This is a genomic window from Cellulosimicrobium sp. ES-005 (assembly GCF_040448685.1).
GTDB classification, from domain to species: Bacteria; Actinomycetota; Actinomycetes; order Actinomycetales; family Cellulomonadaceae; genus Cellulosimicrobium; species Cellulosimicrobium cellulans_G.
In genome coordinates this window covers 230,687-343,471 of the sequence record NZ_CP159290.1, presented here as the reverse complement: position 1 = coordinate 343,471, position 112,785 = coordinate 230,687, and the positions used below count along the sequence as shown (strand labels likewise).

Here is a 112,785-nt window from a genome sequence, read left to right as displayed (position 1 = left end):
CTCCTCCCCGCGCAGCACGTGCACGGTGCGGAACCCCTCGCGCTGCAGGCTCTTGAGCGACGACCGCAGCGCCGCGCGCTGCCGCGTCACGACGTGCGCGCCGAACCCGCGGTCAGCACGCGCCGCGTTGCGCTCGACCGCGACCTTCTCGGGCACGTCGAGGACGATCGCGACGGGCAGCACGTCGTGGGCGCGCGCGAGGGCGACGAGGGTCTTGCGGGCCTCGCGCTGCACGTTCGTCGCGTCGACGACGGTGAGCAGGTTCGCGTCGAGCCGCTTCGACACGATGGTCTCGAGCACCTCGAAGGCGGCCTTCGTGGCCGCCTGGTCGTTCTCGTCGTTCGACACGAGGCCGCGGCACACGTCCGACGACACCGTCTCGTACGGGCCGAAGTGCTCGCGCGCGAACGTCGACTTCCCCGAGCCGGAGACGCCGACGAGCACCACGAGGCTCGACGCGGGGAGGCGCAGGTCGCGCGTCGCTCCCGCGCTCTCGGCCGCGTGCTCCGTCGTGTTCTCGGCCGCGGGCTCGCTCGTCCGCTCGCTCATCGGGCCTCCTCCCCCTCGCGCGTGTCGGCTCCTGCCGCGGTCGGCGCGTCGTGCACGACGGCCCCCTCCGGCACGAGCGTGAGGACCACCAGCTGCGTGGGCGCCCCGACGTCCGGCGCGAGCGGTCCGACGTCGCGGTGCTCGACCGCGTACCCGTACCGCTCCGCGGCGGCGCCCGCCCACGCGCGCAGCTCGGCGCGCGTCCACTCGAACCGGTGGTCGGGGTGCCGCACCCGGCTCCCGCCCGGCCCGTCGAGCAGGTTCGGGTAGTGCACGTTGTACTCCGCGTTGGGGGTCGTGACGACGACGGTGCGCGGCCGCGCGTGCCCCAGCACCGCGTGCGCCAGCGCGCCGAGGCGCGACGGGTCGACGTGCTCGACGACCTCCATGAGGACCGCGGCGTCGAACCCCGTGAGCCTGTCGTCGGTGTACGTGAGGGACGACTGGAGCAGGCGCACGCGCTCGCGCTCGGCGTCGCTCGCGTCGTGCAGGCGCAGCCGGGCGGCCGCGCGCTCGAGCTCGCGCGCGGAGACGTCGGTGCCGAGGACGCGCGTGAACGTCCGGTCGGCGGCGAGCCGGCGCAGGAGCATGCCCTCGCCGCAGCCGAGGTCGACGACGGTCCGCGCGCCGACCTCGTGCAGCACCCCGAGCACCGCGTCCGCGCGCTGCCGGGCGAGCGGCGGCTCCGGCACGTCCGCCCCGGGTGACGTCGCGCCGTCGGGCGAGACCTCGCCGTCGGGCTCGGCCACGTCCGCGGGTGCGGCGCCGTCGAGCGCGGCGAGGCGCGCCGTCGCGTCCTCGACGTAGCGGCGCTGGTGCGCGAGGTAGCGGCGCAGGATCCGCGCGCGCTCGGGGTGGTCGGCGAGCCAGCCGCCGCCCGCGCGCACGAGCTTGTCCACCTCGTCCGTGGACACCCAGTAGTGCTTCGCGTCGTCGAGCACGGGCAGCAGCACGTAGAGCTGCGCGAGCGCGTCGGCGAGCCGTCGCGTGCCGCGCAGGCGCAGGTCGACGTACCGCGAGGCGCCCCACGCCGGGACGGCCGGGTCGAGCGGCTCCGCGGTCGCCGTCACGTGCCAGCCCAGCGGCTCGAAGAGCCGGCGCGCCAGGTCGGGCCCACCGCGGCAGGGCAGGGACGGGACGTGCAGCTCCAGCGGGAGCTCGACGTCGGGCAGCCCGGGCCGGGCGTCGCACCGCCCCGCCATGGCCGTCGCGAACACCTTGCCCAGCGCGACGGCGACCATCGACGACGCGGCGTACGGCCGGTCGTTGACGTACTGCGCGAGGGCGAAGGCGTCGCCGCTACCGAAGCGCTTGTTCCGCACGATCCCGACCGGGTCGACCTCGAGCAGCAGCGCGACCTCGCACCGCGCCGCCGTCGCCTCGGGGTAGAACACGTGCGCGCGGCCCACGGGCAGGTCGAACACCTGGGCACGGTCCGGGTGCTTGTGCAGCAGGAACCCGAGGTCGGTGGCGTCGTCGAGCGTCCCCGGGGACGCCGTCGCGGCGAGGGTCACGAGCATGGGCGCCATGGTGTCATCCGACGCCGGGCAGGGCACCGGGATTGTGGACGGCCACGCAGCCTGTGGACGGCCACCGTTTTCAGCCCCTCCGCCCATCGACGCGGACGCTCCGGAGGTCTACCGTCGAACCACGGGCGCCGCTGCCCACGGCACGCGCCCGGCCAACGTCCAGCCGGCGGCCGCACGTGGTCGCCACTGCCGAGTGCGGGCCTTCGGGCCCGGGGGACGACCGCAGGGAGCGCCGGCGCTCGGCCGGAAGGGGCGCGCGAGCGGGACCGGTGTACCGTCCGGTGCATGACCGACGTCCGCAGCCGCACCCACGCCCAGGCCGTCGACGCAGCGATCGAGCTCTTCACCCGCAAGGGGTACGAGCAGACGACCGTCGAGGAGATCGCCGACGCCGCCCAGGTCAGCCGCGCCACCTTCTTCCGCCGCTACGGCTCCAAGGAGGACGTGGTCTTCGCGGACCACGAGCTCCTGCTCGACGAGGTCGTCGTCATGCTCGCCGCGACGCGGCCCGTGCCCGACGCGGAGGGCCGGCTCACGCCGGACCCCGCCGTCGACCCGTACGTCGAGGTCTGCCGCGCGGCGCGGCTCGTGTTCGACCACCACGTCGGGCAGCGGGAGACGTCGCTCGCGCGGTGGCAGCTCCTCCAGCAGGTGCCGGCGCTGCGCGACCGCGAGCTCGTCACGACGCACCGCTACGAGCGCGCCTTCACCGCATACCTGCGCGACGCGCTCCCGCCGGACGAGCGCCGGTCGACCGCGTCCATCGCGTTCGCCGCGTCGGTCGTCGCCGTCCACAACGCGCTCCTGCGCCGGTGGCTGCGCTCCCCCGACCAGGACCTGCGCCCCCAGCTCGAGGAGGCGTTCGCGGACCTGCGCCGCGCCGCCGTCGGCCGGTACGCCGCGCCCGACGGCGCCGCCCAGGAGCGCAGCGGGGACGGCACGCCCACGGCGCGCCGCGTCGTCGTAACCGTGGTGGACGCCGACGCGGACGCGCAGGGCGTCGCGGACGACGTCGCGCGCGCCGTCCGCGACGCGCTCGCGTGACCAGCTGAGATCGGCAGCTTCTGCCGAGTTCGGTCATCGCGACTGCCGACCTCGGTCGGATGTGCCGATGTCGCGTATCGAGTGACCGGTCGGCGCGGCGTCGGGGAATGCGCCGGTAGCATCAGCGGTTGCAGAACGCAGTACGCACGAACGTGCTCCGGGGTCGGTGCAATTCCGAGCCGGCGGTGACAGTCCGCGACCCGCGCCCACGCGCGGTTGACCTGGTGGAACTCCAGGACCGACGGTGACAGTCCGGATGGGAGGAAGCACGTGCGGCGCGGCCGTCCTCGGCCGGGCTCTCGCGAGCCCGCGCGACGGGTCTCGGCCTCGCCGTGGTGAGCGACGCCGTCGGGCCCTCGTGGCCCGGCCCCGCCGCCCGCCCTCACCCCGGAGCACGCGTGCCCGGGAGGACGAGGACATCCGATGGACCTGATCCACGCGCTGTTCGACGCGCAGCTGACGATCGGCGACCAGCACCTGCTGTGGCGCGAGATCGTGGGCAACGGGTTCGGCCTGGCGTCGGCGCTGGGCGGCATGCGGCGCAAGGTGTGGGCGTGGCCGGTGGGCATCGTCGGCAACCTGCTGCTGCTCACGGTGTTCCTCGGCGCGGTCTTCGCGACGCCCAACCCCGTCAACCTGCTCGGCCAGGCCGGGCGGCAGGTCATGTTCGTCGTCGTGTCGGTGTACGGGTGGGTGCAGTGGCGCCGGACCCAGGCCCGGCTCGGCGAGACCGACGCCGACAGCCACGGCGTCGCCGTCGTGCCGCGCTGGGCGTCGTGGCGCCAGCGCGCGTTCCTCCTCGTCGCGCTCGTCGGCGGGACGGCGCTGCTCACGCCCCTGTTCCGGGCGCTCGAGTCGTACGAGCCCGTCTGGGCCGACGCGTGGATCTTCATGGGCTCGCTGCTCGCGACGTACGGCATGGCCAAGGGCTGGGTCGAGTTCTGGCTGATCTGGGTCGCGGTGGACGTCGTGGGCGTGCCGCTGCTCGTCTCGGCCGGGTTCTACGCGTCCGCGTTCATGTACGTGTTCTACGGCGCGTTCACGCTCGTCGGGTTCTTCGTGTGGTGGCGCGTCAACCGGCGCGCGACGGCCGAGGCCGAGGCGGCGGGCGCGCCCGCCTGACCCGGGTGCCTGCGGCCGGGGCAGCCGCGGGTCAGTCCTCGAACAGCATCCGGTCCGACGGCGCGGCGCGGCTCGCACGCAGCGCCGGGTCCGTGCACAGCGCCTCGACGAGCGCGTCGCTCCCGCCCACGTAGGTCGCGGCGGCGTCGATCTCCGTCCCGACGAACCACGACCGGTCCTCCGGCCACCACAGGTTGGGCGGCTGCTCGTGGTCGCGGAACGCGCCGGCGTCGGCGAGCGTCCCCGTCCACAGGTGGTACTCGCGGTGCGGGAGCAGGAGCATCGGGGCGGCCGGGCGCTCGACGAGCGTCGGCGCGAGCTGCTCCCACGCCTCGGCGACCGCGCGCTCGATCTCCTCGGGTGTCGGCCGCTGCTCGTCCTCGGGCCACCCGACGAGCGGCGCGACCCCCGAGCTCGCGCGCGGGTCGGTGCCGTGGTCGTAGAGGAACGCGTGGCCCGTCCACAGGGCGAGGTGCACGGGCTGGTCGCCGGTGAAGGGCGCGAGCGCCGCGGCCAGGGCGTCGGTCTGCGTCGCGAGCGTGACGTCGTCGTCCCAGCCCGGGTGCGGGACGCACGCGTACGCCGCGTAGCCGCGCGGGACCGTGCCGTCGACGCGCGGGCCGAACTCCCCGAGGCGCGGCGCGATCCACGCGCCCGCGGAGGCGTCGTCGTCCCAGGTCACCCGGTCGGCCGTCGTCGTCACGCGCGCACCCTACGACGACGGGAGCGCGCCGCTGAGCCCGATCTCGTTGCCGTCGGGGTCGCGGAACACGGTCTTCACGACCCCGCCGTCGTAGGTCTCGCGGCGGTCCGGCTCGATGCCCCGGCCCGACGCCGCGGCGAGGAACGCGTCGACGTCGTCGCGGAACACCGTGACGACGCCGTGGCCGGCGAGCTCGGGCACCTGCTCGACGACGAGCCACCGGTGCTCGGCGAGCTCCCACACGGACTCGGTGGGCGTCGCGACGAACGTCGGGTCCGACCCGAGCAGGCGCACGTACCAGTCGCGCGCGGGGTCGTGGTCGCGCACGTGCATCGTCACGAACAGGTCGAGTGCCATCTCTCGACGGTAGGACGGAGGTCGCGAGATCGCACGGCGCCGTGGATCCGGTGCGATACGCCGTCTCAGATTGACTGATACCGGGTATCGCTGCACTATGGGAGAGACCGCCGCCGACGCCGGGCCCGCACCCGGGAACCCGCGCCGGAGCCGGTCGCGCACGACCGACCCCAGCCGCCCTCCCAGGGGAGCACCGATGCCTACCACCCCGATCATGCCCGGAGTCACCGAGCCCACCTACGACCTCGCGACCCCGCTCGACCTCGACTACGCCGGCGCGTTCGCCGACGCGACCGAGGAGGACCGCGCCCACCAGCAGCGCGTCCGGCAGTTCGTCCAGGACGAGGTGCTCCCGGTCATCGACGACTACTGGGAGCGCGCCGAGGTCCCGTTCGACCTCGTCAAGCGCATGGGCGAGCTCGACCTGCTGCGCGACGGCGTCGACGTCGAGGGCCGCCCGCGCGTGAGCCTGCTCGGCGCGGGCCTCGCCGCGATGGAGATGTCGCGCGGCGACGGCTCCGTCGCGACGATCTGCGGCGTCCAGGGCGGTCTCGCGCTGCGCAGCATCCAGATGCTCGGCTCCGACGAGCAGCGGGCGAGGTACGCCGAGCCCATGGCGCGCGGGGAGATCCTCGGCGCGTTCGCGCTCACCGAGCCCACCCACGGCTCGGACTCCGTCTCGCTCGAGACGACGGCGCGCAAGGAGACGCGCGACGGCGTCGAGGGCTACGTGCTGAACGGCGAGAAGAAGTGGATCGGCAACGGGTCGTCGGGGCACATCACGGTCGTGTGGGCGCGCCTCGTCGGCGACGCCGAGGACGGAGCCGACAACCAGGTCCACGGGTTCGTCGTGCCGCAGGACACCCCCGGCTACACGGGCACGACGATCACCGGCAAGGTGTCGCTCCGCGCGATCTGGCAGGCGCACGTCGTGCTCGACGACGTGTTCGTCCCCGCCGAGAACGCCCTGCCCGGCGCGCGGTCGTTCAAGGACACCTCGCGCGTGCTCTTCGCGACGCGCCTCGGTGTGGCGTGGGCCGCCGTCGGGCACGCGGTGGCCTGCTACGAGGCCGCGGTCGCGTACGCGACGCAGCGCGTCCAGTTCGGGCGCCCGCTCGCCGCGAACCAGATGGTCCAGGAGCGCCTCACCAAGATGCTCTCGACGATCACGCAGCTCCAGCTCCTCGTCGCGCAGATGACGCGCCTCGACGAGGCGGGGACGCTCACCGGCCCGCAGGCGTCGCTCGCTAAGTACACGTGCACGCGCGGGGCCCGCGAGGTCGCGGCGAGCGCGCGCGACCTCCTCGGCGGCAACGGGATCCTGCTCCAGAACCGCGTCGCGCGGCACTTCGCCGACATCGAGGCCCTGCACACGTACGAGGGCACCGAGTCGGTCCAGGCGCTCATCGTCGGGCGCGACATCACGGGCGTCTCCGCGTTCGTCTGACGGTCCCGAGGGCGCACGCCCTCCCCCTGCTCCCCGGCGCCGCTCGCCCCTCCTCGCGGCGCCGGGGCTCCTTCCTGTTCGCCCCGTCTCCTCGCCCTCCCCGGATCGGAGTCCCATGAGCACCGCCGCCAGCCCCCTGCCCGACGTCGCCGTCACCCCCGAGGACGAGGTCACCCCGGTCCTCCTGCACGGCGCACGCACCCCGTTCGCGCGCTTCCGCGGCGCGCTCGCCTCGCTCTCGGCCGCCGAGCTCGGCGCGCACGCGATCCGCGGCGCGCTCGCGGCCGCGGGCGTCGCGCCGGAGCAGGTCGACACGGTGATCGTCGGGCAGGTCGTGCAGGCGGGCGCCAAGCAGGGCCCCGCGCGCCAGGCCGCGATCCTCGCGGGCCTCGGCTGGGACGTGCCCACCGTGACGATCAACAAGCTGTGCCTCTCGGGCCTCACCGCGATCATCGACGCGGCCCGGCTGGTCCGCACGGGCGAGGCGAGCGTCGTCGTCGCGGGCGGCCAGGAGTCCATGACGAACGCCCCGCACCTGGTCGTGGGCTCGCGCGCCGGGTTCGCGTTCGGGGACGTGACGATGGCCGACTCGCTCACGCACGACGGCCTGAACGACCCGTTCAGCGGCGAGGTCATGGGCGAGCTCACCGACCGCGGCTGCGCGACGCGCGGCATCGGCCGCCCCGAGCAGGACGCGTTCGCGCTGCGCTCGCACCAGCTGGCCGCGGCCGCGCGCGATGCCGGCCGCCTCGCCGAGGAGATCGCCCCCGTCGAGGTGCCGCAGCGGCGGGGCGAGCCGGTCGTCGTCGAGCACGACGAGGGCGTGCGCGCCGACACGACGCTCGAGGCCCTGGAGCGGCTGCGCCCGGCCTTCGTGCAGGACGGGACCATCACCGCCGGGTCGAGCTCGCCGCTGTCCGACGGCGCGGCGGCGGTCGTCGTCGCGAGCCGCGCCTTCGCGAAGCGCAACGGCCTGCCGTGGCTCGCCGAGATCGGTGCGGCGGGGCAGGTCGCGGGACCCGACAACTCGCTGCACTCCCAACCGGCGCGGGCCATCGAGGCCGCCGTGCAGCGCGAGGGGATCGCCGCGGCGGACCTCGACCTCGTGGAGATCAACGAGGCGTTCGCCGCCGTCGCGCTGCAGTCGGTCGCGGACCTCGGCATCGACGCGGACGTCGTGAACACCGACGGCGGCGCCATCGCGCTCGGCCACCCCGTCGGCGCATCCGGCGCCCGCCTCGCGCTGCACCTCGCGCTCGCGCTGAAGCGCCGTGGCGGCGGCGTCGGCGCGGCGGCGCTGTGCGGCGGGGGCGGGCAGGGCGACGCGCTGATCCTGCGCGCCTGACGCCCTCGTCGGGCACGCAGGACCCCGCCGCACGCGCTTGCCCGAGCGAACCACCCGACCCTGGTGCACGATGCTGCACCAGGGTCGGCGCGTTCCGGTCGCCGCGGTGTGACGCAGATCGCGCCGAGGTCGGCCGGAACCGCGTCATGGATCGCGTCGGGCGCGGTCTCTCTCCCTGGAACCACCCCGACGAGAGGACCGCCATGACCACCGTGACCGAGGCAGCCCGCCGCACCGCGAGCCGCGCGCGGCACTCGCACCTGTCCGCCGCCGCCGTCGTGCTCGTCGGCCTCGTCGCCGGTTTCGCCGCGGCGCCCTACCTGCTGGGCTGACCCGGACCGCCGTCCGGCAGGCGCTCGCCGCGGAACGAGTCGACGAACCCCCAGACCGCGCTCCCGACCCCGCTGAGGCAGAGGATCGAGACCAGGGTCTGCATCAGGGCCTCGGCGACGTCGCCCGCGAGCCAGGCCTGGACCGCGCCCGCCACGACGAAGGGGCCGACCAGAGCGCACAGCACCAGCACCGCGACGGCCCACCAGCGGCGTCGTCGCTGGTCGCGCGGCGGCTTCGAGAGCCCGTAGTGATACAGCGCCACGCCCGGAGCCTACGGCTCGACGGCAGGGTCGCGGGCGTCCGCCAGCCGCTCCTCGAGGCGGTCGAGCAGCGGGACCTGGCCCGCGACGACGAGGCCGCGAGCCCGTGCGAGCGGGAACCAGCCGGCCCGGTCGAGCTCGGGGAACTCCTGCATCCGCCCCGAGCGCGGCGGCCACTCCAGCGCGAACGTGTTGCTGGAGATCGCCGCGACGTCGAGGTCCGCCTCGCGTGCCCACGCCGCGACGAGCTTCCCCGCACGCTGACGCACGGTGCCGAGGTCGAGGTCGGGCGCCTGCGCCGCCGGGGCCGGGACGCCGAGCTCCTCCGCGAACTCGCGCAGCGCCGCGGCGTGACCGTCCTCGCCGGGCTCCACCTCGCCCTTGGGGATCGTCCAGCCGCCCGCGTCCTTGCGCGCCCACAGCGGTCCGCCCATGTGCCCGAGGAGCACCTCGACGACGTCGTCACGGAAACGGTAGAGCACGAGCCCTGCTGACTGCTTCACCCCTCCTTCCTACACAGCCGACGGCGGCACGGCCCGTCGGGGGCCGTGCCCCGGGTTTCATCGTGGGCGGGTCGTGGTCCTGGGTGGGGGCGGGTCGTGGTCCTGGGTGGGGGCGGATCGGGCTCCTTGCCCGGCGTGGTCCTGGGTGGAGGCGAGGGCCGGGCTCCTTGCCCGCCGTGGGCCTGTGGGTGGCCGCGCGTAGCGTCGGTCGCCTCAGGACCAGACCGCAGGAGGGGACGACCATGACCACGCCGAGCGTCACGCACCTCAACCCGGCCGGGCTGCACCGCAACCCGGCCTTCTCCCAGGGCACGATCGTCGAGACCGGCCGCACGCTCTACGTCGGCGGCCAGAACGGGACCGACGCCGAGGGCGCGATCGTCGAGGGCGGCATCGCGGCCCAGACCGCGCAGGCGCTGCGCAACGTCCTCGCCGTGCTGGCGGAAGCGGGCGCGGGGCCGCAGGACGTCGCGCGGCTCGCCGTCTACCTCGACCCCGAGGCCGACCTCATGGCGGGCTTCGCCGCCGTCGGGGAGGTCTGGGGTCCGCACCCCGCGGCGGTGACGGTCCTCCGGGTGGGGATCGGCCGGCCCGGTGCTCTCGTCGAGATCGAGGCGGTCGCGGCCCTGCCCGCCTGAGCCGCTCGGGCTGACACCCCTCTCCACGGGCGTGCGGCAATAGCCCCGCCGACGATCGGGCCGTCGGTACGGAACCGCCCCCTCTCCACGGGCGTACGGCCGTAGCCCCGGCTACCGTCCGGGGGTGCCCGCCGACCCTGCCCTGCGCCGCTCGCTCGGGCGTGCCAGGAGGCGCGCGCTGGGGAGAGCCGCGGCGTACGGGATCGCGGCCTCCGTCCCGGTGCTCGTGCTCGCGTGGCTCGTGCGCGCGGAGTCGGGGCTCGTCGTCGGGGCCGACCGCGCCGCCGTCGCCGCGGCGACCGGGTTCACCGGCGAGCGGCCCGCGTTCGAGCGCACCCTGCTCGTGGGGCAGGAGGTGCTCGCCGCACGGTGGATGAACCTCGCCGCGATGGGCGTGTGCCTCTGGGCGTGGCGGCGCCACGGCCTCGGGACACGGGCAGCCTGGGCGGCCGGGACGATCTGGGGCGCGTGGGCGCTCGGGCTCGGCGCGAAGGAGCTCGTCGACCGCGCGCGTCCCGTCGTCGAGGACGCGGTGACCGTCGTACCCGGGTCCAGCTTCCCGTCCGGGCACGCGATGAACGCCGCCGCCGTCGGGGTGAGCCTCACGGTGCTCGTGTGGCCGCTGCTCGGCCGTCGTGGCCGCGTGGCCGTCGTCGGCGGTGCGACCGCGCTGGCGCTCGTCACCGCGGCCGACCGCGTGCTGCTCGGCGCGCACTACCCGTCCGACGTCGTCGGCGGCATCCTCTTCGGCGGTGCCGTCGCGGGGGCGTCCGCCGTCGGCTACCACGGGTGGACGTCCGCCCGGTCTGCCCGCTCTTCCGGCTCCGCTCCCAAGAACGAGGTCTGATGCATCCTTTCGTGCACCGCTACGAGCTCGACACGTCCCGACCCACCGCGAAGGAGGTGCTGCGCGACGTCGGGCTCCGGGCCTTCCTCCCCGGCGCGGTCCTGTGGGTCCTCATCGTCGCGACCGGGTTCCTCGTGACCGGTCCGCTGGGCGACCTGCCCGGCGAGGTCGGGGTGAACCGGTGGCTCGAACAGCGACGCACGCCCTTCTGGGACACCGTGACCGACCTGTTCTCGCTGATCGGGACCACCGAGTTCATCATCGGCGGGACGGTGCTCACCATCGCGCTCGTCTGGTGGCGCACGCGGCAGTGGTGGTTCGCCGTCGTGCCCGCGCTCGCCGTCGCGCTCCAGGCCCTGATCTTCCTCACGTCGTCGATCGTCGTCGGGCGCGCGCGCCCCGACGTCTCGCGGCTCGACGAGGCGCCGCCCACGTCGAGCTTCCCCTCCGGCCACACCGGCGCGTCCGCGGCGTTCTACCTGACCCTCGCCCTGCTCGCGCAGCGCATCGCCCACCCCGTCCTGCGCGTCGTCGTCACGGTCCTGTGCTGCCTCGTGCCGCTCGCGGTGGGCCTGTCCCGCCTCTACCGTGGCGCCCACGGCCCGGCCGACGTGGTGGTGGGCCTGATCAACGGCATCGTCTGCTGCGTCCTCGCCTGGAACTACCTACGCCGCGACGTCCGCGCCCAGCGCTGAGGGCGACGCCCACCGCGCGAGGTAGAGGCCTGGCCAGACGAGGTAGAGGCCTGGTCGCGCGAAGTAGAGGCCTGGTCGCGCGAAGTAGAGGCCCGGTCGCCCGAGGTAGAGGCCTGGTCGCCCGAGGTAGAGGGCTGGTCCGCGAGGTAGAGGCATGGTCGGCCGAGGTAGAGGGCTGGTCCGCGAGGTAGCGGCCTGGTCGGTGCGCCTGTCCCCGAACGACGACGGCGGGCCCGGTCCTGAGACCGGGCCCGCCGTCGTCGTGCGGTGGTCGTCCGGGCGATGCGCGCGCCCGGACGACCCGTCAGATCACGCGCAGAGACCCACCGGGTCCCACGAGCCCCACGTCACGGACCCGGGCAGCTCGCCCTGGGTCCACCACTGGGCCGTGTAGTTGACCCCGGCGCGGGACACGGTCTGACCGCCGGTGTAGACGGCCTCGCGCGACCATGCCGGGGCGCAGTCCGCGACCTCGACCTCGGGCGCCGTGCCGCAGGGACCGATCTTCTTCCAGGCGTTGGACGCGCCCGGCTCCTGGTTACGGGTCCACCACTGGGCCTTGTACTCCGAGCCCTCGTGCGAGACGACCTCGCCACCGGTGTAGACGCCCGTGCCGTACCAGGGCACCGCGCACTCGTCGGCCACGCCGGGACCGGGGGTCGCCGCGCGGAACGTCGAGCCCAGCGCGTCACCCAGCTCGTTGCGGTAGTCGCCCGAGAGGTCCCACCACATCGCGCCGCCGTAGCCCTGCGTCGCGACGAACTCGGCCTTCGCCGTCACGGACGCCGGGTCGTCGTAGCTCCACCACTGGTCGCCGTCGTAGAGCCAGCTCGCGCCGATCTCCGGGTCGAAGTACTGCTCGCCGTCGAACGACCGCAGCTCGGCGTACGTCTTGGTACCGACGTAGCCCGCGGCGGGCTGCCAGCCCTGCGAGCCGTCCTCGACGCCGTACCAGCCGTGGCCGTACGCCGCGAGGCCCGCGTTGACCTGCGACGGGTCGGCGCCCGCGTTGACGTACATGCCGAGCGCGCCGTCGAGCCCGAGACCCCAGTTCTGCGTGCCGTCGGGGTGCAGGTTGCCCTGGTGGCCCGTCTGGTTCGGCACCCAGCCGCCGTGGAAGTCGTAGCCCTGGACGTTGAGGAAGTCCACGACGGCGAACAGGCGCGGGTCGAGCCAGCCGCCCTGGCCCGCGTTCCAGCCACCCGCCGGCGCGAACGCCGTGAGGAGGTAGTCCTCGCCGTTCGCCGCGCCGCGCGCGTCGAGCGCGGTGCGGAACTCCTCCATGAGGAGCAGGAAGTTCTCCTTGTCCTCGGGGCGGGCGTTCGCCGTCTCCCCGCCCGTGACCGGCCACTCCCAGTCGATGTCGATGCCGTCGAAGATGCCGGCCGCGGCGCCCGGGCCGCCCTTGCCGTCGACGACCGGCAGGTTGCCGTCGATGTACAGGTCGAGGCACGAGTCGACGAGCGCGGTGCGGCCCTCGGCCGTGGACGCCGCCTCGGAGAAGTTGTCGGACCAGGTCCAGCCACCGAGCGAGATGAGGATCTTGGTGTCGGGGCTGACGGCCTTCAGCTTCTTGAGCTGGTTGAAGTTGCCCGCGAGCTTCTGGCCGGGCTTGTCGGCCTTGCCGTCGACGGAGTCCTTGGCCGCGACCTCCGCGACGAAGTCGTTGAGGGGGTCGCCCTCGCCGGGGACGTCGGCGATGTCGCACACGAGGTCGGTCGTGACGTTGCCGAAGGCGTAGTTGATGTGCGTGAGGTCCTCGATCGCGCCGGTGCGGACGAGGTCGGCCACGTGGAAGTCGCGGGTCACGCGCGAGTCGGCCATGACGTAGCCGACGCTGCGGAACCCGTTGATGTCCGACGGCCCGGCGACGGAGGCCGCCGGCTTCGCCGTGGGCTGCGACGCCGCCACCGCGGGCGACGCGAAGGTGGCCACGGTCAGGGCGAGCGCCCCGACGACGGCGGTGGCGGCGACCACGCGCGAGCGGGCGGTCGGTGCGGGCGAGGTCTTGGCGAGCGAGCGGCCCGAGGAGGCCGCGCTGGGTGTCGATCGATCGTTCATGAAGGCCTCGTTGCTCTTCGGCCCGGGCTGGGATCCCGGGATTTGTTCGGTCTCCTGCAACTTACCTGGACAGGAGGTGTTTACGCCAGGGTCCGAACGAAAATCGCCCGCTCGTGGGCGTTTCTGTCGGACGGTCGACCCGCGGACCGTGGACGCCCGTCCAGGAGCCGCCGTGGGCCGGCTCCGCGCGGGGGCCGGTCGCACGCTCCCACCGTCGCCGTCCGCCGAGACGTCCTAGCCTGGAAGCGGCCCGTACTTCTCATGCGACGCACGCGACGAGGGAGTGACTGCGGTGAGGCAGGAGCGGAGCGACATCCAGACCGGTGAGACGAGAACCGGGACAGGCGGGATCCAGACAGGCACGACGGCGAAGGTCGCCGTGGTCGGGGCCGGCTCGGTCGGCGCGACCTTGGCCTACGCCGTCCTGATCCGCGGGGCGGCGCGGGAGGTGGTCCTGTACGACGTCGACACGGCCAAGGTCCGCGCCCAGGCGCTCGACCTCGCCCACGGCATCCAGTTCATGCCCATGGCGCGCGTCGAGGGCTCCGACGACGTCGCGGTCTGCGCGGACGCGGACGTCGTCGTCGTCACCGCGGGCGCCAAGCAGCAACCCGGGCAGACGCGCATCGACCTCGCCGCCCGGACCGTCGGCCTGGCGCGCACGCTCATGCTCCAGCTCGTCGAGGTCACGCCCCACGCCGTCTACCTCATGGTCACCAACCCGGTGGACGTGGTCACCTACGCCGCCCTGCGGTACTCCGGGCTGCCGCGCGCGCAGGTCCTCGGCTCCGGCGCGGTGCTGGACTCGTCACGGTTCCGGTACCTCGTCGCCGACCACGTCGGCGTGGCCGTGCAGAACGTGCACGCCTACGTCGCCGGCGAGCACGGTGACACCGCCGTGCCCCTGTGGTCGTCCGCGACGATCGGCGGCGTGCCGCTCCTGGACCTCGACCCGTTCGACGGCCGGGAGCCGCTGACCGAGGAGGTGCGCCGGGCCATCGCGCACGACGTCGTCCACTCCGCCTACGACATCATCGCCGGCAAGGGCGCCACCGCCTACGCGATCGGCCTCGCCGCCTCCCGCATCGTCGAGGCGATCACCAACGACGAGCACCGCGTCATGCCGGTCTCCTCGCTCCTGAACGGCTACCGCGGCATCGACGACGTGTGCCTCTCCGTCCCGACGATGGTCAGCCACGGCGGCGCCGGGACCTTGCTGCCGACGCCCCTGTCCGACGCCGAGCTCACCGCGCTGCACCGTTCCGCCGACGCACTGCGCACCGCTGCGGGACGGAGCGGGCTGTGAGTGCACTACCGACTGACGCCGGGAGTGTGGACGCGAGACCCAGACGCACGGCAAGCCCCAGCCGCAGGATTCTGCGAGTGGGTTTCTTCGATGGCGGCACCGGTGGGCTTGGATGGTCGACCCTCATACCCTCGGACGACGCTGCCAGAACGCCCTGCCCTGCACCGTCGCTCGAACACTCCTCGCACGGGATTGCGCTTGAGCATACGTGCGGCAGTCAGAACGGAGGCATACCGGTGGACTCGGGCAGCGGGCCGCGCTGGGGGCACTCGGAGGCACCGAACCGAGAGCGGAGCAAAGAAGGCCGGCGGAGATCTGGGTCAAGGTTGGCCGCAGGCCATCGCGCAGCGACGCCGCACGCGCCCTTGACGCGGGCCGGAGTCGGCCGGATGCTCGGCTCTCGATACGGGGCCGGATGGTGATGTGGTCTAGATGCAAGACCCGACCCTGACGGTCATCGGCTGGGACGGGCCGCCCACGCGACCGAGCTGGCCCGATCCGGTCAGCTTCGTCGATACTGAGCGGCCCACGGGAGATCGTGAGACGGACGCGGAACACCTCGGTCGCGGTCACGTCGCCAGGGCGTACCTCGATAAGGAACATGCCGGTTGTGCGGACAGCAAGACGGCAATCCGGAGTTCACAGACCAGGCGTTCGTCCGGCCCGAAGGCCTACGGCACTGCGTGGTGGACCGTGGACCACGCCGTCCGACTCCCAGACCGGTTCATCGAGCACGTCCGGACTCGTAGAGAGGCATTGGAGACGACGTCGCGCGACGAGGCGTGGTGTCGAGCATGACGTAAGGGTGAAAAAGCAGACGGGCAACGGTCGCACAGGGTGGAGAGAATGGCGCGAGGCGATTCCGGACGGGTCCCGAAACCGCCTTCGTCGTTGCGGCCGGCGACCCGGCGGGGTGCGCGCAGCGAACGTGTGAGCTGGGCGCGGGGCTCCGGCGGACAGCGGCAGCGCGGCGCGGACGCGCCGCGACTCCAGCATGAGAGGACCACAGCTGACAGCAGCGAGCACGCCGCAACACAGCTCCAGTCAACCGAGTGTCGATCGCCACGGGGCGGGCACGAGGCGTACTGTGTGCGCTGATCGCATCACACGAACGCATTGGGGAGCTCCGTTGCCTCGAGAACGAACGCCGAGCCCCCCGGGCCTGAGGGCATCAGAAACTAGAACGCTGCTCACTGCGGAGTCGAAGACCGGCCCCAGCAAAGACTGCTCTACGTGCGTAAATGCGAGGTACCGTTGAACCCCCGAGTGTACGAGATCGCACGCGAACTCAACATCGAATCTGCGGAAATTCTTAAGTATCTAACCAGCATCGGCGAGTTCGCGCGCTCTGCGTCGAGCACGGTAGCCGACCCGGTCGTCAGACGCATCTACCAGAACTATGGCGCCAGCCAAGAATCCGCCACCGAAGTGAGTCTGACGGAGCGACCCAGCGTGACCCCTGCGACGACATATACGTGGCAGGCAAACCCAGTTAAGGAGCCCACGAGGGAAGACGTTCTCCGGAAGGTAGCAAAACTAGAGTCGACATTCCCCGAGGCAAGAGCGCACAAGAAGATGCTGCAAGCGCTCGGTTCGCAATTTGTGCACGCGGAGATGATCCGAACTCCCGATGGACGCGAGTCAGGTTTTGCACTTGCACGATTCAGCGGAGCAATTGAGGCCGCCTTTGGGCTCACGCGCGAAGTCGCATTCTTCTATTCTCCGTACCACGATCTGCAAATTCGATCCTTCGTGCTCGCCAAAGATCGGATCGTAAAGCTAAAGCGCGAGGTCACCCCCGATTTGATCTTCTTCAGCGCGCCCGATGAACGGATCACAGTCAAGCTAAAGGACTGGTCCAAACTCCAGTTCACTGCAGTCCCTTTGCCGCAAAATTTGGGACCCGAGCCGATCGCCCTCATTTCGCAACTCCGCGATTACATCTACGCCCGCGACCTGTTCTATGAGACGACACCAGTGAGCGGACAGAACTTCTTCGGGCGAAAGACCTTGCTCCAAGAACTTCGAGACGACATCGTAAATCAGCGGGCTTCCGGACTATTTGGCCTTCGGAAGAGTGGCAAGACAAGCATCCTTCTCAAGCTGGCCGAGACGCTCGAGTCTGAGCATCTACTTCCGATCTTCGTCGACCTGGAGACACTTCCCTCGCCGCCGGTCGATCCGAGTCCCGATTTTATGCGCGAAGTTGCCTCGCGCATCTCGTCCGCACTCCAATCTCGAGACGTGGATGCCGGGCAGTTGGATGCCGTGGCTTCGCAACCGACAGTTAGCTCGTTTAAAACTGCGCTCGATCGCGCCGTTCGCCAGTTGTCAGACAAACACGTCACGCTCGTCCTCCTGCTCGACGAGATCGAATTCCTAACTCCTTCCGACCAGGTCGACACTCAAGAAGGCGAGTACCCAGGCGTCGCCCAGGTGCTCGCTAGCCTTCGCGCGGTTGCACAGTCAAGCGACAATTTCACATTTATACTCTCCGGGCTAACCAACCATATTCTAGAGAACGGGCGCCTGTACGGCCGGCCAAATCCGCTCTTCTCCTGGGCGAAGGCGCGATACCTGGGGCCCTTCTCCCGGCTAGAAGCCGACGAGCTCGCTACCGGAATTGGCGCGCGAATGGGCATCGAAATCCAGGAGGGTGCGCTAGAGGCACTTCACGACGCGTCCGGTGGGCACGCGTACCTCTATCGTAACCTCGCATCGGAGGTCGTCGCCACACTTCCGATGGATACATACCGCCGCGTCATGCGTAAAGCCGATGTATTGCATCGCCTCATCCCATGGCAGCGCGGCGTTGCGGGAAACGTCGAGGAGATGCTAAACCATCTCGCGCGGTATTACCCGACAGAAAGCGTGCTGCTAGAGGCACTTAAGGAGTACCCCAGAGATTTTGCGGAGATCGCCCGCGACGAGGATCGCGCGATTCATCACCTTATCAGCCTGGGTCTTATCCGTGAGAACTCCGGCACCTTCGAATTGAGCGTCCTATTGGAGTTGAAGTGACGGCACCATCTGCGAGCACTTGGGTCTCTGCTCTCCCTCGTACGATGGAACAGTTCTCCATCGTATTTCTGCAGTTCGGGCATGCATCGGACGATTTCCGAGCGCAGGTCGAAGAACTCCCGGGTCGACACATTTCGGCGCGTGCCTTTCTCTCGAACGACGATGAAACTCAGGAATCCTGGATTTTTGTCGACCGGATGGAGGAACTGGCGGTCGGCCGTGGTGACCAATTAGGACCCCTTCGCGAACGGATCATGCGCGAGGCCGCCTCAGGACACTATTTTGCCCTGATCTCTCGGTCGCCAAAGACTGCTTTTCCCGACACGGTGGGAAGCGACGTTGTCTCCGATGCGAAGCAACTGTTCCCAACGCTATCGGTTGAGAGCGTTCACGACGATGACCCCGAGGAGCATCTTCGCCACTGTGTCTCGGAGTTGGGGGACCGCACGCTTTTGGCACTAAGTACTGCCCTTTGGGAATCGCAACTTGCGCCTTTGGATGCCTTGGCTGCGCTCTCGAAGCCCGACCTGGAGGCGTTACGGGGCGCACGCCTTGTCGCGACCAACGACAACGCAGCCAGTTGGAGCAACCCAGGCGGATTTAGGGATCTTCGCAGAGCGGTCGCGCTGGTTTCCGCGGAGACGGTGATGTCGCGCGCCGCGGTCCCTGACACCTTCTCCGAGCTCTGGCGGCTCGAGCGAATGCTTCGAAACATGGTGCGTCGTGCGCTCGTCGAGCGAATGATGGACGCCTGGCGCGAGTCGTGTCTTGACGGCGAACTCGCCAAGTCTGTGATCGAGCGCGCCCAAAAGGATTCGCAGCCCCGCGCGAATCGACTGTCAGATCTTCGCGATCCGCTTGAGTGGCTGACAACAACCGAACTTCTCGACCTGCGCGAACGACACGAACTGGGAGGCCTTGGTCTCGAACCGCATCACTGGGCGAGTCTCCGAACGCAGATAGTTCCGATTCGCAACCGAATCGCGCACATGCGTATTGTTAGCGACGACGACTCCCGCCTCGTGGCAACTTGGAGAAAACTGGTGCAAGATAGGTCTCGGCGTGCATCGAGCAAGCCTTAGAGCGTGCGCGCTACGCGTCCGACCAGACTAACGGCGTTATGAATGGACGTGCCGCTGCAAAGATATCGCGCCTATCCATAGTATGTGGTTTCGCATCAATAGGGCTCACGCTGGCGCCAGCGTATAGAGCCAGGCATAGGCCAGCAACGGGATCCCATGGGCGACCCGGTCCGCGACGGGTGATCTTCTGCAATCCTCGCCGGGCCAAAGTCCGCACTCTCGGGGTCCAGGACGTCGCGCTGGTGCACAAGGCGGGGTGCGAGAGGAGGACCGTCCCGCCCTCACGCGCGGTCGTCGCAACGTCACACCTTTACCGCAGATCGTCGACACGATGCTTAGCACCGGATTGCGATTCGGTGAGTGCCTGGCACTGCGGGAGGCGGACGTCGCCGTCGACCTCGACGCCGAGGTCCCGACGCTCACTGTGTCCGGGACCGTCGTCCGGGCCGAGGGTCGGCTCGTGCGGCAGCCCAAGCCAGTTTCCGACCCGTCGCGCGCAAGATCACGCCCCCGTTAGTCGTCACCACGATCCGCGAGGCGCTGGGGCCTCGGCCTGGACGGCGGGTGGACGCCCTGGAGTTTCCGTCCACGCGCGCCGGCCGGCGCTCTTCCAGCCGGGTGCTCGACCCGCTCGACGCGGCGCGGGCCTCCATCGGCACCACGGTGACCCCGCACGATTTTCGCCCGACCGTGGCGACGCAGGTCGTGAATTTGACGATGATCGGCAACGCGGCGGCGCTGCTCGGCCACGCCTGCAAGGGCGGACGACCGTCCCGCGCTAGCTGAAGTGCACGCATGTCGCCCCGGATCTGCGGGTCGTCATCGACCAGCTCGTCCAGGAGGCCACGGTCGACGGCCCGCAGCACAAGTCTGAGTGAGAACGGACGGCCGGGTACGACGAAGGGCCCCGCAGCCGCGGAATCTCGCGGGCGGGGCCCTTCGGGTGGCGGTAGCGGTGAGATTCGAACTCACGGTGGACTTTCACCCACACACGCTTTCGAGGCGTGCTCCTTAGGCCACTCGGACACGCTACCTTCGCCGGGAAACCCGGCCCAGGAAGGATACCTGGTCAGACCCCCGGACACCGAATCGGCCGGTCAGACCGCCCGATCCGACGCCCGGAGGCCCACCGTCACGACCCGCCGAGCGCGTCCGCGAACAGCGGCGTGACGTTGTCGATCGCGTAGATCACGGCCGTGGGCGTGCCGAGCGAGAAGGCGTTGGAGAGGTCCTTGTCGTCGAACACGACGTACCGACCGTCGGCGACGGACGGCACGGTCTGGAAGATCGGGAGCGCCTCGACGTCCGCGGCGGTGAAGCCGATGGGCTGGATGACGGTGAGGTCGGCGTCGAGCAGGTCGACGTTCTCGGTGCCGAGGTTCGCGGAGAACTCCTCGCCGGCGGCGTCGTCGATCTCGGGCTTCGTCTCGAAACCGAGTCCCTGCATGAACTCGCCGCGGCTGGACGTCGAGACGTACGCACCGAAGCCCTCGGCCCAGTACGACCCGATGACGGCGGTCTTGCCCGCGAACTCGGGGTGCTCGTCGCGCGCGGCGGCGAACGCGTCGTCGACCTCGGCGAGCAGCTCGTCGCCAGCCTCGCTGCGCCCGAGCGCGGCGGCGATCATCCCGACCTGGTCCTCCATGGGCGTGAGATAGGCCTCGCCGCCCTCGGGGATCGCGACGGTCGGGGCGATCTCGGAGAGCCGCTGGTACCGCTCGGGGTCGCCGGACGACTTCACGTCGAGGATGACGTCGGGGTCGAGCACGGCGATCTGCTCGTACGAGGGTTCGAGCGTCCCGATGATCTCGGGCGACTCGTCGTACGCGCCGTCGAGCCAGGGGCCGACGCCGTCGCCGCCGAACGCGAGCCAGTCGCTCGCCCCGACGGGCTGGACGCCGAGCGCGAGCGCGGTCTCGGCGTCGCCCCAGCCCAGGGCGACGACGCGCTCCGGCGCCTCGGGGATCTCGACGTCCCCGAACGCGGTGGGGATCGTCACGGGGAAGGCGTCCGCGGCGCCGTCGGCGCTCGCGCTGCCCGACGGCGCGGCGTCGCCCGAGCCGTCCCCGGACGAGCACGCGGCGAGCGTGAGGACGGCGAGCGCGGACGTCGCCGCGAGCGCGCGGCGCAGGGTGGTGCGGTGCATGGGACTCCTCAGTCCTCGAAGATCTTGCCGACGGGCTCGCGCTTCTCCGCCTGGAAGCGGTCCTCCGCGCGGCCGTAGGCCCAGTAGCCGGAGAGCGACAGGTCGGCGCGGGGGACGCCGCGCTCCGCGAACACGCGGCGCAGGGCCTTCATGGCCTCGCGCTCGCCGTGCGCGAAGACGTGCACGCGGCCCTCGCGCCACGCGAGGTCGGCGACGGCGTCGGGCAGGAGCGTCGTCGTCCCGGCGGGCGCGTCGCCGCGCAGCACCCAGGTGACCTCGACGCCGTCGGGCGCCTCGAGCGGGAGCCGGTCCGCCTCGGTGCCGACCTCCAGCACGGCGTGCCCGACGGCGTCGCGCGGCATGGCCTCGAGCGCGGCGGCGATCGCGGGGAGCGCGGAGTCGTCGCCCGCGAGCAGGTGCCAGTCGGCGTCGGGGTCGGGCGCGTACCCGCCGCCGGGGCCGGAGAAGACGATGCGGTCGCCGGGCTTCGCGCGCGCGGCCCACGGCCCGGCGAGGCCCTCGTCGCCGTGCACGACGAAGTCGATCGCGAGGCGCTGCGCCGCCTCGTCGACCCACCGCACCGTGTATGTGCGGGTCACGGGCAGGTCCTCGGGCGCGAGCGTCTCGCGCAGCGCCGCGACGTCGTAGGGCGGCTCCAGCCCGAGCTCGGGCTTGGCGAAGATGATCTTGACGTACTTGTCGGTGTGCTCGTTCGTGGTGAACGCGGCGAACCCCTCGCCCCCTGCCACGACCCGCACGAGGTGCGGGGAGAGCCACGCGGTCTCGAGGACCTCGAGGACGGTCTGGGGGCGGGCGCGCCGCGGCGCGGGCGCGGTGGTGGTCGACATGACAACCTCTCGTCGGTGACTTAGGTGAGGCTAACATCACGGCTCGTTCCCTCGCCGTGACCCCGGTCACGAGGCCGCGAGCGCCGCGGCGGCCCGCGTGACCTCGACGCGATGCCCCGCGGAACGGGACTCATACACGCGGCCTGTGCCCTCCACAGCGACCGCACAGGCTCCTCCGGCGGAATGGGAACGTCCTCGACCACGGCGCCCAGCGCCCCGGCACCCGGAGGCCTCGTGTCCCAGCCCGTCCTGTACCTCGTCGACCTCGTCGCGGTCACCGTCCTCGCGTTCGGCCTCTACTTCCCGCGTCACCGGCGACGCGACCTCGTGGTCGCGTACCTCGGCGTCAACGTGGGGGTGCTCGCGGTCGCGGCGACGCTCGCGACGAGCAACGTGGGCGCCGGGCTGGGGCTCGGGCTCTTCGGGGTCCTGTCGATCATCCGGCTCCGCTCGACCGAGCTGTCCCAGACCGAGGTCGCCTACTACTTCGCTGCTCTCGCGCTGGGCCTCCTCGGCGGCCTCGGCGCGACGACCGGCTGGCTGTCCCTCGCGGGCACGGCGCTCGTCGTCGGCGTGATGGCCGTCGTCGACCACCCGCGGGTCCTGCGCCGTGCGCACAGCCAGAACGTCGTCGTCGACCGCGCCCTCACCGACCGCGCCGAGCTCACCCGCCACCTGGAGGAGCTGCTCGGCGCGGAGGTCCGTGGCGTGAGCGTGCAGCGCCTCGACCTCGTCAACGACACCACCTGGGTGGACGTCCGCTACACCGAGCCGCGCACCGGCCGTCGTGCCACGCCGGCTCCTGCCCCGGCGGCCGCCGCGCCCCTCCCCGTGCCCGACGGCGCACTCCGAGCCTCGCACGAGGCGGCGCCCTTCGCGCCGGTCGCCCCGGCGATCGCGCCGACGCCGCCGAGCCCGGCAGCGGCCACGACGCCCGGCCCGGCAGCCCGGCCCGAGCGGACCGAGGCGCGCGCGTGAGCCCCCGGACCGTGACGGCCGACGACCGCGTCCGCGCCGTCCTCTACCCGCTCGACGGCGTCGGCCTGGACAAGCTCGTGGACGCGGCCGCGCTGCTCACCCGGGTCGACCGCAAGTACGTCCTGCCGGTCGATGACGCACTCACTGTCCTCGCTGCCCTCGCCCCGACGACCGGTGCGCGGGTCCTCGAGATCGACGGCGCGCGCAGCGCGGCGTACGAGTCGGTGTACTTCGACACCCCCGACCTCGCGTCGTTCCGCCTCACCGCGACGCGGCGCCGCCGGCGGTTCAAGGTCCGCACGCGGACCTACCTGGACTCGGGCGCGAGCTTCCTCGAGGTCAAGACCCGGGCGGCGCGCGGCACGACGCTCAAGCAGCGCGTCGCGCACGACGGGTGCCCGACGGCGCTCGGCGCCGACCGCACGTTCGTGGGCCGCACGCTCGCGGCCGAGGGCATCGAGGGCGTGCCGGAGCACGCGCTCGCGCCCGGCCTCGTGTCGCGGTACCGCCGCACGACGCTCCTGCTCCCCCGGGCCGACGGCGCCGCGCGCGCCACCGTCGACACGGGCCTCACGTGGGAGCTCGACCAGCCGGGCGCGCACGCGCCGCTCACGTGGACCGTCCCGCACCTGGTGGTCGTCGAGACCAAGGGCGGCTCCACGCCGTCCGACCTCGACCGCCTGCTGTGGCGGCACGGCCACCGGCCCGAGCGGATCTCCAAGTACGGCACCGGTCTGGCGCTCCTGCGCCCCGACCTTCCCGACGGCCCGTGGCGCCGCGTGATCCGCCGCCACCTCTCCCCCTCCCCCGACGCGACCGCGCCCGCGGGGACCACGACCCCTCCCGCCCGCACCCCCGGGCACGACGACAGGAGCCTCTGATGCGCATCCGCCGACCCCTGACCACCCTGGCCGCCGCCGCGGCGGCCGCCGTCCTCGCGAGCTGCTCCGTGCTGGGGAGCAGCGCGACCACCGACACCGCCTCGACCGACACGAACGCGACGACCACCGCGAGCGTCGTCTCGGACGCCGTCGCCGGGCTGACCCCCGACGAGGCCCGCGCCGGCAACACCGAGGTGACGGTGGACGACGCCGATCTCGCGTACGACGCGTCCTCCGCGGTGACCGTCGCGCTGGACGGCGACACCGCCACGGCGGACGGCGACGGCGTGACCGTCGACGGCTCGGCCGTCACGATCACCGCCCCCGGCACGTACGTGCTCAGCGGCACGCTGGAAGGGCAGGTCGTCGTGGACACCGCGGAGGACGGGCTCGTCCAGCTCGTCCTCGACGGTGCGGACATCACCGCGACGACGAACGCCGCCGTGACCGTGCAGGACGCGGAGAAGGTCGCCGTGATCCTCGCCGACGGCTCCACCAGCAGCCTCACCGACGCCGAGACGTACTCCGCCCAGGACGCCGACGGCGAGCCCGACGGCGCGCTGTTCTCGACGGCCGACCTCGTGATCGGCGGCGACGGCGCGCTCAGCGTGACGTCGCACGGGAACGACGGCATCGTCTCCCAGGACGGGCTCGTCATCGCGGGCGGTGACCTCACCGTCGACGCGGGCGACGACGGGATCCGCGGCAAGGACTACCTCGTCGTCACGGGCGGCACCCTCGACGTCACCGCCGCGAAGGACGGGCTCAAGTCGACCGAGGACGGCGACGAGACCCTCGGGTTCGTCGATGTGCGCGGCGGGTCGATCGCCGTCGCGTCGGGCGACGACGGCGTGCAGGCGGTCACCGACGTCATCGTCTCCGGCGGGACGCTGGCCGTGACCGCCGCGGGCGGCGCCGGCGCGACCGTCGCCGAGGACGCCTCCGCGAAGGGCCTCAAGGGCGACGTCGGCGTCGTGGTCGGTGACGACGCGTCGGTCACGGTCGACGCCGCCGACGACGCGCTGCACTCGAACGGCTCCGTGTCCGTCTCGGGCGGGACGGTCGAGCTGTCGTCGGGCGACGACGGCGTGCACGCCGACGGCGACGTCACCGTCTCGGGTGGGGACCTCGCCGTCACGACGTCCGTCGAGGGCATCGAGGGCGCGGCCATCACGATCTCGGGCGGCGACGTCGACGTGACGGCGAGCGACGACGGCCTCAACGCGACCATCGGCTCGACCGCCGACGACACGGCGACCGGGACCGACGGCGCGACGAGTGCCGACGGCGCGACGGACGGCGACGCCTCGGCCGGCTCCACGGGCGGCGACGCCGCGGCCGGGTCGGCGCCTGACGGGAACGCGCTCGCGTCCGCGGACGGCACGATGCCCGAGCCTCCGGACGGCGCCGCGGCCGGCGGCACGCCGCCGGAGATGCCGTCCGACGGCCAGATGCCGGAGCCCCCGCAGGGCGGCGAGCTCCCCGACGGCACGGAGATGCCCCCGGGCGGCCCCGGTGGCGCGGGCGGCGGCATGGGTGGCGGCATGGACACCGACGACGGCTCGACGCTGACGATCTCCGGCGGCACCCTCACCGTCGACGCGGGCGGCGACGGGATCGACTCGAACGGCTCGCTCACCGTCACGGGCGGCGAGATTGTCGTCCAGGGTCCGACGAACGACGGCAACGGCGCTCTGGACGTCAACGGCACGTTCACGATCAGCGGCGGCTCGCTCGTCGCGGCGGGCAGCGCGGGCATGGTCGTCGTGCCGTCGACCGACTCGGAGCAGGGCTGGCTCGCGGCGGACGTGTCCGCGAGCGCCGGCGACACCGTCACCGTCACGACCGCCGACGGCACCGTCCTCACGGAGTACGCAGTCACCAAGGACACCGCGAACGTCGTCGTCTCCACTCCCGACGTGACGGCCGGCGAGACCTACACGGTGACCACCCCCGCGGGCGCGGTGACCGCCGTCGCGGGCGAGTGGACCGGCGGCGGCATGGGCGGCCGGACCGGCGGGGGTCGCCCGGGCACCCAGGACGGCACCACGACCCAGGACGGCACCACCGAGTCCTGACCCGTCCAGGCCCGAACGCCCTGCCCGGCGGCCACCACAGGCCGTCGGGCAGAACGCTGCCCGCCGACGCTGAACCGTGGTCGCTTCTTCAGCCTTGCGGAGTCGGGTACGCGGCGTCCTCGAGTCTCAAGCCCGCGGGTCGGGTCCGCGGCGCGGGTGGCCTCGGTGCTCGGGGCTGCGGCGCCGTTACCCCGGTCACTCGGCCGTGGGTTCGAGGAGCGCCGCTCTGACGCCCCTTCGCATCCGAGCCCACCCCCACCGCTCGGCGATCGTCTCGCCCGGGACGTCGGTCGCCGCTTGCGACCATCGGGTTGCCCGCCGGAGCAGAGTGCCCGTGGCGGCTCGGCGCGAGGCCGACCAGGCCGTCCTGGTGGGTCGAGCAGGCGACGCGGGTTCGTCCCGCGCGCCGGACGCGCCCGAATCACCTGCTCGACGTGACGGCGCCGCGACCGACGACCGTCCCGCGCGCGAGGTCGCGCGGCCTGGGCCGAACGCACCCGCGGGCGGTCGCCCACGGTGAGGACCGACCCGGACGGGACGACGTCGGGCGGGGTGGGTGGTGGTGCCGCGTCGTGGTCGGGCCTGGCGGGAGCCGCGAGGAACGAGCGGCGGATGGTAGACGCGGCGCCACCACCCACCCCGACCACCCAAGGCGACCAGACCGCCGTCGGGCACGACCACGGATCCTTCTATGTTCGTCAAGCTGGGGTGGTGGCGGGTTCGGTGGTGTTGAGGGTCCTGTAGATCTGGCGGGCGAGATAGCGCTTGAGGCAGCGTCGGATCTCTCGGGTGGTGCGTCCTTGGGCTCGTCGTCGTTCGATGTAGGCGCGGGTTTCGGGGTCGTGGGTCATGCGGGTCAGGACGGCGATGTGCAGGGCTTTGTTCAGGCGGCGGTCGCCGCCGCGGTTGAGTCGGTGACGGATGGTGTTGCCCGAGGACGCGGGGATGGGGTTCACCCCGGCCAGGGCGGCGAAGGCTGCTTCGGAGCGGACCCGGCCGGGGTGGGACCAGGCGGTCAGGGCGATCGCGGCGGTGACGGGGCCGATGCCGATCTTGGTCAGCAGCGGTGCGGCCTGGCTGGCTTGGACGAGCTCGGTCAAGCGGGCCTGGTTGGCGGCGATCTGTTCGTCGAGCTCGTTCACGCGCTTGGCCAGGCGGACGGCTTCGGTGCGTGCGGTCGCGGTGGCGAGGTCTTCCTCGCGCGGGCGCCAGCGCGCGACTGCGGCGATCTGGGTGCGGGTCAGTGGCTTGCGGGCGTCGGGGCCGAGGTCGACCACGCGGGCCAGGGCGGTCAGTGCGTTGATGGTGGCGGTGCGTTCGCCTGTCATGTGGTCGCGGGCGGTGACCAGGACGCGTAGGGCGGCTCGGATGCCGTCGCCCCGGCGAGGACGGCGCAGCTGGTCGGTATCCAGCGCCAGGACGGCGGCACCGATGCGGGCAGCGTCCAACGGGTCGGACTTGCCGATCCCGTGGTGGGCGCGCGCGTCCATCCGCGCGGCCTCGACGACCTCGTAGCCCGCCCGTTCGACGGCGCCGGTCAGGCCCGCACCATAGGACGCGACGCCCTCGATCACCCACAACACGGCGAGATCACCACCGGTGCGGCGCGCGACCCACGCGATCGCCCGGGCCAGGCCCGCGCTCGTGGTCGGGAACTCTCGGGTATCGATGACCTCACCAGTGCCGGTCAGGATCGCTAGGACGTGGTTGCGGGCATGGGTGTCCACACCCACGACGAACGGGTGCGCATGCGCGACGATGGTCATGGTGGCTCGGGTCCTTCCTACTCCAGGGACGACGGTCCGGCCGCTGGCGGCCGGCGCCGGCCTGGGTAGGAGTCACTTCGGGACAACACTGTGACGAGTCACGCCCCACCGGGGCGGACACCCTTCTGATCAGGACACCGAGGTGGGCCAGAACAGCGCCGGCCGCCCACCCCAGCCGGACAGATCCGTAGCAGGGCACCCCCAACAGGGCCGGCTCTACCTCGAGTCACGACCACGGCGAGCAGCCGACGCCATCCTCACCAGCCGATCCCAGACCAGCCACCGCAAGACTCACAGCTCTACCTCGCCAACCCCGGCTCTACCTCGCGCCGTCGTACCGTGGGAGACGTGTCCACCGACCCGACCGCGCCGTACCCGAGTGACTCCACCGAACCCTCGACCGCGTCCCCCGCGCACGTGGCGACGTCGTCGGCGGACCTGCCGCGGTCGACCGTCCCGACCCTGACGCCGCGGCTCGCGTGGCGCCCGAGCCAGCCGCCGCCGTCGGGCACGGAGCCGGAGCCGCCGCTGGGGACGGCGGAGGACGCGGTGCGGCTCCTGCGCGGGCTGCGGGTGACGGCGCTGACGGGCGCGGGCCTGTCCACGGACTCGGGCATCCCGGACTACCGCGGTCCGGACTCGCCGCCGCGCAACCCGATGACGTACCAGCAGTTCGTGCAGGACGAGGCGTTCCGGCGCCACTACTGGGCGCGCAACCACGTGGGCTGGCAGCACGTGCACCGCACGCAGCCGAACGCGGGCCACCGTGCGCTGGCCCGGCTGGAGGACGCGGGCGTGCTCGTGGGGCTGATCACGCAGAACGTGGACCTGCTGCACGAGGACGCGGGCAGCCGCAACGTCATCGACCTGCACGGCCGGTACGACCGCGTGATCTGTCTCCAGTGCGGGCGCGTCATCTCGCGCGAGCACCTCGCGGACCGGCTGACGGCGCTCAACCCGGGGTTCATCGAGAGCATCGGCGACGTCGCGGACGTTGAGATCGCGCCGGACGCGGACGCGGTGATCGAGCAGACGTCGCACTTCCGGCCCGCGCCGTGCGAGTTCTGCGGCGGGGTGCTCAAGCCGGAGATCGTGTACTTCGGGGAGAACGTGCCGCGCGAGCGCGTGGAGCGGGCGTATGCGATGGTCGACGAGGGGGACGCGCTGCTCGTGGCGGGGTCGTCGCTGACGGTGATGAGCGGGCTGCGGTTCGTGCGGCACGCGGCGAAGGCGGGCAAGCCGGTCGTGATCGTCAACCGCGGCTGGACGCGCGGCGACCCGCTCGCGACGCTCAAGGTCGACGCCGGCACCACCGAGACCCTCACGACGCTCGCGGAGTCTCTCCCCCGCTGACGCCGAGCACGACACGACCCCGCGTCGAGCACGACATGAGGATCGTCATCCGCTCGATAACGACCCTCATGTCGTGTTCGGCGGGGGTCAGCGTCAGCGCTGGGCGGCGAAGAAGGCGCGCAGGAGGCGGGCGCACTCGTCCTCGCGGACGCCGCCGACCACCTCGACGGCGTGGTTGGCGCGCTGGTCGCGCACGAGGTCCCAGACGGAGCCGGTCGCGCCGGCCTTGGGGTCCCACGCGCCGAGCACGAGCCGTTCGACGCGCGCGAGGACGAGCGCCCCGGCGCACATGACGCACGGCTCGAGCGTGACGACGAGCGTGCAGCCCTCGAGCCGCCACTCCCCGCGCGTCGCGGCGGCCTGCCGCAGCGCGAGCACCTCGGCGTGCGCGGTCGGGTCGCCGGTCTCCTCGCGCCGGTTGCGCCCCACGCCCAGCAGCCGCCCGTCCGGCCCGACGACGAGCGCCCCCACGGGCACGTCGTCGCTGGCGAGCGCGTGGGTCGCCTCGTGCAGCGCGAGCCCCATGAGCGCGTCCCAGACCTGGCGGCGCCCCGCGACGGTCCCGGGCGGGAACGTCCCGTCCGCCCACGGCAGGTCGAGCCCGCGCGGCTCCGGGGAGCCGCCGACCGCCGTCGTGCCCGACGCGGGCCCTCCGGTGCCCGACGCGTGCCCCTGGGTGCCCGACGCCGACCCCGCGCCCGGGTGGGCGGGGTCGCCGGAGCGAGCGACGTCGTCGGGCACGGGACCTCCGAGTTGTCAGCGGCACGTCGCGCCATGCCGCGACGAGAGGCTGACACCTCGGTGGCACGGAGAGCTGTCAGCGTCTCACCAGGCTATAGACCGGTGTGGCGCTGACAACTCGCGCACGGCGGGTGGTTACCGGGCGGTACGGGAGGGCTCGTGGTCGGATACCGTTGTCGCCATGCGCCTGCACGTCGCCGACCACCCGCTCGTAGCCCACAAGCTGACCGTCCTGCGGAACAAGGAGACGGCGTCCCCGACGTTCCGGCTCCTCGTCGACGAGCTGGTCACGCTGCTCGCCTACGAGGCCACGCGCGACGTGCGGGTCGAGCCGCACGAGATCGAGACGCCGGTGACGACGACGATCGGCGTGCGCCTCGCGGAGCCGCGTCCCCTGGTCGTCCCCATCCTGCGGGCGGGCCTGGGGATGCTCGAGGGCATGACGCGCCTGCTGCCGACGGCGGAGGTCGGGTTCCTCGGCATGCAGCGCGACGAGGAGACGCTCGAGGCGGTCACGTACGCGAACCGCCTGCCCGACGACCTGACGGGTCGGCACGTGTTCCTCCTGGACCCGATGCTCGCGACGGGCGGCACGCTCGTGGCCGCGATCGACTACGTGTTCGCGCGCGGTGCGCGGGACGTCACGGCGGTCTGCCTGCTCGCGGCGCCCGAGGGGATCCAGGTGCTGGAGAACGCGGTCGGCGACCGCGTGGACGTCCAGCTCGTGGTCGCCGCGGTCGACGAGCGCCTCAACGAGAAGGCGTACATCGTCCCGGGCCTCGGCGACGCCGGGGACCGCCTCTACGGCGTCGTCTGACCCCTCCCACCTGGGCGGACGCGCGCGACCGAGCCCCCGGTCGCGACGGCCCCGCCACCACCCGCGCCCGGAACGCGAGACCGCGCCCGTCCGCATGATGAGAAGTTGCCGGGCTCCTCTTGGCGTACCGCGCGGTGCACTGCCATGCTCGCTCCCGTGAGCACCTCGACCCGTCCCGCCAGCGCGCCGTCCGGCGCGCTCCCGGGCGCGGTCATGTGCGTCTGTTGTCAGGCCTGAACCCTCTCCCGCACCTCGGTTCAGCCCTCGACCCCTGCCGACCCGCCGGTCTCCCGGCGATGCCGTCGGCCCGACGCACCCGGAGCCACCCATGACGCTCACCGCTACCCGTCCCGCCCGCCGCACCTCGTCCCGCGCCGCCGCGCCCCGGGCCCTCGCACCGCAGCACCCCGCCGCGCCGCGCACCGCGCTCGCGCCGGCCCGCCCGGCCGCCACCGACCCGGCCACGCCGCGCCGCAACCCGGGATTCGTCCTCTACGTCGGCGTCGACGCGGCGCCGGGCGAGCAGCCGCAGGCCCAGCTCGTCGAGCTCGCCGAGGCGCTCGGCGAGCTCGCCCGCGACTGGCTGCCGAGCGCCGAGACGTACACGGCCCTCGCGCTCGCCGAGCCCACGACCACGACGTCGTCGCCCGTGCAGGACATCGCGGCGTTCCGCGAGCGGCTCGCGACCCTGTCGCCCGTGCCGCGCGTCGTCATCGACCCCGCGGGCCGCACGGTCACGGTCGAGGGCAGGTCGGCGCGCCTGACGTTCCGGGAGCTCGAGCTCCTGTCGTACCTCGCCCGCACGGCGCACCGCGTCGTGACGCGGGCCGAGCTGCTCGAGACCGTGTGGGCCGACCACGAGGTCGCCGCGGGCAGCCGCACCATCGACGTCCACGTGCGACGCCTGCGCGAGAAGCTCGGGCTGGAGCACGTCATCACCACGGTCCGCGGTCTCGGCTACCGGTTCGACCCGCAGACCCCCGTCGTCCTCGGCGGCACGGGGGACGCCGCCTGAGGACCCGCGCTGCCGGGCCACGGTCGACGTGGGGGTACGTGGGGGACCGCGCGCCCGGCAGCGCAACCCCCCGCCCCGGGAGCGCCCGGCGTCCCTGCCCAGATGCCCCGGGACGACGTCGCTTCACCGGGCGCGGACGCCCGCACGGCGATACGTTCGGCCCATGCGCACAGTCATCGCGGGAGGTCACGGCCAGGTCGGCCGTCGCCTGGCCCGGACCCTCGTGGAGCGGGGCGACGACGTCGTCGCCTTCGTGCGGTCAGCCGCGCAGATCACGGACCTCACCGAGCTGGGCGCGCACGTCGCGCTCATCGACCTCGAGAAGGACGACGCCGTCGCGGTGTCGTTCGAGCTGGAGGGCGTCGACGCGGTCGTGTTCGCGGCCGGCGCCGGTCCCGGGAGCGGAGCACCGCGCAAGGACGCGGTCGACCGGGCCGGCGCGGCGCTGCTGGCCGACGCCGCCGAGCGCGCGGGCGTCGGGCGCTACGTCCTCGTCTCCTCCCGCGGCGTCGAGGCGGCGCGGGCCGACGAGCGTCCCGACGACGTCGACGACGTGTTCTGGGCCTACCTGCGTGCCAAGGCTGCGGCCGAGGACGACCTGCGCGCCCGCGACGACCTCGCCTGGACCATCGTGCGGCCCGGCCACCTCACCGACGACCCGGGTGTCGGCCTCGTCGCGCTCGCGCCCGTCGGGGACACGGACAAGCCGCGCGGCAAGCGCCGCAAGCCCGGCGCAGCCGTCGGAGAGCGCTCGGACGTGACGCGCGACGACGTCGCGCTCGTCCTCGCCGCGGTGCTCCACGAGCCGCGGTCCGCCGGGCTCGTCCTCGACCTCGTCGGCGGCGACACGCCCGTCGACGACGCCCTCGAAGGCGTCCTGCCGTAGGCGGACCCGCTCACCCGTCGCGTCGCCGCTCGGGGCGACCGACGCTCGTCAGCCCTCGCCGCAGCGCGTCCCGCGCTCCCAGAAGAGCCCGATCAGGTCGCGGTCCGGCCGCACGAAGGCGCTGCCGTTACGCGCCGTGTAGTTCCAGCCGTCGTAGGAGACCTCGGCGTCGTGGTCGTACCAGACGCCCGCCTGCCACTCCGGGGCGCACTCGGCCACGGCGGTGAAGCCCTCGACCTTGAGCTGCTCGGTCCACGAGCGCGTGTGGACGACGTACGTCGCGCCGGACCAGGGCGCCTCGCCCAGGCTCTCGGTGCGCCGCTCCCCGGCTCCGACGGTCCACTCGCCCTTGGCGTGCCCCGTCACCCGGAACGTCACCGGGACGTTCGACCCGGAGTTGTCGAGCAGCACCGACACGGCGCGGTACGAGTGGCCGCGCCTCGCGTCGTAGTACGGGTCGCCGAGGACGAGGCTCGCCGCCGGCTGCTCGACGGCGCAGTCGACCGCGTCGTAGCGCACCGGGAGCGTCTCGGTGAAGGGCACCCCGAGGACCGTGCGCGACAGCACGAGCTCGACCTTGCCGGCCTTGACCGCGAGCGCGCCGGTCGCGAGATCGGCGCCCGTGCTCGCCCCGGGGGCGACGTCGCCCAGGTCACGGTCGCCGAACGGCGTGCGCGCGACGACGTGCGTCGCCTCGGTCGAGTCGTTGCGCAGCCCGACGGAGAGCACGACCCCGCCCGTCCCCGGGGCACACTGCGCGGACACCGTCGGGGTGGCCGACCAGTCAGGCTGGTAGCCGGCACCCTGGTACCGCGCGGTGAGGCGCGCGTCCGCGAAGGGCGTGCCGAGCACGGTGCGCGACTGGCGGAACGTGACGGCGCCGGCCTTCACGTCGAGCGCTCGCGTGTCCACGGTGAGGGTCACGGTCGCGCCGGGCGCGACCTGCCGCGCGGGAGCCGAGTCCCCGTAGCCCGCGGCCGACATGACGACGTCGATCATCTCGGGCGAGTCGTTGGTCAGCGTGCCGACGATCTTCACCGACCCGTCCTGCCAGCCGGCGTCGACCGTCGCCGAGGTCGCCCACCGCGGGTCGTACGTCACGGCGGCGTAGCGGGCCTCGACCGTCGTCGGCGCCGGGCCCGCAGGCGCCGCGCGCTCGACCGTGAACGTCGCCGTCCCGGCCGGGACGGACAGCGCCTTCGCGTCCACGGTGAACGTCGCGTCCGCGCCCGGGGCCACGTCGACCGGTGCGGCGTCACCGTGCGGCGTCGACATCCCGACGCGGAGCGTGGTCGTCGAGTACGGGTTGTGGAACGTGCCCGTCACGACGGACGTCCCGACCCCGGCACCGGACGGCACCGCCCAGGCCGCCGTCGCGCGCGCCGCGCCCGTGACCGGCTTCCAGTCGAAGCAGTCGATCGCCGGGTGCTCACCGGCGACGATCTCGTGGGTGAACTGCCGCCCCGCCACCGTGGTCGAGAGGACGACCCGGGCGTCCCCGGCGGGCAGCCAGCCCCCGGTCCCGCCGCGCAGGTCGACGCTCCGTCCCGGGGCGACCGGAACGGCGTCGTGGGCGGTGCCGGCGACCACGAGGGCTGCCCGGAGGTCGCCGTAGGCCGTGCGGTTCGTGAAGGGGACCGTCACCGATGCGGCACCGGCCTCACCACGGGCGCTGCACTGCACGCGCAGGCCGTCGCCGTCGACCCCCGACGCCGCGCCGTCCCACGGCCGGGCCACGTCGACCGAGGCGTCCGCGCTCCCGGCTCGCGCGTCCGGGGCCGTCCCGCGCAGGCGGACCACGGCCTTCTCGACCGCCCGGTCACGGTCCGCGACGAGCGTCAGCGGGACCGTGGACGCGGCGCCGGGCGCGAGGCTCGTGCCGGAGGGGGCGGCACACGTCACGCTCCGCCCCTCGTCCGTGGCGCACGTCCAGACCCCGGCAGACCCGCCGGCGAGGGTGACACCGGACGGGAGGTCGACGGCGAGGCGCGGCTCGACGAGCGGCTGGTCACCGCTGTTGCGCACCACGACGCGCAGGACTCCCTCTCCCGGGTTGTCCAGGCGCAGTCCGTCGGACGGCGCCACGACGCGGACCTCGGGCCCGTAATACCGGACAGGCGCCGACGGGAAGGTCCACGGCTTCGCCGGGATGCCGGTGGCGCGCACGGACGCGGCGAAGGGCGGGTAGTCGCCCCCGGACTCGGCCTCGACGCGGACGACGAGCTCCTGGCTCTCTCCGGGGTCGAGGATGCCGACCGAGCACGTGACCAGGCTTGTCGCGTCCGGCTGGGGCACCGCGCTGCCGCACGGGAGCGAGGCCGCGGACAGGGGGCTGCCGACGACGGTCCCGCGCGCGACGAGCGACGAGCCGGGGGTCGTCACGCCCGCCGGGAGCGTGAGGTCGACGAAGACCTCCTCCGCCGCTCGACCGCCGGTGTTCGAGGCGGTGATGACGAGGTCCGCGGGGACGCGTGCCGCGAGCGTGACCGGGGCGAGCGACAGCTCGAGGGCCGCCGGCGCGGGCTCGGGCGTTCCCGTGCCCGGGTCGGTCGGCCCGGGCGTGCCCGTCCCGGGATCGGTGGGCGCAGGCGTGCCGGGGCCGGTGGACCCGCCCGGCGTCGTCGTGCCCGGCGTCGACCCGACGGGCGTGGAGCCGTCGGTGGACCCGCCGCCGGTCCCGGTCGTGTCGCCCGAACCGGCGGTGGTCTGGTCGGTCGGGGCGGGCGGGATGTTCGTGGGCGACGTCGGGTCGGTGGTGGGGTCCGGCGTCGTCGTGGTCCCCGTGGTCGGTGACGCGGACGGGGACGGGGAGGACTGCGAGGTCGGGGTGGGGGCCGGGTCCGACGAGAACGCGCCGAGCGCGCCCGCGACGCCGAGCCCGGCGACCGTGAGCACGCCGACCGTGACGGCGGCCGCGGCGAGCGGCGCGGACGTGACGAGCGCGACGAGCCCACCGGCACCCGCGGCGGCGAGCGCGCCGCTGCCCGCGGCGGCGCCTCCGGCCGCCGCTGCCGCCCCGCCGACGGACGCCGCGCCGGCCCCGACCGCGGCGCCGGAACCACCGGCCGCGCTCGCGGCCGCTCCCGCGCCCCCGACGGCACCGGTGCCCGCCACGCCACCACCGGCGCCCGCGCCCGCACCGCCGGACCCGCCGGCCGCACCGGACCCGCCGGCCGATCCCGCGCCACCGCTCGACGAGCCCTGCAGGGCGGCACCGACACCGCCGGCGACGGCCGCGCCGCCGAACGTCGGGAGCGCCGTCCCGACGAGGCCGAGCGCGCCGACGCCGAGGACCAGGGGGGCGATGACGGCGCGCATGCCGTGCGACACGTCGCCCAGCTCCAGCACGAGCGCGCGGCACTCGCCGCAGCCGTCGAGGTGCGACTCCACGCGCGCCGTCTCGCGCTTGGCGAGCCCGCCGCGCACGTACGACCCGAGGAGCGCGTTGACCGTGCGGCACTCCTCGGCGGGCACGGACGTCAGGTGCTGCTGGAGGTACGCCTGCCGCAGCCCCTCGCGCGCGCGGTAGGCGAGCGCGGACACGCCGTTCGCGGTGAGACCCAGGATCGGCGCGATCTCGGCCGGGGAGAGGTTCTCGACCTCCGTGTACCAGAGCACGGCGCGCCACCGCTCGGGGAGGTCCTGGTAGGCGCGCGTGACCGTCGAGCGCTCGAACCCCTCGAGGGTCGGGTCCTCGGTGGACGCCATGGGACCGAACGCCGTCTCGAACGTGCGCTCGTCGTCCGTCGGCTGGGTGCGCCGCGCGCCGTTGACGAGGTCGTAGGAGAGGCGTCGGACGACGGTGAAGAGGTAGGCGCGGAAGGTGACGTCGGGCCCGCCCCCGCCCTGCAGGACGGAGAGCGTGCGGGCGAACGCGTCGGAGACGACGTCGTCGGCGTCGGCGGTCGAGCGGACGTACTGGCGCGCGACCGTCCGGGCCGCGGCGGCGTGGCGCTCGTACAGCGCGCCGTAGGCGCTGGTGTCGCCCTCGCGCACGGCGGAGATGAGCTCGGCGTCGCTGAAGGCCTCGCTCCACACCCGTTCCTGCGCCTGCGTCATGTCACCCGCCCCGGAGACCGCCCCGATCCGAGGCGTACGGTGGCCATAGTAGACGCCCGTCCAACTTCGGGGCAGAGGGCGTCCGGCGACGGAACGGTAACGGCCGGAGTCCTCCCCGTTCGCCCGATTTCACCTCGGACCCCGCGTCCCGGAAACTTCTTCGCCGACTCGCGTCATGGATCGGCCGCTCGTCCGTCTCATCGACATGGACCACCTCCACGGGTACACCGTGCCCGCTCCCGACGCGGTACGCGAGCGCTGGCGTCGCGCGAGCGCCGAGAGCGTCTGGCTGCGACCGGGCGACTGGTACCACCCTGCCGTCGACGCCCTCGCCGAGGCGCTGTGCGAGGAGCGGGACGGGACGCCGGCCGCCGAACGGCTCGGCCGGGTGCGGGCCGAGGCGGGGGTCGGGATCGGCGAGGCCATCGACGACGTGGTGTGCCTGTACCGGGCGCACGACCGCGAGCCGGGGACCGACCTGCTCCGCGCGGTCGCGGTCGGGTGGTCCGACGGCTACGAGGCGACCCCCGTGACGCCCGAGGTCATGGACCCCGAGTCCGGCCTCGCGACGTCCCAGTACCTGGTCCAGCGGCTCCGGGAGACGTACGGCGTCGCCCAGCGCGCCGGGGTCGACGCCGCCGCGACGCACGGCCTGCTCGTCGTGGACGTCGCGCTCGACCACCTGACCGGGTGGCAGCGCTTCGCGCGGTCGGCGGCGATGGGTCGCGCGCTCACCCACACGTTCGGCGACGGCCACCCCATGGCCTCGCTCGGCAACGGGCTCTTCGTCGTGCTCGGGGAGCGCGGCGCCGACGACGACGCGCTGCGCACCGTGCTCCGCCACAACATCGAGCGCACGGGGCTCGCGCTGGGCGTCACGGCGATCCTGCGGCGACCGCCGCGCGTCTGGGCCGAGCCGCTCCCCCGCACCCACGCCGCCGCCGTCCAGCTCCTCGACGCGCTCCAGCGCTGACGACCGCCGACGACCGCCGACGACGCGGCGACGACGCGGCGACGACGCGGCGACGCCCCGGCCGCGCGGGCGAGCGCGCGGACGGGGCGTCCGGGGGCGTCTGCGGCCGGTGGGTGACCGGCCGCCTCCGAGGAGGTCGAGGTCGCGCGTCAGCGCGGGGTGAAGGTGAGGCAGTCGGCCTTGTCCTCGCCGGACGCGCCGGCGCCCACGCGGATCGACGGGGCCGAGCACTCGAGCGAGGAGTTGTGGACGCACTCGGTGCGCTGGCACGCCCCGACGTGCGCGAGCACCTTCTCGAGGCCGCCCTTGGTCCCCAGCGGGATGAAGGTCGCGCACTCGGCGTCGCCCGCGTGACCGGCGATGGTCACCGCGCCGGCGTGGCACCCGTGGTCGTGGTTGTAGCCGCAGCCGTCGATGGAACACTCGACGACCTGGGGCATCTCCGTGAGGCTGCTCATCGCGATCTCCTGTTCTCCGAGGACCCGTGGCGGGCCGGGCTTCCGCGTCCACGGTATTCCCGGAATTCTGCGGTGTATAGCAAGGAAGGCCTTGCTAAGAAATGCAGAAATATCCATGAATTAGCGCACGGCATTCTTGCGGAAATGCCTGACCAGGGCTGATGCCGCGGCCCTCGTCAGGAGGGCAGGAGAGGCGTAGCGTCGTTCTCATGGCCCCCTCGCTCGGCGCGCCGCTGTTCTCGGGCGCCGACGCCGACCTGTACGCGGTCGGCGCCGACCGCGTCCTGCGACGCTCGCGCTCGGGGGCCGACTCGGTCGGCACCGCGGAGGTGATGCGGCACGTGCGCGCCGCGGGCTTCCCGGCCCCGCGCGTCGACGCCGCGTCGGACGGCGACCTCACCATGGAGCTCCTGCGGGGCCCGACGCTCCTGCAGTCGATCCTCGGCGGCCGGGCGTCGCTCGCCGCGGCGGCCCGGACCCTCGTCGCGCTGCACGACGCGCTGCACGCCGTCCCGCCCCCGGCGCGGGGCGGACCCGCGTACGCCGCGCTCACCGCGCCGTCGCCCGCGGCCCTCGACGAGCCCGCCGCCGGGCGGTCGTGCGTCGTGCACCTCGACCTGCACCCGGCGCACGTCGTGCTCACCGCCGACGGCCCCGCCGTCCTGCACTGGACGAACGCCCGGCTCGGACCGCCCGGACTCGACCTCGCCGTGACCGCCGTCGTCCTCGCGGAGGTCGCTGCCGACGAGGACGACGAGCTCGCGCCCGGCGCACGGGTCCTGCTGGACGCGTTCCTCCACCTGGCCGACCCGGCGCTCCTGCGGCACCTCGACGCCGCCGCGCGGACCCGCGCCGCGGACCCCGGCCTCGACCCCTCGGAGGCCGCGCTCGTCCCGGCCGCCGCGGCGCTCGTCGCGCGCGAGGCGCGCCGGAGCTGACACCTGGGCGGAACGGTCGAGGTCAGGATCGCGCGTCGTCGGGCCGGGGCCGCCAGATGACGAGCGCGCGTGCCTCGCCGTGCTCGACGAGCGTCTCGCGCAGCGCCTCCTCGACCCCGCGGCGCACGCTGCGCCCGCGCGGCACCACGACGACGTCGCCGCTCGCCGCCGCCGCGAACACCCGGCCGCCGGGCTCGACCCGCGCGGAGAGCGCCTCGATGCGGCGCTCCAGCCGCTCGACCTGCGACTCGAGCGCGAGGATGCGCTGGATGCCCGCGAGGTTGATGCCCTCGTCGTGGCTGAGCCGCTGCACCTCGAGCAGCTTCGCGACGTCGCGCAGCGAGTAGCGCCGGCCGCGGCCCGCGGTCCGGCGCGGCACGACGAGACCGAGGCGGTCGTACTGGCGCAGCGTCTGCGGGTGCATCCCCGCGAGCGTCGCGGCCTGGGAGATGACGAGGACGGGCGCGTCCTGGTCGACGTCGCTCGCCGGAGCCCGTCCGACGCCCCGTGGTGAGTCCTCGCCGACCGAGAAGCTCTGAGTCTTCCGGTGGGCCATCACGGCCCCCTACTCCGCGGCCTGGCGGACCAGGTCGGCCCGCACGTCCTGGCCGTCCGTCTCGGCCGCGAACGTCTCGACCGCCTCGCGCGCCGCCTTCGAGAGCTTCTGCGGCACCGCGACCTGCACGGTGACGAGCAGGTCGCCGGTCGCCTTCGCCGTCTTCACGCCGCGGCCCTTGACGCGCAGCGTGCGACCGGACGGCGTCCCGGCCGGGACCTTGACCTTGACCGACGCGCCGTCGAGCGTGGGCACGCTGATCGTCGCCCCGAGCGCGGCCTCGGCGAACGTCACCGGGACGGTCGCCCGCAGGTTGTTCCCGTCGAGCGAGAACACCGGGTGCGGGGTGACGTGCACGGTGACGACGAGGTCGCCGTCGGGACCGCCGGCCATGCCGGGGCGGCCCTTGCCGCGCAGCCGGATCTTCTGGCCGTCGCGCACGCCCGGCGGGATGCGGGTGGTGACGTTGCGGCCGTCGACCGTGAAGGTGACGGTGGACCCCTCGACCGCCTGGCGGAACGGGAGGGTCGTGGCCGCGGCCACGTCCGCCCCGGCCCGCGGGCGCGGTCCGCCACCGAACTGCTGCGCTCCCGCGCCGCCGAACATCGAGCCGAGGATGTCCTCGAAGCCGCCCGCGCCCTGGCCGCCGGTCGAGTAGCGGACCCGGGTGCCGCCCGGGCCGCCGCCGCCGAACATGCCGCCGAACACGTCCTCGAACCCCGCGCCCCCGGCGCCGCCGGGGCCCGCGGAGAAGCGGGCACCGCCGCCGGCCATCGCCCGGATCGCGTCGTACTGCTCGCGCTCCTTGGCGTCCGACAGCACGGCGTACGCCTCGCCGATCTCCTTGAACTTCGCCTCGGCGCCCGCGTCACCCTGGTTCTGGTCGGGGTGGTACTTGCGCGCGAGCTTGCGGTAGGCCTTCTTGATCGTGGCGTCGTCGGCGTCCTTGGGGACGCCGAGCGCGGCGTAGAAGTCCTTCTCCATCCAGTCCTGTCCGGTCACGGCGCCTCCCTCCTGTCGGTGGTCGTGGTCCTGGTCCTTCGTGTCGTGCCTGCTGTCGATGCTGCTGCTCGTGATCCTCGCGTGCCCGACGGCGGAGCGCACCTCCGCGCGGGAGGTGCGCCCGCGCCGTCGGGCACGCGGGGGGGACGCCGGTGGTCCCGCCTACTGGGGGCCGACGACCGAGACGCGCGCGGCGCGCACGACACGGTCCCCGATCCGGTAGCCCGGCTCGATGACGAGGTTCACCGTGGTGGCGGTGGCCTCGGGGTCGGGCTGGTGCATGAGCGCCTCGTGGACGGTGGGGTCGAACTCGTCCCCGACCGCGCCGTAGCGCTCGATCCCGAACTTCTCGAGCGACGCGTCGAGCTTGTCGGAGATGGCCGCGAACGGCCCCGTCAGCTCGCCGTGCTGCCGCGCGCGGTCGATGTCGTCGAGGACCGGGAGGAGGGCGGTGAGCACGTCCTCGATCCCCTTCGTGCGCGCGGCCTCCTGGTCGCGCAGCGACCGGTTGCGGTAGTTCGTGAAGCTCGCCCGCTCGCGCTGGAGCGCGTCGAGGTGCTCCGCGGCCTCGGCCTTGGCGGCCAGGACGGCCGCGTCGACCTCGGCCTCGTCGGACGGCTCGAAGTCGAGGCCCGCGAGCGGGTCCGTCTCCGCGTCGTCCCCGGCCGAGCCACCGGCGGAGCCGGCGCCCGCGCCCTCGCGCGGGCGGCCGGTCTCCGGGTCGACCTTGCGCTTGTCGGTGAACTGGAACGGCTTGTCCTCGGGGCCCTGACCGGGCTCGCGCCCGGCCTGCTCCTCGGGGCCCCGGTCCTCGGGGGACGTCACTTCTTGTCGTCCTCGTCGTCCACGATCTCGGCGTCGACGACGTCCTCGTCCGGAGCGGACGTCGCACCCGCGGCCGCGGTGGCGTCGTCCTGCGCGGCGCCGGGGTTGCCGGCGGCCTGCTCCTGCTCGGCCGAGGCGTAGAGCGCCTGGCCGATCTTCTGCGAGGACGCGACGAGCTTCTCGTGCGCGGTCTTCACGGCGTCGGCGTCCTCGCCCTCGAGCGCGGACTTCACCGACGCGATGTCGGCCTCGACCTCGGTGACGACGTCGGCCGGGAGCTTCTCCTTGTTCTCGGAGACGAGCTTCTCGGTCGAGTAGACGAACGCCTCCGCCTGGTTGCGGGTCTCCGCCTCCTCGCGACGCTTCTTGTCCTCGGCCGCGTGCTCCTCGGCCTCCTTGACCATGCGGTCGATGTCCTCCTTGGGCAGCGCCGAGCCGCCCGTGATGGTCATCTTCTGCTCCTTGCCGGTGCCGCGGTCCTTGGCGCCGACGTGGACGATGCCGTTCGCGTCGATGTCGAAGGTGACCTCGATCTGCGGCACGCCGCGCGGGGCCGGCGCGATGCCGGTCAGCTCGAACGTGCCGAGCGGCTTGTTGTCGCGCGCGAACTCGCGCTCGCCCTGGAACACCTGGATGAGCACCGACGGCTGGTTGTCCTCGGCCGTCGAGAAGATCTCGCTGCGCTTGGTCGGGATGGCCGTGTTGCGCTCGATGAGCTTGGTCATCACGCCGCCCTTGGTCTCGATGCCGAGGGACAGCGGGGTGACGTCGATGAGCAGGACGTCCTTGCGGTCACCGGAGATGACGCCGGCCTGCAGGGCCGCGCCGACGGCGACGACCTCGTCCGGGTTGACGCCCTTGTTCGGCTCCTTGCCGCCCGTGAGCTCCTTGACGACGTCGGTCACGGCGGGCATGCGGGTGGAGCCACCCACGAGCACGACGTGGTCGATGTCGGAGACGGAGACGCCCGCGTCGGAGATGACCTTGTGGAACGGGGCCTTCGTCCGGTCGAGGAGGTCCTGCGTCATCTGCTGGAACTGGGCGCGCGTGAGCTTCTCGTCCAGGTGGATGGGGCCGTTCTCGCTCATCGAGAGGTACTGCATCGAGATGGTGGTGCTCGTCGCGGACGAGAGCTCCTTCTTCGCCTGCTCGGCGGCCTCGCGCAGACGCTGGAGCGCGATCTTGTCCTTCGACAGGTCGACGCCCGAGCTGTTCTTCACCTGCTTGATGAGGTGCTCGACGATGCGGTTGTCCCAGTCGTCGCCACCCAGGCGGTTGTCGCCCGAGGTCGCGCGGACCTGAATCGTGGAGAAGTCGTCCTCGTCCTTGCCGACCTCGAGGAGCGAGACGTCGAACGTGCCGCCGCCCAGGTCGAAGACGAGGATGAGCTCGTCCTCCTTGCCCTTCTCCAGGCCGTACGCGAGCGCGGCCGCGGTGGGCTCGTTGACGATGCGGGTCACGTTGAGGCCTGCGATCTGCCCGGCGTCCTTGGTCGCCTGGCGCTCGGCGTCGTTGAAGTACGCCGGGACGGTGACGACCGCGTCCGTGACGGGCTCGCCCAGGTACTCCTCGGCGTCGCGCTTGAGCTTGCCCAGGATGCGCGCGGAGATCTCCTGTGCGGTGTACTTCTTGTCGTCGATCTCCACCGACCAGTCGGTGCCCATGTGGCGCTTCACCGAGCTGATGGTGCGGTCGACGTTCGTGACCGCCTGACGCTTGGCGACCTCGCCGACGAGGACCTCGCCGGTCTTGGAGAAGGCGACCACCGACGGCGTCGTGCGCGACCCCTCGGCGTTCGCGATGACGGTGGGCTCTCCGCCCTCGAGGACGGCGACCACCGAGTTGGTGGTGCCGAGGTCGATCCCGACTGCTCGTGCCATGTGTGCTGCCTCCGTTGTGGATGGGGTGCCCGACGGCGCACGCGCGCCCGGGCACACCGGGTTGAGTCTGCTTCACTCAAGGTAGGCACCGGGTGCGCTCGCGCGCAAGCCCGACCACCAGAACTTGAGTCCATCAGGCTCAACCTTCACCCAGGGCGAACTATTCCCCGCTCGTCGCGGCCGCCCGCGAGCGCGCCCGCTGGCGCTCCCGCTGCAGCGCGTAGCCCTCCCGCCAGTCCGGGGCGAGGGCCATGTCGCGGCGCCGGACCTCGTCGACCGACAGCTCGACGGGGAAGCCCCAGGTGTCCGCCAGCACGAACAGGTCGTCCCCGGTGACCGTCGCGCCCCCGAGCTTCTCGAGCTCCCGGAGCCCGCGGTGCACCGTGCGACGGAAGCGCGACTCCTCGTCGCGCAGGACCGTGCTCAGCTCCTCGCGCTGCGCGACCAGGCCCGGGTAGCCGTCGCCGTACGTCTCGGCCACGACGGCGACCAGGTCGTCGGCGAACCGCTCGTCCAGGCCGAGGTGGAGGGCGTGCACGACCGCCCGGCGGACGAGCCGCCGCAGGACGTACCCGTGCGCCTTGTTGCTCGGGCGCACCCCGTCGGCGGCGAGGAACGTCGCGGCCCGGACGTGGTCGGCGATCACGCGGAACGGGCGCGGGTCGTCCTCGTACGCGCGACCGCTGAGCGACTCGAGCCGGTCCACCAGCGGGCGCAGGAGGCTCACGTCGAACACGTCGGCGGTCGCCAGGGCGGCCGCGGCGATGCGCTCGAGCCCGCCCCCGAAGTCGATGCTCGGGTCGTCGAGGGGGACGAAGCCCTCGGTGGTCCGGCGGTAGCGCATGAACACCTGGTTGCCGATCTCGACGAACCGGCCCCCGTCGCTCGCGGGATGGGGCTCACCGGCCGCCGGGTCGTGGTGCTCGGGGCCGAGGTCGTAGAAGACCTCCGAGTCGGGCCCGCACGGGTCTCCCACCGGCGTGCCCTCCAAGCCGCCTCCCCGGCTCCACCAGTTCTCCTCGGCGTCGTAGAAGAAGACGCGACCGCCGCGCGTCCCGTCGCGGTCGCCGTCCGCGCGGGAACCCACGTCCACGAGCGGCGCCTCGATCCCGTGCTCGGCGAACACCGTGACCCAGGCGCGAGCCGCCGCGTCGTCACGCGGGATCCCGTGCTCGGGCGACCCTCGGAAGCACGTGACGTACAGCCGCTCGAGGTCGACGCCGACCTGCGCGAGGAAGTCGGCGAACCACCGGATCTGCTGCTCCACGTCGGCAGACCCCAGGCTCCAGTTGCCCAGCATCTCGAAGAAGGTCGTGTGCCGCCGGTCCCCGACCTCGTCGATGTCCTGCGCCCGCACGCACGGCTGCGAGTCGACCAGGAGACGCCCCGCGTCGTGCTCCCGCACGCCCAGCAGGTAGGGCATCAGCGGCTGCATCCCGGCGCCCGTGAACAGCGTCGTCGGGTCGTCGCGGAGCACCAGGGGCGCTCGCTCGATCACGGCGTGCCCCCGGGAGGCGAAGAACTCGAGATAGGCCGCGCGGATCTCCTGGGCGTTCATCCGACGACCCTAGGGACGGCGCCCGCGGTCTTCCAGGGCATATCGTCGACGACCGGCGACGGCTCTCGCGCGGCGAGGCCGCTCGGGCCGCTCAGGCCCGACGTCGGCTGCCGGACGGGGTGGGGTCGGCGCGCCGGGCACCGACCCCACCCGCGCTCACAGCAGCTCGACGCGGTCGGCCTGCGGGCCCCGGTCGCTCTGGCGCACCGCGAACCGGACGCGGTCGCCCTCCTCCAGGACCTCGTCGCCCCGGACGACCGACACGTGCACGAACAGGTCCTCGCCCCCGGCGTCGGGCGTGATGAACCCGAAGCCACGGTCCGCGTCGTAGCGCGCGACGGTGCCCTCGCCCCCGCGCACCGGCCTGCCGGACCCGCCCGGACGACCGGAGCGGTCCGAGCGCCCCGACCGATCGGGGCGACCGCGGTCGGCGGACGGGCGCGCGCCGCCGGAGCCGCGCACGAGCTGCACGTTGCGGGCGTTGGGCCCCTTGTCCCCCGCGACGACGTCGTACGTCACGCGCGCGCCCTCGGCGAGCTCGGACAGGCCGTGGCCGAGCGCGCTGACGTGGACGAAGACGTCGTCGCCACCGCCGTCGGGGACGACGAAGCCGAAGCCCTTGACGTCGTCGTACCAGGACACCGTGCCGTCCGCACCGTCGGACGCCGGACGCGCGGCCTCCGCCCCGAGCGGCAGCAGGTGGTCGGCCTGCGGACCCTTCTCCCCCTCGACGACGAGGAACGCGACCCGCTGCCCCTCCGAGACCACGCCGCCCCCGACGATCGCGGAGCTGTGCAGGAAGACCTCGGCGCTGCCGCCGTCGGGCGTCACGAAGCCGTATCCCTTGCTCGGCTCGTACCACGCGACGGTGCCGAGCACGCCCAGGGGCGCGTCGGCGGCCCGGTCACCCGTGACGCGGACGCGGCGCGCCTGCGGGCCGCGGTCGCCCTCGCCCACCTCGAACTCGACGGCCTGCCCCTCGCGGAGCTGCTTCGGTCCGTCGTCGCCGACGATCTCGGACGCGTGGACGAACAGGTCCTCCGCCTCGTTCCCGAGGTCGATGAAGCCGAACCCTCGGTCGGCGTCGAACCATCGGACAGTTCCCTGGGGCACGGAGTACTCCTCGTCTTGGCAGGTAGTGCTGTCACCCATTGTCCCCCAGGTCTCGGCGCCCCACCGCGCGCCGCCCTTGACGAACCGCTGCCCGGTGCGGGTTCATAAGGAGTGCATCGTTAAGTTCCCTGAGAGTTTGATTCGACCTGCAACGGAGCAGACATGAACAGACTTCGCACCGCCGCCGCGGCACTGGCCGTGGCCCTCGTCACCAGCCTCGCCCTGACCGCCGCCCCCGCCTCCGCCGAGGAGGTGCTGGTCAACGGGGGCTTCGAGTCGGGCACGCTCAGCCCCTGGACCTGCTCGGGTTCGTCCGGGGCCGTCGTCTCCACCCCCGTGCGCACGGGGACCAAGGCGCTGCAGGGGACCCCCTCGGGCCTCGACAACGCGCGCTGCACGCAGTCCGTCCCGACCGTCGCCGGCACGCAGTACACCCTCTCCGCCTGGGTGCGCGGCAGCTACGTCTACCTCGGAGTCGAGGGCGGCACCTCGACCTGGACCCCGAGCGCGACCGACTGGACCCGCCTCACGGTCACGTTCACCGCCGCGGGCAGCACGACGCAGGTCTACCTGCACGGCTGGTACGGCACGGGCGCCTACCAGGCGGACGACGTCTCGCTCCAGGGCGCGGGCGGCCCGCCGCCCGTCGTCCCGGGCACGCCGGGCACCCCCGTCGCCGGGACGGTCACCTCGACGTCGGCCGCCCTCTCGTGGGGCGCGTCGTCCGGCACCGTGACGGGCTACCGCGTCTACGAGGGCAGCACGGTCGTGGCGACGGCCACGGGCACGTCGGCCACCGTGTCCGGGCTCGCCGCGTGCACCCCGCACACGTACTCGGTGGCGGCCTACAACACGGCGGGCGAGTCGCCCCGCTCCGGGAGCGTCACGGTCACGACCGCCGGGTGCGGGACCGGCGTCCCCGGCGCGCCCACCGGGCTGCGCGTCGCGACGACCGCCGACACCTCGCTCGGCCTCGCCTGGACGGCCTCGACCGGGAGCGTCACGGGGTACCGCGTCTACGAGGGGACGGCCCTGCGGGCGACCGTCACCGGGACGAGCGCGACGCTGACCGGCCTCGCGGCCTGCTCGAGCCACACCTACACGGTGCGCGCCTACAACGCGACGGGCGAGTCCCCGGCCGCCACCGTGACGGGCTCGACGAGCGGCTGCCAGACCAGCGCCCTGCCGAAGCACCTGCTCACGGGCTACTGGCAGAACTTCGTCAACGGGGCCACGCCGCTGCGGCTGTCGGCGGTCCCGACGTCCTACGACCTCGTCGCGGTCGCGTTCGCGGACGCCGTCCCGAGCACGCCCGGCGCCGTCACGTTCGGCGTCGACCCCGGCCTGTCCGCCGCGCTGGGCGGCTACACGAACGACCAGCTCAAGGCCGACGTCGCGACGCTGCACTCCCGCGGCCAGCACGTGATCCTGTCCGTGGGCGGCGAGAAGGGCACGGTGTCGGTCGGCAGCGCGGCCGCGGCGTCGGCCTTCGCGACCAGCGTGATCGGGCTCATCGACGCCTACGGGTTCGACGGCGTCGACATCGACCTCGAGAACGGGGTCAACCCGACGTACATGGGGCAGGCGCTGCGCCAGGTCCGGGCGGCCGTCGGGCCGGACCTCATCATCACGATGGCGCCGCAGACCATCGACATGCAGTCGACGGGCAGCTCCTACTTCCGGCTCGCGCTCGACATCAAGGACATCCTCACGATCGTCCACACGCAGTACTACAACTCGGGCACCATGCTCGGCTGCGACCAGATGCAGGCGTACGGGCAGGGCACGGTGAACTTCCTCACCGCGCTGTCGTGCATCCAGCTCCAGAGCGCGCTGCGGCCCGACCAGGTCGCGCTCGGCCTGCCGGCCACCACCCAGGCGGCGGGCGGCGGGTACGTGAACCCGTCGGTCGTGAACGACGCGCTGAGCTGCCTCGCCGCGGGCACCCGCTGCGGGAGCTTCGTGCCGCCCGCGCGCTGGCCGGACATCCGTGGGGCGATGACCTGGTCGATCAACTGGGACGCGAGCAACGGGTACGCCTTCGCGACCTCGGTGGACGCCCACCTGGCGAGCATGCCGTAGCCGCGCCGTCCTCGGACGAGACGTGAGACGTGGCCCCTCGGAGCGCGACCCGGGGGGCCACTTCTCACGCCTCGGCCCGTCACCGGCACGATGCGGCGAGTCGCTAGCATCCAGGCATGCAGATGACGTTCGCCGTCGGACAGCACGAGCGCCATCTCGTCGTCTTCTCGTGGGACCAGTTCTGGGGTCGCCTGACGATCACGGTCGACGGATGGAGCGTCGTGGACCAGGTGCGGATGTTCTCCGTCTCGCGCGTCAAGGTCTACGAGTTCTGGGTCGGCACGCACGAACGCCACCACGTGCACATCGAGAAGCACCGCGAGGTGCTCTTCGCGGGGTTCCGCCCCCAGCCCGTCCTGGCCTACGTGGACGGCACGCTCGTCGCGCGCTCCGACGGCGCGCTCGGCCGCTGACCCGGCGACCCCTCCTCGCCCGACGTCGGCTCGTCGCCCCCGGTCGGCGCGCCCTCGGCAGGCGTCACGTCGGCGACGGGCGTCGCGTCAGCGGCGGGCGTCCCGTCGTCCGGCCGGGCGCCGTCGACGGCGGGCACGCCCTCGGGCTGGGTGCGACGTCGCGCGCGGCGCCGGACGAGCAGGACGACCACGCCGGCGAGCGCCACGAGGACGAGGAGCACGCTGCCGGTCCCGAGCCAGGGCGCGGCGGCCGCCCGGGACGACGCGTCGTCGGCCGCGGTCGCGGCGTCGTCCAGCCGACCGGCGTCGAGGGCGGCGCGGGCGTCGGCGACGGAGCCGTCGACGTCCAGGAGCAGGCGCCCGAGGTCCGCGAGCGGGCCACCGCCCGAGGCGGCGGCGACCGCGTCGCCGACGGACCCCACGACCTCGACCGTGCGCGGCAGCACGGTCGCGAGCACCGCGTACTCCTCGGCGGACGCCGCGCCCTCGTACTGCTCGCGCACGGCGGCCGGGTCGGGCAGGCCCGCGGCGCGGGCGGCCTCCTGCACCTGCCCGGCGGCCGCCGCCGCGTCGGTGCCGATCGCGGCGCGAGCCGCCTCGGCGTCGTCGAAGGCCCAGTCGGTCATCGCCGCGCGCAGGCCGGAGGGCGGCGACCACGCGCCGTCCGCCTCGTCGAGGACGGCGTACGCCTCGCGGGCGGGGGCCCGCGCGTCGAGCAGGGCGGCCTCGGCGTCGTCGGCGACCCACGTCCGGTACGTCGCCTCGGCGCCCGTCACCCCGCCGCGCACCTCGACGAGGTCGAGGAGACGACGGCCGTCGGTCACGCCCGGGTGGTCGAGGGCGCCGGGCTCGTCGTAGGCGCTCTCGCCTGCGTACGCCGCCGCGACGAGCCCGCCGAGGGCGTCCTCGTCCAGACCGCCGACGAGCTCCGACATCGCGGTCCACGCGGCGGCGTAGGCGTACTCCTCGGCGGCGCCCCCGCCGTCGTCGAGGTCGACCTCCTGCCACGCGGCGAGCGGCAGGGCGTCCGCCGCGTCGCGCGCGGGCGCGGGGCGCGGCTCCGCGGGGCCGCCGGTCTCGGCGGCGACGCGCTGCCCGACGACCTCGGCCAGGCCCTCGTACACCCACCGGTCCGCGAACCGGTCCCCCGCGAGCCACGCGTGGGAGAGCTCGTGGAACAGGAGCCCCGCGTCCAGGTCCTCGGGGATGACGATCTCCCAGGAGCCCGAGTCGAACCACGCGTACCCGAGCACCCCGGGCGACACGTCCTCGCGGATGCGCTCCAGGCTGCCCGGCCACGGCATGCCCACCGCGCGCTCCAGCACGGGCATGCCGGCCACCACCTGCTCCTCGACGAAGCCGCTCCACTCGGTGTCGCCCGGGAAGCTCTCCAGCACGAGCTCGTTCCCGCCGATGTCGACGCTCGTCTCGTCGGCCTGCTCGGGGTCGCGCAGCGAGACGAAGGCCCAGGTGCCGTAGTCGTCCGTGCTCTCGGTCGCGCGGTGGGTGCGGGTCTCCCCGTCGAGGATCGGCGTGAACCCGTCCCACGTGCTGTCGAAGTCCATCGACGTGGGCGTGGCGATCTCGACCGTGACCTGCCCCGGGTCGCCGGCCGCGTTCACGGCGAACGTCGCGTAGCCGGGCCCGACGCGCGTGTACCCCTCGGAGCGGATCGGCTCGCCCGGGATCGTGTAGGACCACTCGACGGTCCGCTCGCGACCGTAGTTCAGCGGGGAGAACGACACACCGGCGATGCGGGTCGACGGGTCCTCGGTCGGCTCGATGGTGACCGGGAGCGTGGTCCCGCCGCTCGTGGCGGTGACGTCGGTCGCGCTCGCCGGCACGGGGATCCCGTACGCGTCCCAGTAGTAGACGTACATCCCGCTGGCGGGCTGCTCGTTGCGGATCGTCGTCGTGACCGTCACGCGGACCGGGCCCGACCCGTCGACCTCGTACCGCGTGCGGGACGTCTCCGACAGCCCGTCGCCCGGGTCCGCGGTCGCGACCGTCGGAACGCCGAGGAGGACCGCGCACACGAGCGCGACCCCCGACCCCGCGCGCGCCGTCCACCGCGCGCGACGCACCCGCCCTGCGACCACCCCTGCACCGCCGTCCTCGCCGTAGCGACAGCCCGTCTCCCCGTGCGACGGGGCCGGTCGACGACGACCGGGAACGGGACACCGGCGGGAACTGTACCCGCTCGCCGGCGCCCGTCCCGACCACTCCCCGGGACGAGCGTCGACACCTGCCGGACACCTTGCCCTGGCACGCTGTCCGGGTGACCACCGCACCGGGCCAGCCCTCGCTCGCACGCCGCCTCGGCACGACGGACGCCGTCGTCGTCGGGCTCGCGTCCATGGTGGGGGCGGGCGTGTTCTCCGCGTTCGCCCCCGCGGCCGCCGCAGCGGGGACGGGGCTGCTCGTCGGGCTGGCGCTGGCGGCGGTCGTCGCGTACGCGAACGCGACGTCGTCCGCGCAGCTCGCGGCGCAGCACCCCACCTCGGGCGGCACGTACGTGTACGGGCGCGAGCACCTCGGCCCGTGGTGGGGCTACCTCGCCGGGTGGGGGTTCGTCGTCGGGAAGACGGCGAGCTGCGCGGCCATGGCGCTCGTGCTCGCCGCCTACGCGGCCCCTCCCGGGTGGGAGCGGCCCGTGGCCGCCGCGGCCGTCGTGCTGCTCACGGCCGTGGGCTACCGGGGCGTGACGCGGACGGCGCGCCTCGCCCGGGCGATCGTCGCGGTGGCGCTCCTCGCGATCGCGACGGCCGTCGTCGCGAGCCTCGCGGGCACCGCGCCGCGCTGGTCGGCCGTGCTCGACCCCGACGGCGCGCACGGTGGCTGGTACGGCGTTCTCCAGTCCGCGGGCCTGCTGTTCTTCGCGTTCGCGGGGTACGCGCGCGTCGCGACCCTCGGCGAGGAGGTGCGCGACCCGCGCCGCACGATCCCGCGCGCGGTCCTCGTGTCGCTCGGGGCCGTCGTCGTGCTCTACGCGGTCGTCGCGGTGGTCCTGCTCGCGGTGCTCGGCCCGGACGGGCTCGCGGCCTCCGCGGCGCCGCTCGCCGACGCGGTCGCCGCCGGGTCGTGGACGTGGGCCGGCCCGTTCGTGAGCGTCGGCGCCGTCGCCGCGAGCGCCGGCGCCCTCCTCGCCCTGCTCGCCGGCGTGAGCCGCACGGGCCTCGCGATGGCGCGCACGGGCGACCTGCCCGGGTGGTTCGCGGCCGTGCACCCCGTGCACCGGGTGCCGCACCGGGCCGAGCTCGCGGTCGGAGCGGTCGTCGTGGTGCTCGTGCTGACGACGGACCTGCGGGGCGCGATCGGGTTCTCGTCGTTCGGGGTGCTCGTCTACTACCTCGTGGCGAACCTCTCGGCGCTGCGCCAGACCGCCCCGCACCGGCTGTACCCGCGCGCGCTCCAGGTGCTCGGCGCGCTCGGCTGCGTCGCGCTGGTCGCCACGCTCCCCCTCGCGAGCGTCGCCGCGGGAGCGCTGGTGCTGGCGACAGGCATCACCCTCCGCGCGGTACGCGTCCGCTCATGACCGCGAGATCGGCCCGCCCGTCGCGAGATCGACCTCCCGAGGGTCGATCTCGGACGCACAGGTCGATCTGGCGACACCGACGGCGTAGACGTCACGCCGCGCGGTCGAACCAGTCGCGCGAGAGGGCGGCCACGGCGGCGGGCGCGTCGTCGGTGATGAAGTGCGCGGCGTCGTCGACGTACGCGAGCTCGGCCCGGTCCGCGTGCCGCTCCGGCGCGCGGCAGACCTGTCCCATGAGCTCCTCGGTCCACGGCCGGTCGCGGCGGCCGAAGACGAAGAGGGTCGGCACCGTGAGCCGACGGCGACGGTAGACGCCCCGCATCATGCGCGTGGCCTCGGGCAGCACCATGTGCCGCACGAGCGGACGCACGGCGGCGTCGACCTCCGTCCGACCCATCGGGGCGAGGTGGGCGTCGATGTCGTCCTCCGACAACGGGTGGGCGACGTACGTGCTGGAGAAGATCCCCCGCAGCGACGCGCCCCGACGGTGCCAGACCAGGGCGGGCAGGTGCCGGAACCCGGGAAGCAGTCGAGGGCTGGGACGCATGAAGCCCGGTGGCACCGAGAGCTCGACGGCCGCGCGGACCCGGTCGGGGTGCTCGTAGCAGAGCTGCATCGCCGTGATCGCGCCCATGTCGTGCGAGACGAGGTGGGCTCGGTCGACGTCGAGCGCGTCGAGGAGGGCGAGCAGGTCGCGGAGCCGGGTCTCGCGCTCGACGTGCGCGTCGTCGGCCGTGGTCCAGCCCGCGCCGCGCAGGTCGGGACACAGGACGCGGTAGCCCGCGGCGGCGAGGACGGGCGCGACGTCGCGCCACTGCCACCAGTGCTCGGGGAAGCCGTGCAGCAGCACGACCGGGTCGCCGGTACCGACGGTCGCGACGTGGGTGCGCAGGCCGGGCGTCTCCACGACGAGGTGGTCGAAGCCCGGCGCCTCCGGGAGCGGCGGGGACCATGCCCGGGCGTCGGCGGGGCGGGTGGTGCGGGGCTGAGGCGTAGTCATGGCGAGCTCCTTCGGGCGAGCGACTACTATGTTCATAGTAGATCGGTCGAGAGAGGGAGTCCATGGCCGCAGCCACCCGGGAACGAGCGCTCGACGCGGCCGTGGAGGTGCTCGGTGCGGACGGCGTGCGCGCGCTGAGCCACGCGCGGGTCGACCAGCGGGCCGGTCTCCCGCCCGGGTCGACGTCGAACTGGTTCCGCACCCGGCGCGCGCTCCTCGCCGGCGTGGTCGACCGGATCGCCGAGCAGGAGCGCGCCGACCTCGACGTGACCGCGATGCCGCAGATCACGAGCGTCGACGACCTGGTCGACGGTCTGTGCGCCATGACCGAGGCACAGTCCGGTCCGTTCGCGTCGCGCACCCGGGCGCGCTACGCCCTCTTCCTCGAGCTCGCCGACGACCCCGAGCTCGGTGAGCCCCTCCGACGCCAGCGCCGCACGTTCGAGCGGTGGACCGAGCGGATCGTGGCCGCCGTCGGCATCGCCGACCCCGTCCCGGCGACCCGGGCGCTCATGGCCCTCGGCGACGGGCTGCTCCTGCACCGCCTCACCGTCGACCCCGGCCTCGACCTGCGCCCCGCGATCGAGCGCACGGTGCGCGCGCTCGCGGCGTCGTGACGGCGTCGGTCCGGGGATGCCGCACCGGCTGCAAGAAACCCGGCGCCGGAGACAGGATCGGGGCATGGACGGACACGAGCCCGGGCGCCCACGGGTGCCGCGCGCCGTCGTCCTGACGTTCCTGGTGTCCGTCCTCGCCGCGGCCTGCACCGTCCCCGACGACGGGACCGTCGGCAGCCCGGGTGACGGCGAGGTCGGTTCGGACCCGGTCGCGCTCGTCGGGATGTGGCGGGTCTCGGGGGCGGACGGCGAGGGCCCCGACACGTGGCTGCGGCTCGATGCCGGGCGGTACACGCTGTGGGGCGACTGCGGTGCGTACGTGGAGGGCGGCTGGGACGCGGCCGGCCGGACCTTCGTCGCCTCCGACCCGTACGCCGCCGCCGGGGCGTGCGGCACGGCCGGGATCCCCGAGGCGCCGTGGCTCCGCTCGGTGGTCGCGTACGAGCCCGACGGCGAGGGCTGGCGGCTCCTCGACGCGGACGGCGACGTCGTCGCCGGCCTGCGGGTCGACGGCGCCCCGGCGCCGATCCCCGACGCCGCGGAGCAGCTCGCGCAGGCGCCGGACGTGACCGACGACGTGCGCGCGGCGTTCGAGCCGCCCGCACCGCTGCCCGACGGCCTCGCACCCGCCTCCGTCCGGGACGTCGTCGGGCGCTGGGAGCCGGTCGCACGCGCCGCCACCGACCCCCACGTCGTCTTCCACGAGGACGGGACGTGGTCGGGCTCCGACGGGTGCAACGGCAGCGGGGGCGCGTGGGCCCTGGACGACGGCGGTCGGCTGCTCGCCACCTCCGGTCTCCAGACCCTGATGTGGTGCGAGGGCGAGAGCGTCCCGGGCTACGTCGCCGCGTCCGCCCGTGCCGGCCTGGACGGCGGCCGGCTGGTGCTCGTCGGCCCGGACGGCGCGGAGATCGCCCGTCTCGTCCGGGGATGAGGCCGCTCCGCCCCGAGATCGACCCGAGCGTCCGAGATCGACCCTCAGGAGGTCGACCTGGCGCCAGACGGGTCGACCTCGGCGTCAGTCTTCGGGTTCCGGGTCGGACGGGGCGCCCAGTGCGTCGTCCGATTCCACGACGCGCGACGACTCGCCCTCCTCGCCCACGGCCGGCAGGCCGCGCTCGTCGGGGGCGTAGTAGCGGCCGGTGTAGCGCGGGCGGAGGAAGTTCTCGGTCGTGAGCACCGCGTCCACCTCCTCCGGCGTGAGCAGGCCGCGCGCCACGACGACGTCGCGGACCGAGGCGCCGGTCCGGGCGGCCTCGGCACCCACGAGGTCGCCGTTGCGGTGCCCGATGATCTCGTTGAGGTAGGTGACGATCCCGATCGAGTCCAGCACGTGGCGACGGCACACCTCGACGTTCGCGGTGATGCCCGTGACGCACTTGGTGCGCAGCGCGACGCACGCGTTGGTCAGCAGGTGCAGCGACTCGAACATCGACTGCGCGAGCCCGGGCTCCATGACGTTGAGCTGGAGCTGTCCGGCCTCGGCCGCGTGCGTGATCGTCACGTCGTTGCCCATGACCTTGAAGCACACCTGGTTGACGACCTCGGGGATCACCGGGTTCACCTTGGCGGGCATGATCGACGACCCGGCCTGGAGCTCGGGCAGGTTGATCTCCCCGAGGCCGGCGCGCGGCCCGGACGACAGCAGGCGGAGGTCGTTGCAGATCTTCGAGAGCTTGGCCGCGAGCCGCTTGAGCGCGGAGTGCACGGCGAGGTAGGCGCCGTTGTCGTACGTCGCCTCCACGAGGTTCTCGGCCGGCACCGTGGGCAGCCCGCTCACCTCGGCGAGGCGGCGCGTCGCGACCTTGGGGTATCCGGGCGGGGTGTTGAGCCCGGTCCCGATCGCGGTCGCGCCGAGGTTGACCTCGAGCAGCAGCTCGCCGGCGACCTCGAGACGCCGGACCTCCTCGCCCACGTTCACGGCGAACCCCGCGAACTCCTGGCCGAGGCTCATGGGCACCGCGTCCTGGAGCTGCGTGCGGCCCATCTTGAGGACGTCGGCGAACTCGGACGCCTTCTCGTCGAACGCGCGCTCGAGCAGCAGCACCTCGTCCTGCAGCCGCCGGACCAGCTGGTGCACGGCGAGGCGGAAACCCGTGGGGTATGCGTCGTTGGTCGACTGCGAGCGGTTCACGTGGTCGTTCGGGTTGATGACGTCGTAGCGGCCCTTCTCGAACCCGGAGAGCTCGAGCGCGAGGTTGGCCACGACCTCGTTGGTGTTCATGTTGACGCTCGTGCCCGCGCCGCCCTGGAACACGTCCACCGGGAACTGGTCGAGGCACCGCCCCTCGTCGAGGATCGCGTCGCACGCGGCGACGATCGCGTCAGCGACGTCGCGCTGGATCGTGCGCAGCTCGCGGTTCGCGAGCGCCGACGCCTTCTTGACCATCACCATGCCGCGGACCATCTCGGGGACGTCGCTGACCGTCGTCCCCGAGATGCGGAAGTTCTCCACGGCCCGGACGGTGTGGACCCCGTAGTACGCGTCCGCCGGGACCTCGAGAGGTCCCAGCAGGTCCTCCTCGACCCGTGTCCGTGCGCTCGACATGCCCCGACGGTATCGCCCGCCGGGACGCCGCGCGCGGAGCGGACCCCTCAGCCGACCGGTGCGTAGACGAACCGCTCGACCCGGACGACGGACGTCGAGGGCCGTCCCTCGCTCGTCGCGTGCACGCCCAGCCACAGCCCGAGGAACCCTCCGGTCGCGGCGCTGTCGAGGGTGCGGCCGTCCACGGTCGCGAGCGGCTCGGGCGCACCCGCCGGGCCGACGACGAGCCCGTAGTCCTGCCCGCGCACGCGCAGCCCGACGACGACCGGCTCCCCGGGGGCGGCGGCCACCGTCGTCTCCCCGACCACCGCGTCCGCGCCGCCGCGCCGGTGCACCGCGACGACGCGCCGCTCGTCCCCCGGGCCGCCGTCGACGAGGAGCCGCACGTGGTCGTCCTCGGACTGGCGCACGACGACGCCCGCGCGCTCCCCCGCCACGGCCGGGACCTGCACGGTGACCGTCACGTCGACGTCGCGGTGCTGCTGGCGCACCCCGAGGAACGCGGGCGCGCCCGGCTCGGCGAGCGTCGTCGGGCGCACGGGGAGGTCCCAGCCCTCGCCCGCCGGGGTCGCGACGTCGCGCGGCAGGGCGCGCACCGCCGTCCAGCGCGGGTCGTCGGGGCGGACGACGCCGCTCGCCCCGCCCTGGACCGCCGTCCGGGGCGCCGGGCTCGCGAACGGGACCTCGACGGCGTCGGGCACGCGGCCCTCGCCGGGCGCGAGGACGGGCCAGCCGTCCTCCCACACGACGGGGACGAGGAACGTCTCGCGGCCGAGCGGGTAGTGGTAGCCGCCGTCGACGCGCATGGCGAGCAGCACGGCCCACCACGAGCCGTCGGGCGCCTCGACGAGGTCGGCGTGGCCCACGCCGACGACGTCCACCCCGCGCCCGAGGTGGCGGTGCGTGAGCACGGGGTTGGCCTTGTTCCCCTCGTACGGCCCCGTGACCGACGACGCACGCGCGACGGACACCGCGTGGTGGAAGTCCGTCCCGCCCTCGGCCGCGAGCAGGTAGTACGTGCCGTCGACCTTGTACAGGTGCGGGCCCTCGGCCCACACGGCGCCGCGCACGGCCCCCGTCCACACGACGTGCTCGGGACCCACGAGCGTGCACGTCGCGGGGTCGAGCTCGCGCACCCAGACCTCGGTCTGGTGGAACCACTCCGGCTCGGGCGCGAGCCGCGTGCCGTGCAGCCAGACGCGGCCGTCGTCGTCGAAGAAGATCGACGGGTCGATCCCCGCGACCCGCTCGCCGTCCTCGTCGCGCAGCCACACCGGGTCGGACCACGGCCCGGCCGGGTCGGTCGCCGTCATGACGAAGTTGCCGCCGCGGGAGTCGTCGTCCGGGTCCACGAGCGTGCACACGAGCCAGAACGTGCCGTCGTGGTGACGCAGTGTCGGGGCGAACAGGCCGCCCGACGACCGGATGCCGTCGTAGTCGAGCTGACCCGACCGGTCGACGACGTCCCCCACGTGCTCCCACGTCGCGAGGTCGCGGCTGCGCAGCACCGGCAGGCCGGGCAGGTACTCGAACGTGGACGTGACGAGGTAGAAGTCGTCGCCGACGCGGCAGACCGACGGGTCGGGGAAGCACCCGGGCAGGATCGGGTTCGGGACGCGCGTCATGCGCCCTCCCCCGCCTCGACCGGTCCGGAGACCTCGACGGCGACGAGCCGCCCGTCCGCGGCCGTGACCTCGTGCACGGTCCCGGTCACGGCGAGCGTCGCGCGCGGCGTCGCCGCGCCGGGCACGACCCGACGCTCGGCCGGCGCGGACTCGTTGACGATCGCGCCCCCGGTCGTCGAGCCGAGGTCCCCGGTGCCGGGGGCGGCGTCGACCGCGCCGGCGTGCGCGCCGACCCACACCTCGACGTCGCCCGGCTCGACCACGCGCACGAGGCGGCGGTCGGAGAACGCGAGCCGCGTCGTCGGGACGCGGAACGTCACGCGGCGCGACTCGCCCGCGGCGAGGTCGACGCGCGCGTACCCGAGGAGCTGCGCGACGGGCCGCGGGACCGACCCGACGACGTCGCGCGCGTAGAGCTGCACGACGTCCGTCCCCGCGACGGCACCGGCGTTCGTCACGGTCACCGAGGCCGCGAACGTCCCGCCCGCGGCGACGCTCGTGTCGACGGCCAGGTCCGCGTACGCGAACTGCGTGTACGACAGCCCGAACCCGAACGGCCGCACGGGCGTCGGGTCCGCGGACGTCACGTCCGACGGCCCGCCGAGCACGGGGTGCAGGTAGGAGAACGGCTCCGCGCCGCCCGCGCGCGGCAGCGACACGGGCAGGCGGCCCGAGGGGTTCACGGCGCCCACGAGCACGTCGGCCACCGCGCGGCCGCCCTCCTCGCCCGGGAAGAAGCCCTGCACGACGGCGGCCGGGTGGCCGGACGCCGCACCGTCCGTCCCCGCGTGGTCCCCGAACGCCCAGCCGATCGCGTACGGGCGGCCCGTGAGCAGCACGAGCACGACGGGGGTGCCCGTCGCGACGACCTCCTCGACGAGCCGCCGCTGCACGCCCGGGAGCTCGAGCGACTCGACGTCGTTGCCCTCGCCGACCGTGCCGCGCCCGAACAGTCCGGCCTCGTCGCCCACGACGACGACCGCGACGTCCGCGTCCCGCGCGACGGCGACCGCCTCCGCGAACCCCGAGGTGTCGAGACCGTCCACCGTGCAGCCGACGGCGTGCGTCACGTCGGTGCCGGGGAGGGCGTCGCGCAGCGACTCCAGGACCGTCGGCAGCGCGATGCCCGCCGGGGTGCCGGGGTGGTGCGCGAGCACGTGGTTGACGAACGAGTAGCAGCCCATGAGCGCCTCGGACGAGTCCGCGTTCGGCCCGACGACGGCGACGCGCCCCGGGGCGGTCGTCGCACCGTCAGCGCTGTCGCGGCGCGCGAGCGGCAGCACGCCGTCGTTCGCGAGCAGCACGAGCGACTCCTGCGCGAGGCGGCGTGCGGTCGCGCGCTGCCGCGGGGTGTCGAGGTCGACGGTCGTCGGCGGCTCGTCGGCGTAGGCGGCCGGGTCCAGGAGACCCAGCTCCTCCTTCTGGTCGAGCACACGCAGCACCGCGCGGTCGACCCACGCCTCGTCGAGCGCGCCGGACCGCACGCGCTCGGCGAGCGGGGCGAGGTAGGCGTCGCCCGTGGGGAGCTCGACGTCGAGGCCCGCCTCGAGCGCCTGCGCGGCGGCCTCGCCGCGGTCCGCCGCGACGCGGTGCATGACCTCCAGGAACGCGACGCCGAAGTAGTCGGCGACGACGACGCCGTCGAACCCCCAGCGCTCGCGCAGGATCTCGGTGAGGTACTCCGAGCTGCCGTGCAGCGGCACGCCGTCGACGTCGACGTAGGACGCCATGACCGACCGGGCGCCGCCGTCGCGCACGGCCATCTCGAACGGCGGGAGGTAGACGTCGGCGAGCTCGCGCGGTCCCGCGCTCACCGGCGCGTGGTTGCGCCCGGCGCGCGAGCCCGAGTACCCGACGAAGTGCTTGAGCGTCGCGTGCACGCCCGCGTCCTGGAGGCCGCGCACGTACGCCGTGCCGACGGTGCCCACGAGGTACGGGTCCTCGCCCACGCACTCGTCGACGCGGCCCCAGCGCGGGTCGCGCACGACGTCGAGCACGGGCGCGAGGCCCTGGTGCACGCCGAGCGCGCGCATCGACTCCCCGACCTCGCGCGCCATCTCCTCGACCAGCACCGGGTCGAACGACGCTCCCCACGCGAGGGGCGTCGGGTACGTCGCGGCCCGCCACGCGGCGAGGCCCGTGAGGCACTCCTCGTGCACGATCGCGGGGATGCCCAGCCGGGTCTCCTCCTTGAGGCGGCGCTGCTCCGCCCACAGCCACGCCGCGCGCTCCGCGGGCTCGACGGGCCGCGTGCCGTAGACGCGCGTGTAGTGCCCCATGCCGTGCCGCGTGATCTCCGCGAGCCGGCCGCCGTCCGCCTGGCCCGCCGTCATCTCCGACTGCATCGGGGCGACGGTGCCGTTCTGGTCGAGCCAGTAGCCCACGAGCTGGGCGAGCTTCTCGTCGAGGGTCATGCGCGCGTGGAGCGCACGCACGCGCTCGGAGACGGTGGGCATCTGCGGGGGTGCCGGGCGTGGGGTCGGCGCGGCGGCGGCGCCCGGGTCCGGGCTGCCGAGGGGTGCCGTCGGGACGGCAGGGACGACGTCGGTCACGGGACCGTTCTCCTTCGGTGGTGGCCCCGTCCCGCGCGCGGCGCGGGACGGGGCGGGGTGCGGACGGGCGGTGGTCAGCCCTTCACGGCGCCGGTGAGGCCCCCGACGATGCGCCGCTCGAACAGCGAGAAGAAGACGAGCGCGGGGATCATCGACAGGGAGGTGAAGGCGAGCACACGGGCGGTGTCCACGGAGTACTGCGACGCGAACGCCTGCACGCCCAGCGGGAGCGTGTACGACGTCTCGTCGTTGAGGATGAAGAGCGGGAGCATGTAGCTGTTCCAGCTCGCGACGAACGCGAGGATCCCCACGGTGATGACGCCCGGCAGCGACAGCGGCACGACCATGCGGAAGAAGAAGCCCAGCCGGCTCGCCCCGTCGATCGACGCCGCCTCCTCGATCTCGCGCGGGATCGCGCGCAGGAACGGGACGAGGATGATGACGGTCGTCGGGAGCGCGAACGCGATCTGCGGGAGCACGAGCCCGCCCACGGAGTTCATCAGGCCGAGCGAGCGGATCATGATGTACAGCGGGGTGATCGCGACGGTCATGGGGAACATGAGCCCCGCCGCGAACAGCGCGTACAGCGCCCCGCGCCCCACGAACGAGTAGCGCGCGATGACGTAGCTCGCCATGAGACCGAGGACGACGACCCCGAGGGTCGTGAGGAGCCCGGCCACGAGCGAGTTCCCGAGCTGCTGCCAGAACAGCGAGCTCGTCAGGACCCCGACGTAGTTCTCGATCTGCCACGGGTCGGGCAGGCCCGACGGGTCGGCCGTGATCTGCGCGTTCGTGCGGAACCCGCCCACCACGATGTACGCGATCGGGGCGAGGCAGACGCCCACGAGCAGCCACGCCACCACGTAGGTCAGGGGGCCGCCCCGGCCGATGCCGGAGCCGCGCGGCTCCTTCGGGGTCTGGACGCCGGCGGCACGCTCGGGCGCGGGTGCGGCGGTGACGGTGGCCATCACTTCTTCCCTTCCGTGATCGCGCCCGCGGTGTCACGGCGCAGGACGTACCGCTGGTAGACGAGCGCCACCGCGAGGGAGATGAGGAACAGCACCACGGCGACCGCGCTGCCGAACCCGTAGTTCCCCGCGTTGCGGCCGTTCGCCACCATGTAGGTCGCCATGGTCGACGTCCCCGCCGTCGAGGCCACGTACTGGCCCCAGATGATGTAGACGAGGTCGAAGAGCTGGAGCGAGCCGATGATCGACAGGAACGCCCAGATGCGGACGGTCGGGCCGAGCAGCGGGAGGGTGACGTAGCGCTGCGTCTTCCAGTACGACGCGCCGTCGATCGCCGCGGCCTCGCCCAGCTCGTCGGGGATGCCCTGCAGGCCCGCGAGGAAGAGGATCACGGCGAAGCCGATGTACTTCCACGTGATGATGAGCAGGAGGGTCCAGATCGCGACGTCGGGGTCGGCGAGCCAGTCGACCGAGAGGAACCCGAGACCGATCTTGTCGAGCAGGTCGTTCACGGCGCCCGTGGTCGCGAGCATGAGGCTGAAGCCCGTCCCCACGATCACCTCGGACACCACGTACGGCACGAACACGAGCACCCGGATCACCGAGCGGCCGCGGATGCGCCGGTTGAGCATGAGCGCCACGACCACGGCGACCGGGCCCTGCAGCACGAGCGACATCACGACGATGAACGCGTTGTGCCGCAGCGCCGCGAGGAACTCGGGGTCGCGGAAGATGATGAGGTAGTTCTCCAGCCCGACGAAGTCCGTCGGCGGGCCGAAGCCCTTCCACTTGAAGAACCCGTAGTACGCCGCCATCACCACGGGGACGATGACGAAGGTCAGGAAGACGACGAGCGCGGGCCCGGCGAGCACCGCGATCTCGGCTCGCTGGGCCCAACGGCCGCCGCGCGGGGGGCGCCGCGCGGCGACCGGGGCGGCCGGGGGCGTCGTGACGCCGCCCCCGGCCCGGTCCTCGGGCGTCGTCGTGCTCGGCGAGATCTCGCCCTGGGACACGTTCATGGAAGGTGCTACTCCTTGGCGGCCGCGTCGTTGACGGCGGTGACGATGTCCTCGGGAGTGCCCTGGCCGGCGAGCAGGTTGACGACGGCCGTGTTCAGCGCGTTCCCGATGTTCTGGCCGTAGAGCGTGTCGAGCCAGACGGAGACGTACGGCGCCTCGTTGTACGCCTCGAGGATCGAGACGAGGGCCGGGTCGACGACGGCGGCCTGCGCCTCCTTGCTCGCGGGCAGCGTCTGGAACGCGGTGGCGTAGGCCTCCTGCGACTCCTTCGACATGGCGTAGTTGAGGAAGTCGGCGCACGCGTCCGGGGCGTCCACGTAGCACGAGTAGCCGTCGACGCCGCCCATCATCGCGCCGGGCTCGCCGTCACCGCCCTCGACCTCGGGGAACGGGAACCACTGGAGGTCGGGCAGCGGCTTCTCGTCCGGCGTGAGGGACGCGATGACGCCCGGGTCCCACGCGCCCATGAGCTCCATCGACGCCTGGTGGTTCGCGAGCAGGCCGGCCGACGAGCCGGCGCCCTGCTGCGCGGACGTGGTGAGGAAGCCCTCGTTGAACGGCTCGGTCGCCGCGAAGTCCGCGAGCGCGTTGCCGGCGTCGAGCCAGCACGGGTCGTCGAAGGTCCGCGTCTCGGCGGCCTCGTTCATCGCGTCCTGGGAGCAGTACCGGAGCGCGAAGAAGTAGTACCAGTGCGCGGCGGGCCACGCGTCCTTGGCGCCGAGCGCGATGGGCGCGATGCCGGCGGCCTTGAGCTGCTCGGTCGCCGCCTCGAGGTCGGCGATCGTCCCGGGGGTCTCGGTGATGCCGGCCTGCTCGAAGAGCTCGGTGCTGTAGAACATGCCGCCGGGCAGGATCGACACCGGCATGCCGTAGACCTTGCCGTCGACCGAGAGCGCGCTCAGCGACCCGCCGACCGCCTCCTTGACCGCCGGGTCGATGAGGTCGGTCAGGTCCTTGACCTGACCCGCCTCGACGACGTCCGCGAGCTTGCCGCCGCCGCGCGCCATGAAGATGTCGGGGGCGTCACCCGAGTTCAGCGCGGTCTGGAGCTTGCCGTCCATGTCCTCGTTCTGGATGGCCTGGATCTTGATCGTCACGCCGGGGTTCTCGTCCTCGAACGCCGCGGCCGTGGTCTTCCAGTACTCCATGCCGGGGCCGGTCGTGGAGTTGTGCCAGAACGTCAGGGTGACGTCGCCGTCCTCCGTGCCGGACCCCCCTCCGCCGCCACAGGCCGAGAGCGCCATCGCACTCGCCACCAGCGCGGCCGATGCCGCCAGGAACTTCCGAGACCTCATGATTCGTCCTCTTCGTCGAGCCGCACGGGCGCGCGCTCCGTCGAGCGCGCCGGGCCGCCCCCGCGTCGGGGCCGCCAGAGCGACTCTCGCAAACGCAGGGCCAGCCTGTCAATCGTTATCGATAACGTTTTACACACGATGTGGCGGGCACGATCGACCCGCGCGGCCGCGGGAGTGCGGGCGCGGCCCACGACGCGTCGGCGGTCCGGGCCGCGCGCCCGGCGGGGCGCCGCCGAGGCGTCGCATCACGGGCTACTGTCTCCCCATGCGCTCCACGGGAAGAGTCACGATCGGCGATGTCGCGCGCACCGCCGGCGTCTCCGTCGCGACCGTCTCCAAGGTGATCAACGGTCGCTACGGCGTCGCCCTGGAGACCTCCCGGCACGTCCAGGAGATCATCGACCAGCTCGGGTACGAGTCGTCCATCGTCGCGCGCAGCCTGCGCAGCCGTCGCACCAACGTCATCGGCATCCTGGTCGCCGAGTTCGAGCCGTTCTCGACCGAGCTGCTCAAGGGCATCTCGGACGCGGTCGACGGCACCGGCTACGAGCTCCTCGCCTACTCCGGCGGGCTACGCCGCGACGACCGCGTGGGCTGGGAGCAGCGCTACCTCTCGCGGCTCGGCGGCACGCTGATCGACGGCGCCATCCTCGTCACGCCGACCGTCGTCGCGCCCGGCAACTCCATCCCGGTCGTCGCCGTCGATCCGCACCGCGGCCCGTCGGGCCCGCCGACCGTCGACTCCGACAACCTCGCCGGCGCGCGCGCCGCGACCGAGCACCTGCTCTCCCTCGGCCACCGCCGCATCGGCTTCCTCGCCGGCCGCCCCGACCTCGAGTCCGCGCGCCTGCGCGAGCAGGGGTACCGCGACGCGCTCGCCGACGCCGGCATCCCCTTCGACCCCGACCTCGTCCGCGTCGGTGGCTACCGCCCCGACCTCGCGGACTCCCCCGCGCACGAGCTCCTCTCCCTCCCCGACCGGCCCACGGCGATCTTCGCCGCGAACGACCTGTCCGCCATCCGCACCATGGAGGTCGCCGCCGAGCTCGGCCTGCGCGTGCCCGACGACGTGTCCGTCGTCGGGTTCGACAACGTCCCCGAGTCGGCCCTCACCACCCCGCCCCTGACGACCGTCGACCAGCCGATCCACCGCATGGGCGCCGAGGCCCTGCGCCTCATCGTCGACCTCGTCGAGGGCAACCCCCGCGAGCCCCACCTCCGCCTCCCCACGACCCTCGTCGTCCGCGGCACCACCCGGGCCCTCTGACCCCACCGCCCGCGAGCGAACCCCGGTCGCACGCGAGAGAAAGGCGGTCCGCCGAGGCAGAGCCCTGGTCACCCGAGGTAGAGCCGAGGCCACGCGAGGTAGAGCTGTGAGTCTTGCGGTGGCTGGTCTGGGATCGGCTGGTGAGGATGGCGTCGGCTGCTCGCCGTGGTCGTGACTCGAGGTAGAGCCGGCCCTGTTGGGGGTGCCCTGCTACGGATCTGTCCGGCTGGGGTGGGCGGCCGGCGCTGTTCTGGCCCACCTCGGTGTCCTGATCAGAAGGGTGTCCGCCCCGGTGGGGCGTGACTCGTCACAGTGTTGTCCCGAAGTGACTCCTACCCAGGCCGGCGCCGGCCGCCAGCGGCCGGACCGTCGTCCCTGGAGTAGGAAGGACCCGAGCCACCATGACCATCGTCGCGCATGCGCACCCGTTCGTCGTGGGTGTGGACACCCATGCCCGCAACCACGTCCTAGCGATCCTGACCGGCACTGGTGAGGTCATCGATACCCGAGAGTTCCCGACCACGAGCGCGGGCCTGGCCCGGGCGATCGCGTGGGTCGCGCGCCGCACCGGTGGTGATCTCGCCGTGTTGTGGGTGATCGAGGGCGTCGCGTCCTATGGTGCGGGCCTGACCGGCGCCGTCGAACGGGGGCTACGAGGTCGTCGAGGCCGCGCGGATGGACGCGCGCGCCCACCACGGGATCGGCAAGTCCGACCCGTTGGACGCTGCCCGCATCGGTGCCGCCGTCCTGGCGCTGGATACCGACCAGCTGCGCCGTCCTCGCCGGGGCGACGGCATCCGAGCCGCCCTACGCGTCCTGGTCACCGCCCGCGACCACATGACAGGCGAACGCACCGCCACCATCAACGCACTGACCGCCCTGGCCCGCGTGGTCGACCTCGGCCCCGACGCCCGCAAGCCACTGACCCGCACCCAGATCGCCGCAGTCGCGCGCTGGCGCCCGCGCGAGGAAGACCTCGCCACCGCGACCGCCCGCACCGAAGCCGTCCGCCTGGCCAAGCGCGTGAACGAGCTCGACGAACAGATCGCCGCCAACCAGGCCCGCTTGACCGAGCTCGTCCAAGCCAGCCAGGCCGCACCGCTGCTGACCAAGATCGGCATCGGCCCCGTCACCGCCGCGATCGCCCTGACCGCCTGGTCCCACCCCGGCCGGGTCCGCTCCGAAGCAGCCTTCGCCGCCCTGGCCGGGGTGAACCCCATCCCCGCGTCCTCGGGCAACACCATCCGTCACCGACTCAACCGCGGCGGCGACCGCCGCCTGAACAAAGCCCTGCACATCGCCGTCCTGACCCGCATGACCCACGACCCCGAAACCCGCGCCTACATCGAACGACGACGAGCCCAAGGACGCACCACCCGAGAGATCCGACGCTGCCTCAAGCGCTATCTCGCCCGCCAGATCTACAGGACCCTCAACACCACCGAACCCGCCACCACCCCAGCTTGACGAACATAGAAGGATCCGTGGTTGGGCGAGGTAGAGCCCTGGTGGGCCGAAAGAGATCCCTAGCCACGAGGCGTGCGGTCGCCCGGGCGAGCGAGGACCTGGGTGAGACGGCGTAGGGCGGGGTGTGTGGTGGTGCCGCGTCGTGGTCGGGCCTGGCGGGAGCCGCGAGGAACGAGCGGCGGATGGTAGACGCGGCACCACCACCCACCCCGCCCACCCAGGGCAACCACACGCCGTCGAACACAAGAACCACGGCTCTACCTCGGCAGACCGGGGCTCTACCTCGCGCGACCAGGGCTCTACCTCGCCGCGGGGGGCTGGAATCCTGGGCACCGCTCCGACGTTATGTCAGCAGAACACCGCCGACAGACCCTGAGGAGGTCACATGGCCCGCCTCGCACGCCGTGTCCAGGTAGAGAACGACTACGGCGAGATCATGCACTACGAGCGCCACACCGGCGGCGGCCTCGTGTCGCCGCACGCCCGCGTCCCCGAGTCCGTCCCCGTCGGGTCGGGCACGTACGTCGAGAAGGGAGCCGTCGTCGGGTACGGCTCGCAGCTCGGCGAGGGAAGCTGGATCGACCGCGACGTCACCCTCGGCCGGGACGTCCGCATCGGCGACAACGTGCGCCTCTGCCCCGAGACCCGGGTCGGCGACCGCGCCCGCGTCGGCAGCGGCGCGCGCGTCGGGCGCCGCGTGCTCGTGGAGCCGGGCGCCGTCGTCCCGCCGGACGAGATCGTCCCCGACGACGCGACCGTGCGCCGCCGGGGCGGCGTCCGCTCGGGGTACGACGTCGCCGCCTGAGCACCGCCAAACCCGGGGTCGCCGGCGTCGAACCCGGGGACGTCCCGGGTTCGACGCCGCGGGGCACCCACGGCCCCGGGTTCGGCGCCGCGGCCCGTGGACGTCCTTCCGTCGCGGCGGTCGGGTGCGTAGCCTTGCCGACCGTGACCTTCCCGCCGCACGGCCCCGCCGTCCCCCCGCCGCACCCGCAGCCGACGCCGGTGCACCCGCACCCGCAGGGGCCCGCGGGCGCCGTGGGGCCGCTCGACCCGCGCGCCGTGCTCGAGGGCCGGCCGCCGGGCCGGGCTCGCGTGGGCGTGATCGTGACGATCGCGGTCGCGAGCCTGTGCCTGCTGGTCGGCCTGGTGCTCGCGGCGCTGTCCGGGGTCGGGACGTTCACCGTCGGCCTGCTGCTGGCGCTCGTGCCGCTCGGCATCTGGGTGCCGGTCGTGCTCGCGCTCGACCGCCTCGAGCCGGAGCCGCCGAGCGCGCTCGTCGTGGCGTTCCTGTGGGGCGCCGGGATCGCGACGCTCGTCGCGGGGATCCTCAACACGCTCGGCCTGGAGCTCCTCACCGCGCCGCTGTTCGGCGAGGAGGTCGGCTGGTACGTCGTCGCGTCGTTCGGGGCGCCGTTCGTCGAGGAGATCCTCAAGGGCGCGGTGCTGTTCGGGATGCTGTGGTTCCGCCGGCACGAGATCGACGGCTGGACCGACGGCGTCATCTACGCCGCGATGGTCGCGCTCGGGTTCGCGGCGGTCGAGAACGTCACGTACTTCATCATGGCGGCGCAGGACGGCACGCTCGGCCCGACGTTCGTGCTCCGCGCGCTCGTCACTCCCCTGCTGCACCCGCTGTGCACGGCGCTCACGGGCCTCGGCGTCGCGAGCGCGGCCACGAGCCCGCCCGGCCCGCGCCGGGTCCTCGCGCCGATCGGCGGTCTGGCGGCGGCCGTCGCGCTCCACATGCTGTGGAACGCCTCGACGGGGTTCGGCACGCTCGCGCTCGGGGTCGCCTACCTCGCCGGGCTCGGGGTGCTGGTCACGCTGATCGTCCTGCTCGTGCGGGACCGGCGCCGCACGGTCGCGACGATCCAGCGCCAGCTCGTGCCGTACGTCCCGACCGGGCTGGTCACGCCCGCGGACCTCACGATGCTCTCGACGCTCGCCGCGCGCCGCCAGGCACGTGACTGGGCGCGTCGCACGGGTGGTGCCGGCGCCGCGCACGCCATGCGGGACTACCAGCAGGCGGCGACCGAGCTCGCGCTGCTCCACGACCGCGTCGCGCGCGGTGCGGTCGAGGCGTGGCGCGTCGAGGGGCAGCGCCGCGCGCTGCTGCAGCTCATGCTCACGGCGCGCCAGGCGTTCCTCGTGCGGACGCCTCAGCCGCCGCCCGCACCGTGGTCCCCGGGCGCGCCGTCCGGCTTCACGACCGACGCGTGGGTGCCCGGCCAGGGCGCGTACTAGCCCGGCGGACTCCGCCGACGACTACCCGGCGCCGCCGCGGGGCGGCGTCCGGATGACGAGCACCGCGTCGACCGGGGCGCCGTCGAGCGCCCGGTAGGAGTGGTCGGCGTCCGACACCCAGCGCAGCTCGTCGCCCTCCTCGACGACCGCCTCCGCCCCGTGGCGCCCGGCACGCAGGCGACCGCGCGTGATGAGCAGGTGCTCGACGACGCCCGGCCCGTGGGGCGGCGAGGTCCGGTCCGCGTGGGCCTCGAGGTGCAGGTGGTAGATCTCGACGGCCGTGCCGCCGGGCAGGTGGTGCGCATCGAGCAGGCGCGCGGTGACGCCCTCGGACGACACCTCCGTGCCCGCCCGCTCGGCGAGGAGCGTCGCGAGCGGGACGCCGAGCGCCCCGGCCAGCGCGTAGAGGGTCGCGAGCGTCGGGTTGCGCGCGCCGTGCTCGATCTCGGAGAGCGAGCCCTTGCCGATGCCCGCCGCGGCGGCGAGCGCCGAGAGGGAGAGGCCTCGCTCCGCACGCAGCGCACGGAGCTGCGCGGCGACCGCCGCGAGCGTCCCGTCCCCGGCCCGTTCCGGCGGGCGCCCAGGCGCTCCCCCGGTGTCCTCGTCCGGCTGACCTTCCGCGCGCCCCGCCCCGTCGCTCACGGGCCGCAGCCTACCGGCGCGCGTGTCGCGAGGCCTCTGCTACCGTTCCATGAACAGAACGCTTCCTCCGCCGTCCGCCAGGAGCAGCATGGACCCCGCCCCGGACCGCCTGCGCCCCGTCCTCGCCGGCCTCGTGACCGCGCTCGTCGGCTTCACGAGCTCGTTCGCCGTCGTGCTCGCCGGGCTGCGCGCCGTCGGCGCGACCCCCGACCAGGCGGCCTCGGGGCTCCTCGCCCTGTGCGTCACGCAGGCCGTCGGGATCCTCTGGCTGACCACCCGGCACCGCACCCCCCTCACGCTCGCGTGGTCCACGCCCGGCGCCGCGCTGCTCGTGAGCACGGGCGCCGTCGCGGGCGGGTGGCCCGCCGCGGTCGGGGCCTTCTGCGTCGTCGGCGGGCTCGTGCTGCTCACCGCGCTCTGGCCGCGACTGGGCGACCTCGTCGCCGCCATCCCGACCCCGATCGCCCAGGCGATGCTCGCCGGCGTGCTCCTCACGCTGTGCCTCGCTCCCGTGCGCGCGGTCGTCGCGACACCGCTGCTCGTCGCGCCGGTGATCGTCACGTGGCTCGTCCTGCTGCGGGTCGCGCCGCGCTGGGCGGCGCCCGCAGCGCTCGCGGTGACGCTCGCGATCGTCGGGTACGAGGCCGTGCACGGCGGCACGCTCACGTGGTCCGACGCCGTCCCGCGCCTCGACCTCACGGCGCCCACGCTCTCGTGGCAGGCGGTGGTCGGGCTCGCGGTCCCGCTCTACGTCGTGACGATGGCGTCGCAGAACGTGCCGGGTGTCGCCGTCATGGCGTCGTTCGGCTATCGCGTGCCGTGGCGCGAGACGATGACCGTCACCGGGCTCGCGACCCTCGCCGGGGCGACGGCGGGCGGCCACACGATCAACCTCGCGGCGATCTCCGCCGCGCTCGCCGCGGGGCCCGAGGCGCACCCCGACCCCCGGCGCCGCTGGCTCGCCGCCCACACCGCCGGGTGGGCGTACCTCGTGCTCGCCGTCGGTTCCGCCGGCCTCGCCGCGCTCGTCGCCGCCGCGCCCGCGGGCCTCGTCGAGGCTGCGGCGGGGCTCGCGCTCGTCGCGACGCTCGGCGCGGCCGTCGCGGGCGCCGTCGCCGAGCCGCGCGGTCGCGAGGCGGCCGTCGTGACGTTCCTCGTCGCGGCGAGCGGCGTCGTCGTCGCCGGCATCGCCGCCGCGTTCTGGGCGATCCTCGCCGGGCTCACCGTCCACGCGGTGCTCACGGCTCGCCGTCGGCCGCCGAACAAGAACCCGGACCCCCGCGAGGTAGAACACCCCGTCGCGAGGTAGAACCCTGCGTCCTCTACCTCGCGACGGGGTGTTCTACCTCGCGGGTGCCGGTGCTGGCTCGAGCGGGTCCGGTCCGAGGACGGGGAGGTTGTCGCGGAAGACGTTCGTCGGGTCGACGCGGCGCTTGACCTCGCGCAGTCGCTCCAAGGTCGCGGGCGGGAACGCGTCCGTCACCCGCTCGGGGCGGCTGTCGGTGTCGAAGCTCAGGTACATGCCCTCGAACACGTCCGCCAGCGCGTCCCAGCGCGCGTCGAGCCGGGAGCGGCTCGCTCCCATCGCCACGACCGAGAAGTTCGCGGACCGGTGCGCGTACGCCGTCGCGTCCACCGGGACGTCCGACGCCGCGCCGCCGGTCGAGCGGATCTGGAAGAAGTACGTGTCGCCGCTCGCGACGAGGCCCGCGAGCCGGGCCGCCGCCTCGGGCGTGAGGTGCTCCAGCAGGCCGGAGCGCGACACGGGCTCGCCCTGACCGCCGTGCGGCCCGGGCGCGGGCGCGGAGACGACGGCGTCGTACGGCACGATCTGCGCCGTCGCCTGGGCGAGCAGCGGGGAGATCGCCGCGAACGGCTGCAGCCGGGCGAGGACGACGTCCGGGTCGTCGGAGTCGACCATGGTCATGGACTGTGCGACGACCGGCTGCCCTGGCCGCGGGCGCCCGACGATGAGGAAGCTCGTCGTGTCGCGCGGCGACCCCTCGACCGTCGCGCCCCAGCGCTCGAGGAACCCCGCGAGGTCCGAGGCGTCGTGCACCATCTGCGCGAACCCCACGGCCGCGACCTCGTCGGCGACGAGCTCGAACGAGGTGACGACCCCGACCTGCGACCCCGCGCCGCGCACGGCCCAGAACAGGTCCGGGTTCTCGTCGTCGCTCGCACGCACGACCGAGCCGTCCGCGAGGACGACCTCGACGGCGCGCACGTGGTCGATCGTCAGGCCGTGCGCGCGGCCGAGGAACCCGATGCCGCCCGCGGTCGCGAGCCCGCCCACGCCCACCCCGCCGTAGTCGCCGGACGTGATCGCCCACCCGCGCGGCGCGAGCGCCGCCGCGACCTCGCCCCAGCGCGCGCCGGGCCCGACGCGCACGAGGCGCGCGGCGTCGTCGAGCACCTCGACGGCGTCGAGCGCGCCCAGGTCGAGGACGATCCCGCCGTCGTTCGTCGAGCGCCCGCTGATGCCGTGCCCACCGGAGCGGACGGACAGCGGCACCGTCTGCGTCACCGGCTGGGCGCGCGCGAAGGCGAGCGCCTCGACCACCTCGGCGGTGTCGCGCGGGCGGAGCACGAGCCCGGGCGAGCCGCCGCGCAGGTAGTTCGAGCGCACGCCCGCGTACGCCGCGTCCCCGGGCTCGACCGCGCGCTCCGCGAGCGGGGCGGGGACGTCGTCGTACGCGATACCCGGACGACGTGCCGCGCGGACGACGAGCGGCACGACGCGCGACGTGTCGGTCCCGCGCGCGGCGCGCCCGGCGGCGACCGCGTCGCGCAGCGCGGGCGCGACCTCCTCGGCGAACCGGCGGGTCGTGCGTTCGTCGTCGGTCGCGAGGATCAGCGTCGAGACACCCTCCTCCAGGACGAGCGGCACGAGCCGCTCGACCCAGGCCTCGGGCGGCCCGGCGAGGTCGGGCGCGCCGCCCAGGCCGCCACCGCCGTCGTTCGCCCCGAAGGTCCCGGACACGTTGAGCAGGCGCGTGACCTCGCGCGGGTCGCGCCCGACGGCGGTCGCGGCCTCGTCGATGCGCGCGTTGCCCGCGCGCAGCCCGTCCAGGCCGACGCGCCCCAGCGACGGGAGCCAGCCGTCGGCCTTCTCACCGACGAGGCGCAGCATGCGCGGGCCGAGCGCGCCCAGCCACACGGGGATGCGACGCGTGGTTCCCGGGCCGGGGGTCGCGCCGTCGAGCCGGTGGTGGCGCCCGGGGACGAACAGCTCGCCGTCGCCGTCCTCGCCCCAGATCGCCCGGATCACCTCGATCGCCTCGGCGAGCGCCTCGACCGACTCGCCCGGGGTGAGCCGCTCGACGCCCATCGAGACCATGGCGTCCCAGAAGGCACCCGCGCCCAGGGCCACGTCGACGCGCCCGTCGGACAGCAGGTCGAGGCTCGCCGCCGCGCGCGCGAGCACCGCGGGCGGGCGCATCGGGACGTTGACGACGTCGGGCGCGACGTGGATGCGCTCCGTCGCGGACGCGACGTACGACAGCAGCGTCCACGTGTCGAGGAAGCGCGGCTGGTAGGGGTGGTCCTGGAAGGTCACGAGGTCGTAGCCGAGGTCCTCGGCGAGGCGCGCGAGCCCGACCGTCGCGTCCGGGTCCTGCGCGGAGGGCGTGACGAACGTGCCGAGGCGGAGCGGGTGGCCGTAGTCGGTCATGCGCGGACCTCGCCGTCGGTCGGGGCGCCCGAGGCCGGGCCGCCGGCGCCCCGCGCGGACGCGACGAGCTCGCGGGCCGCGGGGGCGACCTCCTGGCCGACGACGGCGAGCGTCGTCGGGTCGTCGCCCGCGACGATCCACGTGGACACGCCGTGCTCGAGCGTCACCTCCGCGACCTGCTCGGCCCACTGACGCGGCGAGCCCTGGAGGAACCCCGCGCCGCCGTCGGCGGTGAACCGGCCGCCGACGTTGAGCAACCGACGCACGGCCCGCGGGTCGCGACCCGCCTCCTCGGCGGCGGCGTCGATCGTCGCGTTGCCCTTCGCCAGCGCCTCGAAGCTCTGCAGGTACGCGAGCGACGGGAGCCAGCCGTCGGCCTTCGCCCCGACGAGGCGCAGCATGCGGGGCTTGAGCGCGCCGACCCAGATCTCGACGTCGTGCGCGGGCGCGGGGCCGCGCTTGGGCCCGTCGACGCGGTGGTGCGTCCCGCCCGCGACGAGGCGGTCACGCGTGGACGTGTCCCACAGCCCGCGGACGACGTCGATGCCCTCGGAGAGCGCGTCGACCGACTCTCCCGGCGTCAGACGCTCGCCGCCCATGGCGACGATCGGGTCCCAGAACCCGCCCGCGCCGAGCCCCAGCTCGACGCGCCCGCCCGAGAGCCGGTCGAGGCTCGCCACGGCCCGCGCGAGCACGGCCGGCGGGCGCAGCGGCAGGTTGAGCACGTTGCCCGCGATCCGGACGCGCTCGGTGCGCGCGGCGACCCAGGACATCAGCGTCCACGTGTCGAGGAACGCCGCCTGGTACGGGTGGTCCTGGAACGTGACGAGGTCCAGGCCCACCTCCTCGGAGAGCTGAGCCAGCGCGACGGCCTGGTGCGGCGCCGCGGCGGTGGGCGTGACGAAGGACCCGAAGCGCAGGTCGTGGCCGTAGTCGGGCATGGCTCCTCGCGATCTCAGAATACGTTGTTGAGCAGAACATATCGGTAACAGATAGGTGGTGCAACCGCATTCCCGGCGGTACGCTGGGCGGATGAGCACGACCACGACGACCGCCGCACCCACCGGCCCGGCCGAGCTCCCCGGCCGCCTCGAGGACCTCGGCTGGCACCTCGGCGTGCTCCTGCGTGCCTACCGCGCGACGGTCGAGCAGGCGCTCGACGACGTCCCCCACGGCACGCGGGGCTACCAGGTCCTCGTCACCGTCGCACAGGGCGACCACCCCACCCAGCTCGCGCTCGCCGAGCACCACGGCATCGACCGGACCGTCATGACGTACCTGGTCGACGACCTCGTCGCCGCAGGTCTCGTCGAGCGGCAGCAGAACCCCGCCGACCGCCGCGCCCGCCGCGTCGTCGCGACGCCCGAGGGCCGCCGTCGGCTCGCCGGGTGGGCCTCCGCCGTGCACGACGCCGAGGAGCACCTCCTCGACATGCTCTCCCCCGACGAGCGCAGCGCCTTCCGCACGCTCATGCGCCGCGTCGCGTGCGACCTGCGCGACGTCGACGCCACCACCGACCCCTGCACCGTCGCCGAGCACACCCTCGGCGGCACCACCCCGCCGAAGCAGACCCCCGCTCGACCGAGGTAGAACCCTGGTCGCGCGACCAGGGTTGCACCGCGCGCAACCACGGCTCGCGCGGGCGGGGTTCTACCTCGGGAGGGGGTCTGCCGCGGTGGGTGAGGCGTCGGCCTCGGTGAGGGCGGCGTCGGTGTCGTCGGAGTCGTGGCCGCGGAGGGGGTAGAACCAGAAGCACACGAACGCGAGCGCGGCGAGGACCACGGGGACGCCGCCGAGGAGGAGGCGCACGCCCGTCGCGACGCTGTCCGGCTGCACGACGTCGCCCGCGCCCTCGACGTACCCGCTGGCCGAGAGCACACCGGCGACGAGCACGGCCTGGACGATGACGGACCCGCGCACGACGAACCCGTTGGCGCCGAAGTACATGCCCTCGCGGCGCAGGCCGGTGCGGCGCTCGTCGTCGTCGATGACCTGCGCCAGCGCCACCTCGAGCACCTGCATGAGGCCCGCGACGCCGACGCCCACGGCGAGGCCGGCGAGCGCGGCGCCGAGGACGGTGGACGGGATCAGGTAGAGGCAGGTCGCGAGGCCGTACACGGCGACGACCCACAGCATGGCCGAGCGCGGGCCGATGCGCCGCACGACCCACGACCACCCGACGATCGACGGGATCGCGGCGACGAAGATCGGGGCGAGCAGCAGCGTCGCGTCGGCCTCGGCGCCGCCCAGCGTGTACCGCACGTAGAACGGGATCGCGGCGAGCACGATCGCGGTCGTGCTCTGGAGCAGGAGCGACCCGAGCACGTAGGTGACGAACGCCCGGTTGGCGAACGTGTACCGGAGCTGGTCCCCCAGCCCGACGGCGGCCTCGCGCTCGCGCACGGTCGCGACGTCGACCGGGCGCTCGACCATGCCGGCGAGGGACCACACGAAGAACGCGAGGCTCACGACCCCGAGCAGCAGCGCCATCCAGGTCCACCCGAGCGTGCCGTACAGCAGCGGCGCGCCGGCGGTGCCCAGGATCATCCCGACGAGGCCGAAGATCTGGCGCGGGGTGTTCCCGCGGGCGCGCTCCGCCGTCGTGCGGAAGATCTCGGGGAACAGCGCCGAGATGTTGAGCGCGACGACGACGTACGCGACGTCGAACAGGGCCACGACGACGAGGAACCACACGACGAGGCCGACGGGGCCGACGGCGGGCGGCATCCACACGAGCGCGAACGCGACGACGAGCGGCACGATCCCGAGCACGATCCAGGGGACGCGGCGGCCCCACCGCGTGCGACGCCGGTCGGAGGCGGCGCCGACGAGCGGGTTGAGCAGGGCGTTGAGGATGCCGTGCGCGACCATCGCGCCCGCGACCCAGCCCGCGCGCACGCCGAGGTGGTCGACGTAGAAGTAGACGACGAACGCGGAGAACGTCTGCATGAGCAGGTTCGAGGGGAACGCGGACGCTCCGTAGGCGATCGTCCCCGCGCGCGAGGGCGCACCGACGAGCCGGCGGTCCCGCGTCCGGGCGAGCAGCCCTCCGCCCGCCGTCGGCACGCTGCCCGACGGCGCCGGCTGCGGGGCGCTCACCGCTCGCCCCGCTGCACCGCGCGCAGGTGCCGCCAGCCGACGCGGACGATGCCCTCCTCGGCGATCACGGCCGCGACGGCCGGGTCCGCGAGGAGCCGGTGCTCGAAGCCGCGCTTCGCGACGCCGTAGTCGGCGACGTCGCCGAGCTCGTCGTCGTCCAGCATGGGGTGGAGGAAGATCTCGGTCACGCCGGACGGCACGCGGCGCAGCAGGTCGAGGAAGTCGGCGCGGACGTCCTCGTAGTCCTCCTCCTCGACCGTCCCGGCGCCATCGAGCTCGAACGGGTGGGTCCAGAGCCGGTCGACCAGGACGACGCCGAGGGCGTCCGCCGCGGCCGTCGCCTCGTCGAGCAGGGGCTGGAAGTCGCCCGGGGGCAGCACCATCCCGTCGGTCGTGCGGGGCAGGCGGAAGGGCAGCCGGTGCCGGGCGGCGAGCTCGAAGACCTGCGGCAGGAACGAGCGTCCCGTCTCGAGCCCGTAGACGGAGCCCATGTGGTTGTCGAGGTGCGAGACGTCGACCCCGGCCGCGAGCGCCGCGTCGAGCTGGGCCGTGAGCTCGGCGACGACGTCCTCGACGCGCGCCTGGCGCTCGACGGTCAGCACGTCGCGCGGGAAGTAGCCCGCGTCGTCGACCAGGGACGTGCCCGTGCCGGTGAGCGGGCGCCACCGGTACCGCGTCCACTCGCTGGTCAGCACGAGGTGCACGCCCACGTCGACGGGGTGCGCGGCCGCGAACGCGAGCGCGTCCGGCGCCCACCCGCACGGGACCATGACCGTCGCGGAGTCGACGTGCCCCGCGAGGAGGAGCTCGGAGACCGCGCGGTTGGCGGCGCGGCACATGCCGTAGTCGTCGGCGTTGAGGATGATCGCGCGCGCGTCGGCGGCGAGGCCCAGCCGGGAGACCAGGTCCGACGGCGGTGCTCCGCCGCCCGGTGCTGCCGCGGTCACGACGCCGCCTCCTCGCGCTCGTCGGCGATGTCGCCCTCGCCCGGCGCGGGGTGGGCGGCGGCGGAGCGGAACACCTCGTCGCGCAGCGCGTCGCTGGCCGAGCGGGCGGCCCCCACCACGACGGCGTCGCACGTGAGGTCCGACGAGACGACCCGGACGGGGAGGACGGCGATCTTCTCCGCGAGGAAACGCGTCACCCGGTCCGCGATCGGCGCGCGCGCCGCCTGGTTGGTGAGGACGAAGAGCTCCGGCTCCACCACGAGCGCCACCGACGCGGCGACGACCCCGATCCGCTCGGCGACCTCGTCGAGCACGTCGTTCGAGGCGCCGTCGCCGTGCTCGGCCCGGTCCACGACGTCCTTGACGGTCACGTCGTCGGGCAGGCCGTGCTCCTTCGCGAGCGACGCGAGGGACGACGCCCCCAGCGCCTCGGAGCCCAGCGCCCGGGCGGGGTGCGGCAGGAACGAGACCTCGCCGGCACCGCCCGCGAACCCGCGGTGGAGCTTCCCGTCGAGCACCAGCCCGGCCCCGAAGCCGTCGCCCAGCCCGAGCACGACGAACGAGCGCGCCCCGGCCGCGGCGCCGTCGCGCTGCTCGGCGAGCGCCGCGAGGTTGAGGTCGTTCTCGAGGGTCACCGGGCACCCGAGGGCGTCCTCGAGCGCGTCGACGAGCTCGGTCCCGCCCTTCTCGTAGCCGGGGACGCGGCGGATCGTCCGCAGGTCCGACCCGACGATCAGCGGGACGGCCGCGACCGCGCGCGTCACCTCGATCGTCGGCCCCTCCGCGAGCCGCGCCTGGGCGTCGCTCACGCACGCGCGGGCGAGCTCCGCGGCCGCACGGGCGCGCGCCGTCGTCGTCGGCTTGACGTCCCGGCGCTCCGCACGGGCCCGGATCGCGCCCGTGACGTCGACGAGCGCGACCCGCACCCGGTCGCGCGCGACGTCGATGCCCAGCCCGAACGCGTAGTCCGGGTCGACGCGGTACAGCGTCGCGGCGGGCCCCCGCCGGTCCCGGTCGAGCCCGGCCTCCGTGACCACGCCCGTGGCCTCGAGCGCCCGCAGCGTCTGCGCCACGGTCGTCTTGGACAGACCGGTCGCCGAGACGACGTCGGGCCGCGCGACCCGCGCGCCCGTGCCGAGCACGGCGAGCACGGCGCGTGCGTTGAGGGTGCGCAGGAGGGCGGGCGTACCGGCGGGAGTGGTGTCCATCTGGTCTCCGTCGAGCAGTGGGTGGGTCGATCAGACATGTCCGGGCCGTGCGGGTAGAGCGGGAAGTTCCCTACCCGCCCGGAGACTAACCAAGGTCCCGGGGGTTGTCGACGGCAACCGGTCTCCCCGTGGACGGCCTGTACCGTGGCGTGGTGATCCGCCGAGCCCTCGCCCGCGCCTACTGGGCGACCAGCCGGTGGTCCCTGCGCTCCGAGCCGTACGACACCCGCCGCCCGACGCTCCTCGTCGGCGCCCCGCACACGTCGAACTGGGACTTCGTCCTCATGCTCGCCATCGCCTGGAGCACGGGCATCCACGTGCGCTGGCTCGGCAAGCACACGCTGTTCGCCGGCCCGGCCGGCCCGCTCATGCGCGCGCTCGGCGGCATCCCCGTCGACCGGCGCGACCCGAGCCGGGTCGTGGCCGACGTCGTCGCGCGCCTCCACGCCGGCGAGGTGTTCTCGCTCGTCGTGACGCCCGAGGGCACGCGCGGCGCGGGGTCGTACTGGAAGTCGGGCTTCTACCGGATCGCGCGCGAGGCGCACCTGCCGGTGACCCTCGGGTACGTCGACCGCACCACCATGACGACCGGCCTCGGCCCGACCATCGAGCTCACGGGCGACGTGCGCGCCGACATGGACGTCGTGCGCGCGTTCTACGCCGACAAGTCCGGCCTCCGCCCGGCGCTGCGCACCGAGCCGCGGCTCCGCGAGGAGGACGCGGCCGCCTGACGCCCGCGCATCGGCCGGCCCGCCGCGCTCAGGGAACCCGGAGGATCCGCACCGGGTCCCGTCGAGCGGCGACGACCGCGGGAGGGACCGCGCCGACGACGCAGACGGCCAGGGCGAGCACCGCGACGCCGACCAGGAACGACGCTGACGGGAGCTCGCCCGCGAGCACGACCACCGTCGCCGCGCCTGCCGCCGCGCCGAAGGCCACTCCCAGGGACGCCGCGACCGCCGTCTGGACGAGCACGAGGACCACGATCGCGCTGCGCGTCGCGCCGAGCGCACGTCGTCGTCCGAAGTCCCGTCGCCGGGCCGAGACCGCACCGAACACCGTCGCGCACACGATCACGAGGCCGACGGCGAGGACCGTCGTCATGAGCCGTCGCGACGCCGCGCCGAGCTGACCGGCGACGACGTCCCGCAGCGCGATCGCACCCGTGGGTTCCTCGACCACGACGCCACCGGGCGACCGTGCGGGCAGCACGTCGGGGAGCAGCCGCGCCAGCGCGGGGACGGTCGCGACGTCGCGCGCCATCGCGTAGACGTAGCGCACCTCGTGACCCGCCGGGTCGGTGGCGACGAGCGCCGTCTCGCGCAGCGACGCGAGCGGACCCGCCGCGTCGACCACCCCGACGACCTCCCACGACCGCACGCCGTCGGTGAGGACGCCGACCCCGTCCACGAGCCCCAGCGCTCTCGCCGCGTCCACGCCGACGACAGCCTCGCCCTCCGCCGGCGCGCGCCCGGAGACCGTACCGACGTCGGCGGGAAGAGACCCGTACAGAGCCCGCAGCGGGACGACGTCACGCGCCGTGGCGTCCGCGTTGCGCACGTCCGTCGCCGAACCGGTCCCGAAGGCCCATGTGACGCCGTCGATCCGTGCCAGGGCCGCGACGCCGTCCGCGGCGACGCCGGCGTCGCCCTTGGCGTCCGCCGCCGTGACCAGTCGCGTACCGGTCGAGTCGATCGTCGCCATGACGGCGCGCTCCCCCGCCGCAGACTGCCCGGTCGTCGCGAGCACGACGAGGCAGACGACGGCGACGACGACCGCCGTCGTGAGGGTCGCGACCGGTTGCGCCAACGCGGACCGGACGCCGTCGCGGACGAGCGCCGTCGGACGTGGGCGGCCGGGCGCGCGGGACGTGCTCACGAGAGCACCAGCCGGTGGTCCGCCTCGGCCGCGAGCTCCTCGTCGTGCGTCGCGACCACCACGGTCGCGCCGTCGCGCGCGTGCTCGACGAGCGCCTCCCACACGACACGCGCCGACGCGTGGTCGAGGTTCCCGGTCGGCTCGTCGCCGAAGAGGACGCGCGGCGACGTGAGCAGCGCGCGGCACAGAGCGACGCGCTGCGCCTGGCCTCCGGAGATCTCGCCGGGTCGGTGGGTCGCCCGGTGTCCGACGCCGAACCTCGCCAGGAGCTCCTCGGCCCGCGACCGTGCGGCACGAGTCCCCATCCCGGCGAAGAGCGCCGACTCGCACACGTTGTCCAGGATCGAACGCGCCGGGTCGAGCATCGCGTCCTGGAACACGAAACCGACGTGGGCAGCGCGCAGTCGTGCCGCCTCCGCGTCTGCCAGGCCCGACGCCGGCTCGCCGTCCCACAGCACCTCGCCGCTCTCGGCACGCAGCATCAGGGCGAGCACGTACAGCAGCGTCGACTTGCCCGACCCGGACGGCCCCGTCACGGCAGTCACGGCACCGGGCGCGAAGGCGGTCGTCAGGTCGTCGATGACGGGCGGCGTGCCGTGGCGGTACGCGAACGTCAGACCGTCCGTCGCCAGGACGGTCACCCCGTGCCCGCCTCGAAGAGTCGGACGACGTCGCCGACCTCGACGCCCTCCACCACCGAACGGCCCGAACCGCTCGACACGATCGTCACCGCGGCCTCGCGCCCGTCGGCGGTGCCGTCCTCCACGACGACCTGCACGGAGCCGTCCGCCCGCGTGCGCAGCGCCGCGGCGGGCACCGTGGGCCCGGTCGCCTCCTCGACGACGACGATCTCTCCGTCGAGGACGACGGAAGCGACCACGTCAGCGGATGGCGCAGGTCCGCCGCCGGCGGTCCCGCCCTCGACGGCCCGCACGACGTCGAGCGCGGCGCAGTCCGACCCGCACACCGGGCCTCCGTCGGGCGCCGTGAGCAGCAGCCGCAGCGACCCGTCGCTCGTGCTCGTCGCGGACGAGATCGTGGCGTCCCAGGTCGACTCGCCGCTCCGCACGCGCGCAGGACCGCTCGTGGGGACGAGCGACGCCTGCTCGACGCTCAGCACCATCTCGAAGACCGGGTCCCCGGTGATCGTCGACACCAGGCGCTCGCCCGGCGCGAGCACCGCGCCGACGACCACACCCGGATCGAGCACGATCCTGGCCGGGAGGTCGGTGACGAAGTAGACGTCGCCCGTGCGCACGACACCGTCGACCGGGAACCCGGCATCCTTCTGCCACGCGCGCACCGCGCGCTCGGTCGCGGGCCCGAAGACGCCGTCGCCGCGACGCGCCGTCAGGTACCCGGCCTCGCGGAGGTACGCCTGGAGCTGGGCGACGTCCTGCCCCTCAGTATCCGCGCCGAGGTCGCGGAAGGCGGGCACACTGCCCGCGAGGACGACGACGGGGCGCAGCCCGACCGTGAGGAGCCGGTCCCCGGCCGCGACCGTCGCGCCCGGCTCCACGTCGACCGTCGTGACCGTGCCGGTACTCGCTCCGGCAGCGAGGTCCGCCGTCGGCCAGGTCACCGTGACGGGCACGCTCACTGAGTGCCCGACGGTCTCCTCCGCCACGGTGTAGGTGAGCGCCTCCACCGAGGCGGTCTCGACCGTGGGCGGGGCGAGCGTCGCTCGCCCCGCCCACGCTCCGGCGCCGAGCGCCACCAGCACCGCGAGGACCCAGCCCGTCGTGGTGCGCCACGACCGACGTGCCGCTCTCACGGAGCCGTCCTGCCGCGTCGGGCTCGACTCCTAGCGTCCCGCTCCGGTGCCGAGATCACGACCCGAGCCCCGCCGGTGGGTCGCTGAGATCAGGAGAGAAGACGATTCCGGACTCGACACAGATCCCCTTGAGCCGGAACCACTCCGACTCCTCGATCTCGGGATCCTGCTCGTAGAGGTCCATGTAGGGCGCCCAGACCTCCTCGCCGGCGTCGAACCCCTCGACCCACGACGCCTTCGACGGCGGATCCGGCAGGTCGTACCCCTGCGCCGCGAGGCACTCCCACGTCTCGACGGACTGGTCGTAGACCGTCCCCGTCGGATAGTCGACGAAGCCGGCGAGCGGCTCGGACTCCTCCCAGCACTCGTAGGCCGCGGCCTGGAGCCGCTCGACCTGCGCGGGCGGCACGCCGTCCGCCGAGTAGCTCGCGCTCCCGTCGACCTCGGCCTGCGCGTACGGCAGCCCACGTTCTCCCATGCACGCGGCGACGGCACGATCGAGCCGCTCGTGGGCCTGCAGGGTCTCGAGCATCCACCCCGGCTGCGCGTAGGACGCCGTGGGTGCCGGAGCAGGGAGCTCCGCGGTGCACGCCGTGGCACCCCCGAGGAGCGCGACGAGCACGACGGCACGTCGCACGCTGCGCGCTCGGCACCCGCGACCTGCGCCCTCCCGCGCGACTGCCCGACGGTCAGCGGACACTGCAGTCACCCGACCCCCGGGGCCACTCGTCGTCGTCGACGCCGCTCGACACGGACCAGCCCGTGAAGCGAACTCCCGCACGCACGATCCCGTAGACCCGAGTCTTCGACGATCCCGACGTGATGTCGATCCTGTCGTTGGCGTTCACCCAGACCCAGCCGAGTGCGTTCCCTCGCGTGACGACCTGACGGTCGGCAGGGCAGTCCGTGTAGTCCGCGATCAGCGCGGCGGAAGCCGTCCCGGCACCGCCGAGAACCAGTCCGGCACCCAGTGCGCCCGTGACAAGTCCTGTGAGAACTCTCTTCATCTCAGCCCCCTCACTGAAGACACGGCAGAGGCCAGACACCTGCGTCAACCCCCTGCCGACCAGCGCACACGCGCCGACCACCTGACGCTAGGGGGCACTGCTCGGATAATGCAAGCACCCCTTCCCAATGCGTGGCCGCTCGATGCCACCCGCTACGGGGTCCCCGCACACCTCGGGCCCCGCAGCCCCTCTCCCGTGTGCGTTCCTCGACCCGCCAGGTGCGTCCTGACCTGCGCCGTCGTACACCCCGGCGGCGTGCTTAGGGGCAATCACCTACCTCCCGTAATCCTCGCGGAACCGTTGCCCGGGGAAGCGGGCGTGCCTAGCGTCCGTCGGGTCAAGGCCGACGAACCGGGCTTCGCGCCGCCGTCGGCACCCCGACCAAGGAAGCGAGACCCTCATGAGACGACTCCGCGCGACCCTCGTCGCCGCCGTCGTGGGCGCGGCCGCGATCGTCGCCCCGGTCGTGGTCGCCCCGAGCGCCTCGGCGCACGGCTGGATCACCTCGCCCGCGAGCCGCCAGGAGCAGTGCGCCAGCAGCGGCACGCTCTCGTTCGACTGCGGCGAGATCAAGTACGAGCCGCAGAGCGTCGAGGCCGTCAAGGGCTCGATGCAGTGCTCCGGCGGCAGCCGGTTCGCCATCCTCGACGACAGCAGCAAGCCCTGGAAGCGGACGACCGTGGGCAGCACCGTGACGTTCCAGTGGGAGCTCGAGGTCGCGCACGCCACGAGCACGTGGGAGTACTTCGTCGACGGCGTGCTCTTCAAGACGTTCAACGACGGCGGCAAGCGCCCGGCGTACGACGTCTCGCACACGCTCACCGGCCTGCCGTCGGGCAACCACACGATCCTCGCGCGGTGGAACATCGCCGACACGAACAACGCGTTCTACAACTGCGTCGACGTGAACGTCAACGGCACCGGCGGCAACGACCCGGACCCCGAGCCGACCGACCCGGAGCCCACCGACCCCGGGCCCGGGGAGTGCACCGCCCCGGCGTGGGCCGCCAGCTCCGTCTACCTCGGCGGCGCCACGGTGTCGCACGACGGCCGCACCTACCAGGCCAAGTGGTGGACGACGGGCGAGAACCCCGCCCAGAGCGGCCAGTGGGGCGTCTGGAAGGACCTCGGCGCCTGCTGACCTGACACCTCTCACCGAGCGCTGCACACTCGCGGCCGGGAGACGCACCTCCGTGCGCATCTCCCGGCCGCGGGCGCATCCCTGACCGGCGGACGCACGACGTTCCCCGAGGTCCGCCGCCCGGACGCCGAGGACCGTCCCTGCGGAGACGGCCGGGCTACGTGGTCCCCACATGTTTTTCACCCGCCGAGAGGCTCGGGACGGGCTCTCCGCCCCCGCCGGCACGACCGCGCAGGCGCACGATCCCGGCGAACCGGGCCCGCCGGGTACGGGACTTCCCGTACCCGCTCCCGGTCGTGCGTAGTCGTTGAGCGCACGCGTCCGGGCTGCCTACGGTCCACCCGTCACGGCCGACGGTGCGGGCTCCGCACGGCGTCGGCCCTCCCCGACACAGGAAGCGAGTCCCCCATGAAGCGACTTCGCGCGGCGCTCCTCGCCGCCGTCGTGGGCGCGACCGCGATCATCGCCCCGATCGCGATCGCCCCCAGCGCCTCGGCGCACGGCTGGATCACCTCCCCCCCGAGCCGGCAGGACCAGTGCGCCACCGGCGCCACGTCCTTCGACTGCGGCGGGCTCAAGTACGAGCCGCAGTCCGTCGAGGCCGTCAAGGGCTCAATGAAGTGCTCCGGCGGCAGCGGCTACACGATCCTCGACGACGCGTCGAAGCCCTGGCCCCGCACGACCACCGGCCAGGAGGTGACCTTCCAGTGGAAGCTCACCGCGAACCACGCGACGAGCGTGTGGGAGTACTTCGTCGACGGCCAGCTCTTCGCGTCGTTCGACGGCGGCGGCGTGCAGCCCCCCAAGGACATCTCGCACACCCTCAAGGGCCTGCCCCTCGGCAACCACACGATCCTCGCGCGCTGGAGCGTCGCGGACACGGTGAACGCGTTCTACAACTGCGTCGACCTCACGGTCACGGCGGACGGCACGAACCCCGGCGGGGAGAACCCCGGCGGCGGCGAGGGCGAGAACCCGGGCGGCGGCGAGCCGGGCCAGTGCACCGACCCGGCGTGGTCCTCGACCGCGACGTACACCGGCGGGGCGAAGGTCTCGCACGACGGGAACATCTACGAGGCGAAGTGGTGGACGCTGAACAACGTCCCGGGCGCCGAGCAGTGGGGCCCGTGGAAGCTGGTCGGCGCCTGCTGACCCGCTGACCCCGCGACGGCGGGTGTCCTCGTCCCTCGGGGCGAGGGCACCCGCCGTCGTGCGTGCCGGGCGTGGACGGCGCGCCGGGTACGCGGAAGCACGTACGAGCTTTGCCCAATTGTCCGCACTCCGCACATTTCGTAGCGTCGACAGTGCCCGATCCGAGAGCGGCCCGCGACGAAGCGCGCCGCAGGACCCATGCACCACCGGATGGAGAGCGAGACAACTCATGCGAAGACTGAGAGCGGTACTCCTGGCGGCCGTCGTCGGCGCGGTCGCGATCATCGCCCCCGTGGCCATCGCCCCCAGCGCGAGCGCGCACGGCTGGATCACGTCCCCGCCGAGCCGGCAGGACCACTGCGCGAAGGGCACGACGTCCTTCGACTGCGGCGGCATCAAGTACGAGCCGCAGTCCGTCGAGGCGCCCAAGGGCTCGATGAAGTGTTCCGGCGGCAGCGGGTTCAGCATCCTCGACGACACGAGCAAGCCGTGGCCGCGCACGCAGACCGGCACGTCGGTGACCTTCCAGTGGAACCTCACCGCGGCGCACAACACGAGCACGTGGGAGTACTTCGTCGACGGCGTGCTCTTCAAGACGTTCAACCAGGGCGGCGCACAGCCCCCGAGCAACATCTCCCACACGCTGACCGGTCTGCCCGAGGGCAACCACACGATCCTCGCGCGCTGGAACGTGTCGAACACGGTGAACGCGTTCTACAACTGCGTCGACCTCAAGATCGGCGCGGGCGGCACGGACCCGGGCGACCCGGACCCCGAGCCCACTGACCCCGAGCCCGGCGAGTGCACCGCGCCCGCCTGGGCCGCCGGGTCGGTGTACGTCGGCGGCGCGAACGTCTCGCACGAGGGCCGCAACTACCAGGCCAAGTGGTGGACGACGGGCGAGAACCCCGCCCAGAGCGGCCAGTGGGGCGTCTGGAAGGACCTCGGCGCCTGCTGACCTGACACCTCTCACCGAGCGCTGCACCTGCGGCCGGGCGACGCACCTGCGCGTGCGTCGCCCGGCCGCACGCGTCTGCCGCTCGGTCCTGGGCCGCTCGGCGAACCGGCGTCAGCCGCGGCCGCGGAGGCGGTCGAGGTCGCGGCGCTCGCGCTTCGTCGGGCGGCCGGCGCCACGCTCGCGGACGGCGACGCGGACGGTCAGCTCCCGGGGCGGAGGGGGCGGGCTCTGGTCGATCACGGCCTGTGCGGCCAGAGGCGCGGAGACGCGCTTCACCAGCACCTTCTCCACGACGAGGATCCGCTCGGCCGGGCCGCCGCGCACGACGACGCGGTCGCCGACCTTGACGCTCGTCGCCGGCTTCGCGCGCTCTCCGTTGACCCGCACGTGCCCGGCCTTGACCGCCGCGGTCGCCTGCGAGCGGCTCTTGAACACCCGGACCGCCCAGAGCCAGCTGTCGACGCGCGCGCTCGTCGCCTCCGTCGTCGCCATCCCCCGAGCCTAACGACCGCGCGCACGGCTCCCGGCGTGCGAACCGCCCCGCCCCGTGCCACCGTGAAGTCAGGCATACGGGGCAGTTACGCCGTATGACCGTTTCGTCCCACAGAGAACGGAGACAGGGATGAGCTTCATCGGGTGGATCCTCATCGGCCTCATCATGGGCGCGATCGCACGCGCCATCCTGCCGGGCAAGGCAGCAGGGGGCTGGATCGTCACGCTGATCGTGGGTGTGCTGGGTGCCCTCCTCGGCGGGTGGATCGGCGGCGCGCTGTTCGGCGCGGACGCCAACGACGAGTTCTTCTCGCTCACCACGTGGTTCTGGGCCTTCGTCGGCTCGCTGCTCGTGCTGCTCATCTGGGGCGCGATCGCAGGACGTTCGGCGCGCAAGTAGGCGGCGCGCGACCGCCGCGACCGACGGCGTTCCCGGCCCGGGCTCCCTGGCGGAGCCCGGGCCGTCGTCGTCCCGGCCGTCGTCGCCCGGTCCCGCGGGCCGCCGCCAAAAGCGGTGGACACCCCGGACGCGCCGCGGTCACGCTGGACCGCATGAGCAGCGTCGCCCGCACCGCCCCCGAGGTGCCCCTCCCGCCGGGGTACACGCTCGTCGAGGCCCCGCACCCCGCGTCGCTCGACGACGCCGACGCGTGGGCCTACCACGCCGTCGCGGACGTCGGCCGGGAGCACGAGCTGGAGGTCCACGGGTACGACGACCTCGCGCTGCGACCGCGCGACGTGCTCTCCGGGATGGACCACCAGGAGTACGCGGCCAAGCGCCGCTTCGTCGTCGTGCGCTCCGCCGCCGCGCGCGCCCTGATCGCCGACGGCGTCCCGCCCGCGGTGCACGACGTCGTCGCGTACCTGTTCGTGCTCCAGCCCGCGACGAGCAACGCGCACCTGAGCGACGCGTTCGCCGTGGTCCGCCCGCAGGAGCGGGGTCGCGGCATCGGGACGCCGCTGCTCGCGCTCGCCGAGCGCCTCGCCGCGGACGCCGGGCGCACGGTGCTCCTCTCGAACACCTCGCACGGTACGGAGCCGCCGCCCGGCCCGGACGCGCTGGCCGCCACCACCGGCGCGGGCCGCGTCCCCGCCGACGCCCCCGGTCCTCGCTTCCTGCGCGCCCACGGGTACGTCCTGGAGCAGGTCGAGCGCCACTCGGTGCTCGACCTCCCGGCTGCCCCCGCGGGCCTCGACGCGCACCGCGCCGCCGCGCGGGAGTACGCCGGCCCGGACTACCGCGTGCACACCTGGACCGACGAGGTCCCCGAGGAGTGGCTCGACCAGGTGGCCGTGCTGTTCACCCGCATGAGCACCGACGCGCCGACGGGAGGCGTCGAGTTCGGCGAGGACCCGTGGGACGCGCGGCGCGTGCGCACGTGGGTGGGCGAGCAGGCCGAGAAGCGCAACGGGTTCCTCGTGAGCGCCGCGGAGCACGTGCCGACCGGCACGCTCGCCGCGTTCACCGTCTTCCTGTACCCGCGCGACCGGGACGACTTCGCGTTCCAGGAGGACACCCTCGTGCTCCGCGAGCACCGGGGGCGCCGCCTCGGGATGCTCGTCAAGGTGGCCAACCTCGACGCGCTCGCGCGCGAGCGCCCCGCGACCCGGCGCGTCCACACGTGGAACGCGCAGGAGAACGACCACATGCTCGCGATCAACGTCGCCCTCGGGTTCCGACCGGCGGGCGTGTGGGCCGCGTGGCAGCGCAGGACGACGTCGGAGGACGGCGACTGATCGCGCCCCGGGACGGACGGGCGCGACCCGCGTGACCCCGGAGGCCGCCGCGCCGTCGGCCGCTCAGCGGATGCCGTCGAGGAAGCGGATCACCCGCTCGGTGACGAGCGCGGCGGCCCCCGGCTCGTACGACGGCAGGCTCGGGTCGGTGAACAGGTGCCGGTCGCCGGGGTAGACGAACAGCTCGGCGTCCGGCGTGGAGTCCACGAGCTCGCGCGCGGCGTCGAGGTCCCCCTCGCCCGCGAACGACGGGTCGCCGTCCATGCCGTGCACCTGCACGGGCACGGCCTCGGGCCACGCCTCGCCGAACTCCGACACCGGCACGCACGCCTCCCACAGCACCGCGCCCTTCGCGCCCGCGCGCGTCTGCGCGAGCATCTGCGCCGGGAGCACGCCGAGCGAGATCCCGGCGTACACGACCGCGGGGTCGTATCCGTCCGCCACCGCCCGACCACGCTCCAGGACCGTGCCGAACCCGAGCTCCTGCACGTGCGCCATGCCCTCGTCGAGGGTCGCGAACGTGCGTCCCTCGAACAGGTCCGGCGTGTGCACGACGTTCCCCGCGCCGCGCAGCGTCTCCGCGATCGTCCGTACGCCCTCGGTCAGCCCCTGCACGTGGTGGAACAGCACGACCTCGGCCATGGTCCCCTCCTCCGGTGTCCGTCGTGGCCCGGCGGCACCGTCGCCGCGCGGTGCGCGCCGCCACGGCGCACGCCCACCATCGTCGCGCGGACCACCCACGTCCGCCCGGGCCCGGGGTCCAGGGACCGACGGCGGCCGTTCGTGAGGCCACCGGACCATGGACCGCGGGACGGTCGGGGTGGGCGAGGGCCGACGTCGGTCAGTAGTTTGGTGGTCATGACCTCGCAGCCCGTGCCGCCGCCGATCGACCCCACCACCACGCCGTCCTGGACCGCGCTCACCGTGCACCGCGACACCGTGGAGCCGGACCTGCGCACCTGGTTCGCGGTGGACCCGGACCGCGCGCGCCGTCTCACGCACCAGGCCGCCGACCTCACGGTCGACCTGTCGAAGAACCTCGTCACCGACGAGACGCTCGAGCTGCTCGTGCGCCTCGCCGAGGAGGTCCGCCTCGACGACCGCCTCGAGGCGATGTTCACGGGCGAGCACATCAACGTCACGGAGGACCGCGCCGTCCTGCACACGGCCCTGCGCCGGCCGACCCCGCTGGGCGGCGACGAGCACCTCGTCGTCGACGGGCAGGACGTCGACGCGGACGTGCACGGCGAGCTCGCCAAGGTCTACGCGTTCGCGGACAAGGTGCGCTCGGGCGAGTGGACGGGCGTCACGGGCGAGCGCGTGCGCACGGTCGTGAACATCGGGATCGGCGGCTCCGACCTCGGGCCGGTCATGGCGTACGAGGCGCTGCTGCCGTACAAGCACCAGGACATCGAGGTCCGGTTCGTCTCGAACATCGACCCGACGGACGTCGCGGAGAAGACGGCGGGCCTCGACCCGCGCACCACGCTGTTCATCGTCGCGTCGAAGACGTTCGGCACGCTCGAGACCCTGACCAACGCGCGCCTCGCGCGGGACTGGCTGTGGACGGAGCTCGCGGCGGTCGGCGCGATCGAGGACACGGACGAGTCCCGGCAGGCCGCCGTCGCGCAGCACTTCGTCGCGGTCTCGACCGCGCTCGACAAGGTCGCGGCGTTCGGCATCGACCCGGCGAACGCGTTCGGGTTCTGGGACTGGGTCGGCGGGCGCTACTCGGTCGACTCCGCGATCGGCACGTCGCTCGCGATCGCGATCGGGCCGGACCGGTTCGCCGAGCTGCTCGCGGGCTTCCACGCGATCGACGAGCACGTGCGCCGCACGCCGTTCGAGCGCAACGTCCCCGTCCTCATGGGGCTGCTCAACGTCTGGTACGTCAACTTCCTCGACGCGCACACGCACGCCGTGCTCCCGTACGCGCAGTACCTGCACCGCTTCCCGGCCTACCTCCAGCAGCTCACCATGGAGTCGAACGGCAAGCGCGTGCGGTGGGACGGCTCCCCGGTCACGACGGAGACGGGCGAGATCTTCTGGGGCGAGCCGGGCACCAACGGCCAGCACGCGTTCTACCAGCTCATCCACCAGGGCACCCGCCTCATCCCGGCCGACTTCATCGCCGTCGCGAACCCGGCGCACCCGCTCACGGACGAGGTCGGTGACGGCGGCGCGGTCCAGCCCGGCGCGGACGTGCACGGCCTGTTCCTCGCGAACTTCTTCGCCCAGACCAAGGCGCTCGCGTTCGGCAAGACCGCCGACGAGGTCCGCGCCGAGGGGACGGCGGAGGCGCTCGTGTCCGCGCGGACCTTCCCGGGCAACCGCCCGACGACGTCGATCCTCGCGCCGGCCCTCACGCCGTCGGTCCTCGGCCAGCTCATCGCGCTCTACGAGCACATCACGTTCGTGCAGGGCGTCGTGTGGGGCATCGACAGCTTCGACCAGTGGGGCGTCGAGCTCGGCAAGAAGCTCGCGCTCGAGATCGCGCCGGCCGTCGCGGGCGACGAGGACGCCCTCGCCGCCCAGGACCCGTCGACGGCGGCCCTCATCGACCGCTACCTCGACCTGCGCAACTGACCCACCCTCCCGCGCCGAGCACGACCTTGGTGTCGTCATCCGTCGGATGACGACAGCAAGGTCGTGCTCGCGGGCGCGCAGCGTCGTGGTCGGGCGGGCTCAGGCTTCCTGGCAGGTCCCCGGCGCCGCGGCCGACGTCGCGTCCGGGCAGAGCAGGTGCACCCACTCCTGGTCGAACCGGACGTCGCCGCACGGGTCGAGCGGCTCCCGGTCGACGAACGCCGCCGGGGCGACCGCGTCGCCGTCACCCCGGGCTCCCGACGGCGTGGGTACGTCGTCGGCCGGCGGCTGCGAGCCCGTCGTCGCGCACGCACCCACGACGAGGAGCCCCGCCAGCACCTGGACCAGGATCGCGACGCGCGTTGTCCGGCTCATACCCGGGACGTGTGGTGACACCCCGCGACCTTGCATCTCGTCCCCGTTCCCGGTGGTCGACGGCGGTCGTCACGACGGAGGCGACGCGCGTCGAGCCCGGGGCCGGGGATCAGCCCGCGTCCCCGGACGGCACCTTGTCCGCGACGTCGTCGTAGGTGACCTCGGCCGGAGGCTCGGCAGGTGCGTAGACCAGGCGCACGACGCCCGTCGGGAAGGTCTCGGAGCGCAGGAGCGTGAGCGGGTAGTAGGGCTCGCCCTCGTCGAAGAGCCGCTCGCCCGAGCGGGCCGCGACGGGGTGGACGAGGAGCCGCAGCTCGTCGAGCAGCCCGGCGGCGAGGAGCTGGCGCACCACCGAGATCGACCCCGCGACGAGCACCTTGCCCAGTCCGGGCTCCTCCTTGAGCGCACGGACGGCGTCGACGAGGTCGCCGTCGATCCGCTCGACGTGCCGCCACCCGAGGTCCTGGTCGCCGCGCGTCGCGACGATCTTGCGCATGTCCCCGAGCCGCGCGGCGAACGACGCGTCCTCGCCCCCGGCGGTCTCCCGCTCGGGCCACGCACCGGCGAAGCTGTCGTAGGTGACCCGCCCGAGGAGCAGCGCGTCGACGTCCTGGTAGTCCTCGTCGACGGCGGCGGCCATGTTGTCGTCGAAGTACGGGAAGTGCCACGCCGGGTCGATCTCGGCGACACCGTCGAGCGAGAGGAACAGGGTGGAGACGAGCGTCGCGGTCATGGGGTGGCCTTCCGGTCGAGGACGAGACGACGGGGCAGACCCTCGCGCCCGCGCGAACTCATCGTCCCGCCGAGCACGACCTCACGCGCGGTCGAGCACGATGTTCCTGTCGTCATCCGACGGATATCGACAGCAACATCGTGCTCGGCTGCCCCCGGGGGGCTGGGGCCGGTGGCGGAGGGTCAGCGGCGCAGGGCCAGCGTGAGGGTCAGGCCGACCGCGAGGTGCTCGACGGCGAGGAGCGCCACCGCGGCAGGCGTCACCGCGCCGAGCGGGCCGAGCAGCGAGACGAGCAGCACGACGGCGCACGTCGCGAGCCACGCGCGCTCGCCGCGACGAGGGCGACGGGACGCCAGCCGGCCGAGCAGGGCGCGCACGCCCCACGCGGCGTACCCGACGACGAGCGCCGTGACGACCGCGGCGACGACGCCGACGGTCTGGGTGCCGGTCGCGGTGCGCACCTCCGGGTCGACGCCGAGAGCCGTCCCGACGAGCAGGACGACGGCGGCGACCGCCGCGGCGACGAGCGGGACGGACCAGCGGGGGACGCGGCGTCGGACCTCCCCGGGGACCTGCCGCCCGACGGTCGCGGTGGACGAGCCGGGATGGCGGGGGACGTCCGAGGTGCGGTACGTGGTGGTCGGCGTCGTGGACATGGCACTCCTCCTTCGTCACGCGACGGTGCCGCGTGCTCTCACGGCCGAGGCCGCCGCCGGCGGGGTGCCGACGTCGTCCACCCTCGCGGCGGCGGGGCTCCCGCCGCACCGACCGGACGTCGGTGCGCGACCCGACCGGCGTCCACCCCTGCCCCTCCTGCCGGACCCCGACCCCCGACCTTGGTCGGTGGTCGACCGTGACGGCGCCCCCTAGCGTCCGGAGCATGACCACTCGCACCGACTGCCCTCCGTACCCCGGACGCCCCGTCCTCGCGACGGCCGCCGCACGCCGCGACGGGAACCGCCCGCTCGTCCCGTGGTGGACGTTCGCCCTCGCGTGGCTCGCCGTCGCGGCGCTCACGGTGCTCGCGACGGCCGGGATCGTCGGCCAGGACGACCCGGGCGCGCAGCCCGCGATCGACGTCGCCGTCGCGGCGCTGGCCCTCGCCGTCCTCCCGCTCCTGTGGTCGCGGTCCCCGCGCAACGCGCCGGTGCTCGGCGCCCTGATGCTCGCGTCGCTCGCGGCGTACTCCGGTGCGGCGACCCCCGCCTCGACGGTCGCGACCCTGCAGGTCGCGCGCTGGTACCCGGCGCGCACGGCGGTCCCGGTCGCGGTCGCGGGCTTCCTCGGCCACGCCGTGCAGGCGCTGTGGCGCCCGGAGGCGCTGCCGCTCGGCTGGTGGCTCCTGTGCGACCTCGCGGTGCACGCCGCCCTGCTCGGCTGGGGGCTGTACTGGCAGGCGCGGGCCCAGCTCATGTGGTCCCTGCGCGACCGCGCGCGGCGCGCCGAGGCCGAGCAGGAGCACCGCGTCGCGGAGGCGCGGGTCGCGGAGCGCACGCGGATCGCCCGCGAGATGCACGACACCCTCGCCCACCGCCTCTCGCTCCTCGCCGCGACGGCGGGGGCGCTCGAGTACCGCCCCGACGCCGACCCGGCGCAGCTCGCCCGCGCCGCGGGCCTGGTCCGGGCCGGGGTGAGCTCCGCGCTCGGCGACCTGCGCGACGTCGTACGGGTGCTCCGCGCCGACCCCGACGAGGTCGACGGAGGCGCCCCCGCGCCGCAGCCCACGCTCGACGACGTCGACCGCCTCGTCGCCGAGGCGCGCGCGGCGGGCGGCGACGTCGCCTACGAACGGTCGGGCTCGGCGGACGTGCCGCGGACCGTCGAGGTCGCGGCCTACCGCGTCGCGCAGGAGGGGCTGACGAACGCCCGCCGGCACGCGCCGGGCAGCCCGGTCGTGCTGCGGGTCACGGCCCGGGCGGGCGAGGTGCGCGTCACGGTGTCCGACGGCGGTCCGCGCCTCGTCGCGGTCGGTGGCGTCGGTGGAGCGCGGGACGCGGCGGGAGAGGGCACCGGCACCGGGCTCGTCGGGCTGCGCGAGCGGGTCGACCTGCTCGGCGGGACGCTCGACGCCGGAGCGCGGGACGACGGGTTCGTCCTCGATGTCCGGCTACCGTGGGACGCGTGAGCGATCAGGGTGGACGCGGAGGCGGGGCGCGCGCGGACGGACGGGCACCGGGCGACGCGCCACGCACCCGGCTGGTGATCGTCGACGACGACGCGCTCGTCCGCGCCGGGCTGCGGCTCATGCTCGACGGCGCGCACGGGATCGAGGTCGTCGGCGAGGCCGCCGACGGGGCCGAGGTCACGTCGGTGCTCGACGCCCACCCGACCGACGTCGTGCTCATGGACCTGCGGATGCCGCGGGTCGACGGGATCGAGGCCACGCGGCGGGTGCGTTCGAGGGCCGGCGCGCCCGCCGTCGTCGTGCTCACGACGTTCGACAGCGACGAGGAGGTGGTCGGCGCCCTGCACGCCGGGGCGTCCGGCTACCTGCTCAAGGACATGCCGCCGGAGCGGATCGTGGCGGCGGTGCGCGCGGCGGCCGCGGGCGAGCCGGTCCTGTCGCCGGAGATCGCGCGGCGGCTCATGACGTCGGTCGCCGACGCGGGCGGCGAGCGGGACCGTGCCCGCGCGGCGCTCGACGCGCTCACCGGACGCGAGCGCGACGTCGCGGTCGAGCTGGGCCGCGGCGCGGCGAACGCCGAGATCGCGGCGACCCTGTTCCTCAGCGTCCCGACGGTGAAGGCGCACGTGTCGAACGTGCTGCTCAAGCTCGGCCTGGAGAACCGGACGCAGGTCGCGCTGCTCGTCCACGCCGCCGACCTGACCTGACGACAGACCTCCCCGCCTCCGTGTCCGACCACGTCCTGGCCCGCCGTCGAGCACGACATGGAGGTCGTTCTGGCTCCGATAACGACCCTCATGTCGTGTTCGGCCAGAGGGGTGAGGTCAGTCGCCGGGCCACTCCCCCGTCCAGCGCTCGAACGCGCGCGCGCCACCGCGGTCGATGAGTGCCTTGACCGCCGCGAAGATGGCGCCCTGGATCAGCGCCGCGACGAGGATCTCGCGCAGCCGGTACTCGGACTCGAGCGGCTTGGGCGCGTCCGTCCGGTGGCCCGGGGTCACGCGCTTGTAGACCTGCTTGAACACCTGCCCCGCGACGAGCCCGCCCACGATCGAGCTGGCGAGCCCCACGGGGCGGTAGAGGATCTTCGCGGCCTTGCCGCCGGTCTTCTCCGGGGGATGCGTCCCCGCCGTCACGTCGTCGCTCATCCCTCGACGCTAGGTCGGCTGCGGCTCTCTCGCCCGTCGCACGACCGCGAGCGCCGTCCGCGTGGGGTCAGCCCGGGACGACGGCGCAGCCCGCCGGGTCGGGCGCGACGTGCACGCGGGCACCGGGTTCGTGCCCTGCGTCGGCACGGGCACCCGCGAGCGCCACGAGGCGGGCCGGTGCGCCGGGGTCGGCGCCGGGGAGGACGACGTCGACCGTGACCTCGACCGCTCCTCGCCGGAACACGCTGCCGACGACCGTCGCGGCCCACGTGTCGTCGGACGGCGCCGGGACCTCCGCGGGCACGAGCCGCAGCCCGCGCGGCCCGATCGCGAGCACGCTCACGTCGCCGCAGGGGACGAACGCCTGGTAGCCGAGGAACTCCGCGACGCGGCGCGAGGCGGGGGCTCGCCACAGGTCCTCGGGCGGCGCGACCTGGAGGAGCCGGCCCGCGTCCATGACGGCGACGCGGTCGGCGACGGTGAACGCCTCGTCGTGGTCGTGGGTGACGAAGACGGCCGTCGTGCCGGTGGCGCGCAGCGCCTCGCGCAGGTCGAGCGCGAGGCGCTCGCGCAGCCCGCGGTCGAGCGCGGAGAGCGGCTCGTCGAGCAGGAGGAGCCGCGGACGCGGCGCGAGGGACCGCGCGAGCGCGACCCGCTGGCGCTCGCCCCCGCTGAGGGTCGCGACGGCGCGCCGCTCGTACCCGGCCAGCCCGACGACGTCGAGCAGCTCGGCCACGCGCGCGTCGCGCGCGGCGCGCGGCAGACCCCCGATCCCGTAGGCGACGTTGCCCGCGACGTCGCGGTGCGGGAAGAGCTGGCCCTCCTGGAACATGAGCCCGAACCCGCGCCGGTGCACGGGGACTCCCGTGAGGTCGCGGCCGTCCCACGCCACGGAGCCCGCGGCGACCGGCTCGAGCCCCGCGACGGCGCGCAGCAGGCTCGACTTGCCGCACCCGCTCGGCCCGAGCAGGGCGAGCACCTCGCCGGGCGCGACGTCGAGCGTGACGCCCGCGACCGCCGTCGTGCCGGGGTCCGTGCCCGCTCCCCCGGCGCCGCGCCCGCCGTACCGCACGACGACGTCGCGCACCGCGAGCCCGGCGGCCACCCCGGTGCCGGGGCCGGCGCGCGACGGCTCCGGCGTGCCCGCGCGCGCGGGGGCGGGGTCGGTCTGCACCATCAGAACTCTCCTCCGGGTCGGTCGCCGCGCAACCGCTCGGCGAGCAGCATGACGGTCGCGGTGAGCAGCGCGAGCACGACGCTCGCCGCGAGCGCCATGCCGTAGTTCTCGGCGCCCGGGCGCCCGATGAGCCGGAAGATGACGACCGGCAGGGTCGCGCTGTCCGGGCGGGCGAGGAACGACGTCGCGCCGAACTCCCCGAGCGAGACGGCGAACGCGAACCCGACGGCGAGGCCGAGGGAGCGGGCGGCGATCGGGCCGTCGACCGTGCGGAACACGCGGCCGGGCGCGGCGCCGAGGGTCGCGGCGGCCTCGCGCAGGCGCGGGTCGATGGCGCGCAGCGTCGGCAGGACCGTGCGCACGACGAGCGGGATCGCGACCACCGCCTGTGCGATCGGCACGAGCAGCCCCGACGTGCGCAGGTCGACGTCGAGGCCCAGCGGCCGGTCGAGCGTGAGGAGGAACCCGAAGCCGACCGTCACGGCGGAGACCCCGAGCGGGAGCATGAACACCGAGTCGAGCACCGAGATCGCGCGCCGCCCGCCGCGCGATCTCGCGCGCCGGGACACGACGAGCGCCACGAGACCCCCGATCACGACGGCGACCACGGTCGCGAGCGCGGCGGTGCGCAGCGAGTTGCCCGCCGCCTCCCACACGGTGACGGAGAGCGCGTTGCGCCCGCCCGTCGTACCGAGGTTCGCGTAGTTGTCGAGGCCCCAGCCGCCGCCCGGGACGCGGAACGAGCGCACGACGAGCGTGCCGAGCGGCAGCCCGACGAGCACCACGACCACGGCCGCGGTGAGCGCCGCGGGCGCGAGGTCGCGGCCGTCGCGCCACAGGCGCAGCGGGTGCGCGGACGACGCCGACGACGACAGGTTGAGGGCGCGCTCGCGCCGGGCCCGCGTGCGGTTCGCCACCGTGAGCGCCGCCGCGACGACCACGAGCTGCACGACCGACAGCACCGCCGCGGTGCGCAGGTCGAGGAACTGCGTGGTCTGGATCCAGATCTCCGTCTCGATCGTCCCGTAGCGGATGCCGCCGAGCACGAGCACGACGCCGAACGCCGTCGCGCAGAAGAGGAAGACGATCGACGCGGCGCTCGCGATCGCGGGCGTCAGCGCCGGGAGCGTCACGGTGCGGAACGCGCGCCACGGCGTCGCGCCGAGGGCGCGCGCCGCCTGCTCGGCGCGTGGGTCGAGGTGCTCCCAGAGCCCGCCGACCGTGCGCACCACCACGGAGTAGTTGAAGAACACGAGCGCGACGACGATCGCCGCGAACGTCTCGTCGAGCCGCAGGAACCCGAGCGGGCCGCCCTGCACGAGCAGCGACCGGAACGCGACGCCGACGACGACGGTCGGGAGCACGAACGGCACCGTGACGAGCGCGCGCACGACCCGCCGCCCGGGGAACCGGCACCGGTACAGCACGTACGCGCCGGGCACGCCGAGCAGCACCGAGAACGTCGTCCCGAGCACCGCCTGCCAGAGCGTGAGCCCGAGGATCCGCCACGTGCGCGGCTGCGAGAACACTTCCGCGAACCCCGAGAGGTCGAGGCCGCCGTCGTCCCCGACGAACCCGCGCGCCACGAGCGTGACGACCGGCCACGCGAAGAACACCCCGAGGAACGCGAGCGGCACCGCCGCCGCCAGACCCCACAGCACCGCGCGTCCGACGCCGCCGCGCCAGACCGCCCGACCCCTCACCACGGCTCTACCTCGCGCGACCACGGCTCTACCTCGGCAGACCGGGGCTCTACCTCGCGAGGTAGAGGCGTGGTCACGCAGCGCGCACCGGGCGTCAGTCGACGACCGTGGCCGTCCATGCCTTGATCCACTCGTCGCGGTGCGCCGAGACGTCGGCGGGCGCGACCTCGAAGGGCTCGTCGGCGAGCGGGGCGAACTCGGCCCAGCCGTCGGGGAGCGCGACGGAGTCGTCGGCGGGGTACATGTACATCTGCTCCGGGACGTCGGCCTGGAACGCCTCGCTCACGAGGAAGTCCACGAGCTGCTGCGCGCCCTCGGGGTTCTTCGCGTTCGCGAGCACGCCCGCGTACTCGACCTGGCGGAAGCACGTGTCGAGCAGGGCACCGGTCGTGGACGCGGAGCCGTCCTCGGTGAGCGTGAACGCGGGCGACGTCGAGTACGACAGCACGAGCGGGCGCGGCCCGGCGCCCTCGGAGCCGGAGAAGTCGACGTAGTACGCGTCGGACCACCCGTCGACGACCTTGACGCCGTTGTCCCGGAGGTCGGCCCAGTAGTCCTCGTAACCGTCCTCGCCGAACGCGCCGATCGTCGCGAGGAGGAACGCGAGACCGGGCGACGACGTCGCCGGGTTGGTCACGACGAGGAGGTCCTCGTACTCCGGCTTCGCGAGGTCCTCGAGCGAGACGGGCTCCGGGATCCCGGCGTCGGCGAACCACGCGTGGTCGACGTTGACGCACACGTCGCCGAGGTCGACCGCCGTGAGCTCGTCGCCGTCGCCGACGGCGTACGAGGCCGCCGAGTCGGAGAGGCCCTCCGGCGTGTAGGGCGCGAGGACGCCCTCGTCGATCGCCCGCGAGGCGAACGTGTTGTCGATCCCGAACACGACGTCGCCCAGCGGCGAGTCCTTGGTGAGGATCAGCTGGTTGACGAGCGCGCCGCCGTCGCCGGGGGCGACCTGCTCGACGGTGAGCCCGCTCTCCTCCTCGAACGCGGCGAGCACCTCGTCGCTCACGGCGAAGGAGTCGTGGGTGACCAGGGTGACCGTGCCCCCGGTGCCCGACGACGCGTCGTCGCCCCCGGAGCCTGAGGTCGCGTCCTCGCCGCCACTGCACGCGGCGAGGGCGAGGAGGGCGAGGGTCGTGCCCGCGCCCGTGACGAGGGCGCTCCGGCGGGTACGGGCGGTCGTGCGCTGCATGTGTCCTCCCAGGACGTTCAGGAGGGGTTCACCGGCCCGCGCGACCGTGCCCCGCGAGCGCGGGCGACCGCACGAGCAGGTGATCGAGATTCCCGACTTCCTCCACCGGTGCTAACCGGATCAGGTTCGAGGGTCTGCGGTGGTCCGCACTCTCAGCTCCTCCAGGAGCTCCCCTGTCGTTCCCGTCGAGCCTACACCGGGCCGCGCCTGGGGAATCCCCCTGAGAGAACCCTGAGCGCGGACCCGCGGCGACAAGGGAGGGGTTCCGGGCCGGTCCCCGATGCCCCGGGGCGCACCGCCGCGGGAGGGTCGAGACGACCGGACCGGGACACCCGGCCGACGACGCAGGAGGGGAAGGACCGATGAGCAGCAGACCTGGGACGACGGGCGTGAGGACGACCGTCGCCGCGCCCGCCGAGCACGCCGCGGGTGCCGCCGGGACCACGCCGGAGCGGCCCGTGATCGCCACCGCGCGGGGGATCGTGAAGACCTACGGGCGCGGCGAGGCCGCGGTCCGCGCCCTGGACGGCGTCGACGTCGACCTCGAACGGGGGCGCCTGACCGCGATCATGGGCCCGTCGGGGTCGGGCAAGTCGACCCTCATGCACTGCCTCGCCGGGCTGGACTCCCCCACGGCGGGGACCGTCGTCGTGGACGGCGAGACGGTCTCGGCGATGAGCGAGCGACGGCTGACGCGGCTGCGACGCACGCGCATCGGGTTCGTCTTCCAGTCGTTCAACCTCGTGCCGACGCTCACGGCGGAGGAGAACATCGTGCTCCCGCTCGCCGTCGCGCGCCGGCCCGTGGACCGGGAGTGGTTCGACCGCGTCGTCGACGCCGTCGGCCTGCGCCCGCGGCTCGGGCACCGCCCGGCGGAGCTCTCGGGCGGGCAGCAGCAGCGGGTCGCGTGCGCGCGGGCGCTCGTGTCCCGGCCGGCGGTCGTGTTCGCGGACGAGCCGACCGGCAACCTCGACTCGCGCGCCGCCGCGGAGGTGCTCGGCTTCCTGCGCGCCTCGGTGGACGACCTCGGCCAGTCCGTCGCGATGGTCACGCACGACCCGACGGCGGCGTCGTACGCGCACCGCGTGCTGTTCCTCGCGGACGGGCGCCTCGTGACCGAGCTGCGCGAACCCACGCCGCAGGCCGTCCTCGACACGCTCGGGGCCCTCACGCCCGCGGCGTCCGCGGGCGCGCACGCCGCCGGCCCGGCGCACGAACCGGCGACCGTCCGATGATGGGCCGGATCGCGCTGCGCGGCGTGCGCGCGCACGGCGCACAGCTCGTGCTGTCCGTGCTCGCGGTGACGATCGGCGTCGCGTTCGTCACCGGCACGTTCGCGCTCCGCGCGATGCTCGCCTCGACCTTCGACGGCATCGTCGCGTCGTCGATCCAGGCCGACGCGTACGTGCGCGGCGCGGCCAGCGCCGGGTCCGCGCTCGAGTCGTCGTCCGCGCAGCTCGGCGGCGCACGGAGCCTCGTCCCGGCGGACCTGGCCGGCACGCTCGACGCGCGGGACGACGTCGACCTCGCGCTCGCGGAGGTGAGCGGCCCCGCCGTCCTGGTGGGCGCCGACGGCACCGCGGTGCTGAGCACCCAGGCGCCGAGCATGGCGGTCGGGTACGACCCGCGCGACCCCGGGCCGCGCGTGGTCGACGGCCGGGCGCCGGAGAACGGCGGCGAGGTCGCGCTCGAGTCCGCGACGCTCGAGGCGTCCGGGCTCGCCGTGGGCGACACGACCGACGTCGTGCTCGGGGACGCGGTGCGCCCGGTGCGCGTCGTCGGCGAGCTCTCCCTGTCCGCGCCCATGGCGGGCGCGACGATCGTCCTGCTCGACGCGGCGACCGCGGCCGCGACGTACGCGCCGGACGGCATGGTGCCGTCGATCGCCCTGCACGCCTCCGACGGCGTCTCGCCCGAGGCGCTGCGCGACGCCGTCGCGACGTCGCTGCCCGACGGCGCCGAGGCCGTGACGGGCGCGGAGCTGCGCGCCGAGACGAGCAGCGCCGTCGCCGACCAGCTCGGCTTCGTCTCGACGTTCCTGCTCGTGTTCGCCGGGCTCGCGCTGTTCGTCGGCACGTTCATCATCACCAACACGTTCGCGATGCACGTGCGCCGCCGCACGCGCGAGCTCGCGCTCCTGCGCGCCGTCGGGGTGTCGCCCGGGCAGGTGTTCGCCTCGGTGCTGGGGCAGGCCGCGGTCGTCGGGGTCGTCGGCGCGGTGCTGGGCGTCGCGGCCGGGTTCGGGCTCGCCGAGCTCGCGCGGGCCGGGCTCGGCGCGGTGGGCATGGAGCTCGCCGGGTCGCTGCCCGTGACGACGGCCGGGATCGTGGTCCCGCTCGTCGTCGGGGTGGTGGTGTCGGTCGTGGCGGCGGCCCTGCCCGCGCGCCACGCGGCGCTCGTCCGGCCCGTCGAGGCGATGCGGGCCGACGTCGTGCGGCCCGCCGGCCCGGGCGTCGCCCGGGTGGTCGCGGGGACGCTGACCCTGCTCGCCGGCACCGGTCTCGTGGTGGGCGCCGCGGTGGTCGGGAGCGGCGGTGCGCCGCTCCTCGGGCTCGGCGCCGTCGGGGTGATCGCGGGCGTGCTGCTGCTCTCCCCGCTCGCGGTCGGTCCCGTGCTCGGAGTCCTCGCCGCGCCGTTCGTCGCGCTGGTCCGGCCGCTCGGCGGGCTCGCGCGCGGCAACGTGACGCGCCAACCGCGGCGCACGGCCGCGACCGCAGGGGCGCTCGTCGTGGGGATGGCGCTCGTGTCGACGACGTCCGTCCTCGCGCTCTCGGCGCGCGAGTCCGTGACCGGCATCGTCGACGAGGAGACGGCCGCCAACCTCGTCGTCCGGTCCGCGACCCCGTACCTGCCCGAGGGCGTCGCGACCGACGTGCGCGCGGTGCCCGGCGTCGCGTCCGTCGACCTCACGACGTACGGGCAGGTCGCCGTCGACGGCGAGCCGCAGCTCGTCGTCGGGTTCCCTGCCGAGGGCTTCGGCCGCTCGGTCCGCACGACGGCCGTCGAGGGCGACCTCGACGCGTACGCGCGCGGCGAGGCGGCCGTCATGGCGGACGCGCTCGACGAGCACGACTGGGCGCTCGGCGACGTCGTGACGATCGCCGACCCCACCCGGCCCGACCTCCCGGCGCACGAGGTCCGCATCGGCGCCGTGATCGACTCCCATGCGTTCTCGGTCGACATGCTCCTGCCGCCGGACGTCGCCTCGGCCGTCGGCGCGACGACCCCCGAGATGCTGTTCCTCGACGTCGAGCCGGGCGCCGACCTCGCGGCCGTGCGGGGCGCGGTGACCGAGGCCGTCGCGCCCTACGTCGTCGCGAGCGTGCTCGACGCCGACGAGTTCGCCGGGGAGGTCGCGTCCCAGGTCGAGTCGATCCTCGCGATCGTCTACGCGCTGCTCGGCCTGTCCGTGCTCGTCGCGGTGCTCGGGATCGTCAACACGCTCGCCCTGTCCGTCGTCGAGCGGACGCGCGAGATCGGGCTCCTGCGCGCCGTCGGGCTGGGGCGCGCCCAGCTCGCCACGACGATCGTCATCGAGTCCGTGCTGGTCGCGGTCTTCGGGACGGCGGTCGGGCTGGTCGTGGGGACCGGCCTGGCCGCCGCGCTCCCGTCCGTCCTCGCGGACGAGGGCTTCACGACCCTCGCCGTGCCGTGGGCCCAGCTCGGGGCGATGCTCGCGCTCGCCGCCGTCGTCGGGGTCGTCGCGGCGGTCTGGCCCGCGACGCGCGCGGCCCGGCTGCCCGTGCTCGACGCGGTGAGCCAGGAATGACGCGAGGGCGGTGACGAGACGCGAGAAGTGGCCCTCCACGGTGGCCTCCAGAGGGCCACTTCTCGCGTCTCGCGACGTCGGGCCGTGGCCACGTGCGCGCGCCGCGCGACGCGGGCGCCGACGGTTCGCACTACGGTGGGAGCACGCCCGCGCCGACCGGCGCCCCGACTCACGGAGGACCCTCGTGGCCGACACGACCGAGACCGAGCAGACCCTGGCCGTGAAGGTCGGCACCGTCGCCCTCACGTTCGCCGCGGGCTGGGTGGCGCAGAAGCTCGTCACGTTCGTCTGGGCGAAGGTCACGGGTCACGACGCCCCCAAGGACCTCGACGACGAGGAGGTCGGCATCGTCTCCGCCGTCACCTTCGCGGCCGTCGCCGCCGGCGTCGGCGTCCTCGCGCGCCGGTTCGCCGGCAAGGAGGCCAAGCGCGTCGTCGCCCGCCTCGCGTCGCGCGCGTCGTAGCCGCCGCTCGAGCCCGGGGTCGTTCCTCACGATCGTCGCGACGTGGGGAGGGACCCCGGGTTCGGCGTACCCGACGGCGAGAGTCGGCGCTGGGTCAGCGCACCGGGGGTGCCGGATCGGGCGGGGTCCAGCCCATCGCGGCGCGCGCCCCGCGCGTGACCGCGGAGGCCGGGGTCAGGCGCATGAGCCCGTTCCGGACGGTCTGCCGCCAGCCGCCGCCGAGGTGCGAGCCGAAGCGACCCGTCGCGACCGATGCCCGGGCGAGCGCCCGGCACCGGGGCCGGCGCGCGGCGTCGTACCCCGCGAGCGCCAAGGCGAGCCGACCGCCCGCCGCGACGGGCGACCCGACCAGGAGGCCGACGCACAGCCCGTCCTCCAGCGCCGTCGCCGCACCCTGCCCCATCGTCGGGAGCGTGCCGTGCGCGGCGTCGCCGACCAGGACGACGCGGCCCGTCGCGTAGCGCGGGAGGCCGCCGGGCAGGTGGTGCACGTCGTGGCGCAGGACGGCGTCCGGCGACGTCGCGGCGAGGACCTCCTGCACCGGCGGCGCCCACCCGGCGAACCGCTCACGGGCCGCGCCCAGCTCGTCGTCCAGCCGCGTCCGCTCGGGCATCGTGACGTAGCCGTACCAGTAGGTCTCGTCGGCGGCGGTGCGCAGCAGGCCGAACTCCGCGTGCGCGCCCCAGTACTGGGTCAGGGCCTTCGCGCCCCAGGCACCGGGGGTGATCGCGCGCCAGCTCGAGTAGCCGCTGTACACCGGCACGCTCGCCGGGAACAGGGTCGCGCGGACGGCGCTGCGCATCCCGTCCGCGCCGACGACGAGGTCCGCCTCCCGACCCGCGACGACGGCGGGCGACCCGGCGGGGTCGCCGGGATCCAGCGTGGTCACCGGCGTCGCCGTGACGATCTCGACGCCCAGGTCGGTCGCCCGGCGGTGCAGCGCCTCGTGGAGCCGACGCCGGTGGACGCCGACCAGCTCGACGGACGCGCGCACCGCGGGGGTGCCGGGCAGCGTGAGGATCGGGCGCCCGTAGAGGTCCCACGTCCCGCCCGCCCAGGTCGCGTACCCGAGCCGGGCGACGGCGTCGTCGTCGAACCCGAGGCCGCGGAACGCCGCGACCGCGTTGCGCGACATGGCGAAACCCGCGCCGACCTCGCCCAGCGCGGGTGAGCGCTCGAGGACGGTGACGCCCCACCCCGTGCCCGCGAGAGAGATCGCGGACGCGAGACCGGCGATCCCGGCTCCGACGACGATCGCGGTAGGGGTCATGGGTGCCTCCAGGTCGACGAGCCCGAGGCGCATACCACTACGGGCGTTGTAGTACAGATGTTGCCATACTGGCAGCCATGCCGAGGACCAACCCCGGGCGGCGGGCCGCTCTCGCGGACGCCGCCGTCGCCCTCCTCGCCACGGACGGCGTGCACGGCCTCACCCACCGCACGGTCGAGCGCGCCGCAGGGCTCCCGGCAGGGACCGCGGCCAACTACGTCCGCAGCAGGGAGGAGCTGCTCGTCGCCGCGGCCGAGCGCGTCGTCGACCAGCACCTCGCCGCCATGCGGCGGATCGACCGGACGCTCGACGTCTCCGGCTCCCCGGAGCCGCTGACCGAGCTCCTCGCCGCATCCCTCGAGGACGCCGTCACGACGTCGCGCGAGCGGTACCTCGCGATCTTCGAGCTCCAGCTCGAGGCGCGCCGCCGCCCGGCGCTCGCCACGGCGCTGGCGCGGCTCGGCTCCGTCGCGACCGCGTTCACCGCCGACGAGCACGCCACGCTGGGGCTCGACGTCCCGCCCGACGCGATCCCCCTGCTCGTCACCCTCTACGGCGGCGCGCTGTTCTCCCTGGTCAACGCCCCGGGAGACGTCGACCGCGAGACGACCCGCCGCCTCGCCCGCGCGATCGTGCGGGGAGCACTCGGAGCCGACCCGTCCGCCCCGCCGACGTGACCGCCACCGCCCGCGGGCGAGGCGCTCGCGGGCCGGCAGCGCCCGGCGCTCCCGCCCCGGTACCCTGGCGCGCGTGACGGCCCCACCGGCAACCCCTGCGAGCGCCACGCCGGTCCCCCAGGACCCGGTCCTGCGATCCGGCGCGCGCGTCCTCGCCGACGCCGGCCGCCTGCTGTCCCGGCACTGGCCCGCGCTCGTCGCGGTCGCGCTCCTCGCCGAGGTCGTGCACGAGCTCGCGCTGCGGGCGGCGCTCGCGGTCGCCCCGTCGTCCGGCGTGCTCGGCCTGCTCGTGCTGTGCTTCTCGCCGCTCGCGACGGTCGTCGGGATCGTCGTCATGCTGCACGTCCTGCGCCGCGAGCCGCGGACGGAGCGCGACCGCCTCGAGGTCCGGGCGCTCCTCGGCTCGATCGCGTCGGTCCTCGTCCCGTACCTCGTCATCTACGAGTTCTACGGCGGCCTCTCGTCCGACTGGCAGTCGTACATCGACTCCGCGGCGCTCGACCACGCGTTCGCGGCCGGGTCCGGGATCGAGACGGCGAGCCCGATCCCCGAGGGCTTCGGGCTCACGGTCGTGCTCGTCGTCGCGGGCGCGCTGCTCGCCCGGACGCTGCTCGAACGTCTCGCCAAGCGCGTCGACCGCGGCATCTCCGCCGCGGGCGGCGACACGCGGCGCAGCGCACGCTCGGCCGCGGTCCGCATCGCGGCGGGCTACTGCGAGGTCGTGTGGATCGTCGTCGGCGCGTTCACCGTGACGGCCGTCGTCGGCCGCGTGCGCGAGTGGTGGACGTCGCGCGTCGTCGTCGTCGAGACCACGACGTGGTGGGACGGCGTGGTGGCGCGCGTCGACGTGCTCAAGCCGCTCGTCGACGCCCTGGGCCCGACGACGTCGCTCCTCCTCGCGGGCGTCGTCACCGGCCTCGTCGTGCCGCTGGCCTGGCTCACCCTCGGCACGATCGTCTACGGCGTCGAGGCGATCGACGTCGTCGACCCCGCGCACGCGACGCAGGGCGGCGGCGAGCCGGCGGGCCGCGCGACGCGCGTCGTCGACCGGTTCAACCGGACGCTCGGCGAGAGCGGCGCGCGCAGAGCGTGGGAGCTCATGCTCGACCCCGGCCGGCGGTTCGGCGGCCTCGTGGGCGCGGTCGGCATGCTGTGGCGCAGCCGGTGGAGCGCCGTGCTGCTCTTCTGCGTCGCGTTCGCCCTCCTCACGCTCGGCGAGCAGGTCGTCTACACGGCCGCGCAGGCCGTCGTCGGCCAGCCGGGCATCGTCGCCTGGCGCGCGCTCGTCGGCCCGCTCGAGATCGTCGCGACGGTCGTCGTGCAGGTGCTCACGACCGTGCTGCTCGCGGCCGCCGCGGACGCGCTGCTCGCGAGCCTCGGCCTGCCGTCGGCGCTGCGGACGCGGCGCGTGGCCCGGTCCCGGACAGCGGTCGGCACGGCGGTCGGCGCGGCGGTCGGGGCCGGGGCCGGCACGACGGCGGACGGCGCGTCAGCCGGCTGAGACCGTCGCGGACAGGTCGTCACCGGACCGGTCGTCGTCGGGCCGCCCCTCGACGAGCAGCGCCGCCGCGACGACGTCACGGATCTCGGTGTCCGTCAGCGCGTGGTCGCGTGCCAGGCGGACGAAGCGCGCCGCCGCGTCCGTCACCGCCGCACGCGACAGCGTCGCGGCCGGAGCCGTCACGAGGGTCCCGACCCGTCGCCGCGTCGTGGCGAGCCCGGCGGCCTCCAGGTCGCGGTAGGTCCGCGCGACCGTGCCCGGCGCGATCCCCAGGTCGTTCGCGAGCGCCCGCACCGTGGGCAGGCGCTGCCCGTCGGCGAGGTCGCCCGCCGTGACGAGGGCCGCGAGCTGGGCGCGGAGCTGCTCGTAGTGCGGCGTCGGGGAGTCCAGGTCGATGCGGACGGCGAGGCTCACGCGACCGCCCCCGCCGGCTCGCGCGCGGGCGCCGCCGTCGGCGCAGGGTCGCGGGCCGGCCAGAGCAGGACCACGATCGCCACCACCATGACCGCCAGCGCCACGAGGAGCAGGGCGTTCCCGGCCTGGAGGTGTCCCGGGCTGAGCCCGGGCCCCCTCCGCACGCCGTCGCCGTTCCCCAGCCCCAGCCAGCGCAGCGAGAGCCCGGCCAGCGCGACGAGCCCGCCGAGCGTCAGGCCCAGGACGAGGCGCTCGTCACCGCGGAGTGCCGCACCGCGCGCCGCCCCGCCGAGCTCGGGACGACGGCACGTCGGCCGTCCCACCACAGGAGCGCGGCAACGACGGCCGCGGCGAGCAGCGCGACGTCGACCGCGAGGGCGACGGGGGACGGCAACGGGTTCCCCAGCATCCACGACTCGCCGCGGCCGAGCGTGGCGAGCCCGAGGTCGGCGAGCTACGGGCTCGGATGCTCGACCCGGTCGCCCGCTCCTGCAAGGTTCTTCGAGGTCAGCGGGCCCGGCAGGGCCGGGCACCCGATCACGACGCGGGCAGCGACCAGTAGGCGGGGAGCAGCTCCGGCTCGACGAGACGCACCTCGGCGGGTACGGCGTCGTCGGGCGTGAGGAAGTACTGCGTGCTGCGGCTCGAGACGGCGCCCGTGCAGACGGGGGCCTCGGGGAACGGCATGCCCGGGAGCGCCGACGCGCCCGCCGTGAACTCGCGCCCGGCGTCGTCGAGGAGCACGACCTCGCACGACGAGTACGTCTCCTCCTCGCTCGCCGGGGCGTCGGGCGCGTCCGACCGCAGCGACACGTCGGCGGCCCAGAGCGTGTAGCCGTCGGGCGCCTCGATGCGGTCCCCGTACCCGTCGTCGAGCCAGTCGACCTCCTCGAGCCCGGCGAGTCGCGCCCGGACGTCGCCGACCTGCGCCCAGCCCTCGGCGTCGGCCGTGTGGGCGCGGTGCGGCGCCGACGCCCACCACCCCTGCACCGCGTCGGAGCGCCACGTGAGGGTGCCGAGCGCCGCGAGCGCCCCCGCCAGCACGACGAGCCACCACCGGTTCGCGCGCCACCACCCCACGCTCCCGCTCATCCGTCCCACCCCCCGGGGACGAGCGCGGGCCGCACCACGTCGACGACGGCGTCGGCCGCGGGCCGCTCCAGGCGACCGAGGTCGATCTCGGCGACCGCCTGCGGGCGGTCGATGTCCGCGTCGTCGTGCTCCGTGAGGACCCGCAGCACGACGTCCCCGTCGAGCGCACGCCCGGGCACCTCGACGACCACGGTCCCGGCCTCGGGGACGTCCGGGTCCACGAACGTGCTCATCATCGTGTTGCTCGCGCGGTGCGACGCCGCGTGGTCGCGCCCCGCGGCGTCGCGCAGCTCGAGCGCCTCGATGCCGGCCTCCTTCGTGGTGCCGGACACCGCGAGATCGACGGCGACCCACGCGCCGTCGGTCGTCAGCGTGTCGAACCCGTCCTCGAGCACCGTGCCCGTGCGCACGTCGTCGACGCGCACGCGCAGCGGGCCCGCGGTGACGACCTCGCCGACGCCGCCGCGCGTCGTCGTCGCCGTGAGCGTGGGCCACCACGTGTCGACGCGCGCCACCGCGGCCCCGACGCCCACGGCGAGGAGGAGCAGGACGACGGTCACGACGACGTCCGCACGCCGCGGGCGCCCGGGCGCGGCGGGCTTACCGGCGGTCGTGGGATCGCCCGCGGTCGCCGGGGTGGTCGCCGTGTCCACGGTGGGCTCGGTCACCACGCCTCCTCGTCCTCGGGCGGGTCCACGATCTCCGGCGGGACGTCGCCGGGCGGGACGTCCACGAGCACCACGGCGCCCGTCTCGGCCCACCGGCGCCCGCCGCCGACCGTCATGTCGCGGTAGCGGAAGCTCGGGACCGTGACGGTGAGGGGCTCGTCGGGGGCGGCGGACGTCGCGCCGCCCTCGGGGACCGTCACGGGCCACAGCAGGGCGACGTCCTCGGCCAGGCCCGGCTGCAGCTCGGGGTAGACCGAGGCGTCGCGCACGAGCAGCGTCGGGTCCGGGCGGTCCGGTTCCGCGTCGCCCGCGAGCGCCAGCCCGCCCGGCAGCGCGTCGGGGAGCGTCACGGCGGTGCGGTCCAGACGTCGGGGCTCGCGGTCGGTGTCCAGCGCACCCACCACCACGACCAGCCACGCGTCGGCGCCGGAGTCCTCGAGCGCGGAGACCTGCACGGCGTCCGTCACGGACCACGACCGCACCGTCAGGTCGAACGGTCCCGTCGGGACGGGCTCCCCCGCGGCGGCGTGGGCGGGCCCCGCCTCGGCGGCGACGTGCCGCGCGAACCCGCCGGCCGCCGCCGTCCCCGCCACGAGGCCGAGCACGACCGCCAACGCGACACGGCGGGGCCACGTCCCGACGACCGCGCGGAGCAGCGGGATGCTGCGGGCGGCCCTCGGCGCGGTCGACGTCACGGCGCGCATCCTACGGGGCTGGCGGCGTGCCCGTCAGGCCCCGCGGACGAGGAGCGTCGTGACGGGTCCCATGACGATCGCGTACATGAACGCGAAGAACAGCGTGTGCAGCAGGACGAACAGGAGCGCGGCGCGCACGGCGCCCCGGGCCCGGAAGTGCGTGCCGAGCTTGCGCACGAACTCGACGGGGTGGGCCAGGTCCCAGCTGTTGAAGCGCACGTACCGGCCCAGGTAGATGCCCACGGACACGAGCGCGAGCACGACGAGCACGGCGATCCACGAGGACGCGTGCCGGAACGGGTCGTCGTCGTTCGGGTACAGCACGAGGGCGAGCAGCGCCTGCGCGAGGAAGACGTTGACGACCGTGTTCATGACGCCCGACATCGCGAGCGTGAGCACGGCGACGATGTCGTACCAGAGCGGGACGTCCTCGCCCTCCTGCCGGTGGCTGTAGTTGAGCTCCGTGACGAGGTACCCCGCGTTGGGCAGCAGCAGGAGCCACACGAGGAACCCCGCTCCCGCGACCGTGAGGACCACCCACGGCGGGGCGCCGCCCGCGATGAGCACGGCGTCGAGGACGACGACGAGCCCGAGGACGATGACGGGCGCGATCGACAGCCCGATGTTGAGCAGCATCGGCCGGTACAGGCGCGTGCGGTAGAGCGGGGCGCGCAGCACCACGAGGGCGAGCGCGTACACGTTGAGCAGGGCCACGCCCCCGAAGAGCCAGTCGAGCACGCCCCCACGGTACGGGTGGTTCGCCGCGCGGGGCGCGACGAGCGTCGTTAGCGTGGAGTCGCTCGACGCAACGACCTCCCCGTGCCCGACGACGGGCACCTCCCACCAGGAGTCGCCATGGCGCAGCAGCACGCGAGCGGGACCGCGGGCCCCGCCCCGACGACGACCTCCTCGTCCACCTCCCCGACCCTGATGCTCGTCCTCGCGACGATCGGGTTCGCCGTGAACTTCTGGGCATGGGCCCTCATCAGCCCGCTGGGCGCGGCGTACGGGCAGCTCTACCACCTCACCGACGTCCAGGTGTCCGTCCTCGTCGCCGTCCCGGTCGTCGTCGGCTCCCTCGGGCGCATCCCCGTGGGCGCGCTCACCGACCGCTACGGCGCGCGCATCATGTTCCCGCTGGTCAGCGCCCTGACGATCCTGCCCGTGCTGTTCGTCGGGCTCGTCGCGGACAGCTTCGTCGCGCTGCTCGTCGGCGGCTTCTTCCTCGGCCTCGGCGGGACGGCCTTCGCCGTCGGCGTCCCGTTCGTCAACGCCTGGTACCCGCCCGCGCGCCGCGGCACCGCCGTCGGGATCTTCGGCATGGGCATGGGCGGCACCGCGATCTCCGCCTTCACCACCGTGCGCATCCGCGACGCGTGGGGCGACGCCGCGCCGTTCCTCCTCGTCGCCGCCGTCCTCGCCGTGTTCGCCGTCGTGTCGTGGCTCCTGCTGCGCGTCCCGCCCGGCCGCGCGACCGCCCCCGCGGGCGGGTTCTGGGCCCGCACCTGGGCGACGTTCCGCCTGCCCGCCACCCTCCAGCTCTCCTGGCTGTACGCCGTCGGGTTCGGCGGGTTCGTCGCGTTCTCCGTCTACCTGCCGACGTTCCTCGTCAACGCCTACGACCTCACCGCGTCCGATGCCGCCGCCCGCACCGCGGGGTTCGTCGTGCTCGCCGTCCTCATGCGGCCCGTCGGGGGCGCGCTGTCCGACCGGTTCGGCGGCGTGCCCGTCTCCGTCGGGTGCTTCGCCGTCGTCACGGCGCTCGCCGCGGTCGTCGCGTTCCAGCCGTCGCTCGTGCCGGTCGGGACGATCGCGTTCCTCGGCCTCGCCGCCGCGCTCGGCGCGTCGTCGGGCGCGACGTTCGCCCTCGTCTCGAAGGTCGCGCCGGTCGAGAAGGTCGGGGCGGTCACGGGCCTCGTGGGCGCGGCGGGCGGCCTCGGCGGGTTCATCCCGCCGCTGCTCATGGGCGTCGTCTACCAGCTCGAGGGCACCTACGGCCTCGGCTTCGCGCTCCTCGCGCTCACCGCTCTCCTCACCCTGTTGTTCACCCTCGGCCCCGTCCGCCGCGCCGCCGCGACGTAGCGACCCGCGGCCTCGATGGTGGCCGGGGTCGCTATCTCGACCCGGGAGTCGCCATCTCGACGGGGGGTCACACCCGGAGCGCCTCGCTCGGTTGGATGCGGCGCGCGCGCAGGGAGGCCGCTACCCCGCCGAGCACCCCGACGACGACGCCACCCGCGACCGCGACCGGGACGTGTCCCAGGTCGAGGACCGGGGTCCAGCGTCGGGCGATGGTGATCGCCAGGAGGGCGGCGACTCCCGTGGCCGCGCCTGCGACGCCGCCGACGACACCCACGAGCGCGGCCTCCGTCATGACGAGCCGGCTCACGTGGCGCGCCTGGGCGCCGATCGCGCGCCGCATCCCGATCTCCCGGGAGCGTTCGAGCACGGACATCGTCATCGCGCTCGTCAGGGAGACGACCGAGGCGAGGATCGCTACCCCCGTGAGGACGAGGAGGATCGTCCGGACGTCGTTCTCGATCTCCCCGCGCAGGCCGCGAGGGTCGGGCGGCGCGACGATCGTGAACGCCTCGGGTGTGCTGGGCCGCAGCACGAGGGGGGCCTGCGCCGCGACCTGCTGGGCTGCGCCGGTCGCGGTGAAGACGTAGACCTCGTGCTCCGCGGCGGGTCGCAGCGCGGCCGCGACGTCGACGGGCACGAGGACCGCCTGGATGACGTTCGTGACGCGATAGCCCTGGTCGACGATGCCGCGCACCACGAACGACCGTCCGTCGAGCACGACCTGCGGGCGCGCGCTGAGCGGCCCGAGACCGAGCCGGTCGGCGATCGCCCGCCCGAGCAGCACCTCGCCGTCCCCGAGCGGGCCCGGCGTCCCGCCTGCCCAGTCGACGCCGAGCTCCGCGGCATGGTCGATGCCGTCGCCGACGCCGAGCAGGAAGGCGTCCGGCACGCTGGCGGCCTCGCCCGGCAGGGCGACCGTCATCATCCCGTTCCGGGACACGAGCGCCGCGGCGTCCACACCGGGCAGGTCCGCGAGCCGGGCGACGGCCTCCCCGGGCACGCCCGGCGCGGTCCCGTCGACGACGACGGGCAGCCCCGCCTCGGCAGCGGCGAGGG

The 112,785-nt window shown here is 74.1% G+C and carries 99 protein-coding genes, 1 tRNA gene, 2 pseudogenes and 2 riboswitches (2 of these 104 only partly in view); of the genes and pseudogenes, 47 read left to right on the top strand and 55 right to left on the bottom strand.

What is annotated here, in order from left to right:
- A protein-coding gene (locus ABRQ22_RS01490; protein WP_353708328.1) for a polynucleotide kinase-phosphatase crosses the window boundary here: on the bottom strand, positions 1-549 show its beginning. Its footprint begins 2,166 nt before the window's first position; 549 of the gene's 2,715 nt are visible here — the first part of the coding sequence; the start codon lies at positions 547-549; its stop codon lies beyond the left edge, outside the window.
- Positions 546-2,069 carry a 3' terminal RNA ribose 2'-O-methyltransferase Hen1 gene (locus ABRQ22_RS01485; RefSeq protein WP_353708327.1) on the bottom strand — a complete coding sequence of 508 codons (1,524 nt, stop codon included), beginning with the start codon at positions 2,067-2,069 and terminating at the stop codon, positions 546-548. Before ABRQ22_RS01485 ends, ABRQ22_RS01490 begins: the two co-directional genes overlap by 4 nt.
- A 294-nt stretch (positions 2,070-2,363) precedes the next feature.
- Between ABRQ22_RS01485 and ABRQ22_RS01480 the strand changes: the two genes are divergently transcribed.
- Together ABRQ22_RS01480 and pnuC are read left to right on the top strand one after the other, a co-directional pair.
- Complete coding sequence (locus tag ABRQ22_RS01480; protein WP_253054054.1) at positions 2,364-3,122, top strand: TetR/AcrR family transcriptional regulator; 759 nt, start codon at positions 2,364-2,366, stop codon at positions 3,120-3,122.
- A 148-nt stretch (positions 3,123-3,270) separates the two neighbouring features.
- Positions 3,271-3,396, top strand: a riboswitch (FMN riboswitch).
- A 149-nt stretch (positions 3,397-3,545) separates the two neighbouring features.
- Positions 3,546-4,244, top strand: coding sequence for a nicotinamide riboside transporter PnuC (gene pnuC / locus ABRQ22_RS01475; protein WP_353708326.1), 699 nt, complete (start codon positions 3,546-3,548; stop codon positions 4,242-4,244).
- Between the two features lie 31 nt (positions 4,245-4,275).
- Here pnuC and ABRQ22_RS01470 read toward each other — a convergent pair whose 3' ends face one another.
- Positions 4,276-4,947 (bottom strand): hypothetical protein, encoded by a 672-nt coding sequence (locus ABRQ22_RS01470; RefSeq protein ID WP_353708325.1) that lies wholly within the window; start codon positions 4,945-4,947, stop codon positions 4,276-4,278.
- 9 nt (positions 4,948-4,956) lie between these two features.
- On the bottom strand, positions 4,957-5,304 hold the full coding sequence (locus tag ABRQ22_RS01465; protein WP_353708324.1) for a VOC family protein: 348 nt from the start codon (positions 5,302-5,304) through the stop codon (positions 4,957-4,959).
- Between the two features lie 196 nt (positions 5,305-5,500).
- Between ABRQ22_RS01465 and ABRQ22_RS01460 the strand changes: the two genes are divergently transcribed.
- The 3 genes from ABRQ22_RS01460 (at position 5,501) to ABRQ22_RS01450 (ending at position 8,428) form a co-directional block, all read left to right on the top strand.
- Positions 5,501-6,751 (top strand): acyl-CoA dehydrogenase family protein, encoded by a 1,251-nt coding sequence (locus tag ABRQ22_RS01460; RefSeq protein ID WP_353708323.1) that lies wholly within the window; start codon positions 5,501-5,503, stop codon positions 6,749-6,751.
- 115 nt (positions 6,752-6,866) lie between these two features.
- Positions 6,867-8,096, top strand: coding sequence for an acetyl-CoA C-acyltransferase (locus ABRQ22_RS01455; RefSeq protein ID WP_353708322.1), 1,230 nt, complete (start codon positions 6,867-6,869; stop codon positions 8,094-8,096).
- Between the two features lie 203 nt (positions 8,097-8,299).
- On the top strand, positions 8,300-8,428 hold the full coding sequence (locus ABRQ22_RS01450; RefSeq protein WP_290445535.1) for a hypothetical protein: 129 nt from the start codon (positions 8,300-8,302) through the stop codon (positions 8,426-8,428).
- Here the strand turns inward: ABRQ22_RS01450 and ABRQ22_RS01445 are convergent.
- Positions 8,413-8,691: a hypothetical protein gene (locus ABRQ22_RS01445; RefSeq protein WP_353708321.1), complete on the bottom strand. Its 279-nt coding sequence runs from the start codon at positions 8,689-8,691 to the stop codon at positions 8,413-8,415. The two genes, ABRQ22_RS01450 and ABRQ22_RS01445, sit on opposite strands and share 16 nt — an antisense overlap.
- Positions 8,692-8,700: 9 nt before the next feature.
- Positions 8,701-9,192 carry an NUDIX domain-containing protein gene (locus tag ABRQ22_RS01440; protein WP_353708320.1) on the bottom strand — a complete coding sequence of 164 codons (492 nt, stop codon included), beginning with the start codon at positions 9,190-9,192 and terminating at the stop codon, positions 8,701-8,703.
- 242 nt (positions 9,193-9,434) lie between these two features.
- Between ABRQ22_RS01440 and ABRQ22_RS01435 the strand changes: the two genes are divergently transcribed.
- From ABRQ22_RS01435 to ABRQ22_RS01425, 3 genes are all read left to right on the top strand, one after another.
- The gene (locus ABRQ22_RS01435; protein WP_087470003.1) at positions 9,435-9,830 is read left to right on the top strand and encodes a RidA family protein; all 396 of its coding nucleotides are present in this window, start codon (positions 9,435-9,437) and stop codon (positions 9,828-9,830) included.
- A 124-nt stretch (positions 9,831-9,954) separates the two neighbouring features.
- A complete protein-coding gene (locus ABRQ22_RS01430) occupies positions 9,955-10,677 on the top strand; it encodes a phosphatase PAP2 family protein (protein ID WP_353708319.1) in 723 nt (240 codons plus the stop codon).
- Complete coding sequence (locus tag ABRQ22_RS01425) at positions 10,677-11,372, top strand: phosphatase PAP2 family protein (protein ID WP_353708318.1); 696 nt, start codon at positions 10,677-10,679, stop codon at positions 11,370-11,372. Before ABRQ22_RS01430 ends, ABRQ22_RS01425 begins: the two co-directional genes overlap by 1 nt.
- Before the next feature lie 309 nt (positions 11,373-11,681).
- On the opposite strand, the gene ABRQ22_RS01420 is transcribed toward ABRQ22_RS01425, so the two are convergent.
- The gene (locus tag ABRQ22_RS01420; RefSeq protein WP_353708317.1) at positions 11,682-13,433 is read right to left on the bottom strand and encodes a glycosyl hydrolase family 18 protein; all 1,752 of its coding nucleotides are present in this window, start codon (positions 13,431-13,433) and stop codon (positions 11,682-11,684) included.
- Between the two features lie 313 nt (positions 13,434-13,746).
- On the opposite strand from ABRQ22_RS01420, the gene ABRQ22_RS01415 reads away from it, so the two are divergent.
- From ABRQ22_RS01415 to ABRQ22_RS01400, 4 genes are all read left to right on the top strand, one after another.
- Positions 13,747-14,739, top strand: coding sequence for an L-lactate dehydrogenase (locus ABRQ22_RS01415; protein WP_353709480.1), 993 nt, complete (start codon positions 13,747-13,749; stop codon positions 14,737-14,739).
- Positions 14,740-16,005: 1,266 nt separating this feature from the next.
- The gene (locus ABRQ22_RS01410; RefSeq protein WP_353708316.1) at positions 16,006-17,760 is read left to right on the top strand and encodes an AAA family ATPase; all 1,755 of its coding nucleotides are present in this window, start codon (positions 16,006-16,008) and stop codon (positions 17,758-17,760) included.
- Positions 17,761-17,804: 44 nt separating this feature from the next.
- Positions 17,805-18,842: a hypothetical protein gene (locus tag ABRQ22_RS01405; protein WP_353708315.1), complete on the top strand. Its 1,038-nt coding sequence runs from the start codon at positions 17,805-17,807 to the stop codon at positions 18,840-18,842.
- Between the two features lie 564 nt (positions 18,843-19,406).
- On the top strand, positions 19,407-19,628 hold the full coding sequence (locus tag ABRQ22_RS01400; protein WP_353708314.1) for a hypothetical protein: 222 nt from the start codon (positions 19,407-19,409) through the stop codon (positions 19,626-19,628).
- 158 nt (positions 19,629-19,786) lie between these two features.
- On the opposite strand, the gene ABRQ22_RS01395 is transcribed toward ABRQ22_RS01400, so the two are convergent.
- The 3 genes from ABRQ22_RS01395 to ABRQ22_RS01385 all read right to left on the bottom strand — a co-directional run bounded on the left by ABRQ22_RS01395 (position 19,787) and on the right by ABRQ22_RS01385 (position 21,836).
- A tRNA-Ser gene (locus ABRQ22_RS01395) sits at positions 19,787-19,876 on the bottom strand.
- 98 nt (positions 19,877-19,974) lie between these two features.
- Positions 19,975-20,988 carry an iron-siderophore ABC transporter substrate-binding protein gene (locus ABRQ22_RS01390; protein WP_353708313.1) on the bottom strand — a complete coding sequence of 338 codons (1,014 nt, stop codon included), beginning with the start codon at positions 20,986-20,988 and terminating at the stop codon, positions 19,975-19,977.
- A gap of 8 nt (positions 20,989-20,996) precedes the next feature.
- The gene (locus tag ABRQ22_RS01385) at positions 20,997-21,836 is read right to left on the bottom strand and encodes a siderophore-interacting protein (RefSeq protein ID WP_353708312.1); all 840 of its coding nucleotides are present in this window, start codon (positions 21,834-21,836) and stop codon (positions 20,997-20,999) included.
- 234 nt (positions 21,837-22,070) lie between these two features.
- Between ABRQ22_RS01385 and ABRQ22_RS01380 the strand changes: the two genes are divergently transcribed.
- From ABRQ22_RS01380 to ABRQ22_RS01370, 3 genes are read left to right on the top strand one after another with little or no spacing between them, the layout of a single operon-like run.
- Positions 22,071-22,814 carry a DUF4956 domain-containing protein gene (locus ABRQ22_RS01380; protein ID WP_353708311.1) on the top strand — a complete coding sequence of 248 codons (744 nt, stop codon included), beginning with the start codon at positions 22,071-22,073 and terminating at the stop codon, positions 22,812-22,814.
- Positions 22,811-23,695 (top strand): polyphosphate polymerase domain-containing protein, encoded by an 885-nt coding sequence (locus tag ABRQ22_RS01375; RefSeq protein ID WP_353708310.1) that lies wholly within the window; start codon positions 22,811-22,813, stop codon positions 23,693-23,695. Before ABRQ22_RS01380 ends, ABRQ22_RS01375 begins: the two co-directional genes overlap by 4 nt.
- Positions 23,695-25,773: a carbohydrate-binding domain-containing protein gene (locus ABRQ22_RS01370; RefSeq protein WP_353708309.1), complete on the top strand. Its 2,079-nt coding sequence runs from the start codon at positions 23,695-23,697 to the stop codon at positions 25,771-25,773. The genes ABRQ22_RS01375 and ABRQ22_RS01370 overlap by 1 nt, the downstream gene beginning before the upstream one ends.
- 698 nt (positions 25,774-26,471) lie before the next feature.
- Here the strand turns inward: ABRQ22_RS01370 and ABRQ22_RS01365 are convergent.
- Positions 26,472-27,539 (bottom strand): IS110 family transposase, encoded by a 1,068-nt coding sequence (locus tag ABRQ22_RS01365; protein ID WP_353708308.1) that lies wholly within the window; start codon positions 27,537-27,539, stop codon positions 26,472-26,474.
- A 528-nt stretch (positions 27,540-28,067) separates the two neighbouring features.
- Between ABRQ22_RS01365 and ABRQ22_RS01360 the strand changes: the two genes are divergently transcribed.
- Positions 28,068-28,892, top strand: a complete 825-nt coding sequence (locus tag ABRQ22_RS01360) for an NAD-dependent protein deacetylase (protein WP_353709479.1) — start codon at positions 28,068-28,070, stop codon at positions 28,890-28,892.
- A 93-nt stretch (positions 28,893-28,985) separates the two neighbouring features.
- On the opposite strand, the gene ABRQ22_RS01355 is transcribed toward ABRQ22_RS01360, so the two are convergent.
- On the bottom strand, positions 28,986-29,417 hold the full coding sequence (locus ABRQ22_RS01355; RefSeq protein WP_353709478.1) for a nucleoside deaminase: 432 nt from the start codon (positions 29,415-29,417) through the stop codon (positions 28,986-28,988).
- A 397-nt stretch (positions 29,418-29,814) separates the two neighbouring features.
- Here ABRQ22_RS01355 and upp point away from each other — a divergent pair, with 397 nt between their 5' ends.
- The 3 genes from upp (at position 29,815) to ABRQ22_RS01340 (ending at position 32,351) form a co-directional block, all read left to right on the top strand.
- On the top strand, positions 29,815-30,450 hold the full coding sequence (upp, locus tag ABRQ22_RS01350; protein WP_253054094.1) for a uracil phosphoribosyltransferase: 636 nt from the start codon (positions 29,815-29,817) through the stop codon (positions 30,448-30,450).
- A 328-nt stretch (positions 30,451-30,778) separates the two neighbouring features.
- Entirely contained in the window at positions 30,779-31,465 is a 687-nt protein-coding gene (locus tag ABRQ22_RS01345) for a winged helix-turn-helix domain-containing protein (RefSeq protein ID WP_253054096.1), read from the top strand.
- A gap of 163 nt (positions 31,466-31,628) precedes the next feature.
- Complete coding sequence (locus tag ABRQ22_RS01340; RefSeq protein WP_253054098.1) at positions 31,629-32,351, top strand: NAD(P)-binding oxidoreductase; 723 nt, start codon at positions 31,629-31,631, stop codon at positions 32,349-32,351.
- Between the two features lie 48 nt (positions 32,352-32,399).
- Here ABRQ22_RS01340 and ABRQ22_RS01335 read toward each other — a convergent pair whose 3' ends face one another.
- Positions 32,400-36,410, bottom strand: a complete 4,011-nt coding sequence (locus ABRQ22_RS01335) for a sigma-70 family RNA polymerase sigma factor (protein ID WP_353708307.1) — start codon at positions 36,408-36,410, stop codon at positions 32,400-32,402.
- 175 nt (positions 36,411-36,585) lie between these two features.
- On the opposite strand from ABRQ22_RS01335, the gene ABRQ22_RS01330 reads away from it, so the two are divergent.
- Positions 36,586-37,383: a hypothetical protein gene (locus ABRQ22_RS01330; RefSeq protein WP_253054102.1), complete on the top strand. Its 798-nt coding sequence runs from the start codon at positions 36,586-36,588 to the stop codon at positions 37,381-37,383.
- A gap of 149 nt (positions 37,384-37,532) precedes the next feature.
- Here the strand turns inward: ABRQ22_RS01330 and ABRQ22_RS01325 are convergent, their stop codons facing one another.
- On the bottom strand, positions 37,533-37,841 hold the full coding sequence (locus ABRQ22_RS01325; RefSeq protein ID WP_047234443.1) for a DUF1540 domain-containing protein: 309 nt from the start codon (positions 37,839-37,841) through the stop codon (positions 37,533-37,535).
- 209 nt (positions 37,842-38,050) lie between these two features.
- On the opposite strand from ABRQ22_RS01325, the gene ABRQ22_RS01320 reads away from it, so the two are divergent.
- Positions 38,051-38,779 carry an aminoglycoside phosphotransferase family protein gene (locus ABRQ22_RS01320; RefSeq protein ID WP_353708306.1) on the top strand — a complete coding sequence of 243 codons (729 nt, stop codon included), beginning with the start codon at positions 38,051-38,053 and terminating at the stop codon, positions 38,777-38,779.
- Between the two features lie 22 nt (positions 38,780-38,801).
- Here ABRQ22_RS01320 and ABRQ22_RS01315 read toward each other — a convergent pair whose 3' ends face one another.
- The 6 genes from ABRQ22_RS01315 to ABRQ22_RS01290 form a co-directional block, all read right to left on the bottom strand.
- Positions 38,802-39,335, bottom strand: a complete 534-nt coding sequence (locus ABRQ22_RS01315) for a helix-turn-helix transcriptional regulator (RefSeq protein ID WP_353708305.1) — start codon at positions 39,333-39,335, stop codon at positions 38,802-38,804.
- 9 nt (positions 39,336-39,344) lie between these two features.
- A complete protein-coding gene (locus ABRQ22_RS01310; protein ID WP_253054106.1) occupies positions 39,345-40,337 on the bottom strand; it encodes a DnaJ C-terminal domain-containing protein in 993 nt (330 codons plus the stop codon).
- A 162-nt stretch (positions 40,338-40,499) separates the two neighbouring features.
- Positions 40,500-41,162 carry a nucleotide exchange factor GrpE gene (gene grpE, locus ABRQ22_RS01305; protein WP_353708304.1) on the bottom strand — a complete coding sequence of 221 codons (663 nt, stop codon included), beginning with the start codon at positions 41,160-41,162 and terminating at the stop codon, positions 40,500-40,502.
- Positions 41,159-43,042 carry a molecular chaperone DnaK gene (gene dnaK, locus ABRQ22_RS01300; protein WP_237840560.1) on the bottom strand — a complete coding sequence of 628 codons (1,884 nt, stop codon included), beginning with the start codon at positions 43,040-43,042 and terminating at the stop codon, positions 41,159-41,161. The genes grpE and dnaK overlap by 4 nt, the downstream gene beginning before the upstream one ends.
- 160 nt (positions 43,043-43,202) lie before the next feature.
- Complete coding sequence (locus ABRQ22_RS01295) at positions 43,203-44,600, bottom strand: alanine--tRNA ligase-related protein (RefSeq protein WP_353708303.1); 1,398 nt, start codon at positions 44,598-44,600, stop codon at positions 43,203-43,205.
- Positions 44,601-44,756: 156 nt separating this feature from the next.
- Positions 44,757-45,713 (bottom strand): cold shock domain-containing protein, encoded by a 957-nt coding sequence (locus ABRQ22_RS01290; protein ID WP_353708302.1) that lies wholly within the window; start codon positions 45,711-45,713, stop codon positions 44,757-44,759.
- 162 nt (positions 45,714-45,875) lie between these two features.
- Here ABRQ22_RS01290 and ABRQ22_RS01285 point away from each other — a divergent pair, with 162 nt between their 5' ends.
- Positions 45,876-47,795 (top strand): glycoside hydrolase family 18 protein, encoded by a 1,920-nt coding sequence (locus tag ABRQ22_RS01285; protein WP_353708301.1) that lies wholly within the window; start codon positions 45,876-45,878, stop codon positions 47,793-47,795.
- Between the two features lie 116 nt (positions 47,796-47,911).
- Positions 47,912-48,208: a hypothetical protein gene (locus ABRQ22_RS01280; protein ID WP_253054114.1), complete on the top strand. Its 297-nt coding sequence runs from the start codon at positions 47,912-47,914 to the stop codon at positions 48,206-48,208.
- Here the strand turns inward: ABRQ22_RS01280 and ABRQ22_RS01275 are convergent.
- Complete coding sequence (locus ABRQ22_RS01275) at positions 48,157-50,307, bottom strand: hypothetical protein (protein WP_353708300.1); 2,151 nt, start codon at positions 50,305-50,307, stop codon at positions 48,157-48,159. The genes ABRQ22_RS01280 and ABRQ22_RS01275 overlap by 52 nt on opposite strands.
- Positions 50,308-50,486: 179 nt before the next feature.
- Here ABRQ22_RS01275 and ABRQ22_RS01270 point away from each other — a divergent pair, with 179 nt between their 5' ends.
- Positions 50,487-51,743, top strand: coding sequence for an APC family permease (locus tag ABRQ22_RS01270; RefSeq protein ID WP_353708299.1), 1,257 nt, complete (start codon positions 50,487-50,489; stop codon positions 51,741-51,743).
- 91 nt (positions 51,744-51,834) lie between these two features.
- On the opposite strand, the gene ABRQ22_RS01265 is transcribed toward ABRQ22_RS01270, so the two are convergent.
- On the bottom strand, positions 51,835-52,743 hold the full coding sequence (locus ABRQ22_RS01265; RefSeq protein ID WP_353708298.1) for an alpha/beta hydrolase: 909 nt from the start codon (positions 52,741-52,743) through the stop codon (positions 51,835-51,837).
- A gap of 62 nt (positions 52,744-52,805) precedes the next feature.
- Here ABRQ22_RS01265 and ABRQ22_RS01260 point away from each other — a divergent pair, with 62 nt between their 5' ends.
- Together ABRQ22_RS01260 and ABRQ22_RS01255 are read left to right on the top strand one after the other, a co-directional pair.
- Positions 52,806-53,360, top strand: coding sequence for a TetR family transcriptional regulator (locus ABRQ22_RS01260; RefSeq protein ID WP_253054120.1), 555 nt, complete (start codon positions 52,806-52,808; stop codon positions 53,358-53,360).
- A gap of 64 nt (positions 53,361-53,424) precedes the next feature.
- Positions 53,425-54,294 (top strand): META domain-containing protein, encoded by an 870-nt coding sequence (locus tag ABRQ22_RS01255; protein ID WP_253054122.1) that lies wholly within the window; start codon positions 53,425-53,427, stop codon positions 54,292-54,294.
- 210 nt (positions 54,295-54,504) lie between these two features.
- Here ABRQ22_RS01255 and aspA read toward each other — a convergent pair.
- From aspA to ABRQ22_RS01225, 6 genes and pseudogenes are all read right to left on the bottom strand, one after another.
- A pseudogene (gene aspA / locus ABRQ22_RS01250) lies at positions 54,505-55,908 on the bottom strand (aspartate ammonia-lyase); the annotation flags it as partial.
- Positions 55,909-55,955: 47 nt separating this feature from the next.
- Entirely contained in the window at positions 55,956-57,533 is a 1,578-nt protein-coding gene (locus ABRQ22_RS01245; RefSeq protein ID WP_353708297.1) for a family 43 glycosylhydrolase, read from the bottom strand.
- A complete protein-coding gene (locus ABRQ22_RS01240) occupies positions 57,530-59,989 on the bottom strand; it encodes a glycoside hydrolase family 3 N-terminal domain-containing protein (protein ID WP_353709477.1) in 2,460 nt (819 codons plus the stop codon). Before ABRQ22_RS01240 ends, ABRQ22_RS01245 begins: the two co-directional genes overlap by 4 nt.
- 170 nt (positions 59,990-60,159) lie before the next feature.
- The gene (locus tag ABRQ22_RS01235; RefSeq protein ID WP_253054128.1) at positions 60,160-61,053 is read right to left on the bottom strand and encodes a carbohydrate ABC transporter permease; all 894 of its coding nucleotides are present in this window, start codon (positions 61,051-61,053) and stop codon (positions 60,160-60,162) included.
- Positions 61,053-62,072: a sugar ABC transporter permease gene (locus ABRQ22_RS01230; protein WP_353708296.1), complete on the bottom strand. Its 1,020-nt coding sequence runs from the start codon at positions 62,070-62,072 to the stop codon at positions 61,053-61,055. Before ABRQ22_RS01230 ends, ABRQ22_RS01235 begins: the two co-directional genes overlap by 1 nt.
- 8 nt (positions 62,073-62,080) lie before the next feature.
- Positions 62,081-63,367 (bottom strand): extracellular solute-binding protein, encoded by a 1,287-nt coding sequence (locus ABRQ22_RS01225; RefSeq protein ID WP_353708295.1) that lies wholly within the window; start codon positions 63,365-63,367, stop codon positions 62,081-62,083.
- A gap of 265 nt (positions 63,368-63,632) precedes the next feature.
- Between ABRQ22_RS01225 and ABRQ22_RS01220 the strand changes: the two genes are divergently transcribed.
- The 4 genes and pseudogenes from ABRQ22_RS01220 to ABRQ22_RS01205 all read left to right on the top strand — a co-directional run bounded on the left by ABRQ22_RS01220 (position 63,633) and on the right by ABRQ22_RS01205 (position 68,348).
- Complete coding sequence (locus tag ABRQ22_RS01220; RefSeq protein WP_253054134.1) at positions 63,633-64,634, top strand: LacI family DNA-binding transcriptional regulator; 1,002 nt, start codon at positions 63,633-63,635, stop codon at positions 64,632-64,634.
- 401 nt (positions 64,635-65,035) lie between these two features.
- Positions 65,036-66,101, top strand: a pseudogene (locus tag ABRQ22_RS01215) (IS110 family transposase).
- Between the two features lie 385 nt (positions 66,102-66,486).
- Positions 66,487-66,906, top strand: a complete 420-nt coding sequence (locus ABRQ22_RS01210; RefSeq protein WP_253054136.1) for a transferase — start codon at positions 66,487-66,489, stop codon at positions 66,904-66,906.
- Between the two features lie 143 nt (positions 66,907-67,049).
- A complete protein-coding gene (locus tag ABRQ22_RS01205) occupies positions 67,050-68,348 on the top strand; it encodes a PrsW family intramembrane metalloprotease (protein WP_253054138.1) in 1,299 nt (432 codons plus the stop codon).
- A gap of 21 nt (positions 68,349-68,369) precedes the next feature.
- Here the strand turns inward: ABRQ22_RS01205 and ABRQ22_RS01200 are convergent, their stop codons facing one another.
- Entirely contained in the window at positions 68,370-68,990 is a 621-nt protein-coding gene (locus ABRQ22_RS01200; RefSeq protein WP_253054140.1) for a helix-turn-helix domain-containing protein, read from the bottom strand.
- Between the two features lie 88 nt (positions 68,991-69,078).
- On the opposite strand from ABRQ22_RS01200, the gene ABRQ22_RS01195 reads away from it, so the two are divergent.
- Positions 69,079-70,299, top strand: coding sequence for a benzoate/H(+) symporter BenE family transporter (locus ABRQ22_RS01195; RefSeq protein ID WP_253054142.1), 1,221 nt, complete (start codon positions 69,079-69,081; stop codon positions 70,297-70,299).
- A gap of 33 nt (positions 70,300-70,332) precedes the next feature.
- Here the strand turns inward: ABRQ22_RS01195 and ABRQ22_RS01190 are convergent, their stop codons facing one another.
- Positions 70,333-72,663, bottom strand: coding sequence for an LLM class flavin-dependent oxidoreductase (locus tag ABRQ22_RS01190; protein WP_353708294.1), 2,331 nt, complete (start codon positions 72,661-72,663; stop codon positions 70,333-70,335).
- The gene (locus tag ABRQ22_RS01185) at positions 72,660-73,604 is read right to left on the bottom strand and encodes an LLM class flavin-dependent oxidoreductase (RefSeq protein ID WP_353708293.1); all 945 of its coding nucleotides are present in this window, start codon (positions 73,602-73,604) and stop codon (positions 72,660-72,662) included. The genes ABRQ22_RS01190 and ABRQ22_RS01185 overlap by 4 nt, the downstream gene beginning before the upstream one ends.
- A gap of 91 nt (positions 73,605-73,695) precedes the next feature.
- Between ABRQ22_RS01185 and ABRQ22_RS01180 the strand changes: the two genes are divergently transcribed.
- The gene (locus ABRQ22_RS01180) at positions 73,696-74,253 is read left to right on the top strand and encodes a MarR family winged helix-turn-helix transcriptional regulator (RefSeq protein ID WP_353708292.1); all 558 of its coding nucleotides are present in this window, start codon (positions 73,696-73,698) and stop codon (positions 74,251-74,253) included.
- A gap of 60 nt (positions 74,254-74,313) precedes the next feature.
- On the opposite strand, the gene ABRQ22_RS01175 is transcribed toward ABRQ22_RS01180, so the two are convergent.
- Genes ABRQ22_RS01175 through ABRQ22_RS01165 form a run of 3 tightly spaced genes read right to left on the bottom strand, consistent with a single transcriptional unit; the run spans position 74,314 to position 77,917 of the window.
- Positions 74,314-75,762, bottom strand: a complete 1,449-nt coding sequence (locus ABRQ22_RS01175; protein ID WP_353708291.1) for an MFS transporter — start codon at positions 75,760-75,762, stop codon at positions 74,314-74,316.
- Complete coding sequence (locus ABRQ22_RS01170) at positions 75,759-76,709, bottom strand: polysaccharide deacetylase family protein (RefSeq protein ID WP_353708290.1); 951 nt, start codon at positions 76,707-76,709, stop codon at positions 75,759-75,761. The genes ABRQ22_RS01175 and ABRQ22_RS01170 overlap by 4 nt, the downstream gene beginning before the upstream one ends.
- Positions 76,706-77,917, bottom strand: coding sequence for an ROK family transcriptional regulator (locus ABRQ22_RS01165; protein ID WP_353708289.1), 1,212 nt, complete (start codon positions 77,915-77,917; stop codon positions 76,706-76,708). Before ABRQ22_RS01165 ends, ABRQ22_RS01170 begins: the two co-directional genes overlap by 4 nt.
- A 149-nt stretch (positions 77,918-78,066) precedes the next feature.
- Here ABRQ22_RS01165 and ABRQ22_RS01160 point away from each other — a divergent pair, with 149 nt between their 5' ends.
- On the top strand, positions 78,067-78,648 hold the full coding sequence (locus ABRQ22_RS01160) for a 1-acyl-sn-glycerol-3-phosphate acyltransferase (protein ID WP_353708288.1): 582 nt from the start codon (positions 78,067-78,069) through the stop codon (positions 78,646-78,648).
- A 28-nt stretch (positions 78,649-78,676) separates the two neighbouring features.
- On the opposite strand, the gene ABRQ22_RS01155 is transcribed toward ABRQ22_RS01160, so the two are convergent.
- Genes ABRQ22_RS01155 through ABRQ22_RS01140 form a run of 4 tightly spaced genes read right to left on the bottom strand, consistent with a single transcriptional unit; the run spans position 78,677 to position 82,206 of the window.
- Complete coding sequence (locus ABRQ22_RS01155; protein WP_353708287.1) at positions 78,677-79,795, bottom strand: FtsX-like permease family protein; 1,119 nt, start codon at positions 79,793-79,795, stop codon at positions 78,677-78,679.
- Positions 79,792-80,436 (bottom strand): ABC transporter ATP-binding protein, encoded by a 645-nt coding sequence (locus ABRQ22_RS01150; RefSeq protein WP_253054160.1) that lies wholly within the window; start codon positions 80,434-80,436, stop codon positions 79,792-79,794. The genes ABRQ22_RS01155 and ABRQ22_RS01150 overlap by 4 nt, the downstream gene beginning before the upstream one ends.
- On the bottom strand, positions 80,433-81,569 hold the full coding sequence (locus ABRQ22_RS01145) for a peptidoglycan-binding protein (protein ID WP_353708286.1): 1,137 nt from the start codon (positions 81,567-81,569) through the stop codon (positions 80,433-80,435). Before ABRQ22_RS01145 ends, ABRQ22_RS01150 begins: the two co-directional genes overlap by 4 nt.
- Before the next feature lie 55 nt (positions 81,570-81,624).
- Positions 81,625-82,206, bottom strand: a complete 582-nt coding sequence (locus tag ABRQ22_RS01140; protein ID WP_253054164.1) for a hypothetical protein — start codon at positions 82,204-82,206, stop codon at positions 81,625-81,627.
- A gap of 770 nt (positions 82,207-82,976) precedes the next feature.
- Between ABRQ22_RS01140 and ABRQ22_RS01135 the strand changes: the two genes are divergently transcribed.
- The 3 genes from ABRQ22_RS01135 (at position 82,977) to ABRQ22_RS01125 (ending at position 85,827) form a co-directional block, all read left to right on the top strand.
- Positions 82,977-83,717 (top strand): lytic polysaccharide monooxygenase, encoded by a 741-nt coding sequence (locus ABRQ22_RS01135; RefSeq protein ID WP_353708285.1) that lies wholly within the window; start codon positions 82,977-82,979, stop codon positions 83,715-83,717.
- A gap of 408 nt (positions 83,718-84,125) precedes the next feature.
- A complete protein-coding gene (locus ABRQ22_RS01130; protein WP_353708284.1) occupies positions 84,126-84,869 on the top strand; it encodes a lytic polysaccharide monooxygenase in 744 nt (247 codons plus the stop codon).
- Between the two features lie 292 nt (positions 84,870-85,161).
- Positions 85,162-85,827, top strand: a complete 666-nt coding sequence (locus ABRQ22_RS01125) for a lytic polysaccharide monooxygenase (RefSeq protein WP_353708283.1) — start codon at positions 85,162-85,164, stop codon at positions 85,825-85,827.
- 111 nt (positions 85,828-85,938) lie between these two features.
- Here ABRQ22_RS01125 and ABRQ22_RS01120 read toward each other — a convergent pair whose 3' ends face one another.
- Entirely contained in the window at positions 85,939-86,319 is a 381-nt protein-coding gene (locus ABRQ22_RS01120; protein WP_353708282.1) for an RNA-binding S4 domain-containing protein, read from the bottom strand.
- A 130-nt stretch (positions 86,320-86,449) separates the two neighbouring features.
- Between ABRQ22_RS01120 and ABRQ22_RS01115 the strand changes: the two genes are divergently transcribed.
- Positions 86,450-86,719 carry a GlsB/YeaQ/YmgE family stress response membrane protein gene (locus ABRQ22_RS01115; RefSeq protein ID WP_253054172.1) on the top strand — a complete coding sequence of 90 codons (270 nt, stop codon included), beginning with the start codon at positions 86,450-86,452 and terminating at the stop codon, positions 86,717-86,719.
- 152 nt (positions 86,720-86,871) lie between these two features.
- The gene (locus ABRQ22_RS01110; protein ID WP_353708281.1) at positions 86,872-88,056 is read left to right on the top strand and encodes a GNAT family N-acetyltransferase; all 1,185 of its coding nucleotides are present in this window, start codon (positions 86,872-86,874) and stop codon (positions 88,054-88,056) included.
- Between the two features lie 63 nt (positions 88,057-88,119).
- Here ABRQ22_RS01110 and ABRQ22_RS01105 read toward each other — a convergent pair whose 3' ends face one another.
- Positions 88,120-88,857, bottom strand: coding sequence for a dienelactone hydrolase family protein (locus ABRQ22_RS01105; RefSeq protein ID WP_353708280.1), 738 nt, complete (start codon positions 88,855-88,857; stop codon positions 88,120-88,122).
- A 57-nt stretch (positions 88,858-88,914) separates the two neighbouring features.
- Between ABRQ22_RS01105 and pgi the strand changes: the two genes are divergently transcribed.
- On the top strand, positions 88,915-90,642 hold the full coding sequence (gene pgi, locus ABRQ22_RS01100; RefSeq protein WP_353708279.1) for a glucose-6-phosphate isomerase: 1,728 nt from the start codon (positions 88,915-88,917) through the stop codon (positions 90,640-90,642).
- A gap of 99 nt (positions 90,643-90,741) precedes the next feature.
- On the opposite strand, the gene ABRQ22_RS01095 is transcribed toward pgi, so the two are convergent.
- From ABRQ22_RS01095 to ABRQ22_RS01085, 3 genes are all read right to left on the bottom strand, one after another.
- Entirely contained in the window at positions 90,742-91,017 is a 276-nt protein-coding gene (locus ABRQ22_RS01095) for a hypothetical protein (protein ID WP_353708278.1), read from the bottom strand.
- Positions 91,018-91,126: 109 nt separating this feature from the next.
- Positions 91,127-91,750, bottom strand: coding sequence for a dihydrofolate reductase family protein (locus ABRQ22_RS01090; protein ID WP_353708277.1), 624 nt, complete (start codon positions 91,748-91,750; stop codon positions 91,127-91,129).
- Between the two features lie 182 nt (positions 91,751-91,932).
- Positions 91,933-92,406 (bottom strand): DUF6069 family protein, encoded by a 474-nt coding sequence (locus tag ABRQ22_RS01085; RefSeq protein WP_353708276.1) that lies wholly within the window; start codon positions 92,404-92,406, stop codon positions 91,933-91,935.
- A 224-nt stretch (positions 92,407-92,630) separates the two neighbouring features.
- Between ABRQ22_RS01085 and ABRQ22_RS01080 the strand changes: the two genes are divergently transcribed.
- Both ABRQ22_RS01080 and ABRQ22_RS01075 read left to right on the top strand, forming a co-directional pair.
- Positions 92,631-93,875, top strand: a complete 1,245-nt coding sequence (locus ABRQ22_RS01080) for a sensor histidine kinase (protein ID WP_253054186.1) — start codon at positions 92,631-92,633, stop codon at positions 93,873-93,875.
- A 74-nt stretch (positions 93,876-93,949) separates the two neighbouring features.
- Positions 93,950-94,582 carry a response regulator transcription factor gene (locus ABRQ22_RS01075; RefSeq protein WP_308202343.1) on the top strand — a complete coding sequence of 211 codons (633 nt, stop codon included), beginning with the start codon at positions 93,950-93,952 and terminating at the stop codon, positions 94,580-94,582.
- A gap of 117 nt (positions 94,583-94,699) precedes the next feature.
- Here ABRQ22_RS01075 and ABRQ22_RS01070 read toward each other — a convergent pair whose 3' ends face one another.
- The 4 genes from ABRQ22_RS01070 to ABRQ22_RS01055 all read right to left on the bottom strand — a co-directional run bounded on the left by ABRQ22_RS01070 (position 94,700) and on the right by ABRQ22_RS01055 (position 99,098).
- Positions 94,700-95,023, bottom strand: a complete 324-nt coding sequence (locus ABRQ22_RS01070) for a DUF4235 domain-containing protein (RefSeq protein WP_155100015.1) — start codon at positions 95,021-95,023, stop codon at positions 94,700-94,702.
- Between the two features lie 67 nt (positions 95,024-95,090).
- Entirely contained in the window at positions 95,091-96,128 is a 1,038-nt protein-coding gene (locus tag ABRQ22_RS01065) for an ABC transporter ATP-binding protein (RefSeq protein ID WP_353709476.1), read from the bottom strand.
- A 71-nt stretch (positions 96,129-96,199) separates the two neighbouring features.
- Positions 96,200-97,906, bottom strand: coding sequence for an iron ABC transporter permease (locus tag ABRQ22_RS01060; RefSeq protein WP_353708275.1), 1,707 nt, complete (start codon positions 97,904-97,906; stop codon positions 96,200-96,202).
- A 91-nt stretch (positions 97,907-97,997) separates the two neighbouring features.
- Positions 97,998-99,098: a thiamine ABC transporter substrate-binding protein gene (locus ABRQ22_RS01055; RefSeq protein WP_353708274.1), complete on the bottom strand. Its 1,101-nt coding sequence runs from the start codon at positions 99,096-99,098 to the stop codon at positions 97,998-98,000.
- Between the two features lie 80 nt (positions 99,099-99,178).
- Positions 99,179-99,283, bottom strand: a riboswitch (TPP riboswitch).
- 177 nt (positions 99,284-99,460) lie between these two features.
- Here ABRQ22_RS01055 and ABRQ22_RS01050 point away from each other — a divergent pair.
- The 3 genes from ABRQ22_RS01050 to ABRQ22_RS01040 all read left to right on the top strand — a co-directional run bounded on the left by ABRQ22_RS01050 (position 99,461) and on the right by ABRQ22_RS01040 (position 103,330).
- A complete protein-coding gene (locus tag ABRQ22_RS01050) occupies positions 99,461-100,333 on the top strand; it encodes an ABC transporter ATP-binding protein (protein ID WP_353708273.1) in 873 nt (290 codons plus the stop codon).
- Positions 100,333-102,867 (top strand): FtsX-like permease family protein, encoded by a 2,535-nt coding sequence (locus ABRQ22_RS01045; protein WP_353708272.1) that lies wholly within the window; start codon positions 100,333-100,335, stop codon positions 102,865-102,867. Before ABRQ22_RS01050 ends, ABRQ22_RS01045 begins: the two co-directional genes overlap by 1 nt.
- A gap of 184 nt (positions 102,868-103,051) precedes the next feature.
- A complete protein-coding gene (locus tag ABRQ22_RS01040; protein ID WP_253054198.1) occupies positions 103,052-103,330 on the top strand; it encodes a DUF4235 domain-containing protein in 279 nt (92 codons plus the stop codon).
- A 94-nt stretch (positions 103,331-103,424) separates the two neighbouring features.
- Here ABRQ22_RS01040 and ABRQ22_RS01035 read toward each other — a convergent pair whose 3' ends face one another.
- Positions 103,425-104,600 carry an FAD-dependent monooxygenase gene (locus ABRQ22_RS01035; RefSeq protein WP_353708271.1) on the bottom strand — a complete coding sequence of 392 codons (1,176 nt, stop codon included), beginning with the start codon at positions 104,598-104,600 and terminating at the stop codon, positions 103,425-103,427.
- 77 nt (positions 104,601-104,677) lie between these two features.
- Between ABRQ22_RS01035 and ABRQ22_RS01030 the strand changes: the two genes are divergently transcribed.
- Together ABRQ22_RS01030 and ABRQ22_RS01025 are read left to right on the top strand one after the other, a co-directional pair.
- On the top strand, positions 104,678-105,277 hold the full coding sequence (locus tag ABRQ22_RS01030; RefSeq protein ID WP_353708270.1) for a TetR/AcrR family transcriptional regulator: 600 nt from the start codon (positions 104,678-104,680) through the stop codon (positions 105,275-105,277).
- Between the two features lie 73 nt (positions 105,278-105,350).
- On the top strand, positions 105,351-106,778 hold the full coding sequence (locus ABRQ22_RS01025; RefSeq protein WP_353708269.1) for a hypothetical protein: 1,428 nt from the start codon (positions 105,351-105,353) through the stop codon (positions 106,776-106,778).
- On the opposite strand, the gene ABRQ22_RS01020 is transcribed toward ABRQ22_RS01025, so the two are convergent.
- The 6 genes from ABRQ22_RS01020 to ABRQ22_RS00995 all read right to left on the bottom strand — a co-directional run bounded on the left by ABRQ22_RS01020 (position 106,767) and on the right by ABRQ22_RS00995 (position 110,385).
- The gene (locus ABRQ22_RS01020) at positions 106,767-107,192 is read right to left on the bottom strand and encodes a GntR family transcriptional regulator (protein ID WP_353708268.1); all 426 of its coding nucleotides are present in this window, start codon (positions 107,190-107,192) and stop codon (positions 106,767-106,769) included. The two genes, ABRQ22_RS01025 and ABRQ22_RS01020, sit on opposite strands and share 12 nt — an antisense overlap.
- Entirely contained in the window at positions 107,189-107,515 is a 327-nt protein-coding gene (locus ABRQ22_RS01015; protein ID WP_353708267.1) for a hypothetical protein, read from the bottom strand. The genes ABRQ22_RS01020 and ABRQ22_RS01015 overlap by 4 nt, the downstream gene beginning before the upstream one ends.
- 214 nt (positions 107,516-107,729) lie before the next feature.
- Entirely contained in the window at positions 107,730-108,284 is a 555-nt protein-coding gene (locus ABRQ22_RS01010; RefSeq protein ID WP_353708266.1) for a hypothetical protein, read from the bottom strand.
- The gene (locus ABRQ22_RS01005; RefSeq protein ID WP_353708265.1) at positions 108,281-108,952 is read right to left on the bottom strand and encodes a hypothetical protein; all 672 of its coding nucleotides are present in this window, start codon (positions 108,950-108,952) and stop codon (positions 108,281-108,283) included. The genes ABRQ22_RS01010 and ABRQ22_RS01005 overlap by 4 nt, the downstream gene beginning before the upstream one ends.
- Positions 108,949-109,647, bottom strand: a complete 699-nt coding sequence (locus ABRQ22_RS01000) for a hypothetical protein (protein ID WP_253054216.1) — start codon at positions 109,645-109,647, stop codon at positions 108,949-108,951. Before ABRQ22_RS01000 ends, ABRQ22_RS01005 begins: the two co-directional genes overlap by 4 nt.
- Before the next feature lie 33 nt (positions 109,648-109,680).
- Positions 109,681-110,385 carry a DUF1361 domain-containing protein gene (locus ABRQ22_RS00995; RefSeq protein ID WP_253054218.1) on the bottom strand — a complete coding sequence of 235 codons (705 nt, stop codon included), beginning with the start codon at positions 110,383-110,385 and terminating at the stop codon, positions 109,681-109,683.
- Between the two features lie 117 nt (positions 110,386-110,502).
- Between ABRQ22_RS00995 and ABRQ22_RS00990 the strand changes: the two genes are divergently transcribed.
- Positions 110,503-111,729: an MFS transporter gene (locus ABRQ22_RS00990; RefSeq protein ID WP_353708264.1), complete on the top strand. Its 1,227-nt coding sequence runs from the start codon at positions 110,503-110,505 to the stop codon at positions 111,727-111,729.
- Between the two features lie 67 nt (positions 111,730-111,796).
- Here the strand turns inward: ABRQ22_RS00990 and ABRQ22_RS00985 are convergent, their stop codons facing one another.
- Positions 111,797-112,785 carry the 3' portion of an ABC transporter ATP-binding protein/permease gene (locus tag ABRQ22_RS00985; RefSeq protein WP_353708263.1) on the bottom strand. 1,006 nt of this gene lie beyond the right edge of the window, so 989 of the gene's 1,995 nt are visible here — the last part of the coding sequence; its start codon lies off the right edge, out of view; its stop codon occupies positions 111,797-111,799.

Coding starts and splice junctions, on each gene's coding strand:
- ABRQ22_RS01210 (WP_253054136.1), top strand. CDS start 66,487: ATGGCCCGCCTCGCACGCCGTGTCCAGGTAGAGAACGACTACGGCGAG.
- ABRQ22_RS01010 (WP_353708266.1), bottom strand. CDS start 108,284: ATGAGCGGGAGCGTGGGGTGGTGGCGCGCGAACCGGTGGTGGCTCGTC.
- ABRQ22_RS01450 (WP_290445535.1), top strand. CDS start 8,300: ATGACCACCGTGACCGAGGCAGCCCGCCGCACCGCGAGCCGCGCGCGG.
- ABRQ22_RS01135 (WP_353708285.1), top strand. CDS start 82,977: ATGAGACGACTCCGCGCGACCCTCGTCGCCGCCGTCGTGGGCGCGGCC.
- ABRQ22_RS01165 (WP_353708289.1), bottom strand. CDS start 77,917: ATGGACACCACTCCCGCCGGTACGCCCGCCCTCCTGCGCACCCTCAAC.
- ABRQ22_RS01330 (WP_253054102.1), top strand. CDS start 36,586: ATGGATCGGCCGCTCGTCCGTCTCATCGACATGGACCACCTCCACGGG.
- ABRQ22_RS01455 (WP_353708322.1), top strand. CDS start 6,867: ATGAGCACCGCCGCCAGCCCCCTGCCCGACGTCGCCGTCACCCCCGAG.
- ABRQ22_RS01035 (WP_353708271.1), bottom strand. CDS start 104,600: ATGACCCCTACCGCGATCGTCGTCGGAGCCGGGATCGCCGGTCTCGCG.
- ABRQ22_RS01185 (WP_353708293.1), bottom strand. CDS start 73,604: ATGCCCGACTACGGCCACGACCTGCGCTTCGGGTCCTTCGTCACGCCC.
- ABRQ22_RS01325 (WP_047234443.1), bottom strand. CDS start 37,841: ATGAGCAGCCTCACGGAGATGCCCCAGGTCGTCGAGTGTTCCATCGAC.
- ABRQ22_RS01345 (WP_253054096.1), top strand. CDS start 30,779: ATGACGCTCACCGCTACCCGTCCCGCCCGCCGCACCTCGTCCCGCGCC.
- ABRQ22_RS01190 (WP_353708294.1), bottom strand. CDS start 72,663: ATGACCGACTACGGCCACCCGCTCCGCCTCGGCACGTTCGTCACGCCC.
- ABRQ22_RS01370 (WP_353708309.1), top strand. CDS start 23,695: ATGCGCATCCGCCGACCCCTGACCACCCTGGCCGCCGCCGCGGCGGCC.
- ABRQ22_RS01130 (WP_353708284.1), top strand. CDS start 84,126: ATGAAGCGACTTCGCGCGGCGCTCCTCGCCGCCGTCGTGGGCGCGACC.
- ABRQ22_RS01365 (WP_353708308.1), bottom strand. CDS start 27,539: ATGACCATCGTCGCGCATGCGCACCCGTTCGTCGTGGGTGTGGACACC.
- ABRQ22_RS01105 (WP_353708280.1), bottom strand. CDS start 88,857: ATGGTCCGGTGGCCTCACGAACGGCCGCCGTCGGTCCCTGGACCCCGG.
- ABRQ22_RS01465 (WP_353708324.1), bottom strand. CDS start 5,304: ATGGCACTCGACCTGTTCGTGACGATGCACGTGCGCGACCACGACCCC.
- ABRQ22_RS01110 (WP_353708281.1), top strand. CDS start 86,872: ATGAGCAGCGTCGCCCGCACCGCCCCCGAGGTGCCCCTCCCGCCGGGG.
- ABRQ22_RS01070 (WP_155100015.1), bottom strand. CDS start 95,023: ATGAGCGACGACGTGACGGCGGGGACGCATCCCCCGGAGAAGACCGGC.
- ABRQ22_RS01485 (WP_353708327.1), bottom strand. CDS start 2,069: ATGCTCGTGACCCTCGCCGCGACGGCGTCCCCGGGGACGCTCGACGAC.
- ABRQ22_RS01220 (WP_253054134.1), top strand. CDS start 63,633: ATGCGCTCCACGGGAAGAGTCACGATCGGCGATGTCGCGCGCACCGCC.
- ABRQ22_RS01315 (WP_353708305.1), bottom strand. CDS start 39,335: ATGGCCCACCGGAAGACTCAGAGCTTCTCGGTCGGCGAGGACTCACCA.
- ABRQ22_RS01050 (WP_353708273.1), top strand. CDS start 99,461: ATGAGCAGCAGACCTGGGACGACGGGCGTGAGGACGACCGTCGCCGCG.
- ABRQ22_RS01390 (WP_353708313.1), bottom strand. CDS start 20,988: ATGCACCGCACCACCCTGCGCCGCGCGCTCGCGGCGACGTCCGCGCTC.
- ABRQ22_RS01235 (WP_253054128.1), bottom strand. CDS start 61,053: ATGGCCACCGTCACCGCCGCACCCGCGCCCGAGCGTGCCGCCGGCGTC.
- ABRQ22_RS01090 (WP_353708277.1), bottom strand. CDS start 91,750: ATGACCGCGACGCTCGTCTCCACCCTGTTCCTCTCGCTCGACGGTGTC.
- pnuC (WP_353708326.1), top strand. CDS start 3,546: ATGGACCTGATCCACGCGCTGTTCGACGCGCAGCTGACGATCGGCGAC.
- ABRQ22_RS01195 (WP_253054142.1), top strand. CDS start 69,079: ATGGACCCCGCCCCGGACCGCCTGCGCCCCGTCCTCGCCGGCCTCGTG.
- ABRQ22_RS01085 (WP_353708276.1), bottom strand. CDS start 92,406: ATGTCCACGACGCCGACCACCACGTACCGCACCTCGGACGTCCCCCGC.
- ABRQ22_RS01115 (WP_253054172.1), top strand. CDS start 86,450: ATGAGCTTCATCGGGTGGATCCTCATCGGCCTCATCATGGGCGCGATC.
- ABRQ22_RS01285 (WP_353708301.1), top strand. CDS start 45,876: ATGAACAGACTTCGCACCGCCGCCGCGGCACTGGCCGTGGCCCTCGTC.
- ABRQ22_RS01255 (WP_253054122.1), top strand. CDS start 53,425: ATGGACGGACACGAGCCCGGGCGCCCACGGGTGCCGCGCGCCGTCGTC.
- ABRQ22_RS01385 (WP_353708312.1), bottom strand. CDS start 21,836: ATGTCGACCACCACCGCGCCCGCGCCGCGGCGCGCCCGCCCCCAGACC.
- ABRQ22_RS01260 (WP_253054120.1), top strand. CDS start 52,806: ATGGCCGCAGCCACCCGGGAACGAGCGCTCGACGCGGCCGTGGAGGTG.
- ABRQ22_RS01120 (WP_353708282.1), bottom strand. CDS start 86,319: ATGGCGACGACGGAGGCGACGAGCGCGCGCGTCGACAGCTGGCTCTGG.
- pgi (WP_353708279.1), top strand. CDS start 88,915: ATGACCTCGCAGCCCGTGCCGCCGCCGATCGACCCCACCACCACGCCG.
- ABRQ22_RS01045 (WP_353708272.1), top strand. CDS start 100,333: ATGGGCCGGATCGCGCTGCGCGGCGTGCGCGCGCACGGCGCACAGCTC.
- ABRQ22_RS01295 (WP_353708303.1), bottom strand. CDS start 44,600: ATGAACGCCCAGGAGATCCGCGCGGCCTATCTCGAGTTCTTCGCCTCC.
- ABRQ22_RS01080 (WP_253054186.1), top strand. CDS start 92,631: ATGACCACTCGCACCGACTGCCCTCCGTACCCCGGACGCCCCGTCCTC.
- upp (WP_253054094.1), top strand. CDS start 29,815: ATGCGCCTGCACGTCGCCGACCACCCGCTCGTAGCCCACAAGCTGACC.
- ABRQ22_RS01230 (WP_353708296.1), bottom strand. CDS start 62,072: ATGAACGTGTCCCAGGGCGAGATCTCGCCGAGCACGACGACGCCCGAG.
- ABRQ22_RS01340 (WP_253054098.1), top strand. CDS start 31,629: ATGCGCACAGTCATCGCGGGAGGTCACGGCCAGGTCGGCCGTCGCCTG.
- ABRQ22_RS01405 (WP_353708315.1), top strand. CDS start 17,805: ATGGAACAGTTCTCCATCGTATTTCTGCAGTTCGGGCATGCATCGGAC.
- ABRQ22_RS01180 (WP_353708292.1), top strand. CDS start 73,696: ATGAGCACGACCACGACGACCGCCGCACCCACCGGCCCGGCCGAGCTC.
- ABRQ22_RS01335 (WP_353708307.1), bottom strand. CDS start 36,410: ATGACGCAGGCGCAGGAACGGGTGTGGAGCGAGGCCTTCAGCGACGCC.
- ABRQ22_RS01245 (WP_353708297.1), bottom strand. CDS start 57,533: ATGACGCGCGTCCCGAACCCGATCCTGCCCGGGTGCTTCCCCGACCCG.
- ABRQ22_RS01425 (WP_353708318.1), top strand. CDS start 10,677: ATGCATCCTTTCGTGCACCGCTACGAGCTCGACACGTCCCGACCCACC.
- ABRQ22_RS01265 (WP_353708298.1), bottom strand. CDS start 52,743: ATGACTACGCCTCAGCCCCGCACCACCCGCCCCGCCGACGCCCGGGCA.
- ABRQ22_RS01460 (WP_353708323.1), top strand. CDS start 5,501: ATGCCTACCACCCCGATCATGCCCGGAGTCACCGAGCCCACCTACGAC.
- ABRQ22_RS01355 (WP_353709478.1), bottom strand. CDS start 29,417: ATGGGGCTCGCGCTGCACGAGGCGACCCACGCGCTCGCCAGCGACGAC.
- ABRQ22_RS01225 (WP_353708295.1), bottom strand. CDS start 63,367: ATGAGGTCTCGGAAGTTCCTGGCGGCATCGGCCGCGCTGGTGGCGAGT.
- ABRQ22_RS01480 (WP_253054054.1), top strand. CDS start 2,364: ATGACCGACGTCCGCAGCCGCACCCACGCCCAGGCCGTCGACGCAGCG.
- ABRQ22_RS01435 (WP_087470003.1), top strand. CDS start 9,435: ATGACCACGCCGAGCGTCACGCACCTCAACCCGGCCGGGCTGCACCGC.
- ABRQ22_RS01095 (WP_353708278.1), bottom strand. CDS start 91,017: ATGAGCCGGACAACGCGCGTCGCGATCCTGGTCCAGGTGCTGGCGGGG.
- ABRQ22_RS01280 (WP_253054114.1), top strand. CDS start 47,912: ATGCAGATGACGTTCGCCGTCGGACAGCACGAGCGCCATCTCGTCGTC.
- ABRQ22_RS00990 (WP_353708264.1), top strand. CDS start 110,503: ATGGCGCAGCAGCACGCGAGCGGGACCGCGGGCCCCGCCCCGACGACG.
- ABRQ22_RS01320 (WP_353708306.1), top strand. CDS start 38,051: ATGGCCCCCTCGCTCGGCGCGCCGCTGTTCTCGGGCGCCGACGCCGAC.
- ABRQ22_RS01055 (WP_353708274.1), bottom strand. CDS start 99,098: ATGCAGCGCACGACCGCCCGTACCCGCCGGAGCGCCCTCGTCACGGGC.
- ABRQ22_RS01030 (WP_353708270.1), top strand. CDS start 104,678: ATGCCGAGGACCAACCCCGGGCGGCGGGCCGCTCTCGCGGACGCCGCC.
- ABRQ22_RS01240 (WP_353709477.1), bottom strand. CDS start 59,989: ATGCCCACCGTCTCCGAGCGCGTGCGTGCGCTCCACGCGCGCATGACC.
- ABRQ22_RS01420 (WP_353708317.1), bottom strand. CDS start 13,433: ATGAACGATCGATCGACACCCAGCGCGGCCTCCTCGGGCCGCTCGCTC.
- dnaK (WP_237840560.1), bottom strand. CDS start 43,042: ATGGCACGAGCAGTCGGGATCGACCTCGGCACCACCAACTCGGTGGTC.